General features: G+C 73.1%; 84 protein-coding genes and 2 pseudogenes (1 of these 86 only partly in view). 39 read left to right on the top strand and 47 right to left on the bottom strand.

The features are described from left to right. Positions 1–71: 71 nt before the first annotated feature. Positions 72–569 carry a peptidylprolyl isomerase gene (locus ACWCPF_RS25375; RefSeq protein WP_451047367.1) on the bottom strand — a complete coding sequence of 166 codons (498 nt, stop codon included), beginning with the start codon at positions 567–569 and terminating at the stop codon, positions 72–74. Between the two features lie 76 nt (positions 570–645). Then, positions 646–2,124 carry a glutamate-cysteine ligase family protein gene (locus ACWCPF_RS25370; RefSeq protein WP_451047366.1) on the bottom strand — a complete coding sequence of 493 codons (1,479 nt, stop codon included), beginning with the start codon at positions 2,122–2,124 and terminating at the stop codon, positions 646–648. A 446-nt stretch (positions 2,125–2,570) separates the two neighbouring features. Here ACWCPF_RS25370 and ACWCPF_RS25365 point away from each other — a divergent pair, with 446 nt between their 5' ends. The 4 genes from ACWCPF_RS25365 (at position 2,571) to ACWCPF_RS25350 (ending at position 9,501) form a co-directional block, all read left to right on the top strand. After that, the gene (locus ACWCPF_RS25365) at positions 2,571–3,407 is read left to right on the top strand and encodes a hypothetical protein (protein WP_451047365.1); all 837 of its coding nucleotides are present in this window, start codon (positions 2,571–2,573) and stop codon (positions 3,405–3,407) included. Beyond that, positions 3,404–5,635: a bifunctional serine/threonine-protein kinase/ABC transporter substrate-binding protein gene (locus tag ACWCPF_RS25360; protein WP_451047364.1), complete on the top strand. Its 2,232-nt coding sequence runs from the start codon at positions 3,404–3,406 to the stop codon at positions 5,633–5,635. Before ACWCPF_RS25365 ends, ACWCPF_RS25360 begins: the two co-directional genes overlap by 4 nt. A gap of 12 nt (positions 5,636–5,647) precedes the next feature. After that, positions 5,648–7,816, top strand: a complete 2,169-nt coding sequence (locus ACWCPF_RS25355; RefSeq protein WP_451047363.1) for a bifunctional serine/threonine-protein kinase/ABC transporter substrate-binding protein — start codon at positions 5,648–5,650, stop codon at positions 7,814–7,816. An 83-nt stretch (positions 7,817–7,899) separates the two neighbouring features. After that, positions 7,900–9,501 carry an MFS transporter gene (locus ACWCPF_RS25350; protein WP_451047362.1) on the top strand — a complete coding sequence of 534 codons (1,602 nt, stop codon included), beginning with the start codon at positions 7,900–7,902 and terminating at the stop codon, positions 9,499–9,501. Between the two features lie 258 nt (positions 9,502–9,759). Here the strand turns inward: ACWCPF_RS25350 and ACWCPF_RS25345 are convergent, their stop codons facing one another. The 3 genes from ACWCPF_RS25345 to ACWCPF_RS25335 form a co-directional block, all read right to left on the bottom strand. Continuing rightward, positions 9,760–10,950, bottom strand: coding sequence for an MFS transporter (locus ACWCPF_RS25345; protein ID WP_451047361.1), 1,191 nt, complete (start codon positions 10,948–10,950; stop codon positions 9,760–9,762). Between the two features lie 100 nt (positions 10,951–11,050). Beyond that, on the bottom strand, positions 11,051–11,431 hold the full coding sequence (locus tag ACWCPF_RS25340; protein ID WP_451047360.1) for a fic family toxin-antitoxin system, toxin component: 381 nt from the start codon (positions 11,429–11,431) through the stop codon (positions 11,051–11,053). Then, positions 11,428–11,724, bottom strand: coding sequence for a type II toxin -antitoxin system TacA 1-like antitoxin (locus ACWCPF_RS25335; RefSeq protein WP_451047359.1), 297 nt, complete (start codon positions 11,722–11,724; stop codon positions 11,428–11,430). Before ACWCPF_RS25335 ends, ACWCPF_RS25340 begins: the two co-directional genes overlap by 4 nt. 96 nt (positions 11,725–11,820) lie before the next feature. Here ACWCPF_RS25335 and ACWCPF_RS25330 point away from each other — a divergent pair, with 96 nt between their 5' ends. Further along, positions 11,821–11,988, top strand: coding sequence for a hypothetical protein (locus tag ACWCPF_RS25330; protein WP_451047358.1), 168 nt, complete (start codon positions 11,821–11,823; stop codon positions 11,986–11,988). A gap of 56 nt (positions 11,989–12,044) precedes the next feature. Continuing rightward, complete coding sequence (locus ACWCPF_RS25325) at positions 12,045–13,553, top strand: glycoside hydrolase family 3 N-terminal domain-containing protein (RefSeq protein WP_451047357.1); 1,509 nt, start codon at positions 12,045–12,047, stop codon at positions 13,551–13,553. A 128-nt stretch (positions 13,554–13,681) separates the two neighbouring features. Here ACWCPF_RS25325 and ACWCPF_RS25320 read toward each other — a convergent pair. Continuing rightward, positions 13,682–14,994 (bottom strand): annotated as a pseudogene (locus ACWCPF_RS25320) (glycoside hydrolase 5 family protein). Positions 14,995–15,002: 8 nt separating this feature from the next. On the opposite strand from ACWCPF_RS25320, the gene ACWCPF_RS25315 reads away from it, so the two are divergent. Continuing rightward, the gene (locus ACWCPF_RS25315) at positions 15,003–16,022 is read left to right on the top strand and encodes an N-acetylglucosamine kinase (RefSeq protein ID WP_451047356.1); all 1,020 of its coding nucleotides are present in this window, start codon (positions 15,003–15,005) and stop codon (positions 16,020–16,022) included. Between the two features lie 4 nt (positions 16,023–16,026). Beyond that, the gene (locus tag ACWCPF_RS25310) at positions 16,027–18,252 is read left to right on the top strand and encodes a glycoside hydrolase family 3 N-terminal domain-containing protein (protein ID WP_451047355.1); all 2,226 of its coding nucleotides are present in this window, start codon (positions 16,027–16,029) and stop codon (positions 18,250–18,252) included. Here ACWCPF_RS25310 and ACWCPF_RS25305 read toward each other — a convergent pair. From ACWCPF_RS25305 to ACWCPF_RS25280, 6 genes are all read right to left on the bottom strand, one after another. Then, the gene (locus tag ACWCPF_RS25305; RefSeq protein WP_451047354.1) at positions 18,242–19,120 is read right to left on the bottom strand and encodes a carbohydrate ABC transporter permease; all 879 of its coding nucleotides are present in this window, start codon (positions 19,118–19,120) and stop codon (positions 18,242–18,244) included. The genes ACWCPF_RS25310 and ACWCPF_RS25305 overlap by 11 nt on opposite strands. After that, complete coding sequence (locus ACWCPF_RS25300; protein ID WP_451047376.1) at positions 19,117–20,139, bottom strand: carbohydrate ABC transporter permease; 1,023 nt, start codon at positions 20,137–20,139, stop codon at positions 19,117–19,119. The genes ACWCPF_RS25305 and ACWCPF_RS25300 overlap by 4 nt, the downstream gene beginning before the upstream one ends. After that, complete coding sequence (locus ACWCPF_RS25295; protein WP_451047353.1) at positions 20,139–21,509, bottom strand: extracellular solute-binding protein; 1,371 nt, start codon at positions 21,507–21,509, stop codon at positions 20,139–20,141. The genes ACWCPF_RS25300 and ACWCPF_RS25295 overlap by 1 nt, the downstream gene beginning before the upstream one ends. Before the next feature lie 137 nt (positions 21,510–21,646). Next, positions 21,647–22,279: a peptidyl-prolyl cis-trans isomerase gene (locus ACWCPF_RS25290; RefSeq protein ID WP_451047375.1), complete on the bottom strand. Its 633-nt coding sequence runs from the start codon at positions 22,277–22,279 to the stop codon at positions 21,647–21,649. Positions 22,280–22,523: 244 nt separating this feature from the next. Beyond that, a complete protein-coding gene (locus ACWCPF_RS25285; RefSeq protein WP_451047352.1) occupies positions 22,524–26,801 on the bottom strand; it encodes a glycoside hydrolase family 38 N-terminal domain-containing protein in 4,278 nt (1,425 codons plus the stop codon). A gap of 116 nt (positions 26,802–26,917) precedes the next feature. Beyond that, positions 26,918–27,802 carry a MurR/RpiR family transcriptional regulator gene (locus ACWCPF_RS25280; protein ID WP_451047351.1) on the bottom strand — a complete coding sequence of 295 codons (885 nt, stop codon included), beginning with the start codon at positions 27,800–27,802 and terminating at the stop codon, positions 26,918–26,920. 257 nt (positions 27,803–28,059) lie between these two features. Between ACWCPF_RS25280 and ACWCPF_RS25275 the strand changes: the two genes are divergently transcribed. Continuing rightward, positions 28,060–28,821, top strand: a complete 762-nt coding sequence (locus ACWCPF_RS25275) for a sugar isomerase domain-containing protein (protein WP_451047374.1) — start codon at positions 28,060–28,062, stop codon at positions 28,819–28,821. An 89-nt stretch (positions 28,822–28,910) separates the two neighbouring features. Here ACWCPF_RS25275 and ACWCPF_RS25270 read toward each other — a convergent pair whose 3' ends face one another. Continuing rightward, positions 28,911–32,060 (bottom strand): beta-N-acetylglucosaminidase domain-containing protein, encoded by a 3,150-nt coding sequence (locus tag ACWCPF_RS25270; protein WP_451047350.1) that lies wholly within the window; start codon positions 32,058–32,060, stop codon positions 28,911–28,913. A gap of 270 nt (positions 32,061–32,330) precedes the next feature. Here ACWCPF_RS25270 and ACWCPF_RS25265 point away from each other — a divergent pair, with 270 nt between their 5' ends. Together ACWCPF_RS25265 and ACWCPF_RS25260 are read left to right on the top strand one after the other, a co-directional pair. After that, positions 32,331–33,989: a sigma-70 family RNA polymerase sigma factor gene (locus ACWCPF_RS25265; RefSeq protein ID WP_451047349.1), complete on the top strand. Its 1,659-nt coding sequence runs from the start codon at positions 32,331–32,333 to the stop codon at positions 33,987–33,989. 46 nt (positions 33,990–34,035) lie between these two features. Then, entirely contained in the window at positions 34,036–34,578 is a 543-nt protein-coding gene (locus tag ACWCPF_RS25260; protein WP_451047348.1) for an MSMEG_1061 family FMN-dependent PPOX-type flavoprotein, read from the top strand. 143 nt (positions 34,579–34,721) lie between these two features. Here the strand turns inward: ACWCPF_RS25260 and ACWCPF_RS25255 are convergent, their stop codons facing one another. Next, a complete protein-coding gene (locus tag ACWCPF_RS25255; RefSeq protein WP_451047347.1) occupies positions 34,722–39,896 on the bottom strand; it encodes a hypothetical protein in 5,175 nt (1,724 codons plus the stop codon). 243 nt (positions 39,897–40,139) lie between these two features. Between ACWCPF_RS25255 and ACWCPF_RS25250 the strand changes: the two genes are divergently transcribed. After that, positions 40,140–41,096, top strand: a complete 957-nt coding sequence (locus tag ACWCPF_RS25250) for a GlxA family transcriptional regulator (RefSeq protein WP_451047346.1) — start codon at positions 40,140–40,142, stop codon at positions 41,094–41,096. Positions 41,097–41,364: 268 nt separating this feature from the next. Then, on the top strand, positions 41,365–42,366 hold the full coding sequence (gap, locus tag ACWCPF_RS25245; RefSeq protein ID WP_451047345.1) for a type I glyceraldehyde-3-phosphate dehydrogenase: 1,002 nt from the start codon (positions 41,365–41,367) through the stop codon (positions 42,364–42,366). Here the strand turns inward: gap and ACWCPF_RS25240 are convergent. Beyond that, entirely contained in the window at positions 42,360–44,504 is a 2,145-nt protein-coding gene (locus ACWCPF_RS25240; protein WP_451047344.1) for an FUSC family protein, read from the bottom strand. The two genes, gap and ACWCPF_RS25240, sit on opposite strands and share 7 nt — an antisense overlap. A 220-nt stretch (positions 44,505–44,724) precedes the next feature. Here ACWCPF_RS25240 and ACWCPF_RS25235 point away from each other — a divergent pair, with 220 nt between their 5' ends. The 9 genes from ACWCPF_RS25235 to ACWCPF_RS25195 all read left to right on the top strand — a co-directional run bounded on the left by ACWCPF_RS25235 (position 44,725) and on the right by ACWCPF_RS25195 (position 54,729). Further along, positions 44,725–45,480 carry an NUDIX domain-containing protein gene (locus ACWCPF_RS25235; RefSeq protein WP_451047343.1) on the top strand — a complete coding sequence of 252 codons (756 nt, stop codon included), beginning with the start codon at positions 44,725–44,727 and terminating at the stop codon, positions 45,478–45,480. Continuing rightward, positions 45,477–46,202, top strand: a complete 726-nt coding sequence (locus ACWCPF_RS25230) for an alpha/beta hydrolase (protein ID WP_451047342.1) — start codon at positions 45,477–45,479, stop codon at positions 46,200–46,202. The genes ACWCPF_RS25235 and ACWCPF_RS25230 overlap by 4 nt, the downstream gene beginning before the upstream one ends. A 229-nt stretch (positions 46,203–46,431) precedes the next feature. Further along, on the top strand, positions 46,432–46,608 hold the full coding sequence (locus ACWCPF_RS25225) for a hypothetical protein (protein WP_451047341.1): 177 nt from the start codon (positions 46,432–46,434) through the stop codon (positions 46,606–46,608). Between the two features lie 58 nt (positions 46,609–46,666). Next, complete coding sequence (locus ACWCPF_RS25220; RefSeq protein ID WP_451047340.1) at positions 46,667–46,960, top strand: hypothetical protein; 294 nt, start codon at positions 46,667–46,669, stop codon at positions 46,958–46,960. A gap of 96 nt (positions 46,961–47,056) precedes the next feature. After that, on the top strand, positions 47,057–48,238 hold the full coding sequence (locus ACWCPF_RS25215) for an ROK family protein (RefSeq protein ID WP_451047339.1): 1,182 nt from the start codon (positions 47,057–47,059) through the stop codon (positions 48,236–48,238). 77 nt (positions 48,239–48,315) lie between these two features. Continuing rightward, positions 48,316–50,157 (top strand): alpha-galactosidase D, encoded by a 1,842-nt coding sequence (locus tag ACWCPF_RS25210; RefSeq protein WP_451047338.1) that lies wholly within the window; start codon positions 48,316–48,318, stop codon positions 50,155–50,157. Between the two features lie 55 nt (positions 50,158–50,212). After that, positions 50,213–52,570: a glycosyl hydrolase family 95 catalytic domain-containing protein gene (locus ACWCPF_RS25205; RefSeq protein ID WP_451047337.1), complete on the top strand. Its 2,358-nt coding sequence runs from the start codon at positions 50,213–50,215 to the stop codon at positions 52,568–52,570. Beyond that, on the top strand, positions 52,567–53,763 hold the full coding sequence (locus ACWCPF_RS25200; RefSeq protein ID WP_451047336.1) for an SGNH/GDSL hydrolase family protein: 1,197 nt from the start codon (positions 52,567–52,569) through the stop codon (positions 53,761–53,763). Before ACWCPF_RS25205 ends, ACWCPF_RS25200 begins: the two co-directional genes overlap by 4 nt. A gap of 108 nt (positions 53,764–53,871) precedes the next feature. Next, complete coding sequence (locus ACWCPF_RS25195; RefSeq protein WP_451047335.1) at positions 53,872–54,729, top strand: DMT family transporter; 858 nt, start codon at positions 53,872–53,874, stop codon at positions 54,727–54,729. A 10-nt stretch (positions 54,730–54,739) separates the two neighbouring features. Here the strand turns inward: ACWCPF_RS25195 and ACWCPF_RS25190 are convergent, their stop codons facing one another. Beyond that, positions 54,740–55,621 carry an SGNH/GDSL hydrolase family protein gene (locus ACWCPF_RS25190; protein ID WP_451047373.1) on the bottom strand — a complete coding sequence of 294 codons (882 nt, stop codon included), beginning with the start codon at positions 55,619–55,621 and terminating at the stop codon, positions 54,740–54,742. Between the two features lie 208 nt (positions 55,622–55,829). On the opposite strand from ACWCPF_RS25190, the gene ACWCPF_RS25185 reads away from it, so the two are divergent. After that, positions 55,830–56,678, top strand: coding sequence for a class I SAM-dependent methyltransferase (locus ACWCPF_RS25185; RefSeq protein ID WP_451047334.1), 849 nt, complete (start codon positions 55,830–55,832; stop codon positions 56,676–56,678). 73 nt (positions 56,679–56,751) lie between these two features. Here the strand turns inward: ACWCPF_RS25185 and ACWCPF_RS25180 are convergent, their stop codons facing one another. From ACWCPF_RS25180 to ACWCPF_RS25170, 3 genes are all read right to left on the bottom strand, one after another. Then, positions 56,752–57,879, bottom strand: coding sequence for an AI-2E family transporter (locus ACWCPF_RS25180; RefSeq protein ID WP_451047333.1), 1,128 nt, complete (start codon positions 57,877–57,879; stop codon positions 56,752–56,754). Positions 57,880–57,973: 94 nt separating this feature from the next. Then, positions 57,974–58,774, bottom strand: coding sequence for a Tat pathway signal sequence domain protein (locus ACWCPF_RS25175; RefSeq protein ID WP_451047332.1), 801 nt, complete (start codon positions 58,772–58,774; stop codon positions 57,974–57,976). A gap of 178 nt (positions 58,775–58,952) precedes the next feature. Continuing rightward, a complete protein-coding gene (locus ACWCPF_RS25170; protein ID WP_451047331.1) occupies positions 58,953–61,286 on the bottom strand; it encodes a glycosyl hydrolase family 95 catalytic domain-containing protein in 2,334 nt (777 codons plus the stop codon). 223 nt (positions 61,287–61,509) lie between these two features. Between ACWCPF_RS25170 and ACWCPF_RS25165 the strand changes: the two are divergent. Then, positions 61,510–61,929 (top strand): annotated as a pseudogene (locus ACWCPF_RS25165) (IS200/IS605 family accessory protein TnpB-related protein); the annotation flags it as partial. On the opposite strand, the gene ACWCPF_RS25160 reads toward ACWCPF_RS25165, so the two are convergent. Next, entirely contained in the window at positions 61,854–62,462 is a 609-nt protein-coding gene (locus ACWCPF_RS25160) for a TetR/AcrR family transcriptional regulator (protein WP_451047330.1), read from the bottom strand. The pseudogene ACWCPF_RS25165 and the gene ACWCPF_RS25160 sit on opposite strands and share 76 nt — an antisense overlap. A 232-nt stretch (positions 62,463–62,694) precedes the next feature. Between ACWCPF_RS25160 and ACWCPF_RS25155 the strand changes: the two genes are divergently transcribed. Further along, positions 62,695–63,663, top strand: coding sequence for an alpha/beta hydrolase family protein (locus ACWCPF_RS25155; protein ID WP_451047329.1), 969 nt, complete (start codon positions 62,695–62,697; stop codon positions 63,661–63,663). A gap of 39 nt (positions 63,664–63,702) precedes the next feature. On the opposite strand, the gene ACWCPF_RS25150 is transcribed toward ACWCPF_RS25155, so the two are convergent. Beyond that, positions 63,703–64,125, bottom strand: a complete 423-nt coding sequence (locus ACWCPF_RS25150) for a VOC family protein (protein ID WP_451047328.1) — start codon at positions 64,123–64,125, stop codon at positions 63,703–63,705. 203 nt (positions 64,126–64,328) lie between these two features. On the opposite strand from ACWCPF_RS25150, the gene ACWCPF_RS25145 reads away from it, so the two are divergent. Both ACWCPF_RS25145 and ACWCPF_RS25140 read left to right on the top strand, forming a co-directional pair. After that, the gene (locus tag ACWCPF_RS25145) at positions 64,329–65,030 is read left to right on the top strand and encodes a TetR/AcrR family transcriptional regulator (RefSeq protein WP_451047327.1); all 702 of its coding nucleotides are present in this window, start codon (positions 64,329–64,331) and stop codon (positions 65,028–65,030) included. A 146-nt stretch (positions 65,031–65,176) separates the two neighbouring features. Then, the gene (locus tag ACWCPF_RS25140; RefSeq protein WP_451047326.1) at positions 65,177–66,166 is read left to right on the top strand and encodes an NAD(P)-dependent alcohol dehydrogenase; all 990 of its coding nucleotides are present in this window, start codon (positions 65,177–65,179) and stop codon (positions 66,164–66,166) included. Between the two features lie 122 nt (positions 66,167–66,288). On the opposite strand, the gene ACWCPF_RS25135 is transcribed toward ACWCPF_RS25140, so the two are convergent. Then, positions 66,289–67,797 carry a hypothetical protein gene (locus tag ACWCPF_RS25135; protein ID WP_451047325.1) on the bottom strand — a complete coding sequence of 503 codons (1,509 nt, stop codon included), beginning with the start codon at positions 67,795–67,797 and terminating at the stop codon, positions 66,289–66,291. Positions 67,798–68,254: 457 nt separating this feature from the next. On the opposite strand from ACWCPF_RS25135, the gene ACWCPF_RS25130 reads away from it, so the two are divergent. Genes ACWCPF_RS25130 through ACWCPF_RS25120 form a run of 3 tightly spaced genes read left to right on the top strand, consistent with a single transcriptional unit; the run spans position 68,255 to position 72,154 of the window. Continuing rightward, positions 68,255–70,225, top strand: a complete 1,971-nt coding sequence (locus ACWCPF_RS25130; RefSeq protein ID WP_451047324.1) for a potassium transporter Kup — start codon at positions 68,255–68,257, stop codon at positions 70,223–70,225. A gap of 25 nt (positions 70,226–70,250) precedes the next feature. Next, a complete protein-coding gene (locus ACWCPF_RS25125) occupies positions 70,251–71,474 on the top strand; it encodes a sensor histidine kinase (protein ID WP_451047323.1) in 1,224 nt (407 codons plus the stop codon). Further along, positions 71,471–72,154 carry a response regulator transcription factor gene (locus ACWCPF_RS25120; protein ID WP_451047322.1) on the top strand — a complete coding sequence of 228 codons (684 nt, stop codon included), beginning with the start codon at positions 71,471–71,473 and terminating at the stop codon, positions 72,152–72,154. The genes ACWCPF_RS25125 and ACWCPF_RS25120 overlap by 4 nt, the downstream gene beginning before the upstream one ends. Before the next feature lie 7 nt (positions 72,155–72,161). Here the strand turns inward: ACWCPF_RS25120 and ACWCPF_RS25115 are convergent, their stop codons facing one another. The 14 genes from ACWCPF_RS25115 to ACWCPF_RS25050 form a co-directional block, all read right to left on the bottom strand. After that, positions 72,162–73,307 (bottom strand): substrate-binding domain-containing protein, encoded by a 1,146-nt coding sequence (locus ACWCPF_RS25115; protein WP_451047321.1) that lies wholly within the window; start codon positions 73,305–73,307, stop codon positions 72,162–72,164. Continuing rightward, on the bottom strand, positions 73,304–74,317 hold the full coding sequence (locus ACWCPF_RS25110; protein ID WP_451047320.1) for an ABC transporter permease: 1,014 nt from the start codon (positions 74,315–74,317) through the stop codon (positions 73,304–73,306). Before ACWCPF_RS25110 ends, ACWCPF_RS25115 begins: the two co-directional genes overlap by 4 nt. After that, on the bottom strand, positions 74,314–75,837 hold the full coding sequence (locus tag ACWCPF_RS25105) for a sugar ABC transporter ATP-binding protein (RefSeq protein WP_451047319.1): 1,524 nt from the start codon (positions 75,835–75,837) through the stop codon (positions 74,314–74,316). The genes ACWCPF_RS25110 and ACWCPF_RS25105 overlap by 4 nt, the downstream gene beginning before the upstream one ends. 107 nt (positions 75,838–75,944) lie before the next feature. Continuing rightward, positions 75,945–78,692 carry a SpoIIE family protein phosphatase gene (locus ACWCPF_RS25100; protein WP_451047318.1) on the bottom strand — a complete coding sequence of 916 codons (2,748 nt, stop codon included), beginning with the start codon at positions 78,690–78,692 and terminating at the stop codon, positions 75,945–75,947. Positions 78,693–78,812: 120 nt separating this feature from the next. Then, positions 78,813–79,784: a cyclase family protein gene (locus ACWCPF_RS25095; RefSeq protein ID WP_451047317.1), complete on the bottom strand. Its 972-nt coding sequence runs from the start codon at positions 79,782–79,784 to the stop codon at positions 78,813–78,815. Next, positions 79,781–80,887 carry an NAD(+)/NADH kinase gene (locus ACWCPF_RS25090; RefSeq protein WP_451047316.1) on the bottom strand — a complete coding sequence of 369 codons (1,107 nt, stop codon included), beginning with the start codon at positions 80,885–80,887 and terminating at the stop codon, positions 79,781–79,783. Before ACWCPF_RS25090 ends, ACWCPF_RS25095 begins: the two co-directional genes overlap by 4 nt. 227 nt (positions 80,888–81,114) lie before the next feature. Continuing rightward, the gene (locus ACWCPF_RS25085) at positions 81,115–81,525 is read right to left on the bottom strand and encodes an acyl dehydratase (RefSeq protein WP_451047315.1); all 411 of its coding nucleotides are present in this window, start codon (positions 81,523–81,525) and stop codon (positions 81,115–81,117) included. Continuing rightward, positions 81,522–82,094 carry an FAS1-like dehydratase domain-containing protein gene (locus ACWCPF_RS25080; protein WP_451047314.1) on the bottom strand — a complete coding sequence of 191 codons (573 nt, stop codon included), beginning with the start codon at positions 82,092–82,094 and terminating at the stop codon, positions 81,522–81,524. Before ACWCPF_RS25080 ends, ACWCPF_RS25085 begins: the two co-directional genes overlap by 4 nt. Then, complete coding sequence (locus ACWCPF_RS25075; protein ID WP_451047313.1) at positions 82,091–82,897, bottom strand: IclR family transcriptional regulator; 807 nt, start codon at positions 82,895–82,897, stop codon at positions 82,091–82,093. Before ACWCPF_RS25075 ends, ACWCPF_RS25080 begins: the two co-directional genes overlap by 4 nt. Before the next feature lie 15 nt (positions 82,898–82,912). Then, positions 82,913–83,782 carry an alpha/beta fold hydrolase gene (locus tag ACWCPF_RS25070; RefSeq protein WP_451047312.1) on the bottom strand — a complete coding sequence of 290 codons (870 nt, stop codon included), beginning with the start codon at positions 83,780–83,782 and terminating at the stop codon, positions 82,913–82,915. Next, a complete protein-coding gene (locus tag ACWCPF_RS25065) occupies positions 83,779–84,735 on the bottom strand; it encodes a DODA-type extradiol aromatic ring-opening family dioxygenase (protein ID WP_451047311.1) in 957 nt (318 codons plus the stop codon). The genes ACWCPF_RS25070 and ACWCPF_RS25065 overlap by 4 nt, the downstream gene beginning before the upstream one ends. Beyond that, positions 84,732–86,069, bottom strand: coding sequence for a M20 family metallopeptidase (locus ACWCPF_RS25060; RefSeq protein WP_451047310.1), 1,338 nt, complete (start codon positions 86,067–86,069; stop codon positions 84,732–84,734). Before ACWCPF_RS25060 ends, ACWCPF_RS25065 begins: the two co-directional genes overlap by 4 nt. After that, entirely contained in the window at positions 86,066–86,188 is a 123-nt protein-coding gene (locus tag ACWCPF_RS25055; protein WP_351907440.1) for a hypothetical protein, read from the bottom strand. Before ACWCPF_RS25055 ends, ACWCPF_RS25060 begins: the two co-directional genes overlap by 4 nt. Then, complete coding sequence (locus ACWCPF_RS25050) at positions 86,185–87,417, bottom strand: Rieske 2Fe-2S domain-containing protein (RefSeq protein WP_451047309.1); 1,233 nt, start codon at positions 87,415–87,417, stop codon at positions 86,185–86,187. Before ACWCPF_RS25050 ends, ACWCPF_RS25055 begins: the two co-directional genes overlap by 4 nt. 255 nt (positions 87,418–87,672) lie before the next feature. Between ACWCPF_RS25050 and ACWCPF_RS25045 the strand changes: the two genes are divergently transcribed. The 4 genes from ACWCPF_RS25045 to ACWCPF_RS25030 are packed head-to-tail and all read left to right on the top strand — an operon-like array spanning position 87,673 to position 91,326. Continuing rightward, positions 87,673–88,671 (top strand): ABC transporter substrate-binding protein, encoded by a 999-nt coding sequence (locus ACWCPF_RS25045; RefSeq protein ID WP_451047308.1) that lies wholly within the window; start codon positions 87,673–87,675, stop codon positions 88,669–88,671. Then, entirely contained in the window at positions 88,671–89,564 is an 894-nt protein-coding gene (locus ACWCPF_RS25040; RefSeq protein ID WP_451047307.1) for an ABC transporter ATP-binding protein, read from the top strand. Before ACWCPF_RS25045 ends, ACWCPF_RS25040 begins: the two co-directional genes overlap by 1 nt. Further along, the gene (locus ACWCPF_RS25035; protein WP_451047306.1) at positions 89,561–90,388 is read left to right on the top strand and encodes an ABC transporter permease; all 828 of its coding nucleotides are present in this window, start codon (positions 89,561–89,563) and stop codon (positions 90,386–90,388) included. The genes ACWCPF_RS25040 and ACWCPF_RS25035 overlap by 4 nt, the downstream gene beginning before the upstream one ends. Next, positions 90,385–91,326, top strand: coding sequence for a quinone oxidoreductase family protein (locus tag ACWCPF_RS25030; RefSeq protein WP_451047305.1), 942 nt, complete (start codon positions 90,385–90,387; stop codon positions 91,324–91,326). The genes ACWCPF_RS25035 and ACWCPF_RS25030 overlap by 4 nt, the downstream gene beginning before the upstream one ends. A gap of 123 nt (positions 91,327–91,449) precedes the next feature. On the opposite strand, the gene ACWCPF_RS25025 is transcribed toward ACWCPF_RS25030, so the two are convergent. Both ACWCPF_RS25025 and ACWCPF_RS25020 read right to left on the bottom strand, forming a co-directional pair. After that, positions 91,450–91,863 carry an FAS1-like dehydratase domain-containing protein gene (locus ACWCPF_RS25025; RefSeq protein WP_451047304.1) on the bottom strand — a complete coding sequence of 138 codons (414 nt, stop codon included), beginning with the start codon at positions 91,861–91,863 and terminating at the stop codon, positions 91,450–91,452. After that, the gene (locus ACWCPF_RS25020) at positions 91,860–92,336 is read right to left on the bottom strand and encodes an FAS1-like dehydratase domain-containing protein (protein ID WP_451047303.1); all 477 of its coding nucleotides are present in this window, start codon (positions 92,334–92,336) and stop codon (positions 91,860–91,862) included. The genes ACWCPF_RS25025 and ACWCPF_RS25020 overlap by 4 nt, the downstream gene beginning before the upstream one ends. 129 nt (positions 92,337–92,465) lie before the next feature. On the opposite strand from ACWCPF_RS25020, the gene ACWCPF_RS25015 reads away from it, so the two are divergent. Genes ACWCPF_RS25015 through ACWCPF_RS25005 form a run of 3 tightly spaced genes read left to right on the top strand, consistent with a single transcriptional unit; the run spans position 92,466 to position 97,191 of the window. Beyond that, the gene (locus tag ACWCPF_RS25015; RefSeq protein ID WP_451047302.1) at positions 92,466–93,332 is read left to right on the top strand and encodes an alpha/beta fold hydrolase; all 867 of its coding nucleotides are present in this window, start codon (positions 92,466–92,468) and stop codon (positions 93,330–93,332) included. Between the two features lie 17 nt (positions 93,333–93,349). Next, positions 93,350–95,641: a CoA transferase gene (locus ACWCPF_RS25010; protein ID WP_451047301.1), complete on the top strand. Its 2,292-nt coding sequence runs from the start codon at positions 93,350–93,352 to the stop codon at positions 95,639–95,641. Beyond that, positions 95,638–97,191: an AMP-binding protein gene (locus ACWCPF_RS25005; RefSeq protein ID WP_451047300.1), complete on the top strand. Its 1,554-nt coding sequence runs from the start codon at positions 95,638–95,640 to the stop codon at positions 97,189–97,191. The genes ACWCPF_RS25010 and ACWCPF_RS25005 overlap by 4 nt, the downstream gene beginning before the upstream one ends. On the opposite strand, the gene ACWCPF_RS25000 is transcribed toward ACWCPF_RS25005, so the two are convergent. From ACWCPF_RS25000 to ACWCPF_RS24965, 8 genes are all read right to left on the bottom strand, one after another. Next, on the bottom strand, positions 97,163–97,957 hold the full coding sequence (locus tag ACWCPF_RS25000) for an alpha/beta fold hydrolase (RefSeq protein ID WP_451047299.1): 795 nt from the start codon (positions 97,955–97,957) through the stop codon (positions 97,163–97,165). The two genes, ACWCPF_RS25005 and ACWCPF_RS25000, sit on opposite strands and share 29 nt — an antisense overlap. Before the next feature lie 169 nt (positions 97,958–98,126). Continuing rightward, positions 98,127–100,229 (bottom strand): dipeptide ABC transporter ATP-binding protein, encoded by a 2,103-nt coding sequence (locus ACWCPF_RS24995; RefSeq protein ID WP_451047298.1) that lies wholly within the window; start codon positions 100,227–100,229, stop codon positions 98,127–98,129. Then, a complete protein-coding gene (locus ACWCPF_RS24990; RefSeq protein ID WP_451047297.1) occupies positions 100,226–101,095 on the bottom strand; it encodes an ABC transporter permease in 870 nt (289 codons plus the stop codon). Before ACWCPF_RS24990 ends, ACWCPF_RS24995 begins: the two co-directional genes overlap by 4 nt. Then, a complete protein-coding gene (locus ACWCPF_RS24985) occupies positions 101,095–102,045 on the bottom strand; it encodes an ABC transporter permease (protein WP_451047296.1) in 951 nt (316 codons plus the stop codon). The genes ACWCPF_RS24990 and ACWCPF_RS24985 overlap by 1 nt, the downstream gene beginning before the upstream one ends. After that, positions 102,042–103,607, bottom strand: a complete 1,566-nt coding sequence (locus ACWCPF_RS24980) for an ABC transporter substrate-binding protein (protein WP_451047295.1) — start codon at positions 103,605–103,607, stop codon at positions 102,042–102,044. Before ACWCPF_RS24980 ends, ACWCPF_RS24985 begins: the two co-directional genes overlap by 4 nt. Before the next feature lie 73 nt (positions 103,608–103,680). Next, positions 103,681–104,613 (bottom strand): NADP-dependent oxidoreductase, encoded by a 933-nt coding sequence (locus tag ACWCPF_RS24975; protein ID WP_451047294.1) that lies wholly within the window; start codon positions 104,611–104,613, stop codon positions 103,681–103,683. 31 nt (positions 104,614–104,644) lie between these two features. Continuing rightward, on the bottom strand, positions 104,645–105,532 hold the full coding sequence (locus tag ACWCPF_RS24970; protein WP_451047293.1) for a sugar phosphate isomerase/epimerase family protein: 888 nt from the start codon (positions 105,530–105,532) through the stop codon (positions 104,645–104,647). A 54-nt stretch (positions 105,533–105,586) separates the two neighbouring features. Continuing rightward, the gene (locus ACWCPF_RS24965; RefSeq protein WP_451047292.1) at positions 105,587–106,690 is read right to left on the bottom strand and encodes a Gfo/Idh/MocA family protein; all 1,104 of its coding nucleotides are present in this window, start codon (positions 106,688–106,690) and stop codon (positions 105,587–105,589) included. 678 nt (positions 106,691–107,368) lie between these two features. Here ACWCPF_RS24965 and ACWCPF_RS24960 point away from each other — a divergent pair. After that, positions 107,369–108,604, top strand: a complete 1,236-nt coding sequence (locus ACWCPF_RS24960; protein ID WP_451047291.1) for an ROK family protein — start codon at positions 107,369–107,371, stop codon at positions 108,602–108,604. Between the two features lie 14 nt (positions 108,605–108,618). On the opposite strand, the gene ACWCPF_RS24955 is transcribed toward ACWCPF_RS24960, so the two are convergent. Further along, entirely contained in the window at positions 108,619–109,674 is a 1,056-nt protein-coding gene (locus ACWCPF_RS24955) for an Lrp/AsnC family transcriptional regulator (RefSeq protein WP_451047290.1), read from the bottom strand. A gap of 130 nt (positions 109,675–109,804) precedes the next feature. On the opposite strand from ACWCPF_RS24955, the gene ACWCPF_RS24950 reads away from it, so the two are divergent. Next, a protein-coding gene (locus tag ACWCPF_RS24950) for an amidohydrolase family protein (protein WP_451047289.1) crosses the window boundary here: on the top strand, positions 109,805–110,336 show its 5' portion. 752 nt of this gene lie beyond the right edge of the window; the window shows 532 of its 1,284 coding nt (coding positions 1–532); the start codon lies at positions 109,805–109,807; the stop codon falls past the right edge of the window.

Below are 110,336 nucleotides of genomic sequence, written 5' to 3'. Positions count from 1 at the left end.
CCCCAGTGCGAAGGCACCGCCCGCGCCCGGCCGGGGACAGCCCCGGCCGGGCGGGCGGTGCGAGGCCGCTGTCAGAGCTGGCCGGACGCGGAGATGGTGATCTTCGCCGAGGTCGAGCCGCTGCCGGAGCCGAGCGACTCGATCTTCCGCACGAGGGCCATGCTGTCCTCGTCGGCGACCTCGCCGAACACCACGTGCTTGCCGTCGAGCCAGCCCGTCACCACCGTGGTGACGAAGAACTGCGAGCCGTTGGTGTTCGGGCCCGCGTTGGCCATGGACAGCAGGCCCGGACGGTCGTGCTTGAGCTGGAAGTTCTCGTCGGCGAACCGGTCGCCGTAGATGCTCTTGCCGCCGGTTCCGTTGCCGCGGGTGAAGTCACCGCCCTGGAGCATGAAGTCGGGGATGACCCGGTGGAAGGAGGAGCCGGCGTAGCCGTAGCCCTTCTCGCCGGTGGAGAGCGCGCGGAAGTTCTCCGCCGTCTTGGGCACGACGTCGTCGAACAGGTTGAAGTTGATGCGTCCGGCGGGCGCGTCGTTGATGGTGATGTCGAAGTAAACCTTGATCGTCATAGCTCTATCCTGCACGGTCCGGGGAGTGCTGTCGCACAGTGGGTCTCGTGTCGGCCCTCGTACCCCCTCTGGCCAGTCAGTCCACCGGCCAGGTGTGGACGGGAGCGTTGAGGTGCATGTAGTCGATGTACTGCTGGGTCATCCGCCGCAGGGCCTCGTGGCGGTCGGCCGGCGCGGCGGCGGTGATGCGGTGGAACGCCTCCTTCTGCCAGACGGCCCCGTTGCGGGCGGTGACACACCGCTGCTCGATGATGCCGAGCAGCGGCTCCCGCCAGGCCGCGTCCATCCCGGAGCGTTCGAGCCCCAGGTGCGCCAGCGGCAGCAGCCGGCGCAGGACCAGCTCGGGCACCGGCGCCTCGCCCATCCCCGGCCAGTACAGCCGGGCCTCGATGCCGTGCCGGGCCGCCGTGTGCAGATTGTCCTCGGCGGCCCGGAAGGACATCCGTGACCACACCGGCCGCTCCTCCTCCGCCAGGGCGCGGGTGAGCCCGTAGTAGAAGGCGCCGTTGGCGAGGGTGTCGGCGACGGTCGGACCGGCCGGCAGACAGCGGTTCTCCACCCGTACGTGCGGCCGGTCGTCGGCGACGGCGTAGACCGGGCGGTTCCAGCGGTAGATGGTGCCGTTGTGCAGGGTCAGCTCGGGCAGTTCGGGGACGTCCCCTCCCGCCAGCGTCGCCCGTGGGTCCTGCTCGTCGCACAGCGGCAGCAGGGCCGGGAAGTAGCGCAGATTCTCCTCGAAGAGGTCGAAGACGCTGGTGATCCACCGCTCCCCGAACCACACCCGGGGCCGTACCCCCTGCGCCTTGATCTCCTGCGGACGGGTGTCCGTGGCCTGCTCGAACAGCGGGACACGGGTCTCGTGCCACAGCTCCTTGCCGAACAGGAACGGCGAATTGGCCGCCAGCGCCACCTGGACGCCGGCGATCGCCTGCGCCGCGTTCCAGTAGGCGGCGAACTCGTCGGGGGAGACCTGGAGATGGAACTGGGTGCTGGTGCAGGCCGCCTCGGGGGTGATCGTGTCCGCATAGGTCCGCAGCCGGTCCACGCCGTCCAGCTCGATGTGCAGATCCTCGCCCCGCGCCGCGAAGACCTGGTCGTTGAGCAGCCGGTAGCGGGCGTTCTCCGACAGCGCCGACTCGCCCACGTCCGACTGCCGCAGCGTGGGCAGGATGCCGATCATGATCAGATGCGTGCCGACCGATCTCGCGCGCTCTTCCGCGTGATTGAGCGCCGCGCGGATCTCGGACTCCCAGGCGTCGGGGCCGCCCTCGGTCAGCCGGCGCGGCGGGACGTTGATCTCCAGGTTGAAGCGGCCCAGCTCGGTGGACCAGGCGGGGTCCGCGATCGCCTCCAGGACATCGCTGTTGCGCATCGCCGGCTCGGCCCGGTCGTCGACCAGGTTCAGCTCGATCTCCAGGCCCACCTGGGGCCGCTCGGACTCGAACCGGGACTCGCGCAGCAGCTGCGCGAACACTTCGAGGCACTCCTGCATCTTGATCCGGTACCGGCGGCGGTCCTCGCGGGTGAAGACCAGCGCCGGGACGTCACGTCCCATCGGCCCTCCCGGCATGTCCTGAGCGGGTCGGGCGAAGCCGGCTGCGTTCGGCAGCGCCCTGAAGAGGCGCGGGGAACTGCGCGACCGGCCACGATGGCGCCGCAGGGAACGACGGCACATGGCCCGCACTTCCAGCGGAGCGCTCAGTCGGACGCCTCCTGCCTCCAGCGTCGCACCACCGGACGCCCCTGACCATGCGGGATCGGCCCCCGGGATCGGCCCCCGGGCGCGGACCTCGGGCTGCCCGGCGGGTCCGGCCAGGCGTGCCGCCTCGCGTGCGGCGTCCCGCGCGGCCCGTTCGGCGCGGGCCGCCCCGGGCCGCCGGGCACGGGCTCGAAGCGTGCGGTAACCCGGACAGGCGTAGGCCAACGGTCCTACTCTTTGTCGTGCGTGAGTGAGGCCTGGGAGAGGGCTGAGACGGCGCGGAGCGCCGGGGGGCGGGAGCGATGGACAGAGGGCTTTTACGGGGCTTATGCGCCCTTTCGGCGAGTGGCTTACTGCTGATCACCGGATGTTCCGGCGACGGGAGGTCCACCGCGAAGCCGACGGGGACGACCACCGGAACGGTCGCACAGGGCCAGGACGCCCCGGGCGACCCGGCCGACGGAGCCTCGGCCACCCCCAGTGCCGCGCCCACCGCCCTCGACGTCACCCTCGACCCGGACCGCGCCCCGAAGACCCGCGCGGACGCCGTGCGCCTGGCCGAGAAGGTCGCCGCGGGCCCGGAGCTGTGGGGAGCCGGGTTCGTCATCACCGGCCCGGACAGCGATCCGGGCTCCTGGCCGGTCCTCGACCGTGCGTGCGTCTGGCAGCGTGAGCCCGTGCCCGACGACGTGCTCGCCAGCATCACCCGCTACAGCGAACTCCCCGCCGCGGACGGCAAGGGCCCGATCAGGGTCGCCGCGACCGTCACCGTCCACAAGGACGTGGACGGCGCCGACTGGGAACAGGCGTCGACCCTCGAAGAGGCGCTGCGCTGCCCCGAGCAGACGCTGCGCGCCGGGGAACGGGTCTCGGGCCTCAGCTCCATCGGCATCCCCTTCGGCACGAACAACAACGAGTACGCCGAGGACTCGCTCTTCGAGAGCGGCGAGTACCGCAGCGACACCCTGGGCGGCCCCTACCCCTACGGGTGGACCCAGGCCCGGATCGGCCAGGTCACCGTCGCCGCCACCGGCCGGGCCTCCGAAGGCCGCACCTACGCCGAACTCACCCAGGCGATGGCCGAGACGCAGAGCAGCATGCTGCTCCGCCTGGAGACCGAGCTGGAGGTGCAAGGGTGACCGCCCCCCTGCTGCCCTCCGACCCCTCCCGCCTCGCCGGGTACCGGCTGCTCGGCCGGCTCGGCGCCGGCGGCATGGGCGTCGTCTACCTGGGCCGTACGGACGAGGGCGCGCCGGCCGCGATCAAGGTGATCCGGCGCGAGTACGCCGAGGACCCCCAGTTCCGGGCCCGGTTCCGGCGCGAGGTCGAGGCCGCGCGCCGGGTCGGCAGCCCCTGGGTGGTGCCCGTCACCGGTGCGGACCCGGACGCCGTCGAACCCTGGCTCGCCACCGCCTTCGTCCCCGGGCCCTCGCTCGCCGAGGCCGTCGCCGCGTGCGGGCCGCTGCCGGTGCGCAGTGTGCGCGTCCTGGCCAAGATGCTCGCCGGGGCGCTGGCCGAGGTGCACGAGGCCGGTCTGGTGCACCGGGACGTCAAGCCCGGCAATGTGCTGCTCGCCGTCGACGGGCCGCGGCTGATCGACTTCGGGATCGCGCGGGCCGCCGACGACACGGCGATCACCTCCGCCGACATGATCGTCGGCACCCCCGGCTTCCTCGCGCCCGAGCAGGCCGAGGCCCGCGCCGACGGGCTCGGCCCGGCCGGCGACGTCTTCTCGCTGGGCTGTCTGCTGGCCTACGCGGCGACCGGCCGGCCGCCCTTCGGTACGGGCGCGGTCGACGCCCTGCTCTACCGCACGGTGCACGACGAGCCCGATCTCGAAGGCGTCGACGAACAACTGCTCGTCCTGCTGCGGCCGTGCCTGGCCAAGGACCCGGCCGCGCGTCCGTCGGCGGCCGGGCTGCACGGGCTGATCATGGAGGACACCCCGGGCGAACCGGCGGGCTGGCTGCCGCGGGACGTCGTACGGATCATCGCCGAGCGGGCGGCGGCCATGCTGGCCCTGCCGGACATCGAACCCACCGCCGCCGAGCCCCCGTCCGCGGCGGACGCCGAGACGGACGGACCGCCGCCCTCGCCCGGCCGACGGCGGTTCCTCATCGCGGGGGCCACGGCCGCGGCGATGGCGGTCGGCGGCGGGCTGGCGGCCTGGGCCGCCCTCGGTGGCGACGACGACAAGGCGACCGGCTCGGACCGGGCGAGCGGCGGATCCCGGGACTGGATCATCGGGCTGCACGCGGACCTGAGCGGCCCCGGGAAGGTCCTGGGACAGGCGCAGGAGCGCGGCGCACGGCTCGCCGTCGAGCAGTTCAACTCCCGGAAGAACAAGCCCTTCACGCTCACGCTGAAGACGGCCGACGACCGGGGCGACACGAGCCGGGCCGCCACCGTGGCCCGCGCCTTCGTCGAGGCCGAGGACGTCCTCGCCGTCCTCGGCCCGACGGCCGACGCGCCCGCCCGCGCGGTCGTCGGCGTGTACGACGAGGCGCTGCTCCCGCTGATCTCCGTGTCCGCCGGAACCAGCTACCTGACCACCGCGGAGAACCGCTCCTTCCTGCACGCCCGCCCCAACGACCTGGAGGCCACCGAGGCGATCATCGCCCTGCTGACCGCCGACGCGAAGGCGCTGGGCACGAACTACGCATCGAGCCAGAGCGCCGTCGGCCCGTCCCGGCGGACCGGTCTGCTCATGGACCGCACCGCAGCCGACTACGCCTGGGAGTGCATCGGCTCCGTCAACGCGGTGCTGCGGGCACAGGGCCGGGCGCCCTACCCCCGGGTCGTCCCGGCCGGCGCCGAGGACGCCTTCCGGCCGGTCGTCGCCGACATGCTGGCGGCGGGCGCCGACGCCTTCGTCTACGGAGGCTACGCGGCCGGCGCGGGGGCCTTCGCACGCGAACTGGCCGCGGCCGGCTTCGCCGGGCCGACGTACACCCCCGGAGCCGTGCTGACCCAGGAGTTCCTCGACGCGGCGGGCGACGCCGGCGACGGCTGGGTGGTCACCAGCACCTGCGTCGACCCCACCGAACTGCCGGCGGCGGCCGAGTTCACCGCCGCCTACGACAAACGGTTCGGCGCCGCCCCCGGCTACTGGGCCGCGGAAGGCTTCGACGTCGTCAACCTGATCGCGGGCGGCCTGGCCAAGGCCGGGAAGCGGCCGACGCGCGCCGAGCTGACCACCTCGCTGCGCGCGACGACCTACGAGGGCGTGACCAAGACCTTCGCCTTCGTTCCGGAGACGGGGTCCTTCCTCGCCTCCGGGAGCGGTGCGATCTTCGGCTACCGGGTCGACGGCGGCAGGTTCCGGTTCCTCGGCCCGGCGCCGAGCCTGCCCGAGCCGTCCTCCTAGGGTTCTCCGGCCGTGCCCGTCGCCGCCCTGCGCCCGGGGGACCCGTCGGCCGTCGGCGGCCACCGGCTGCTGGGCCGACTGGGCGCGGGCGGCATGGGCGTCGTCTATCTGGCGCGTTCCCCGGGCGGCGCGCTGGTCGCGCTCAAGGTGATCCGCGCCGAATACGCCGCCGACCCCGCCTTCCGGGTGCGTTTCCGCCGTGAGGCGGCAGCCGTCGCCCGGCTCGGCGAGCCCGGCGGGACCGGGGGCGGACGGTGGCTGGTGCCGGTGACCACGGCCGACCCGGAGGCCCGCGAGCCCTGGCTGGCCACCGCGTACGTGCCCGGCCCGCCGCTCAACGACGCGGTCGCGCGCTACGGGCCGCTGCCGCCGCAGAGCGTCCGGGTGCTCGGCGCCGGACTGGCCGGGGCGCTGGCGGAGGTGCACGCGGCCGGTCTGGTGCACCGGGACGTCAAACCGGGCAATGTGCTGCTCGCCCTGGACGGGCCGCGGCTGATCGACTTCGGCATCGCGCGCGCCACGGACGCGACGGCGCTCACCGCCAGCGACGTGGTGATCGGCTCCCCGGGCTATCTCTCGCCCGAACAGGCACAGGCGGGCCGGGTGGACGAGGTCGGCCCGCCGAGCGATGTCTTCTCGCTCGCCTGCGTCCTCGCCTTCGCCTCGACCGGCCGCCGCCCCTTCGGCGCCGGCACCCCGGCCGCCGTCGTCTACCGGACGGTGCACGAGAGCCCCGACCTCACCGGCGTGCCCGCCACGCTCCTCCCGCTGCTGACCGCCTGCCTCGCGAAGGAGCCGGGCGCCCGGCCCTCGGCGGCGGAGGTCCGCGCCGAACTCGACCCCGGGGCGGCGGCCGAGGAGGGGTGGCTGCCCGCGCCGCTGCCGGGCCTGATCGCCGAGCGCGCGGCACAGGTGCTGGACCTGCCCGTGCCGCAGCCGCCGGAACTCGACGAGACGCGCGTGGCCGCCCGGCCCTCGCGCAGGCGCTTCGTGAGCCTCGCGGCGGTCGCGGGGGTGCTCGCGGCGGGCGGCGGCGTGGCCGCGTGGGCGGCCCGGCTCTCGGGCGGGGAGCCCGAGGGAGCGACGGGCGGTGAGGGCCCCCTGCCCCGGTACACGATCGGGCTGCACGCCGATCTCAGCGGCGGCGCGAAGAGCCTCGGTCTGGCCCAGGAGCACGGCGCGCGGCTCGCCGTCGAGCAGCACAACGCCCGCAAGGACCGCGACTTCGACCTCGTGCTCCAGGTCAGGGACGACGGCGGCGAGCCGGCGCGGGCCACGGAGATCGCCGACGGATTCGTGGCGGACGCCGATGTGTACGCCGTGATCGGCCCCACGACCGACGCGACCGCCGTCGCCGCCCGATCGCGTTACCAGAGCGCGCTGTTGCCCGCCCTGATCGTCTCCGCCGGGGACGAGCGGCTGACCGACGGCTCGGACACGGCGATCTTTCAACTCCGGCCCGGCGACCTCTCCTTGACGACGCCCGTGGGCTGGTATCTGACCCAGGTCGAGCCGGCCCGCAGGACCGCCGTCGTGGACGACCGGGCCGCCGGGGAGACCAGTTGGAAGCGCGGCAGGTCCCTGAACGAGTTCCCGCCCTCCAGAGGCGCCACCACCCTCCATGCCGTCGCCGCCGACAGCGAGGACTTCCGCGCGGCCGTCGACGCGGCCCGCGCCGCCGGCGCCGAGGCGCTCGTCTACACCGGAACCTCCGCCCACCGGGCCGCCCTGTGCGCCCGCGCGGTCCGCGAGGCCGGATTCGCCGGCCCGTGCGCGGCCCTGGAACCGGTGCTGGGGCCGGCCTTCCTGGCGGAGGCCGCCGAGGACGCCGAGGGCTGGGTGTTCGCCGCCGCCTATGTGGATCCGTCGGCCCTGTCGACGGCGAAGGCCTTCGCGGCGGCCTACCGCGAGCGCTACGGCGTCGCCGAGGTCGGCGCCTACGCCGCCGAGGCCTACGACGCGCTCGGCCTGGCCGCGGAGGGACTGCGCCTGCTCGGGCCGGACGGGGTCGAGCGGGGCGGCATGACCCGCAGGCTGCGCACGCTGGCCTACCGGGGCGTCAGCAAGGAAGTGTCGTTCAACAGGACGACGCTGCAGATCATCGTGGAACCGGCGCTCTTTCTGTACCGCGTCGAGGAGGGACGTCCCCGCTTCCTGGGCCGGTACGAGACGGTGAAGTGAGCGCCCAGGGAGAGCCGGAGCACCCCACGAGCTCAGCGCATGCGTGGCCGGTCGAGCCGGGGCACACTGAGGTGGTGACTGGCATGTACACCAAGCACCCGGCGGGAAGCGCGTCCGCAGGGGGTGGTGCGCCTTCGCAGTCGGTGGCCCTCGCGGCCATGATGTTCGCGGTGTCGATGACGTTCATCGACCAGACCATCGTGTCGATCGCGACGCCGGACATCGTGGACGAACTCGGTCTCTCCGCCTCCGGTATGCAGTGGGTCGTCAACGCCTATCTCCTGGCTCTGGCCGCGTTCTTCGCCCTCGGCGGACGGCTGGCGGACCTGTTCGGCCCGCGGCGCATCGTGGTGACGGGCACCCTGGTGTTCGTGGTCTCGTCGGTCCTGTGCGGCTGCGTCCCCCGCGGCGACGCCGCGCTGACCTGGCTCATCGTCTTCCGGACCACCCAAGGGCTGGGCGCCGCGCTGCTCTTCCCCGCGGCGCTGGCGGTGGTCGTGGCGGTCTTCCCGGTGGAGCGCCGCGGACGCGCGCTGGCCCTGTTCTTCGGCGTCACCGGGGCGCTGACGGCCATCGGGCCGCTGCTCGGCGGCTGGCTCACCGAATGGACCTGGCGGGCGATCTTCTGGGTCAACGTGCCGGTGGCGATCGTCGCTTTGATCCTCACGGCGATGGCCCACGTGTCCGATCGCCGCCGCGACGAGCCCCTGGACGTGCCGGGCGCCGCGCTGATCGCGGTCGGCATGGGCGTGAGCGTGCTCGGCTTCCAGCAGGCGTCGGCGTGGGGTTGGGACAGCGTCGTCACCTGGGTCTGCATCGCCGGCGGACTCGGGGTGCTGTACGTGTTCTGCCGCTACGAGCTGCGCAGCGCCCATCCGTTGGTCAAGCTGGCGGTCTTCCGGGACCGGGCGTTCGTCGTCGACTCCTTCGTGCTGTTCTTCGCCATGCTGGCGTTCGTCCCGCTGTTCTTCTTCGCCTCCGTCTACGCGCAGGTGTCTCTGAGCGCCTCGCCCAACCAGGCGGCCCTGTACCTGCTGTACTTCTTCGCGGGCTTCGCGCTCGCCTCCCAGTGGGGCGGGCGGATCCTGGACAAACGGGGCGCGCGACCGGCCATGAAGCTCGGCTGCGCGGTCGGCGCGGTCGGCTTCGCGCTCTGGGCGGGCAAGCTGACCGATCTGTCCATGCACGACCAGTGGCCCTACGCCGCTCTCGCGGGGGCCGGAATCGGCTTCATCCTCGCGCCCGCCTCGACGGACGCCGTCAACCGGGCGATCGACGCCTCGTACGGCGAGGTCACCGGCATCACCCAGACGGTCCGCAACTACGCCGCCAGCGTCGGCCTGGCGCTCTTCGGCACGATGCTGACCCACTCCATGACCGACCACGTCAGGGACACGCTGGAGTCGCGCGGAGTGCCGTCCGGGGCGGCGGGCGACGCGGCCAGGGGCGTCGCGGAGGCGGTCACCGGCACTGCCGACGACCAGCAGTTCAGCGGCGGCGGCGCGGTCGCGGACACCGTGCGGGAGTCGATGTCCGCGATCCGCATGGACTTCGCCGAGGCCAACCAGTGGGTGTTCTACGGCATGGCCGTCGCGCTGGGCATCGGTTTCCTGGGCGCGCTCCGGCATCCCGGCGGTGCGGCGCGGTCCGAGGAGACATCGGAGGACTTGCGCGTCCGTCGCTGAGCGGCCCGTTGCTGAGCCGCGCGTCGCTGAGCCGGGGAAGCCGGACGGCCGCCCCGGCTCCCGTGCCTCAGCGGCTGCGCAGTGCGCTGGTGGTGAAGAATCCCATGGCTGCGGCGCTGACCAGGGCGCAGACGGCGAGGAGAGCGGTACGTCGCATCGAAGGGCCTTTCCGGTGATGAAGGATGGGTTCTGCTCAACGCCCGTCGGCCTCGCCCCGCTTCGTCCGCGGGCCGAACCCACCCGTACGGCTGCGGGTGTTCACCTGCCTGCCGGTACCGGCCGCCGCAGCAGATAGGCGGCGGCGATCGAGACGAGGACGGCCATGCACGCGATGAACACCAGCCCGGCGCCCTCCAGACCCATGGGTTCCGCCAGTACGCCCACCCCGATCACGGGCACCGAGATGCCGGTGTAGGCCACCACGAAGAGCGTCGAGATCACCGCCGCGCGCCGGTCCGGCGGCGAGGCCCCGGCCACCGCGGCCAGCGCCCCGCGAAACGCCAGCCCCTGCCCGACCCCGCCGACGATCGCGCTGAGCACGACCAGCGTCAGCGAGTCCTGGTGCAGCGCGCCCGCGAGCAGTGCCAGTCCGGCCAGCAGCGCGGCGCAGCCCAGCGGCAGCGAACGCCCGAACCCGACCCGGCCGACGGCCAGTTGACCGGCCGTCGAGGAGAAGAAGGCCAGCGCGACGACCAGACCGCTCACGGCGTGGTTGCGCACGTCCAGGGACTGGGCGAGGAACGCGGGGCTGACCGAGGTGAACACGCCGAACAGCGCGAACCCCACGAACGAGGCGATCGCGGCGGGCCCGAACACCGGGCGCACCGGTGCGGGCAGGCCGGGCCGCTGCGGTCGGACCGTGCGCAGCGGTCTGAGGTCGTGCACGGTCTCCGGCAGCCGCAGCACGACGAGGACCGAGCAGGCGACCAGGGCGAGATGCACGACGAACGGCAGATACAGCGGCCAGGGGGCGTACTGGGCGAGCACCCCGGCGAGCAGCGGACCGCAGCCCAGGCCGCCCATGTTGGCGGCGGTCGCCACGAACGTGGCCCGGGAGGCGCCGCCGGGCGGGGCCAGGTCCATCACATAGGCCGTGGCGGCGCCGGTGAACAGACCGGCGGACAGCCCCGACAGCAGCCGTCCCGCGTACAGCCAGCCGAGCCCGGTGGCGGACAGGAAGCAGACGGCGCTCGCCGCCGCGCAGCCCAGGCCCCACAGCAGCACGGACCGTCGGCCCACGGTGTCCGAGGCGTTGCCCGCGAGCAGCAGCACGCCGATGACCCCGAAGGCGTACACCGCGTAGACGACGGTGACCGTCAGCTCGGAGAAGCCGAACTTCTCCTGGTAGAGGCTGTAGAGGGGGGTCGGCAGCGTGGTGCCGGCCATGCACACGGCGAACACGGCCCCGCCCAGCAGACAGGGGAGCCACCCTCGGCGATCAGGGTCCATGGCGGCGACAGTAAACGCCGTGCGCGGGCCCGGCCGGGTCCCCGTCCGCCCGGCGAGTCGGGCCGGTGAGTCGGGCCGGTGCGGCCGGTGTCCGGTGGGGTCAGGCCACGGACCAGTCCCGCAGTCGGCGGGCGATGCGGGCGACGCCGAGGGCTCCGGAGGCGGCGTCGCGCACCAGGGCGACGGCCTCCTTGGGCGGGTAGTCGAGCCTGCGGGCGTTGAGGAACAGATAGGCCTCGGTGGCGTGCCAGGCGAAGGCGTCGTTCGAGTGCTCCAGACACGGCAGTCGCGCCAGGGTCTGCAGCAGGGCCCCCGCCTTCAGGTGCGCCGAACCGTAGATCTCGTGCTCCAGCGCCCGCGCGTTGACGCGCGCGACCGCCGCGTACAGCGGACCGTAGTCGTCGACCTGGGGATCGCCGTCGAGCAGCTCGGCGGCGTGCAGCAGGAACGTCACGTCCAGCGGGTGGTCCGGCTGGGTCACGCCGCGTGCCCTCGCTCCTGGTGCTCGAGGTCCTGCCGCGCCTGCCGTTCGGCGGCGCGCTCCTCGGCGCGCGGGTCCGCCGCGCCGGGCTCGGCCGCGAACGCCGCCCCGCTGCGGGCCATGGACTCCTTGAAGCCCTCCAGGAACCGGCCTTCGACCGCGGTCGCGCGCGCGTAGGCGGCCGAGAGGATGTACTCCTGCAGACTCACCCCCTCCTGCTTCGCGGCCGCGGCGATGGCGGCCCGCTGCTCGGGGTCGGGGAAACGCAGATTCATGGCCTTGGGCTCCGACATGCCACCCACGGTACCAGTGGTACCGCGAGCGGCACACGGTCCGTTTCCGCTCAGCCGGCGAGTCGGTCAGGCTGACGGGATCATCCCCTTTGCGGCATGGACGCCCGGCCGGCCTCCGAGGCTGCGGGTGCGGGGCCGCCGTGGTGCCGGCTCACGGTGATTCCCCCGTACACGCTGAAGATCAGGTCCGGCTTGAGCGCGGCGATCTTCTCGACCTGCGGGCCGGTGCCGGTGTCCGAGACGCTTCAGTCCTCGGTTTTTTGAATCGCTCATCCATGAAATTATTGACTTTCGGCTTGCTGAGCCAGAGGATTCCGGAGGTGACGCACTCCGCCTCCGGGCCCGCCGGCCCGGCACTTCCCGCGGCCCTCGACGAGGCGGCCCACCGCTGCCTCGTCGCCGGCTTCGACGGCACGACGACCGTCCCCGACCCCCTGAAACGGCTCATCGACCGTGGACTGGGCGGGGTCATCCTGTTCACCCGCAACATCCGCGACGCCGACCAGGTCCGCGAACTCACCGGCACCCTGCGGAACCTGCGACCGGACCTGATCGTCGCCATCGACAACGAAGGCGGCGGCATCGGACACCTCGTCGCCGCGGGCGCACCCGAGGTACCGGGCTCCTGGGCGCTCGGCGTCGCCGACGACCCGGCGCTCACCGCCGCCTGCGCCGACGCCCTGGCCGGGCACCTGCTCTCGCTCGGCATCACCGCGTCCTACGCGCCCGTGGCCGACGTCCAGAGCCGGCCCGAGAACCCGATCGTGCGCACCCGCGCCTTCGGCGCCGACCCCGAGCTGGTCTCCCGGCAGCTGCGGGCCTGGATCGCGGCCACCGAGGCGCGCGGGGTGGCCTCCTGCGCCAAGCACTTCCCCGGCCACGGCGGGACCGTCACCGACAGCCACCATGAACTCGCGGTCGACCCGCGGCCGTACGACCGGCTCGACCTCGCGCCGTTCCGGGCGGCCGTCGAGGCGGGGGTGCCCATGCTGATGAGCGCCCATGTCGTCTTCCCGGCCCTCGACCCGGACCGGCCCGCCACCCTCAGTCCGCGCATCCTCTCCGAGCTGCTGCGCGGCGAACTCGGCTTCGACGGCGTCCTGGTGAGCGACGCGCTGGAGATGAAGGCCATCGCCGACCGCTACGGCGAGGCGGCCGGCGCACGGCTCGCACTTGCGGCGGGCGCCGACCAGGTCATCGTCGCCGTCCCGGACCTGGAGGTCACCCTCGCCTGCCGGGACGCCGTGCTCGACGCCCTGCGGTCCGGCGAGCTGGACCCCGAGCGGGTGACCGAGGCCGCGGACCGGGTACGGCGGCTCGCGCTGCGCTACGCGGTGCTGCCGTGCCGCCCGGACGACGTGGCCGCGTGGGACGAGGAGGCCGGGCTGACGGCGGCGCGAGCGGCCGTGCGCGGCGCGGGGTCCCTGCCCGTGCCGGTGCGCGGCGCCCATGTCGTCGACTGCTTCCCGCCCCCGCACCCCGCCCTCAACTGGGGCGGCGAGGACCTCCTGACCGCCGTCCACGCCCTCGACCCGACGGCCACGGGGACGCCGGTCGCCGGGGAACCGAAGGACGCCGAGCACGCCGAGGGCCTCGTGCGGGAGGTGCTGCGGGCGGCGCAGGGGCGGCCGTTGGCCGTCGCCGTGTGCGACGCGGAGCTCTATCCGTGGCAGCGGCGGCTGCGCGACGTGCTGCTGGCCGCACGGCCGGACGCGGTGCTCCTCTCCACCGGACTGCCCGAGCCGGGCGGCCGCGCGCTGTGTTCGTACGGAAGGGGACGGGTGAACCTGCGCGCCCTCGCGGAGGTCCTGGTCGGCGCGACCGGCTGAGCGGGTCGGGCGACTTCGGCTGCGGTTGGGCAGTGCCCTGAAGGGGCGCGGGGAACTGCGCGACCAGCCACGATGGCGCCGCAGCGGAACGACGGCACATCGCGGCACTTCCAGCGGAGCGCTTAGGCTCAGGCCTTGAGCAGCTCCGTGATGCCGCGGGACGCCAGGTGGGACGGGTCCTGGGCGTGTTCGGCCAGGACCACCGCCGGGCGGACGCCCTCCTGGCGGAGCCGCATCCAGGCCTCGAAGAACGCGCCGCCCGGACCGGAGACCGAGCGCGTGGCCGGGGTGCAGTCCAGGACCAGGGCCGTGGCGCGCGGCGGCGCGGGGGCGGGCGCGGCGCGCAGCTCGGCCACCGTGGCGGACAGGGCGTCCGCGATCGGCTTGGGGCGGCCCGTGGAGTCGAACAGGCCCAGCGTGTACTCGAGCTCCGGGAAGTCGGCCAGGGCGCGGTCCACGTCGTGCGAGCACCACCAGGTGACGCCCCACAGCCGCGCGCAGCCGGCCGCGTTGCGCAGCGTCGCGCGGGCGAACTCGGGGGCGTCGGCCGCCGGGATGTGCGGCTCGGGCGCCCCCGTCTCCTGGACCCAGACCGGGCGGGCCGGATCGGTGGCGTAGGCGGCCGCCAGTTCCGTGCCGTACTCCGCGAGGTGGTGCACCTGCGGGGAGCGCGGGCCGTAGCGGCCGGCGCAGTCGGCGGAGAACACCCAGGGGTGGACGGTGGTCAGATCGCCCTTGCGGGCCGAGGCCTCGGGGGTGAACGGGTGGTCGTCGCCGTACCAGGCGGCGTCGTACGCGGAGTGGGTGACCAGCCCGGCGGCCGTGCCCAGCCCGTCCCGGGCGGCGGCCAGCAGGGTGTCCAGGTAGTGGTCCACCTCGGCCGGCGACACCGGGTTGTGCTCGACCAGGTTGTTGAGCTCGTTGCCGAGCTGCAGACCGATGAGGCGGGGGTGGCCCGACAGGGCGCGGCCCAGCGTGCGCAGCAGCAGCGCCTGCGCCTCGATCGCCTCGGGGTCGGTGAACACGTTGCGGTGGTGCCAGCTGCGCGTCCACTCCGGGTAGAAGTCGAAGCTCGACAGATGGCCCTGGACGCCGTCCACCAGGACGTCGAGCCCGCACTCGCCCGCCAGGTCCACCAGGCGGACGAGCTGGTCCACGGCCGAGGCGCGCACCAGGGTGCGGTTGGGCTGGAGCAGCGGCCACAGATGGAACACCCGGATGTGGTCCAGGCCCAGCCCGGCGATTTGCGCCAGGTCCTCGCGCGCGAGGCCGGGGTCGAAGTCGTGCCAGGCGTGGAACCAGCCCCGGCGTGGGGTGTAGTTGACACCGAAGCGGAGCGCGGGTGCGGGCGGTGGCGTGTCGATGGGGTCCTCCTCGCGAGACGGACTCGGCCGGGCCCTGCTCGGCGGGCCTTGTCGGATGCGAATGTATCAACCACCATGGGGAGCAATGAATAGTGATTTGAACCAGGCTTTGGTGGTCGGCCTCGACGCCGGCGGCACCCGTACCCGGGCCGTCCTGGCGGACCTGGCCGACGGCCGCGCGCTGGGCGAGGGCACGGCCGGACCCGGCAACGCGCTCACCGTGGCCGGTCCGGAGCTCGCCGACCACCTCACCGAGGCGCTCGCGGCCGCCGTGCCCGCACCCCTGCGCGACCGGGTGGCGGCGGTGGCGGGCGGTTTCGCCGGCGCCGGCCATCAGGGCCAGGGCGCGGACGAGCCCGGCCGGGTGCGCGCCCACCTCGCCCTGACCACCGCACTGGCCCGGCTGGGCATCGCCGCCGGGGCCGAGGTCCACAGCGACATCGAGATCGCCTTCGCCGCCGCCCCGGGGCACCCCGCCGACGGCCTGCTCCTGGTGGCCGGCACCGGCGCGGTCGCGGCCCGGATGGACGCCCGGGCGCCGGCCGTGACCTCCGGCGGCGACGGCTGGCTCCTGGGGGACGACGGCAGCGGTTTCTGGATCGGCCGCTCGGCCGTGCGCTCGGCCCTGCGGGCGGCCGACGGCCGGGGCGCGCCCACCGTCCTCGTCCGCGCCGTGGGCCGGGAACTCGGGCTGCCGCCGGGCGTCCTGCCCCCGGAGGGCTACGGCCGCGCCGACGCCGTCGGCTGGATCGCGACCCTGCGCACCGCCTACCGGGCGCATCTGCTGCCCGCGGTGATGGACCAGCCGCCGGTACGGCTCGCCGACCACGCCCCGCTGGTCGTGGCGGCGGCCGAGGACAAGGACGCCGTGGCCGGGGAGATCCTGCGCGAGGCCGCCCGTCTGCTCGCCCAGACCGTCACGGCACTGGGGCCCCGGCCGGGCGAACCCCTGGTCGTCACCGGCGGGCTGCTCGCCCCCGACGGCCCTCTGCTGGCCCCGCTGGCCGACCACCTGGCCCCGCTCTCGCTCACCGTCACCCCGGTGTCGGACGGCGCGCCCGGAGCGGTCGCCCTGGCCCGCCTCGCCCACGGCACGGGGCGCTGAGCCGATGCCCGTGCACCCCTATCTCGACCCGACGGCCCCCCTCGACACCCGCGTCGCCGATCTCCTCGCCCGGATGACGCTGCGCGAGAAGGTCGGCCAGCTCAACCAGCGGATGTACGGCTGGGACGCCTACCGCCGCACCCCGGACGGGGACTTCGAACTCACCGAGGCCCTGCACGCCGAGACCGAGCGGTTCGCAGGCCTCGGCGCCCTGTACGGGCTGATGCGCGCCGACGCCTGGTCCGGCGTCGACCACGGCCACGGGCCGGGCGCCGAGGACAGCGCCGACCTCGCCGACCTGGTCCAGCGCCATGTCCTGGAGCGCAGCCGACTGCGGATCCCGGCCCTGTTCGTCGAGGAGGTGCCGCACGGCCACATGGCCCTGGACGGCACGGTCCTCCCCGTCAACCTGGCGGTCGGGGCCGCCTGGGACCCCGCCCTCTACCGGCGTGCCGCCGCGCACGCGGCAGCCGAACTCCGTGCCAGGGGCGGCCATGTCGCCCTCGTCTCCGCCCTGGACATCGCCCGCGACCCGCGCTGGGGCCGCACCGAGGAGTGCTACGGCGAGGACCCGTACCTCGCGGCCCGGCTGACGGAGGCGCTGGTGCACGGCATGCAGGGGGCGTCGGGGGAGGGCGAGTACTTCGCCGCCGACCGGGCCGCGGTCGTCCTCAAGCACTTCGCCGGACAGGGCGCCACGGTCGGCGGCCGCAATTCCGCCGAGTCCGAACTGGGCCCGCGCGAGCTGCACGAGATCCACCTGCCCGCCGCCCGGGCCGGCGTGCGCGCCGGGGCCGCCGCCCTGATGGCCGCCTACAACGAGGTCGACGGCCTGCCCTGCTCCGGCAACCGCGCCCTGCTCACCGGGCTGCTGCGCGAACGCTGGGGCTTCGAGGGACTGGTCATGGCCGACGGCCTCGCCGTGGACCGGCTGGCCCGGATCACCGGCGACACGGTCTCCGCGGGCGCGCTCGCGCTCAACTCCGGGGTGGACCTCAGCCTTTGGGACGAGGGCTTCACCCACCTCGCGCAGGCGGTCGAACGCGGCCTGGTGAGCGGGACGGCCCTCGACACCGCCGTCGCCCGCGTGCTGCGGCTGAAGTTCCGCCTCGGCCTCTTCGAGGACCCGTACACCCGACGGGCCCCGATGCCCGCCGGCGGACGGGAGCTGAGCCGCGACCTCGCCCGGGCCTGCGTCACCCTCCTGCACGACCGCGAGCGCGTCCTGCCCGTCGGCCCGGCGGTACGCCGGATCGCCGTCCTCGGCCCGCACGCCGCCACCGTCGCCCACCAACTCGGCGACTACACCGCGCCGCAGCGCCCGGGCACCGGCGTCAGCGTCCTCGACGGTCTGCGCAGGCTCGCCCCGCCCGGCGTGGAGGTCCGTCACGCACGAGGCTGCGCCCTCACCGGCGACGACCGCGCGGGCCTGCCCGAGGCGGTCGCCGTGGCCGCCGCCTGCGACCTGGCCGTGCTGGTGCTCGGCGGCAGCAGCGCCCGGACGCCCGAGACCGAGTTCGACGCCAACGGCGCGGCCCTGACCGCCGTCTCCGAGATGACCTGCGGCGAGGGCGCCGACCTCGCCGGACTGCGGCTCGGCGACGCGCAGTACGCGCTGCTGGACGCCGTCGTCGCGACGGGCACGCCCACGGCGGTCGTCCTGATCCAGGGGCGCCCGCACCTCGTGCCGGACACGGCCGCCGCGCTGCTCACCGCCTGGTATCCGGGCCCCTGGGGCGGCGAGGCGATCGCCGAGGTGCTGCTCGGGCGCACGGAACCCGCGGGCCGGCTGCCCGTCTCCGTGCCTCGCTCGGCGGCCCAGCTCCCCGTGTACTACAACCACAAGGACACCGAGTACGGCGGCTACGTGGACGGCAGCGCCGAGCCGCGGCACTCCTTCGGCCACGGGCTGTCGTACACGAGCTTCGCGTACGGCGAGCCGCGGCTGACGGGACGCACGGTGGAGGTGGAGGTCATCAACACCGGGGAGCGGTACGGGCGTTCGGTCGTGCAGGTGTATCTGAGGCGGCTGATCACGTCCTCGTGGCCGCGCACCCTCGAACTGTGCGCCTTCGACGGCGTCGGCCTCGCCCCCGGCGAGCGCCGTACCGTCGCCCTGACCCTCGACGAGGCACAACTGGCCGGGGCCGACTCCGTCGAGATCCGTGTCGCGGAGTCGGCCCGAGCCGCGTGCAAGGCGGTGCCCGTCGTCCTGGACCTCAGAGCTTGACCGCTCCCGAGGACACGCCCTTGTAGAACCACCGCTGCGTGATCACGAACAGCACCAGCACCGGGACGACCGAGATCACCGACCCGGCCATGACCACCCGCTGGTCGTAGCCGAACGACGAGCTCTGCAGCCGGGCCAGACCCAGCGTCAGCGTCATGTGCTCCTCGGAGCGCAGCACGATCAGCGGCCACAGGAAGTCGTCCCAGGCGCTGATGAACGTGTTGATGACGACCACCAGGATCGCGCCCCACGCGGACGGCAGATACAGATACCGGAACCGCTGCCACTCGCCGGCCCCGTCGAGCATCGCCGAGTCCTCGATCTCGCGCGGCACCGCCAGGAACGCGCCCCGCATCAGCAGGACGTTGATGGCGCCGACGAACCCGGGCAGCCACACGCCCACCAGGTTGTCGACCAGTCCCAGGTCACGGATGCTCAGGAACAGGGACACCATGATCGACTCGAAGGGGAACATCATCGACGCGATCAGCACCACCCAGACCGCCCGGCGGCCCTTCCAGCTGGGCTTGGAGAGCATGTAGCCGGCCGTGGTCGAGAACACCAGCTGGCTGGTGATCGACAGCACGACCACGATCATGCTGTTCCTGATGTACGTGGCCACCGGCACCTGTTCGAAGACCTGCCGGTACGCGCGCAGCGTCGGATCGTGCGGCAGCAGCGAGGCGTTCGCCCCGAACACGTCCTCGCTGGTGCTCTTCAGCGAGGCCAGCAGCTGCCAGACCAGGGGGCCGACGGTGAGCCCGAGGACGAACAGCAGCAGCAGATAGCGGACGACCAGCTCGCCGGGGCGGCCGTAGTCCCGCCACCGCGGCAGCAGGCGCCGGCGCTTCTCCACCGCGGTCGTCATGACTCGTCCTCCTTCGTCAGACGCTGCGCCAGCAGGGTCAGCCCCAGCGTCAGCACGAACAGCGCGACGCTGACCGCCGAGCCGTAGCCGGCGTTGCCGGTCAGCGGGTCCAGGCCGACGTCACGGATGTAGAAGGGCAGGGTGCGGTCGGCGCCGCCGGGGCCGCCGGTGGAGCTGCCCAGCATGTAGATCTCGGTGAACACCCGCAGCGAGCCGATGCCGGTGAGCGTGCCGACCAGCATCATGGCCTGCCGGACGCCGGGCACGGTGATGTGCCAGAAGCGGCGGACCGCGCCCGCGCCGTCCATGGAGGCCGCCTCGTGCAGTTCCTTCGGCACGTTCCCCAGCGCGGCCAGGTAGAAGACCATGTACCAGCCGAGCCCCTTCCACAGCGTGAGACCCATCGCGGAGAGCAGGATCAGCCAGGAGTCGGAGAGGAACGGGATGGCGTCCTTGATCAGATGGGACTTCTCCAGCCAGGTGTTGATGAGCCCGTCGTCGGCCAGCAGCCACTGCCAGCTCAGACCCACGACCACGCTGGAGGCGAGGACGGGGGTGTAGAAAGCGGAGCGGAAGAAGCCGATACCGGGCAGGTTCTTCTCGACCAGGACGGCCAGCATCAGCGGCAGGAACACCATCAGCGGCACGACGATCACCGCGTACAGCACGCTGTTGCGGGTGGCGAGCCAGAAGTCGTCGTCGCCCAGCATCCGGCTGTAGTTGTCCAGGCCCACGAAGGACGCGGCGCCGCCGAGCGGCTTGGCGTCGGTGAACGACAGCAGCAGCGTGTTGAAGAAGGGGAAGACGCCGAACACCACCGCGCAGAAGACCGCGGGGGCGGTCCACAGCCACGGCAGCCACCAACGGCGGTACAGGGCGGCTCCGTTGGCGCCGGGAGCGGGGCCGGGCAGCAGCGCCAGGCGCAGGCGCCGCAGGCCGGACGGGGCCGGGCCCGCCGCGGAGGGGGTGCGCTCCGGGGCGGGCGCGGACGCCGGCTTCGCGATCTGGGTCGGCACGATCAGCCTGCCTGCTTCAGCAGCTCGTTCGCCTTGTCCTGGGCGTCCTTGACGGCCTGTTCGGGGCTCTTCTTGCCCTGCATGGCCAGCTGCACCTGGGACACGATCGCGTTCTGCACGGCCGGGGAGAGGCTGGTCTGGTACGCGGTGGTGGTCTTCAGCTGCTCGGCGACCAGCTTGCGGGCCTGGGAGAACGGGTCGTTCCCGGTGACGTTCTGGAAGAACGGGTCGTTCAGCGAGGTCGTGGTCGTCGGGAAGATCACCACCTTCGGGTCCTTGCACCAGGCCGTCTGGTTCTCGGCGTCGGTGAGGAGTTTCGCGAACGCGAGGGCGGCGGGGGCGTTCTTGCTGGTCGAGGCGACCCCGATGTACTGCGGGGCGGCGGTGACATGGCCGAGCTGGTCGTACGGCTGCTGGCCGACGCCGGTCTTGGCGTAGACCGACGGGCTGTTCTGCTGCACGAAGCGCACGAAGCTCGGGTTCGTCGAGCCGTAGGCGACCTTGCCCTGGCTGAACAGCGTGGAGGGGTCGTTGCTGGAGGACAGCGAGTCCTTCGGCATGGCCCCTGCCTTGTAGAGCTTCGCCATCCAGGCGACCCACTGCGTGGTCCTCGGGTCGTCGCCGAAGACCGCGGTCTTGCCGTCGGCGGACAGCGTCTTGATGTCCATCTGGTCGAAGTCGGCCGGGATCCGCCAGATCGGGTTGGCCATCGTGGCGTAGTACTCGCCCTTGGCCGCCTTGGCGATCTTCTCGTAGTCGGCGAACAGCCCGAACACGGTCGTCGGCGGCTTAGCCGGGTCGACGCCGGCCTGCTTCAGCAGCTCGGTGTTGTAGGTGAGCAGGATGCCGCCGGTGTACCAGGGGAACACGGTGTGCGTCGGCATGCCCGAGGCGTCCTTGAAGGTGCTGGAGTTCCAGAACGCCGGCACGAACGGCTTCGCCGCGTCGGGGTCCTTGACGCCCAGGTTGAGCAGATAGCCCGCCTTGGTGAGGGAGGTCGCCGTCTCGGCGTTGAGGTTGAGCACGTCCGGCAGGGTGCAGGCCTGGGCGTCGGCGACGGTGCGCGAGGTGAACGTGTTGTCGCCGGGGTCGTCGATCCACTTGACCGAGGCGTCGGGGTGGGCCTTCTCGAACGCCTTGATGACTCCGTTGAAGAAATCCCCGAAGTCTTTCTTCAGATTCGTCGTCTGGAAGGTGATCTGGCCCTTGACGTCCCCCGTGAGCTTCCCGGAACCGACGTTGCCCTGGTCGACCTTGCAGCCGCCGGCCGTGGAGTCCCCGCTGTCGGAGCCGCCCGACAGGCCGCAGCCGGCGGCGGTGAGGGCCAGGGCTATGACGCCCGCCACGGTTCCGGTCAGTCTGCTCGCGCGCATGGTGCCTCCTGTTGCTGGTTCAAATCACCAACTTGGACTCCGATTGATGAAAAGGTGGACCAGAATTCATCGGAGGTCAATGCCTTGCCGTGTTGCTTTTCGGTTCCGGGCGGTTACCGGCGCGTCAGCCGGCGGCGTCAGTGCCGGTGCTCGTGGTCGGGGTGGGACGGGTCGCCCGGGTGCTCGTGCCCCGGCGCGTACGCCACCTCGGCCCGGGCCGCGTCCAGCCACGCGAAGAAGGCCTGCCGGCCCGTCGCCCGCCGCAGCTCCCGCACCACCTCGTCGCGGACGTCCTCGTACGGCAGGACGTCGGCGGGCCCCAACTCGCCGTAGGGGTCGGCGCCGAGCCGCAGCGCCTCCCGGGTGAGGAAACGGTCGCGATTGCGGTCGTAGTAGTCCCGCACGGCCCGTTCCGGCACCTGCTGCTCGGCCTCCAGCGCCCGCAGCAGGGCGCGCGCGGCGGGGGAGTGGGCCAGCGCCACCGCGACGATGCTGCCCAGGTCGGCGACCTCGGTCCCGGACACGGCGAGGACCCGCGCGGGGGACACCTCGGCGGGCGGCGCGAGACCGCGCTGCAGGCAGGCCCGGCGGGCGAGTTCGTCCGTGACCACGACCTGCGTGGCCCAGCGTCTGCGCTGCCGCTCGGCCCGCGCGAGGGCCTCCGGCCGGGTCTCGCGGTCCCGGGCCGGCACGGCCGCCAACAGGGCGTCCACCCGCGCCGCCGGCACCTCCGCCCCACCGACCACCGCCGCCACCGCATGCCCGCCCATGCGGTGGCCACCGGCCCGGTCGTGCTCGTGCGGTCCGGGCGCCAGGGGCTCCGGGGGCATGGCCCTGTCGCCCGCCGTGGTCGATCTGCTCATGACGTCGCCTCCGCTGCGGCCGGGTTCGTGTGCGTGTCCATGTCCGGGTGCGGGCGGGTGCCGCGCAGGGCGGGTCGGCCAGAGGCGGGCGGCCCGGTCGGCCGGGTTCCCCGGTGCGCCGGCGTGCGGTCGGCGGTCGCCGTCGGGCCGTTCATGGCGTCACCTCCAGGACGACCGCCTCCGAGTACGCCACGCAGCCGTGCCAACCGGCCTTCGTCATCAGCCAGTACGAACCCGGCGGCAGCGCCGAACCGTCCACCTCCACCTCGCACACCGTGCTGTCCCCGGCGGCCACGGCGAACCCCTGGCAGCCCGGTCCGACGCCGGCCCAGGTGCCCCAGGACGACAGCGCCCACAGCGTGCCGCTCACCGGCCCCCGGGTGGTGTTGCGCAGGCTCACCGGCACCCGCACCCGCTCGCCCCGGCGCACCCGGACCCGGTCGACGCCCAGCTCCATCAGCAGACTCGGCCCGGTCCGCCCGTCGGGGCCGCCCGCCTCGGCCTCGCCGGGCACGTCCAGGGCGACGACGTCCTCGTAGGTCTGGCCGCCGTACGTCAGTCGCCCGGCCAGACCGTAGCGGCCGGGCACGGCGTCCGGCGGCGGGGTGACGGTGACCTCGGTGAGCGTGAAGCCGCCCGGACCGAGCGTGTACGGCAGTTCGGCGGGCTCGGCGCGCCAGCCGCTCGGCACGTCCACGGTGACCGTGCCCGACACGGGCGCGTCGGTCAGCTCGGAGGAGACGCGGACGGTCGCGGTGACCGGGCCGTCGGCGGTGAGCACGCCCGGCGAGAGATAGACGGCCACGGGCAGGTTCCCCCTGGGCGCGGGGCCGGAGTTGTGCAGCCAGTAGCGGGTGTGCACCGGCTGGGCCGGCTCGTGCGCGGCGACCCCGGCGCCCTCGGCCGGCCGTCCGCCGAGCGGTGCGGCCAGCACGGTGGCCACTTCGAAGCCCGTCAGGTCCAGCTCCAACGCGCCGTCCCCGTCGGGTTCCAGCGGCTCGCCGGGCCGTTCCAGGACGTCCGCCCGGACGCCCTCGGCCCACGCGGTCGGGCCGGTCAGCCGGGCCCGCACCGGCCGGCCGTCCACCTCGTGCGCCCGCACGGCGACCCCGCGCGCGGGGTCGGCCGGCGTGGTGCCGCCCCGGGCCAGCGGCGATCCGGCCGGCTTCAGCGCGTCCAGCAGCACCCGGCCCTCGGGCCGCAGCGTCAGCAGGGCCGTGGACCTCGGCAGGCCGGCCGGGGTGTCGGAGGGTTCCCGCAGCCGTGCGGTGAGCGGGTGGTTGAAGGCATGTCCGGCGCGCGGCCAGCCCAGGTCGCGCCAGTCGCCCTCGCCCGCGACGACCGCGTACTCGAAGGTGTGCGACCAGCGTTGCAACTGGAACGCGGAGCCGTCGGGGGCGGTGCGCCGGGGCGGGTCGACCCAGATGCCGGAGGGCCAGCCGGTGCACGAGCGCATCAACGACATGTAGAGGTCGCCGGAGGAGGTGACCACACAGCCCGGCGTGCCCCGGTTGAGGACCGCGAAGCCCCGGCCGTCCCAGGAGTCGCCCGGCGGCAGCGCCTCGCCGCCGCCGGCCGCCGTGGCCCGGACGGTCGCGTCGTCCAGGTCGGCGATCAGCGCGTCGACGGCCTTCGCGTCGCCCTGTGCGTCCGCGCCCGCCACCACGAGCAGCGGCAACCGCTCCAGATCGCGCAGGTCGGCGCCCGGTACCCACTCCTCGCGCAGGGAGGCGCGGGGTGCCACCCACACGGTGGCGAGGCCGTCCCCGGCCAGTTGGCGGCGCAGCTCGCGGGCGGCCGCCGGGTCCCAGCCGAGGGCCTCGGCGACCACCGGGTTGCGCTCCGGGCCGCCGACGGCGATCCGCACGTCGGGCAGGTTGGAGTCGACCTCCAGATCGCCGTAGCGCGGGCCGCCCGCGATCGTCGAGGTCGCCGTGACGCCCGTCCGCACCAGCGCCGCCGCGAGTGAGGTGCCCAGTTCGCCGGCGGTGTCCCAGTCGGCGAACACCAGCTCGGCGACGCCGATGGAACGGTGTCCGAGCAGCGCGCCGGCGCCGTCGTGGACGGCGACCCGGGCCGTGGAGCCCAGCCCGAACCAGGTGTTGGCCGGGTTGTCCAGCGTCCACGGGAACTGTGCGCTGTCCACCTCCACGAACCCGAAGCCGCGCCCGATCACCGCGTCCGCGACCTCGTGCACCGGCAGCCCGCCGCGCACGTCCGAGGGCCAGCGCACCCGGATCAGCCGGTCGGCGCCGTCGTAGCCGTCGACGGTCGTCGTGACGTCCAGCCGGTCGACGCCCGCCCACAGGGTGAGCCGCTGGGTGTAGCGGAACAGGCCCAGGTCGGCGCGGACGGTGATGCGGGAGCCGGCCGGGGAGTGCTCGACATCGATGTCAGCGGTGACGTCCCGGCTCCGGGCGGCGGTGGTGCCGGTCGGGGTGAGGTGCCAGGGGCCCTCGCCGAAGCGCGGATGCCTCGGGTACTCCTCCTGGACGACCAGTTCGTTGCCGATGTCCCCGGGGCGCAGCAGCTCCCGGCCGCCGTCGCCTTCGGTGCGGGCGCGCAGGCTGCTGACGCCGCCGCCGCGCGCGGGGTCGACGGTCAGCTCGTAGAACTCGTTGCGGATGGTGGTTCCCTCGCCGAGGGCCGCGGTCCAGCCGGGGACCTGGCCCTCGGCGAGGGAGAGCGCTTTCAGGCCCATGCCGGGCACGTCGGGCACGACGACCCGCAGCTCGCCGTCCTCGCGGACCGCGGGCAGCGGCAGGCCGGTGAGGTCCAGCGGGACCAGGCCCGGGTCGGCGACGCTCAGCACGTCCCGGCGCCGCCAGGTCGCGGAGTTGAAGACGACCAGGTCGGGTGCGCCGCCGGGCAGTTCGACCACCTGGCGGGCCAGCGCGTCGGTCGCGTCGGCGTGCACGGCCTCGGCCAGGTCGTACAGCTCCCGCCAGCCGGTGAGCAGGTCGATGTAGACCTGGTCCGACTCGGAGCCGGTGATGGCGTCGTGGTGGGCGCCGTAGATCAGCTGCCGCCAGGCCTTGTCGAGGGCCGCGTCGGGATAGGGGCGTCCGGTCACGAGGGAGGCGAGGGTCGCCCAGGCCTCGGCGTCGGCGAGCAGCGTCTCGCCGTACCGCTGGGCCTGCTTGGTGTCGATGTAGGAGACGTCCTTGCCGGTGTACACCGGGTTCATGTCCCGGGTCTGCGGGGACGCCGTGCGGCCCTCCCGCTCCAGTTCGTCCCGGACGGCGGCGAAGAAGTCCCGGGGGATGCCGCTGACGAACCGCGGCCACACGTACCGCTCGTTCCAGTCGCGGTGGATGCCCATCACCCAGCGGCACGGCGGGGCGTAGTCGCCGCCGACCGGCAGCAGGACGTTGCGGGTCAGCGCGACCTTCTTCAGCCCCTGGAAGAGCTTGAGCGCGGCGGCCTCCGCCTCGGGCAGCGTCGGCGCGTTGTCGATGGCCCAGCCGGCGCCGTAGTGGTTGACCATGTAGGCGGTCAGCAGCCCGCGCCCGGAGGGGGCGATCCAGCTGAACTCGGCCGGGAACTGCATGCGTTGGGGATCGCGCGGCTCCTCGCCGAACACCGACAGGGTCGGCCCCCACTGATGGAAGGGCCCGCGCGCCCAGGAGCTGGAGGTGACCCCGGCGTCCGCCATCAGCCCCGGGAACTGCGGGTCGTGCCCGAACGCGTCCAGCTGCCAGGCGGTCTCCGGCGCGGCCCCGATGATCCCGCGCTGGAAGCCGTCCCCGTACAGCGCGTTGCGGACGGTGGCCTCGGCGCCGGTGAGGTTGGTGTTCGGCTCGTTGTAGGTGCCGCCCATGATCTCCACCCGGCCGGTGCGGATCAGCTGGCGCAGGAAGGACCGCTCCTCCGGGAAGGAGTCCCAGTAGGGCTTGAGATAGTCGACCTCGGCGAGCACGAAGGTGTAGGCCGGGTCGCGCCGGGCCAGGTCGCAGTGGGCGCGGACCAGGCTCATGCCGCTCTGGCCGCGCGAGTCGAAGGTGCGGGCGGCCAGGCCCGTGCGGGCGGGGGCGTCGGCGACGTCCCAGGTCTCGGTGTAGGCGGCCTGGGTGTTCCACCAGACGGGGTCGTAGTGGAAGTGGCTGACCATGAACATGGTCCAGCCGGGCTCGGCGGCGGTGAACTCGGCGGTGTGCCGGGCCGACAGAGCGCCGTCCTCGGCGGTGACGGTGATCTCGCGGCGCTCGCCCGGGGCGAGCCCGTCGGCGGCCACGGGTATCTCGGCGCGTACGGCGCCGTCCTCGCCGACGGTGACCACGGTCTCCCCGACGCTGTGCACGCCCGGTCCTGCCACGCTCAGCCGGACCGGCCGGCCGGGATCGTGCTCGACGTCGACGGCGACCACCTGACGCGGCTGGTCCTCCGTGCCGGTGAAGAGCTCGGTCGACTCGACAGCGATAACACGCATGGGGCTCCTAGGAGTGCGCGGGGGAGCCCCATCCTGGCATCGCGGGGTGGTTCAATCAACCATCTCCTGCAATATCGGTTGGCTCATCCATGCACGCCGGGAGCGCGCCGGTCGGCTCAGCGGGCCCGCCGGGACTTCACCGCGTGCGCCCCGGCGATATGGTCCGTCAGCGCCAGGGAGGCGCTTGCCCGCTGGTAGGAGAGCTGACCGACCCGCACGTAGAGGCAGTCGATGAGCATCAGCGCGGAGTGCCGGGCACCGATGCTGCCGGTGCGGAAGCTGGTCTCCGAGGAGGAGGAGATGAGCCGGATGTCGGCGGCGCGGGCCAGTGGCGAGCGCGAGTCGGCGGTGAGCGCGATGGCGGTCGCGCCGCGCTCCTTGGCCAGCTCGAACGGCTCGATCGTCTCCCGGGTGGCCCCCGAGTGGGAGATGCCGATCGCCACGTCCGCCGGGGTGAGCAGGGCCGCGGAGGTGGTGGCGCCGTGCACCTCGGTCCAGCCGCGCACCGCGCAGCCGATGCGGAACAGCCGGGTCTCCGTCTCCTGGGCGACCGCCCCGCTGCCGCCGACCCCGTAGACGTCGATGCGCCGGGCGCGGGCCACGGCCTGGGCCGCGCGCTCGATCGCGTCCAGGTCGATCCGGTCGATGGTCTGCTGGATGGCCCGCAGATCGGCGGTGCCCACCACCTGCACGACCCGCTCCAGGCTGTCGTCGGGGGAGATGTCCGGGCCGATCTCCGCGCTGCCCCAGTCGGAGGCCTCGCCGCGGCCGCGCTCCTGGGCCAGTTCGATCAGCAGATGCTGGTAGGAGTCGAGGCCGATGGCCCGGCAGAACCGGGTCACGGTGGCCTGGGAGGTGCCGGTGCGGCGGCCCAGCTCGGCGGCCGAGCAGTGGGTGACGGCGGCCGGATCCTCCAGGATCAGCTCGCCGACCTTCCGCAGCGAGCCGGCCAGCCGGGGCAGCTCGGTGCGGATGAGGGTGGTGACATCGGTCGAGGGCATGCAGAGAAGGTATCAGCCACCCGTTAGAGGCACGCCTGAATACCACGACCGGAATTCGCCCGCTCCGCCCGGGGCGAACTGGGCCATTGCCCGCGCCACCGCGCCTGTGATTTATTGATTCATCGGTAGGTGTGTATGGGGTGGTTCAATCCACCAGTGGGGAGTTCCAGGTGTCTGTCGAGTCCGATGACGAGTCTGTGACCGTGTCCGGGGCCGGGTCCGGGGCCGAGTTCGTGACCGGGTCCGTGACCGAGCCGGTGAGCGAGCCGGTGAGCGCCGACCGCTTCGCCCGCGAGAGCCTGGCCGTGCTGACCGACCTCACCGAGTCCGCGCGCCCCGACGTGAGAGCCGCCGCCGCGCTGGTCGCCGACTGCATCCGTGCGGACGGCGTCCTGCAGGCCTTCGGCACCGGTCACTCCCAGGCCATGGTCCTCGAACTCGCCGGCCGCGCGGGCGGACTCGTGCCCACCAACCGCCTGCAGATGGCCGACCTCGTCCTCTTCGGCGGCGACCACCCCAGCGGTCTCGACAACCCGCTCCTGGAACGCGAGCCCGGCATCGCGCTGCGCCTGTACGAGCTCGCCGAGCCCCGCCCGCAGGACCTCTTCGTCGTCATCTCCAACTCGGGCGTCAACAACGTCATCGTCGAGATGGCCCTGCACGCCAAGGAACGCGGTCACCGGCTGCTGGCGATCACCTCGCTGGCCCACACCCGGTCCGTGCCCGCCACCCACCCCAGCGGCAAGAAGCTCGCCGACCTCGCCGACGTCGTCCTCGACAACAAGGCCCCCCGTGGCGACGCCCTCCTCGAACTCCCCGGCGGGGGCGCGGTCTGCGCCCTGTCCACGCTGACCGGGGTGCTGCTGGTCCAGCTGACGGTCGCGGAGACGGCCGCGCAGTTGCTCGCCTCCGGCGACCGTCCGCCGGTCTATGTGTCCGCCAACGTGCCCGGCGGTTTCGAGGGGAACCTGGAACTGGAGCGGCGGTACGCCGGACGGATCCGGCGCACCGCGAGTTAGCGTCCGCGCTTGCGCTGTGATCGACCTGCGGGTCGGTGGGGGCTGGGCGCGCAGTTCCCCGCGCCCCTTGGGGGGCGCCTGCCCGGCCGTCAGGTCACAGGTACCGGAGTGATGGCGACTGCGAGCGGGTAGGCGCCGGTCGGCAGTGGGGGGCCGGGGGTGCCGGACGCCGTGTCGACCGGGATCAGCTTGTTGCCGTCCGCCGTGGTGACGTAGATCGTCTTGCCGTTCCAGTCCGGGGCCACGTCGAACGCCGAACGGCCCACCGTGACCGGGGTCCCCGGGGCGCCGGTCACCGTGTCGACCAGGGTGACGGTGTCCCCCGTGCTGGGGCTGACCCACAGGGTCCGGCCGTCCGGGGAGAGCGCGAGGCCGTAGGCCTGGCCGGCGACGAGGAACGTCGGACCGGTGTCGTTCGTGGCCGTGTCGATCGGCGTGACCGTCGAACCGCCCGAGTTCGACACGTACACCGTCCGCCCGTCGGGCGACGCGACCACGTTGAACGGGGACGGACCCACCGGGATCGCCGCCCCGGCCGTGCGGGTCGCCAGCTCGACCGGGGTGACCGTGGCGTCGCGGATGTTCGCCACGTACAGGGTGTCCCCGTCGGGCGTGATCGCCATGTTCTCCGGACCCGAGCCGACGGCGACGGCCGCACCCGCCGTCAGCGTGCCGGTGTCGACGGGCTGCACCGTGCCGTCCGAGTAGTTCGCCACCCACAGCGTGCCGCCGTCGGGGGTGAGGGCGAGCCCGGCGGGGACCCGGCCCACCGCGACCGTTCCGGTGACCGTCCCGCTCGGCACGTCGATCACACTGACCGTGTTCGACCCCTGGTTGGCCGCGTAGGCGGTGCGCCCGTCGGCGCTCACGACCACTTCGCCGGGGTTCGCGCCCACTTTGATCTCGCTGCTGGTGCCGGAGGCGAGGTCGATCGAACTGACCGACGCGCCGCTGAAGTCGGCCGTCAGCGCCCGTGGGCTGCCCGCGCCGTCGGTCACCTGGACGGGGATCGCCCGGGTGAGCACCCCGGAGCCGCCCGACACCACGACCGAGCGGACGCCCGCCGAGGCGTCCGCGGAGGCTGTGAACGTGACGGCGGCGGAGGCGCTGCCGCCCGCCGGGACGGTGACCGTGCCGCCGGCCGGATACGCGGTGACGTCGGCCGGCACGGTGAGCTTCCACTCGGCGGACCTGGCGGCTGCGGAGCCGTGGTCGGCCAGGGTGAGGGTGACCGTCGCGCTCGCGCCGGGCCGCAGGGACAGCGAGCCGGGGGAGAAGGACGGGTCCACGCCGGGGTCGGGGGCGTTCTCGATCATCGCCGTGTAGAGGAACTGGTCCATCACGCCCGGCGACACCTGCTGCGGGATCGCGTCCAGCGTCTTGCGCTCACCGCGCAGCCGGTTCCAGTACGTCGACACGGCCTCGGCGTCGCCCCGCTTGTCGGCGAGGAGCAGCTCGACGGCGGTCAGCCCGGCCGTGCCGTACGAGCCCAGCTTGTCCAGCCAGGCCGAAGTCTCGCTCAGGAAACCGGGGTTGGCGAGGCGGGCGCGCAACTGCATGGGCGTGGCGGCCATGTCGGCGAAGTAGGACCGCAGCGCGGCCGCCGCCCGGTCGAGCCCGCGGTTCTGCTCGTACGCCGTGCGGAAGGCGGCGATGAGTCCGGTCAGCGTCGGGGACTCGGTGGCGTCCAGGAGGGAGGAGTAGTTGTTCTCGGCGAGGATCCGCAGCCATTTCGCGGCCTTCGCCGAACCGGCGAGGTCGTCGACCGAGGCGAGGAACGCCGCCCGGGGGTCGTAGCCGTCCGGGTTCCACAGATAGGCCGCCGAGGTGAACAGCGCCAGCCTGCTCGCCTCGCCCTGGACCATCGGGTTGGCGGTGACGCCGACGGCCTCCCGCGCCACGTCCGCCTCCCGGCCGGTGTAGGGGCCGAGCAGCAGACGGCTGGTGACGTAGTCGTTGACCGGGTAGTTGTCCCAGAGCAGGATCGGATGCCCGTAGACCGTACGGGCCTGGCGCAGCTGCGCGGCGGTGACGGTGGGCGCGATCACGCCGACGCCCGTCCACTCGACGACGACATCGGGGTCCAACTGCTCGCGCAGCGCCTTCTTGTAAGGGGTGTCGGCGAGGTCGGAGTACTCGGTGGGGACCATCTCCAGCGGCTGGAGACCGGTGCGGCCGGCGGAGAAATCCTGCCATGCCCGGTTCAGCAGCTGGGCCTGCGCCGCTCCGGCGGCCCCGCCCCCGCTGCCGAACTTCTCCGCGTCGGCGGGGCAGTTCCACTTCGTGTAGCTGATGTCGTCCAGCGGGATCGCGAAGGAGCGCACGCCGATGTCGTACAGCGAGGCGAACTTGCGGACCAGCGCGGCGATGTCGGCGTCCGAGGAGTAGCAGACCGACAGGCCGGGCGAGAGCGCGTAGGTGAAGCGGACGTGGTTCGCGGCCGCCCGCTCGACCAGCGCGCGCAACCGGCCCAGCTCGGCGGCGGGGTACTCGTCGCGCCACCGCTCGCGCAGGTAGGCGTCGTCCTTGGGGGAGTAGACGTAGACGTTCTGCTTGGTGCGGCCGTAGAAGTCGAGTTGGCCGAGCCGCTCGGCCTGTGTCCAGGGCGTGCCGTAGAAGCCCTCGACGACCCCGCGCAGCCGGGCGGTGGGCCAGTCGCGGACCGTCACCTCGGGCAGCCGCGGGCCGGTGAGGAGCTGGCGGAGGGTCTGGGCGGCGTAGAAGGTGCCGGTGGCGTCGACGCCGGAGAGGGCGAGCAGGGCGCGTCCGGCGGACCGGCCGGAGGCGAGGACGTATCCCTCGGCCGGCAGCCCGGCGGGCGACTCGACGCCCAGTTCCCGCAACGCCCGCCCGGTGGCGGGGTTTTCGCCCGGGCCGCCGACGAAGACGGTGAGCCCGGCCGCGGGCGGGCGCTCGCCGGAGGGGACGGTCACGATCCGGTCGGCCCCGGCGGCCCGCAGCGCGGCCTCGACGACCCTGCGGGCGGCGGGGTCGGTGTCCGGTCCGACGACCTCGACCACCCGGTCGGGGACGGTGAGCCGACGCCCGTCGGCCTCGATGTGCCGGGGCGTCGGCCACACCTGGGGAACGGCTGCGGTGGCCGGCTCGACCGGTGCGGCGACGGCCGACGACACCGAGGGGAACGTCAGCCCGAGGGCCAGAAGCAGGGCCCGGTACAAGTGCCGGGGTCTGCGCGGTGGTTGGGGGCGGCGGAAGAACGCTTGGGTGAATGAAGTCACCAGGAGAGGCTAGGGATGCTGAATAGAGCATTCAAGAGGGCGGCGGCGCGACGGCAGGGGCTGCCGATCCGGTTCCGTTTCCCGCAACGGCACGTTCCTGCGGAAAACGGGGCGTCCTGAACGCGATGTGACCTTCTCCATTGCACAGACGCCACACGAGCCGCGAACCTCTCCTCGCACAACCTTCCGAAGAACTGTTATCCGGTGCGCCCGCGGAGATCCCCGAAGCGACGGACAGCATCGTTCGGCGTCGAGGACAGGGAAGCAGCAATGACTGAACGGCACACGGTGGAGACGGCGGCGCTGGTGACCGCCGCCCGAGCGGGCGACCCTGCGGCACAGGACGCGCTCGTCGGCGCGTACCTTCCGCTCGTCTACAACATCGTGGGCCGGGCGCTGAACGGCTCGGTGGACGTGGACGACGTCGTCCAGGACACCATGCTGCGCGCCCTCGACTCGCTGGGCTCGCTGCGGTCGCCCGAGAGCTTCCGCTCCTGGCTGGTGGCCATCGCCATGAACCAGGTCCGCGCGCACTGGAACCGCCGACAGCCCGCCCAGGGTGCGGTGGAGGAGGCCGACGCGGTGGCCGATCCGGGCGCCGACTTCGTGGACCTGACCATCGTGCAACTCCAACTGTCCGGCCAGCGCCAGGAGACCGCGCGCGCCACGCGCTGGCTGGAGCCCGACGACCGGGGGCTGCTGTCCCTGTGGTGGCTGGAGTGCGCGGGTGAGCTGACCCGGGCGGAGACGGCCGCCGCCATGGCGCTGTCGCCGGAGCACACCGCGGTCCGCGTGCAGCGGATGAAGGCGCAACTGGAGGCGGCCCGCGTGGTCGTGCGGGCCCTGGACGCGCAGCCGCCGTGCCAGGAACTGCGCGGCGCGCTCGCGGGCTGGGACGGCCGGCCCTCGGCGCTGTGGCGCAAGCGCATAGCCCGGCACGCGCGCGGCTGCGCCCGCTGCTCGGGTCTGTGGAGCCAACTGGTGCCCGCGGAAGGCCTGTTGGCCGGTCTGGCCCTGGTCTCGGCGTCCTCCGCGCTCCTGGCGCGCACGCGCGGGGCCGCCGACGCCGTCGCCCTGGCCGCCTCGGAGTCCCCGGCCGCCGGGGCCGCGGACCTCGGGGTGTCCGTGCGGTCGGGGCGGCGCGGCGCCGCGGGCGAGCGGACCGCCTCGCGTACCGCGGCCCGGCGCAGACGGCGCACCCGCCGACGGGCGGTCGGCGGCGCGGTCGTGGCGGCCTGTGTGGCCGGCGGCGGCCTTTATTACTTCGGCCTGCAGCCCGAGGGCGGGACCGGGGACAGCGCCGCTGTGCGACCCGCGAGCGACGAGACCGTCTCCGACAGCCCCACGCCGGACGCCGGCCGGGAGGGCTCGCTGTCGCCCTCGCCCTCCCCGACGGCGTCCGCCTCCGCGTCGGCCTCGAAGCCGCCGAGTGCGAGCCCTTCGGCGAGTCCGAGCAAGAGCAGGACCGTTGCCGCGTCGGCCGTGCCGAAGCCGTCCGCGCCGAAGCAGTCCGCCTCGAAGACGTCGTTCGCGCAGTCGGGTTCGTCCGATCTGGAGAGCCAGGTGATCGCGCTGGTCAACCAGGAGCGCGCGACGGCGGGCTGCGGCGCCCTCACGGCGGACTCCCTGCTGCGCAAAGCGGCCCAGGGGCACTCCGACGACATGGCCGCCCGCGACTTCTTCGACCACACCGACCCCGACGGCGCCGATCCCGGTCAGCGCATCACGGCCGCCGGCTACCGCTGGTCCACGTACGGCGAGAACATCGCCAAGGGGCAGCAGACGGCCGAGTCGGTGATGACCTCGTGGATGAACAGCGAGGGCCACCGCGCGAACATCCTCAACTGCGACTTCAAGAACATCGGCGTGGGCATCCACGACGGCGACGGCGGCCCGTGGTGGACCCAGAACTTCGGCGCCAAGCTCTGACCCGATTAGGTTAGGCGAACCTAACTTCTAGTAGGCTGCCCGGTCTATGACCATGTCTGCACGGGGGGTCGGCTTGTCCGGGACGGTCGAGTTGGGTTCGGCGGCGGAACTGCGCGCGTTGCTGGGGGAGCCCCAGTCGCTCGTGATCGACAAGGTGCAGCAACGGCTCACCGACGGCGACCGGGACATCCTCGCCCGCTCGCCGTTCTGTCTCCTCGCCACCTCCGACAGTCGCGGCAACTGCGATGTCTCGCCCCGCGGGGACGGTCCCGGCTTCACCCATGTCGTCGGCCCCTCGACCCTGGCGTTGCCGGACCGGCCCGGCAACCGCCGGGCCGACAGCCTGCACAACATCCTGGACAACCCGCACGCCGGGCTGCTCTATCTGGTCCCCGGCAGCGGCGAAGTGCTCCGCGTCAACGGACGGGCCCGGATCCTCACCGACGCCCCGTTCTTCGACGACCTGGCCGATCGCGGCCGACGGCCGTTGCTCGCACTGGAGTTGGAGATCGACGAGATCTTCCTGCACTGCCCGAACTCGCTGCGCCGCTCCGGGCTGTGGAATCCGGCCTCCTGGTCCGAGGGGTAACGCGGACATGGCGGTTCACCCCGAGCGTGGGAGACCACGCCGGCCTGATGACGGCCGTCATCGGCACGCCCTACTTCCTGTACCTGCTGATCCGCACCCGCCGCCTGCGGACACCCTCCGGCTGACCCTCGGGTGGCGATCCGTCAGGCGCCCGCCGTCAGCCGGCCGTCCGGGTCCCGCAGCCGTCCGGCGTTCGCCGCGTCGGCCAGCAGGCGGCGCACCGCGGGGGCGGGCATCCGGACGACGACCGGCTCCGGCAGGGTGACGTCCTGCACGGCTGTAGAGCCCCGCCCCGACACACGGTCGGCGAGCTGCGCCACCACCCGCACGTCCAGCGTGAACTGCACCAGCACCGACGCGAACTTGGGCTTGTGCAGCGGCATCGAGCCGGCCGCGTTCGCGGCCGTGTCGGTGGCGCTGCCGCTGCCGTCCATGACGCCGAGGAACTGGTTCATCCGGAACTCGTCGGCGTTGAGGGTGCCCGCGCCGAACAGACCGCGCGCCGACTTGCCGTGCTCGTTCGCCTGCTGCCCGTCGCCGCCGGTCGGGCGGGGCGCGTCCAGCCCGCTCTGCGCGACGGTCTCGAAGGTCATCTTGTCGCCGACGTCCAGCACCCGGCCGGCGCGCAGCCGGGCGTGCAGCGAGGCGTGCAGGTCCTGGCCGGTCGCGCCGGTCGCGTGCACCGGCGGGAGGTCGACGCCCGCGGCCGTCAGCAGCGGCAGCGCCGCGATCAGCCACTCCGTGGAGACGGCCTCGCGCAGCAGATGGAAGGCCGCCTCGCCGCTCGTGCGGAACCGCGCGTTCCCGCCCGCCCGCCGCACCGCGTCGTCCACCGCCTGCTGCACCCTCGGCGTCCCCTGGAACCCGTTGACCTGCGCCTCCATCGGCAGCCGCACCCCGGCCCCGCGCCACGGGCCGAGCCGGTCCGCGCCGGCCTCCGTCGCGGCGGCGGCGTGCGCGCCGGCCTGCTGGGGCGGCACCGGCGCGAGCCGCGACAGCGCGCGCAGATCCGCGGCCAGGACACGGTGCGTCAGGCTGAGGCCGGCCAGCCGGTCGAGCGCGATCCGGCGATTGCCCGAGAACACCTCCAGCCGCGCCTCGATCGGCACGTTCATCCGGGCCGACGGCGCGGCCGACGCCTCCGCGACGGTCTTCACGCCCAACTGGGCCCGCCCGACGCTCACCGAGCGGCGCGAGTCGCTCGACGACACGCCGAGACCCGCGGCCGCGCCCGCGCTCTTCAGCTGCCCCGCGCCGCCGTCGGGCTTCCCGGAACCGGCGACGACGGCCTCGACGCCCCGCGTGTCGCTCTCGTCGTGGGCGTCGGCCCGCTGCGCGGCGGCGGAGGTGATGTACTCCATGTCCCGGCCGTCGGAGGCCGTGTCCAGATAGGTGCCCCGCCCGGTCCGGCGGATGCTGAACACCGCCCGGTAGGGCCGCTTGCGCCCGTCGAACAGTTCGACGCCCACACCGCCGTCCATCGCGCTCGACAGCAGCCCCGCGGAGCCGTCCCGGTCGAGGACGCGCAGCAGCCGCTGCACGTTGTGGTTGCGGTCCTTCAGGTGCGTGCGCGGCAGCAGGTCGTCGGCGAGGGAGGCGTCCAGCCGGCCGCGGATCCCGTCCAGCAGGGGCACGAAATCGGGCAGGTCCTCGATCATGCCGAAGCCGAGCGGGAGACTCCGGGCCAGCCCGGGGGCCGGCGGCGCGTCCGCCGGGGCGCCGCCGGAGGCCTCCGCGACGTCCCCTTCGGCCGCGCGCGCCTTCCCGGTCCGCGCGGTCCCGCCGTCGCCCCTGGCCGCCGCCTCGGCACCCGAGCCGGAGGCCGTGTCCGTGCGCCGCTCCTCGCCGGGCACGGTCAGCCCGGCCGCCCGCAGCTGGGGCGCGGTCAGCCACACGGAGACGGCGGCCGGGACCGTACGGCCGCCGCGTGCCACGTACGGGCCGCCGCCCGTCACCGCGACCTCCGCGACCATCCGGACCACCAGGTCGCACTGGACCAGATAGAGCGGGCTCTTGCGCGAGGTGTGCGCGTTGCGCTCCACCGTGCCGGCGAGAGTGGCGGCCGTGGTGTCGCCGCTGCCGAGCGTGCGGCCGGCCGAGACGCCCTCGGCGATCCGCCACTCGGCGCCGTTCTCCGCGCCCGTCAGACCGCCCTGCACGGTGGTGCTCCGGCTCTTGCCCTCCTGGCCGGTCACCTGGTGCCCGCCCAGCACGAAGGTCTCGGTGCCCGCACCGGTGCCCTGGTGCACGACCCGCGGCGCGGTCAGCGCGAACCGGGTGCCGACCGCCCCGTTCAGCTCGGCGAGCCGACGCGCGTACCGCAGGTTCTGCACCACCCAGCCCGCGGAGACCGCCTGCCGCAGCGCCGCCGTCACGGCCTGCGGGCTGAACCGCTCCTCCACCGCGAGCCGCGGCGCGAGGCCCTCCGTCTCCAGCGCCCGGTCCCTGCGCGGACGCTGCCCGGCCTCCACCTGGTTGCGGGCGGCGGCCCGCGACAGCAGATCGAACGCCAGCTCCCGCACCTGCCGCCCGTCGCCGACGGTCTCCACCAGCGTCCAGTCGCGCACGCCCCCGCCGCCCAGCGCCTCGGGCGTCAGACCGGCCAGGTCGCCGATGCCCGCGGCCCCGAACTGCGCGCGCACATCGAGGTGTTGAGCCTTGCGTGAGGTGGTGGCGGTGTCCAGCCGCTGCTTGGCGGCGTCGTCCATGGTGAACGCGGTGGGCGTCAGCAGCCGTACGTCCTGGGCGTCGAACGGAAGCGTCGCGATGTCCTCGGGCGTGGGCACGTCCCGGCCCGTCGAGCCCGGCGTGAGGGTACGGGTGACCTTCCGCTCGCGGCTCGTCATCGTGACGCCGACGCCCAGGCTCAACGCCCCGCCGAACACGCTCGCGGTCTCGGAGCCGTTGGTGAGGACGTCGGTGCGCAGGGTCGGCCCGGCCTGGCCGCGCCGGGTCGTCGTACGGCCCTTCTCGGCCCGCGCCGACGCGGTCAGGGCGCCGGGGACCAGCCGGAACTGACCGAGCGCCATCCCGCCGATGGTCCGCGAACTGGCCCGCCCGCTCTGGACGTTGCTGGTGACACCGGCATGACTGCGCACGAGCCAGTCGCCGGTGTCGCCGAGATAGCCGGTCTCCCGCAGCGAGCCGGTGACCTTCACCTGCACATCGTGCGTGTGGAAGCGGGACTTGCGGCGCATCCGCACCCGGATGCCGGTGGACAGCAACTGGTCCTTGTTGACCCGCAGGTTGGTCTCCGACAGGGCGGCGACGAGCTCGCGGTAGTTGCGCCGCTGGACCTCGGCGTCCTGCGCGCTCGGCTCGTTCGGCCGGTCCTCGTCGCCGAAGGCGGGCAGATAGCCGACGAGCCGCTCATCGGTGGCGAACAACTGCTGCACGGCCCGCATCATCGGCGCGGTGTCCAGCCGGCTGATCGCCACGCTGGACCCCATGGCCCCGAACGGCAGATGCCGGACGACGTGCTCGGGCGGCGTACCCCCGGCCGCGGTGCTCCCCTCGGCCCGCTCGCCGCTCGTCGGCTCGTCCTGATCGACGGCCCTGGCCCTCCCCTTGCCCTTCGCGTCCCGCTTTTCCTGCTTCTCCTTTTCCTCGCGCTCGGCTTTCGTCAGCGGCCGCAGCGGCTTCTCCACGAACGGCCCGGCGGTCACGCCGTCCGGCAACGGCAGCCCCAGCTCCTGCGCCTCGTCGGCCCGCAGCGTGATCCAGACCCGCATCGAGTGCTGCCCCGTACGGCCGCCGCCCCGCGCCCGGGTGAGGGGCGAGGCCGGGCCGCTGCCCTCGACGGTGAACAGGACCGTGCCCAGATAGAGCACCTTGTCGCCGCGCACCTCCGCGCCCTGCCGACTGGACACCGTCTGCTCGGCCAGGGTGAACCGCGTCTTGCGCGCGCCGAGCACCGGCATGACGGTGCCGCGCACGGCCGCCGCGTTGGCGAGGACGCCGACCCCCAGCGCCGGGCCGATGCCGAAGGCCCCGCCGCGGCCCTTGCCCGCGGTGTCCGTCACCGCGTTCTGGGTCTGCTGGTGGGTGCGTAACTGCGTCTTGCCGGTGGACCAGCCGGGGGCCAGCTCGGTGATCGCGGCCCGCATCCGGTAGGTGCCCGTGGTGCTGCCGTCCCGGCTGGTCAGATCCTCGCCCACCACTCCGTCGCGCAGCAGCCGGGGCAGGTCCTCCAGGACCGTCGCGGTGGCGGTGGCCTCGTACAGCCGGGCCCGGCCGGGGGCTCCGGGCCCGGTGAGAGACGGGTGCAGGGCGGCGGCGACCGCGTCGAACAGCCCGCCGCCGCCCTGCTGGGGGGCGGCCTCGTCCGCGACGGCGAGCGGCGCCATGGAGTCGGCCAGCGAGACCGCCCGTGCGGTGTCGGCCGGCACCGGAACCGGCGCCGGCGGGGCGTCGGCGGTGACCGGCACCAGATGCTCCACCGGCACCCGCATGGTGAGCGAACCGGCCCCGCTGAACCGCTGGGCGGAGCGCGCGCCGTCCTTCTTGACCCGCACGCCGTAGCGCACCCGGCGCGGCACCTCGATGGACCCCTTGTCGCTGCGCAGCACGCGCGGCTCCGCCGTGCCGAGCTGGGCGCGCGAGTCCCGGGACGACTGGAAGGGCTGGGCGTTGACGGTGGCCGCCGCCCCCGCCCAGAGGGCCGGCGCCACCGGGGCCAGCCCGAACGCGGTGAACGACACGCCCTTCGACGCGGACGAGCCCACACTGTGCGCGACAGCGGTGGAGGAGTTGTGCTGCACGTCCACCTTGGTCGCCGCGCCCTCGGCGTCGGGGCCCGCGGCGGAGAACACGGGCGGCCGGTCGTCGGCGGCGGGGGAGACGGTCACCGTGACGTCGTAGCGGTCGGTGCCCCGCGGCCCGGTGACGGCGAAGGCCCGCCCACGCCCGTAGAACGACTCGGGCCGCCCGGCCAGCTCCGCCCCGATCTCGGCGACGACGCCGTCGCGGCGGCCGATCTGCTCGGCCAGGGTGGCCGTGACGAACTCATGGCCGGTGAGCGCGTAGGCCGTCGACAGCCCTCCCGCCTCCATGGACCGCAGATACGGCGGGAGTTCCAGGGCCGTCTCCGCCGCCTCCTCGACGACGTCCAGCACCGGCGGCCGGCGGCGGGCGGCGGCGGTGGGTCCCGGCCCGTTCAGCGCCGCGACGGTCGCCGCGTTGCCCGCGCTCTGCTGGAGCCCCAGCAGAGGGTTCGGCCCACTGCTGCGACCTGGCGCCCAGGGCGCACGCGTCGCCAGCGGGGACCGCTCACGGGCACTGCTGTGACGGTCGTCGCCCGCCTGCCGATGATCTCGCACGCGCGTCAGCGTAAGGAGCGGCGAACGCCCCGGCGGGCGTCGCACGAAGTGTTCAACTTCCGTATGCCTCAAGGTCGTCGACCACGACGAAGGCCTGCTCCGGCGGGGGTGGCCGCCCCTGACACGAGGCCACCCCCGGGTGGGGCGCGGCAGAGCCTAACCCCGTCCGCCATGTCAGGTCTATGCCAATGCAGGGCCGGGTTTCCGCGAAGCCGGGCTCCGCGCCCCCGTACCCTGTTGCGGGTGTCGTCCTCCCGCCTCCGACGTGTCGCCGTCCTCGTGCTCGAAGGGGCCAAGCCGCTCGACGTCGGCATCCCCGCGCAGGTCTTCACGACCCGCGCCAGCATGCCGTACGAAGTACGGGTGTGCGGGGCCGCGCGCGGCCTGGTGACCGGCGGCGACGGACTGTCGTACCACGTCGCCCACGGCCCCGAGGCGCTCGAATGGGCCGAGATCGTCTTCATCCCCGGCTACCGCTTCCCCGACCGCGAAGACCCGCCGCGGGTGGTCGTCGACGCGCTGCTCGCCGCCCATGCCCGCGGCGCCCGGCTGGCCGCCATCTCGACCGGGGCGTTCGCGCTCGCCGCCACCGGCCTGCTCGACGGCAGACGCGCCACCACGCACTGGCACTACACCCGGGCGCTGGCGGCCAAGCACCCGCTCGTCAAGGTCGACGAGAACGTCCTGTTCGTCGACGAGGGCAGCGTGCTGACCTCGGCCGGCGCCGCCTCCGGCATCGACCTGTGCCTGCACATCCTGCGCCGCGACCTCGGCGTCGCCGCCTCCAACCACGCCGCCCGCCGGCTGGTCGCGGCCCCCTACCGCAGCGGCGGCCAGGCGCAGTACGTGCCCCGCAGCGTGCCGGAGCCGATCGGCGAGCGGTTCGCCGCCACCCGGGAGTGGGCCCTGCACCGGCTCGGCGAACCCCTCACCCTGGAGGCGCTCGCCCGGCACGCGGCGGTCTCCGAGCGCACCTTCTCGCGCCGCTTCGTCGAGGACACCGGATACACACCGATGCAGTGGGTCATGCGCGCCCGCCTCGACGCCGCCCGTGAGCTGCTCGAACGGTCCGAACGCGGCGTCGAGCAGATCGCGGGCGACGTCGGGCTCGGCACCGGGGCGAACCTGCGGATGCACTTCCAGCAGATCCTCGGCACCACACCGAGCGAGTACCGGCGCACCTTCACCCAGGGCGAATAAGCGGGTCGGGCGAGGTCGGCTGCGGTTCGGCAGTGCCCTGAAGGGGCGCGGGGCGCTGACATGTGCGGCTCCGCCGCGCGGGCGCGACCGGCCACCACGGCGCCGCAGCGGAACGACGGCACATCGCGGCACGTCCAGCGGAGCGCCCAGCGGGGACGCCCGCGGGGCCGGCGGGACTGGCGGGATCCTTGCGAACCATGGCGCTCACGCCCTGGCCAGGGGAGCGGCTCGCGCGCGAGGCTGGTGACGAACCGAAGGGACACCACTCATGACTCGCATCGCCGTCAACGGATTCGGCCGCATCGGACGCAACGTGCTGCGCGCGCTTCTCGAACGCGACAGCGACCTCGAGATCGTCGCCGTGAACGACCTCACCGCCCCCACCGCCCTCGCGCAGCTGCTCGCCTTCGACTCGACGTCCGGCCGGCTGGGCCGACCGGTCACCATCGAGGACGGCGACACGCTCGTCGTCGACGGCCGCCGCATCAAGGTGCTCGCCGAGCGCGAGCCCGCGCAGCTGCCGTGGGCCGAGCTCGAGGTCGACATCGTGCTGGAGGCGACCGGCCGGTTCACCTCCGCCAAGGCGGCCCGCGCCCACCTCGACGCGGGCGCGAAGAAGGTCCTCGTCAGCGCGCCCTCGGACGGCGCCGACGTCACGCTCGCGTACGGGGTCAACACCGACGCCTACGACGCCGAGCTGCACACGATCGTCTCGAACGCCTCGTGCACCACCAACGCGCTCGCGCCGCTGGCCGCCGTCCTCGACGAGCTCGCCGGCATCGAGCACGGGTTCATGACGACCGTGCACGCGTACACGCAGGAGCAGAACCTCCAGGACGGTCCGCACCGCGACCCGCGCCGCGCCCGCGCCGCCGGCGTCAACATCGTGCCGACCACGACCGGCGCCGCCAAGGCGATCGGCCTCGTGCTGCCGAACCTCGAGGGCAAGCTGTCGGGCGACTCGATCCGGGTGCCCGTCCCGGTGGGCTCGATCGTCGAGCTGAACACCACCGTCGCCCGCGACGTGACCCGTGAGGACGTGCTCGCCGCGTACCGCACCGCCGCCGAGGGCCCGCTGGCCGGCGTCCTCGAATACTCGGAGGACCCGCTGGTCTCGTCGGACATCGTGGGCAACCCCGCCTCCTCGATCTTCGACTCGGCCCTCACCCGCGTCGAAGGCCGCCACATCAAGGTGGTCGCTTGGTACGACAACGAGTGGGGCTTCTCCAACCGGGTGATCGACACCCTGGAGCTGCTCGCCGGTCACTGACCAGGCAGCGCCGCAGGCGGGCCTGACGGGTGGCCGGTGCCGGCCCGGAGGTCCGCCGCGAGCGCGTCGAGCCACACCTCGACGTCGCTCAGCAGCGTCAGCACCGGCGGCGGCGCCCCGGACGTCAGGGACGGCGGCGGCGCCGGCCGGACCCGCAGGCCGCCCGGGGGGAACTCCGCCGCCCGGACGGCGGCCGCCTCCACCGCCTCGCCCACGTCCCGGACCCAGGTACGGGCGGCGGCGGGCACCTCCTGCGCACGGGCCGTCCGGGGCAGCCAGTAGGCGCCCATCAGGACGCGGGCGCCGAAGTTCAGCACGGCGAGATAGTCGTGCTCGGTCCCGGGCGCGGACGCAGCGGGCTCGGTGCGGTACTGCGCGTACGAGCCCTCCGCCATGCGCAGCCGGTGCCGGGCCGGCCGCAGCGCCTGATCGGCGGGATCGCCGCCCTCGGCCGGTACGCGACCGGTCGTCGCCTCGGTGGTCGCCCGGACCAGGGGCGCGGCGGCCCGGAGCAGCGCCGCCATGCTGCGCCGGGTCTCGGCGCGGGCCCCGAAGGGCCAGGCGAGCACCCCGCACAGCAGCCCGACCGCGCTCCCGGTCAGCACATCGACGACCCGCAGCTCCGCGAGCCGCCAGGTCACGGGCGCGAGCTGGGCGAACGCCACGGACACCACCAGGGTGAACAGCCCCTGCGCCCAGGCCGGCCCCTCCAGCGGCCCCACGGTGAACGCCACCAGCATCGTCGGGACGAGCAGCGCCGCGTACACCTCGGTGGCGTCGCCCGCCCCGATCAGGAGCAGGCCGGCGGCCAGCGCGCCCGCGAGCGTGCCCACGACGGCCGCGCGGACGGTGGACCAGGTGGCGAGCGCCGTGGTACGCCCCAGGGTCAGCACGGCCAGCAGCACCCAGAAACCGTGCGAGAGGTCCAGCGAGCCCGCCACCAGCCGGGCGAGCGCGAGACCGAGCGCGGTGCGCAGCGCGTTCTGGAAGCCGACGGAGCGCCGCGTGAGGTGCCCGGCGAGGCGGATGCCGAAGAGCCGGACCGTCGAGGTCCGGGCGTACCAGAACTGCTCCCGGGGCAGACCGCGCACCGGCTGACGGCCGCCGAACGCCAGCGCGACCGCCGTGCGCACGATCACCGCCGACACCGCGACCGTCAGCACGGTCGACTGCCGCAGCAGCACCTCGTGCCGACGATCCCCGCGCCCCGACGCCGTCGTCCCCGCCGCCTCTGACGTCGGTGCGTCGCGCGCGGCCAGGAACTCGGCGATCATCTCCTCCAGCAGCCCGGGCCCGGCCCCGGGGTGGGCCCGGCGCAGCGAGCCGGCCGTCTCGGCGCACTCCGCCGCCGTGCCGCGCAGGAGGCTCTGCGCGGCCAGGTCCGCGGGCGCGGCGGGCAGCGCGGTGAGGGCGGCCAACTGGTCCACGAGACGCCGGGTCGCGGAACCGGCGTCGGCCAGCGCCCGGTCCGTCCGCCCCGCTCCGGTCGGACGAGCGCCGGGAGGCTGCCGCGAGAACCGCAGGTCCCGGCCCGCCGCCCGCAGCCGTTCGGCCAGTCCGGGCTCGGGGACCCCGGCGCGCAGCAGCGACCCGGCCGCCCGGGCCGCGAGCTCCAGCGTGTCGGCGAGCCGGTCGCGGTAGGCCGGATCCGATTCGTGCGCGGTGACCGCCACCTCGCACAGGACAAGCGCCGCGCCGCCGATCGCGACGCCGGTCAACCGCTCGGGCAGCGTCTCGGGGGCGAAGGGCGGGAAGCACGCCAGGATGTAGAACAGCAGCAGCCCGGGCACGGTGCCGGACAGCCGCGGTCCGCACACCGCGCCGAACCGCAGCCCGAACCCGACGAGCAGCATCCCCGCCACGGCCGGCCAGGTCCCCACGGCGAGGGCGGTGCCCAGGGCGGTGAGGACGGCGGCCGCAGGCAGGGCGGCCAGCACCGTCGCGGCGCGCCGCCGCCCGGATCCGGGCACGGGCGACAGGACGCCGAACGCGATGGGCGTGAACAGCCCGTAGACCGCGGTCACCGGCTGATCGAGCACGTACGCCGCCGGATAGAACCCCGCCGCGGCGGCGACCGTGACCCGAGCCGCACGCCGGCCCGCCCCGACGGACTCGGCGAGCGACGGCCGCTTCGGCACCAGGTCTCCTCTCCGCGCGCGCCCCCGGGATCATCCGCAACTTCAGTGTCGCGCGGGTCGGGTGATCACGCAGTCGGGCGGCCCCGACGCGCGCCGCCGGCCGCCGACCCCGACACCGCTGACGTGACGTCACATACGGTTCTCCGCACGGATGGCCGCCGACAGCCGCCACGACGCGGCCGACCGCCGACGCCCTGCCTCCGGCTCCTACGATGGCCGGGTGACGAAGGCCCCGAAAGCCCCGACCTCCGCCGGTGTCGATCTCTTCGACGCTCCCCGGCTTCGGCTGGTGGAGGCCGCTCCGCCCCGTCTGTCGCCCGCGGACGAGGCGGCACGGGACCGTGTCTGGCGGCAGGCGGTCGAGGCCAACCCCGACCTGTTCGACGGCCCCGTGGTCGCGTGCGCGGGCGCGGCCTGGGAGGGGCCGCACCGTCTCGTCCTGTCCTGGACGCGGGTGACCTACCGGCACTACGCGCTGCGCCGGGTGCCGGGCAACCGGGCCTGGCTGCCCTCCCTGTTCGTGTACGTCGTCCAGCCCACCGACGACGGCAGGATGCTGGTCGCGCGGATGTCGTCGTCGACCTCCCACCCCGGACGGTGGCAGCTGCCGGGCGGCTCCGTCGAGCCTCCGCCGGACGGCGCGGAACTCGACGAGGAGGCCCTGCGCGCCCACGCCGCGCGCGAGCTGGTCGAGGAGACCGGCGTCGACCTCCCGGCCCGGCAGCTCCCGCTGTGGGCGGTCACCCGCGGCGCGCACCGCAGCATCGGCCTCGCCCATCTCGCCCCGCCGCGTCCGGCGCGCGAGCTGCGCGCGGCCTTCGAGGCCATGACGGCCGCCGAACGGACCGCGGGGCGCGCCCCGGAACTGGACCGCATTACCCTGGTGAGCTGCCCGGCCGAGCTGGCCGGACTGGCGGGTCCCCACGTGGACTACCTGGAGCCCATCGTCCGCCGCTACACGGACACGGCCAGGTGAGAGAGGCGGCGGGCGAGTTGAGCGAACGAGGAGCCGTCGAGGCGGCCGGAACCGCCCTGGTGGTGCGGCACCGACCGGCGGCCCCGCCGGGCGCCGCGGTCGTGGTCCTGCACGGCGGCCGCGAACACGGCCGGCAGCCGTCGCGGGCCTGGCACGCGGCCGCCCTGCGCATGCGTCCCGTCCTGCGGGCGGCCGTCGCCGCGACGGACCGTCAGGACGTCCTCGTCGCCGAGGTGCGCTACCGCTATCGCGGCTGGAACGCGACCGCCGACCCGGTGCACGACGCCGCACGGGCGCTCGACGAGCTGCGAAGGCTCGCGGGCGAGGTGCCCGTGACCCTGGTCGGGCACTCCATGGGCGGCCGAGCGGCGCTGCGGGCGGCGGCCGACCCCGCCGTGCACGGCGTGCTCGCGCTCGCCCCGTGGTGCCCGCCCGACGAACCCGTGGCCCACCTCGGCGGGACGCGGATCGTCGTCCTGCACGGAGACCGCGACCGGGTCACCGCTCCCGGGGACTCCGCCGACTACGTCCGACGGGCGCGGGGGACGGCGGCCCAGGCCGGCCTCGTCCTCGTCCGCCGGGGCGATCACGCGATGCTGCGGCGCGGCGGCGACTGGCACCGCGCCACCGGCGCGATCGTCGCCCAACTGCTGCGCCCCGAACCGGTCCGTGAGGGACTCGCCGGCCAGGCCTGCGCGGCGGACGGCCCCTTGCCGTGGTAGGGCCCGGCGCAGTCCGCGCCGGCCTCCCCGTGGCCCCTTGCGCCACCTGGTCGCCCGCACCGTGCCGCATCAGGGACAATATGAGGGTGCCGTCGCCGGCGATCGAGCTGTCGAATCGTCAAGCGACGTCACGGAAGCGCCGATTCGTCCCGTCGGATCGTCGGCCGTGTCCGAAGCAAGTCCTGCCGTGTCGGCCCGCCCGACCGTCGATGAAAGCAGAGCCTCCCCGGTGACACCCGTCTTCGACGACACCCCGATCTACCACCGCCTCATCACCGAACGCGGTGACATTCCCGCCCAGGTGCGCGGCGAGGCCGAACGGATCAAGCGCGACCTGGACCGCGTCATGAGCGCCCCGTCCTCCTTCACTCCCGGCCTGCCTGCGCCGCGGGGGTTCTTCGGCTGACCGCACCCCTGAGCCGAGGAGAAGGCCCGTTGTCAGTGCCGTGCTGAAGGATGCGCGGGTGAGATCAACTTCGCCACAGGCACTCGACGTTCTGCGCATCGTCTCCGATCCGCGCACACCCGTGTTCGTCACCGAGTACGCCGGTGGACGGCGGGTGTACGGCTACTGGCGGCCGTTGGACGCCGTCGGCGGCCGGGGCGGCTGCTATGTGGCGCTGTCCACCGCCGAGTGCGACGAGCTGCACCGGGCCGGGCGGATCACCCTCGGCGAGCCGGTCATGGACCCGACGAAGACGACCTATCGGGTCCGCCGCCCCGATCCTTCGTTTGCACGACAACTCCGCGTGGCTTGAGAGGCTTTGAAAGGCGGTCAGGTCTCACAGTGGGTCTTCAGGCAATTCCTGTTTCTTTCATTGACAGCAGAAAATAAGGGCCATAGGTTCCCGGCCATGCCCTCGCTCTCCCGCCCGCACCCCGCCGAGAGGTTCCCCGCCGGTACCCCGGCCGCTTCGCAGATCTTCACCACCGTGCTGTCCCAGGGGCCGCTCACCCGGCTCGAACTGGCCCGCCGGGCCGGGCTGTCCGCGGCCGCCGTCACCAAGGCGGTCCGGCCCCTGATCGAGTCGGGATACCTGGTGGAGGACGCGGACCCGGACGCGCCTCCGGCGCTCGGGCGGCCCGCGAACCTGGTCCGGGTCGACGGCGGGCGGGCCCTGTTCCTCGGGCTCAAGCTCACCGGCGACGAGATCATCGGCGTGCTCACGGACCTGCGCTGCCGGATCCTGCTCGCCCGGCACGTGCCGCTCACCGACCGGGCCCCGAAGGCCGTCCTGGTCTCGGCCGCGGAGATCGTGCGCGAACTGCTGACGGAGGCGGACGGCTACGGCGTGCGCGTCATGGGCATCGGCATCGCCGCGGCCGGCGACGTGGACCGGGCCGAGGGCGTGGTCCGCTACTCGCCGTTCCTGGAGTGGCGCGAGGTCCCGCTCGCCGAACTCGCCTCCACCGTCACCGGCCTGCCGGTCACCGTCGACAACGACGTACGGGCCCTCACCGTCGCCGAGCAGTGGTTCGGCGCCGGCGTGGGCCTGTCGGACTTCGCCGTGGTGACCGTCGGCGCGGGCATCGGCTGCGGCCTCGTGGTCCACGGCCGGGTCGTCGCCGGGGCGCACGGCGTCGCCGGAGAGATCGGCCATGTCACCGTCGACCCGAACGGGCCGCTCTGCCACTGCGGCAACCGCGGCTGCGTCGAGGCCGTCGCCGCGGACCCGGCGATCCTCGCCCGGATCCGCGAACGGACCGGCATCGAGGTCACCGGCACCGCCGAGGCCGTCGAACTCGCCCGCCGGGGCCACCCCGAGGCGCGCGAGGCGTACGCCAGGGCGGGGGAGGCGATCGGCCGCGGCATCGCCACCGTGGCCAACCTCCTCGGCCCGGAGCGGGTGGTCATCTCCGGCGAGGGCCTCGCCGCCCACGACCTGTTCGCCGAGCAGATCCGCAGCGCCTTCGCGGCGGCCGCGTTCGGCTCGGCCGCGCAGTGCGACGTCCAGACCCGTCCGCTGCCCTTCGAGGAGTGGGCGCGGGGCGCCGCGGCCACCGCCATCCAGTCCTTCATCACCGCCCCGAACTGACCGATCCGGCACCCGCACCCGCCCCCCACCGGCACCCCGCACCCCACCGTCACCCCCACCCCCAGGAGGTACGACCCATGCGGTCACCCTCGCACTCCGCCCTGCCCGCACGCGCCCTGAGCGCGGTCAGAGCCGTCAGAGCTGTCCGGGCTGCACGAGCCGTGGTCGTCCTGGCGCTCGCCGCCGGCACCGCGACCGCCGCCCCCGCGGCTCAGGCCGAGCCCCTCCCGTCCACCGCGACCGGGGTCGCAGCGAAGCCCTACATGGGCTGGTCGAGCTGGAGCATGCAGTCCTCCAAGTACCCGGGCCTGAACCCGGACGGCGACTACAGCTACCTCACCGAGGCGAACGTGCTGAAGCAGGCCGACGCCCTCGCCGCGAAGCTGAAGAAGTACGGCTACACATACGTCAACATCGACGCCGGCTGGTGGCGCGACATGGCGTGGAAGCCGGAGTTCGACCAGTACGCGCGCCAGCAGGCAGACCCGCAGCGCTTCCCCCGGGGCATGAAGGCGGTCGCCGACCACGTGCACGCCAAGGGCCTCAAGGCCGGCATCTATCTGCCCGTCGGCCTGGAGAAGGAGGCGTACGCCGACGGCAAGGCCCCGATCTGGAACGCCGACGGCTGCACCACCGCCGACATCGTGCACTCCGACCTGCGCACCACCAACGGCTGGGACAGCGCCTACAAGATCGACTTCTCCGATCCCTGCGCCCAGAAGTACATCGACTCCCAGGCCCGGATGTTCGCCGACTGGGGCTACGACTTCCTCAAGCTCGACGGCGTCGGACCCGGCTCGTTCAAGAGCGGCGACAACTACGACAACATCGCCGACGTGGCCGCCTGGCAGAAGGCGATCGCCGCCACCGGCCGCCCGATCCATCTGGAGGTGTCCTGGTCCCTCGACATCGGACACGCCGCCGACTGGAAGAAGTACAGCAACGGCTGGCGCGTGGACACCGACGTCGAGTGCTACTGCAACACCCTGGTGTCCTGGGAGAACTCGGTCGACGACCGCTTCGACGACACCCCGGCCTGGACCCGGCACGCCGGCCCCGGCGGCTGGAACGACCTCGACTCGCTCGACGTCGGCAACGGGGCGATGGACGGCCTGACCAAGGCCGAGCGGCAGACCTACGCCACCCTCTGGGCCATCGCCAAGTCCCCGCTCTACACCGGCGACGACCTCACCCGCCTGGACTCCTACGGCCTCTCCCTGCTCACCAACCGCGAGGTCATCGCCGTCAACCAGGGCGCCACACCGTCCGCGCACCCGGTGACCCCGTCCGACCCCCAGCAGGTCTGGGCCGCGAAGAACCCCGACGGCACGTACACCGTCGCCCTGTTCAACCTGGCCGACGCGCCCGCCTCGGTGAGCGCCGACTGGACGACCCTCGGCTTCACCGGCAAGGCGGCCGTCCGCGACCTGTGGAACCACGAGAACCTCGGCACGCACCAGGGCGGGATCACCCAGGCGCTGCCGGCCCACGGCTCCCGTCTGTTCACCGTCACCCCGCGCGGCGCCACGCTGACGTACACCGGCCACGAAGCCGAGGCCACGGCGAACACCCTCGCCGGGAACGCCTCCGTCGCCGACTGCTCGGCCTGCTCCGACGGCAAGAAGGTCGGCAACCTCTACCTCGGCGGCAAGCTCACCGTGAACGACGTCGTGGTCGGCAGGGCCGGCGTCTACCAGGTCAAGGTCGCCTACGTCAGCGGCGACGCCCGCTCGCTGGACGTCTCCGCGAACGGCGGCGGCGCCACCCGCCACCAGTTCCCGTCCACCGGCGACTGGGGGACCGTGTCGGTCGTCCACGTGCCGGTGACGCTCAAGGCCGGCGTCAACACGATCACTTTCGACAGCGGTTCGGGCTATGCGCCGGACATCGACCGGATCGACGTACCGAAGTCCTTCTGAACACCTTGGGGCCCGCCGTCGCCCGCGGGCCCCAGCTCAGACTTCTGGAGCCGTCATGACACCCCGCCCCAGCAGAAGAACCCTGCTCTCCCTCGCCGCGACCACCGGAGCCCTTGCCACGCTCCCGACGTTCACCGCCACCGCGGCGCCCGAGCGGCCGCCCGCAGCGGCGGTGGGGGAGAGCGACCCGCGCCACCTCCTGTGGTGGCAGGCCCCCGCCGACGACCACTCCATGATCGAACAGGGCCTGCCCGTCGGCAACGGCCGCCTCGGCGCCCTCGCCAGCAACGATCCGGGCCGCGAGCTCCTGCTGATCACCGACGCCACCCTGTGGACCGGCGGCCTCAACGACACACTGGACGCCGACGGCCAATTCCCCTACGGCCGCTCCGACTTCGGATCCTTCACCCTGCTCGCCCGGCTCACCGTGGACCTCCCCGACCACGACCTGTCCGGCGTCAACGGCTACCGTCGCACCCTCGACCTCGCCCAGGCCGTGCTCACCACGACGTACGTCCGCTCCGGCGTGACCTACCGGCGGCAGATCTTCGCCAGCCGCCCCGACGACGTGATCGTCCTGCACTTCACCCAGAGCGGCGGCGGCCGCTACACCGGATCGGTGACCCTGGACGGCGCCCACGGCGAGGCCGCAACGGGAGCCGAGTCGTTCGGCGCGGCCCTCCCGAACGGCCTGCGCTACGGCGCCGCCGTCACCGCGCACGGCAGCGGCGGCAGGGTCCGGGTGAACGGGACCCGGATCGACTTCACGGGCTGCACCGACCTCACGGTGGTGGTCAGCGGCGGCACCGACTACGCGCCCGACGCCGAGGCGAACTACCGCGACCCGTCGCTCGATCCGCGGAAACTGTCCCGGACGAAGGTGCGCGCGGCCGCCGCCCACCCCGTCGGCACACTGCTGCGCACCCATGTCGCCGACCATCAGGCCCTCTACGGCCGACTCGACCTCTCGCTCGGCGAGTCGACCGCCGAACAGCGCTCACTGGACACCTGGCAGCGCCTCACCGCACGCGCCCGCGACACCACGCCGGACCCCGAACTCGAAGCCGCCTACCTCCAGTTCGGCCGCTATCTGATGATCTCCGGATCCCGTGGCAGCCTCCCGCTCAACCTCCAGGGACTGTGGCTCGACGGCAACGACCCGGACTGGATGGGCGATTACCACACCGACATCAACCTCCAGATGAACTATTGGATGGCCGACCGCACGGGCCTTTCCCCGTGCTTCGACGCCCTCACCGACTACTGCGTCGCCCAACTGCCCTCCTGGACCGCCCTCACCCGCACCCTGTTCGACGATCCCCGCAACCGCTACCGCAACTCCAGCGGCAAGAACGCCGGTTGGACCATCGCCATCTCCACCAACCCGCACGGCGGCATGGGCTGGTGGTGGCACCCCGCAGGCAACGCCTGGCTGGCCAACACCCTCTGGGAACACTACGAGTTCACCCGCTCGCGCACCCATCTGGCCAGGATCTACCCGCTGTTGAAGGGCGCCTGCGCATTCTGGGAGGCACGGCTGCTGCCGAAGACCCTCCCCGGCTCGGCACGAGAGGTCCTCGTCGCCGACAGCGACTGGTCGCCCGAACACGGCCCGCTCGATGCCCAGGGCATCACCTACGCCCAGGAACTGGTGTGGGAGCTCTTCGGCCACTACGGCGAGGCCGCCGCGGAACTGGGCGAGGACGCGGCCTACGCCGACACCATCGCCGGCCTGCGCAAGCGGCTGTACCTGCCCGAGGTGAGCCCCAGGACCGGCTGGCTGCAGGAATGGATGTCCCCCGACAACCTCGGCGAGACCACCCACCGCCATCTCTCCCCGCTGGTCGGCCTCTTCCCCGGCGACCGGATCCGACCCGACGGATCCACCCCGAAGGACATCGTCGACGGCGCCACCGCCCTCCTCACCGCGCGCGGCATGCACAGCTTCGGCTGGGCGAACGCCTGGCGGGCCCTGTGCTGGGCCCGCCTGAAGAACGCGGAGAACGCCTACGAACTGGTCATGGCCAACCTGCGCCCGTCGACGGGCGGCGGCAACGGCACCGCCTTCAACCTGTTCGACGTCTACGAGGTCGAACCGGGCCGGGGCATCTTCCAGATCGACGCCAACTTCGGCACGCCCGCCGCGATGACCGAGATGCTCCTGTACTCCCGCCCCGGACACCTGGAACTCCTGCCCGCCCTGCCCGCCGCCTGGGCCGCCGCCGGACATGTCACCGGCCTGCCCGCACGCGGCGGTTTCGTCGCCGACCTGCGCTGGCGCGACGGCATGCCCACCTCGCTGCGGCTGCGCAGCGTCGGCGGCCGCACCACGACGGTGGCGTACGCGGGGACCTCCCGGACCGTGGACCTGCGGCCCGGGGAGTCCGTCACGCTGAAGGGCTTCACCCGATGACGGCCCGTCGCTCGCCGGTGCGGCTGCTCGTCGCCGTCCTGTCGGCCGTCGCCCTGCTCCAGGCCGTCCCGGCGGCCCACGCGGCCGAACCCCGGCACGACGTCATCACCTGGGGCGCGTCCGCCGACCGGGTCGGGGAGGGCGTCGCCGACCGCGGCTACCGGCTCGTCGTGCGCACCAGCGTTGGCGGCAGCGATCTGCGGATCCGGCTGACCAACGCCTTCGGCGACCGCCCGGTGACCTTCGACAGCGTCTACGCGGGTGTGCGGCGGCAGGGCGCGGCGCTGGTGCCCGGGAGCAACCGGCGGCTGAGCTTCGGCGGCGCGGACTCCGTCACGATCCCCGCCGGCGGCACCGCGCTGAGCGACGCGCTGCCCGGCAGCCTGCCCGCCGCGACCGACCTGACGGTCAGCCTGCACTCACCGGACGCGGCGGGCCCGGCGAGCGGCCACGGGATGGCCATGCAGACCTCGTACACCGCCCAGGGCGACCACACCGCCGAGGAGAGCGCCGAACGGTGGACAGGCGCGATCGGTTCGTGGTTCTACCTCGACGCCGTCTCCGTGCGCGCGAACGCGTCGACCGGCGCGGTGGTCGCGCTCGGCGACTCCATCACCGACGGCTGGCAGTCGACGTCCGATCTCGCCCGCCGCTGGCCCGACTACCTCGCCCGCCGGCTGCAGCAGGCGAACACCACGGTCAAGGGGGTGGCGAACGCGGGGATCTCCGGCAACAAGGTCCTCGCGGACGGAGCCGGCCAGAGCGCGCTGAACCGGCTCCAGCGGGACGTGCTGTCCCATCCGGGCGTACGCACGGTGTTCCTCTTCGAGGGCGTGAACGACATCAAGGCCCACACCGGAGTGACGGCCCAGGACCTGATCGCGGGCTACCGGGAGATCGTCCGCCGGGTGCACGCGGCCGGCAAGTGCGTCGTCGGCGCCACCGTGGGCCCCTTCGAGGGCTGGTCGGAGTGGGACCCGGCCGCCGAGTCCGTCCGTCAGGAGGTCAACGCGTTCCTGCGCACCGGCGGGGAGTTCGACGCCGTCGCCGATTTCGACCGCATCCTGCGCAGCCCCTACAACCCGCAGCGGATCCTGCCCTTCTTCGACGGCGGCGACCATCTGCACCCCAACGACAAGGGGATGCAGGCGATGGCCGACGCGGTGGACCTCACGGCACTCGACTGCGCTTGATACCCCGCCCGGTCGGTGCACACCCGCATAGCGCGCACGCGGGCGACGCACGCCCGGGCGGCGGACGTCCAGGCTGAGGGGGCGGCGAAAGCGGGGCATGGTGGAGTCATGATCGTGCTCGCCGTGGTCTTCGCCGTCCTGGGCGCCGCCAGCAACGCGGTGGGCACGGCCTTCCAGCGCAAGGCCGCCGCCACGGTGGCGCGGGGCGGCGGAGTGCGGCTGCTGCTCGCCCTCGCACGGCGGCCCGCCTGGGCGATCGGCATCGCGGGCGTCATGGGCGCCGCGGTGTTCCAGGCCCTGGCCCTGATCAACGGACCCATGGCCCTGGTCCAGCCCGTCTTCATCCTCGAACTTCCGTTCGCCCTGCTGGTGGCGGTGCCCCTGCTGCACCGCCGGCTGTCGGCGGACGCCTGGTGGGCCGTCGGGGCCGTGGTGGCCGGACTCGCTCTGCTCCTGGCCGCGGCGGCCCCCTCCGGCGACCGGCACCAGGCCGCCATGGACCGATGGATCCCGGTCCTGGCCATCGTCGTGGCGGCGATGGCCGGCGCGGTCCTCCTGGCCCGCTCCGCGTCCTCGCCGCTGTTCCGGGCGGCCGTGCTGGCGTCGGCCGCGGCGATGGGCAACGCCCTGACGGCGGCACTCCTGAAGTCGGCGACGGACCGCCTGGCCGACGACGGCCTGCCCGCCTTCCTCACCACCTGGCAGACCTACGGCTTCGCGATCACCGGAGTGGCGGCCCTCCTGCTGCTGGAGAACGCGCTGCAGGCCGGCCCCCTGGCCGCCTCCCAGCCCGCGCTGACCATCGGCGACGCGGCGGTGAGCCTCCTGCTCGGCGTCGTGCTCTTCGACGAGCGGGTCCGCACGGGCTGGTGGCTGCTGCCCGAGGCGATCGGCGTCCTCCTCATCCTCTGGGGCGTACTACGGCTGACCCGCGTGGTGCCGAACCTCGCCGACGTCGTCCACTGAAGCCGGACGGTCAGCGGCCGCCGCGCCCATGGGTGAGGCGGTCGAGCACCGCACCCGCCATGGCTTCCTCGCCCTTGGCGTTGGGGTGCGCGGGAGCGGCCGGCGAGGTGGGCTGCAACGGCTCGATCCAGCGCACCGCCGGCGACTTGCACATGTCGTGGCCGATGGTCGGACCGTAGGTGTCGACGTACTCCGCGTGGTTCCAGCGTGCCACCAGCCGCAGCATCAGGTTGAGACGCTTCTCGGTGTCCCGGAGGTAGGGGAAGTCCCCCGTCGCGAACGGCACCGACGGCGCACAGCCGCTGCCGTCGTCGGGCAGCAGGTCCGGATAGCCGACGAGGAGCACCCGGGCGCGCGGGGCCCGGTCGTGCACGGCCTCCAGCACCCGCGCGATCTTGGGCGCGGTCCTGGCGATCGTGACGCTGAGCTCGTCGACGCCCGAGGCGCCGTAGTGGCGCCGGCACGGATCGCCGGCCGGGTCCGTCGCGGCCAGCTTCGCGCAGGTGCCGATGATGGTGCCGAAGCCGACGTCGTTGCCGCCGATCTGCACGGTGACGATGTCGCTGTTGCGGCCCACCGCGTCGAGCTGCGGGCCGTTGGTGCCCTGCGGTTTCCACATCTGCTCGGTCGTCGCCCCGGCGCAACTGACGTCCTTGAACTGGCTCACCCGTGTCCGCGCGGCCACGATCGACGGGTAGTTGTGGTCGGAGCGCGCACAGTCGGCGTCGACCTGGGTGGGGATGAAGGGGCCGGAGGTGTAGGAGTCGCCGAGCGCCACGTACCGGCCGGCGTGGCCCCCGCCGTGCGCCGCGGCGGGCACCGTGGAGGCGGCGACCAGCGCGCAACCCCCCAACGCCGCCAGGAGGGTGACGCCCTTTCGACGGCGGTCCATCCGGCTCGCCGTGCCCACGTTGCCCCGCATCGCGTTCCTCCCCCTTGAACCGACGCCTGACCGACGACGCCGTCACATACGGCCGTTGTACCGTTCGAGGGGCCTGTATACCGCCGGGTAGGTCGCCGGGGCCAGAGCCGGGAGCGTACCGGTTCGCCGAGGGCTCGAAACCGGCGGCGACTCGGCCGATTCACGGAGTGGAGCCGAGATGCCCGACGGATGGCAGTGGGACCGCACCCTGTTCCGGGGCAGCGCGGCCTACTACGAGCGCGGCCGGCTCCCCTACGCCCCGCGCTTCGCCGAGACCCTGGCGACGGCCCTCGGACTGGACGGCCGGGGCAGACTCCTCGACGTCGGCTGCGGCCCGGGCATCGTGCTGCTCCCGATGGCGCGGTTCGTCGCCGAGGCGGTCGGCGTCGACCCGGACGAGGACATGCTCGCCGCGGCCGGGCGAGCGGCCGCACGGCGCGGGGTGACCAACGCCCGGTGGGTGGCCGCCCGCGCCGAGGACCTGCCGACCGGGCTGGGCGAGTTCGATGCCGTGGTGTTCGCCCAGTCCTTCCACTGGACGGACCGCGATCGCGTCGCCGCCACCGTGCTGGAGATGCTCGCGCCGGGCGGCGCGTTCGTCCACATCAGCGACCTGAAGGACCCGCCCGCCGACCCGCGTCCGCTGCCCGCGCCCGAACCCCCGTACGACCGGATCCGCGTTCTGGTGCGCGCCTACCTCGGGCCGGTGCGCCGAGCGGGGCAGGGCACTCTCGCGCACGGCACGCCGGACCGGGAGGACCTCGTCATCGCCCGGGCGGGCTTCGGGCCCGTCGAGCGGCACGTGGTGCCTGCCGGGGAGGTCGTGGAGCGCACCGCGGACGACATCGTCGCGTGGACGTTCTCCCGATCCGACTCCGCGCCGCACCTGTTCGGCGACAGGCTCGCTGACTTCGAGCGCGAGCTGCGCGCACTGCTGCGCAAGGCGGCCGCCCCCGGGAGCGGCTTCGCGGAGCGACTCCCGGCGACGGAGATCAGGATCTGGCGCAAACCACAGAACCGAGCCTGACGAAACCTGGCCGCAGAGCATCACCACCGACGGGCTCGTCCACCGCAAGCAGGCGCGAGGGGTGTCGTCGGCTTCAGGACGTAGTGTCCTGCTGCCGCAGTGCCTGGCGGACCGACCACACCACGGCCACGAGGGGCACGGCCACGACCGCTCCGATCACGCCGGCCGCGACCGCTCCGCCGGTGACCGACAGGGCGACCACCACCGGATGCAGCCGGACGGCCCAGCTCATCACGATCGGGTGCAGCAGATGGCCCTCGATCTGACCGATGATCACGATCAGCGCCACGACCACCGCGGCGGTGAGCGCCCCCTTCGACGCGAGCGCGACGACGGCCGCGACGGAGAGCGCGATGGGCGAGCCGATCAGCGGGATGAACGCGGCGGTGAATTCCAGCAGCGCCAGCGGCACGGCGAGCGGGACGCCCAGCAGGGACAGCGCGATGCCGACGAGGATCGCGTTGGTGGCGGCGACCAGCAGGATGCCGTGGGTGTAGCCGGTGAAGGTCCGCCAGGCGGTCCGGCCCGCGAGCGCCACCCGGTCCTGGGCCGGCGGCGGCAGCTGGTCGCAGAACCAGCGCCACTGCCGGTCGCCGGAGTGGGTGAAGAAGACCGAGCAGAACAGGGCGAGGGCGAGGACGGTCAGCACTTCGAGCAGTCTGCCGGCGCCGCTCAGCGCGGTGCTGATGACGGTGGAGCGGTGGCTGGAGAGCAGCCGGCCGATACGGGACTGGATGTCGTCCAGCGCGCCCGGCTCCAGCCGGAAGGGCGGCTCCTCCAGCCGGTGCTCGATCCGGTCGAACCCCGAGACGAACTCCCGCTCGAGCCCGGTCCGCTGTCCGGCGACGGTCTCGCCCACCAGGGCCAGACCGCCGAGGACGACGACGATCCCCCCGACGAGCGCCACCGCGACCGCGAGCGGCCGCGGCAGGACCCGCGAGAGCAGGTCGGCCAGGGGCTTCAGCACGGCCGTGACGACGAGACCGAGAAACACCGCGACGGCGATGCGATGGAACTGTCCCAGCACGGAGAACGCGGCCTGGACGACGACGCCGACCACCAGGATGCGCCAGGCGTATGCGGCGGCGCCGCGCAGCGTGCGCGGCACGCCGGTCTGCGTACGGCCGAACTGCGTACGGCCGGTCGGCGCGCCGCCGGTCCGTCCGGGCGGCGACGCGGGCGGGTCGGAGTGGGGGGACATGCCCCTCTTCGTTCCACCCGCGGCCCGGCGGCCCACGCGGACGGCCCCGGATTCCCCCGAAGGCCTGGCGGACGCCCGGACCGGGTCCGGCTCCTCAGACGAGCTGGTAGCCGCGCAGGTTGGTGAGCAGCAGATAGCAGTCCTGAAGGGACCCGGAGGTGTCGCCGAGCGAGCGGTAGATGCCCCACTTCGGGCGCACCCGGTCGGCGAGGAAGGTGTCGACGCCGGTCTTCGAGGCGTCGACGACGGTGGTCGAGCCGCTCTTGAGGATCCAGCGCACCGAGCCGGCCGTGCCGTTGCCGACCTTGATCTGGAAGTCGACGTCGGTCCATTTGTCGTGCAGCGGAGCGAGGTCGGTGCGGCCCACCAGGATGTCCTGCTCGAACAGCTTGAGCTCGATGGTCTGCACCCCGTTCACCCGGCGCAGCGACTGCACGACGATCGGCGAGGTGCCGGTGCCCGGCTGCTTCATCTGCATGATGTGCGTGAAGGTGGTGGTCGCCTTGAGGGAGCTGGGGATGTACATCGAGTAGGTGACCCGCCAGGTCTGCCCCGAGGTCCACTTGAGGTAGTCGCTGCCGCTGCCGTTGCGCAGTCCGGTGACCTCCTGGCGCTGCCGGTCGGTGGAGGTGTCCCGGTCGCCCATGTGCATGTTGAAACGCCAGTTGTTGCCGGTCGCGAAGATGTGCGGCTGACCCGATGTGTGGGAGTCGGCGCGGTCGTCCTCGATGCTCTCGAAGGCGCCGAGGCCGACGCTGCTCGCCGACGGCGCCCACTTCTGCTGCCAGGAGGCGGCGTACGCGGTGCCGGGCAGGCCGCCGACCGCGGCCGCCGCCGTGCCGCCGAGCGCCGCGCCGAGCAGGGTCCTGCGGGACGCGTTGCGGGCTGTGCTCATGAGGGACTCACCTCGTTCTCGGTCATATACATGAACATGGTTCATGCATCAGATTGAGGGGCGTGGAACAGAGTCCCGGCCGGACCGAGCACGGTCAATGGTCCGGACCGATGCGGCCGGATCGCTTTCCGGCCAATCTCCGCGGCGCCGGACGCTTCGCCCGCGCAACCCTCCCGGCTCAGACGGCGGGCAGTCCCCAGCGGGGCGCCTCCTCGGCTGCGGGCACGGGTGCGACGGTCGGGTCGGGGCGGTCGCCCCTGGCGGTGATCAGTGCCGACTCGCCCTTGCGCAGGGGGATTTGAATGGCGCCGTCGCCGGCCTCGGAGTACCGCAGGAGGCGGCCCCGGCGGTCCCGGACGTCGATCGGTCCCGGGATCCCGTGCCGTACGACGCAGTCGGCGCCCGCCTCGCTGACCAGCCGCACCCAGCGAGTGGCGCCGCCCTCGCGGCGCGCGCTGAGCAGGAACGCGCCCTGGGTGCGGAAGTCGTGCACCGCGAGGTCCGCCCAGGCGGCGGGCAGCGCGGGGAACACCCTGATGACCCCGCCCCAGGACTGGCAGACCATGTCGTGCAGGGATTGCGCCGCCGACAGGGGCGTCTCGATGACCGGGCCCGACTCCTGGTACATGGTGTTGGGCTTGATGAAGCGGGTCATGAGCTCGCCGAGATACCGCAGCGCGTCCTCCCCCTTGCCGAGCAGTGCGGAGATCGAGGCGGCGCCGGTGAACGTGTAGCCCTGGAGGGCCCCCTCGAAGCCCACCCAGTGCGCCAACGACCGCTCGATCAGGGCGCGTTCGTCGGGCGTGCGGCCGGTCACCTCGTACAGCGGGTAGACGGCGAGCAGATGCGAGTAGTGGCGGTGGGACTTCGCGAAGGGGAGGTCCGCCCCGATCCTGAAACCGTTGGCGTCCGTCGGATACGCCGCCCGCTTCGCCAGCACCTCGCGCCAGCGGGGAGCCAACGGGTCCTGCACGCCCAGGAGTTCGGCGGATTCGAGGAGGGTGCGGCAGCCCCAGGTCAGGAGCATCAGGTCGTAGTTGCAGTCGCGGGAGTTGCCGCCGTACTCGGGCGAGAAGGTGGCGGGCAGATGCAGTCTGCCGTCCGGTCCGGGCTCCAGGAAGTGCAGGTAGTAGTTGATCGCCCCGCGGAGGAGCGGGAACAGGACCTCCCGGAGGATCGACCTGTCCATCGTGTGGCGGTAGCTGAGCCAGACATTGTGCAACGCCCAGGTCAGATTGCCGACTTCGGGCGTCGGCGGGTCCTGGCCGGGGATCCCGACGCCGTACCCCATCAGGGTGCTGGCCGCGCCGTTGACCAGCTGGGGGTCGGTGGTACGCGGGATGCCGAGCGAGTCGGTGCGGTACGGCGTCGGCACCTCGGCCGCGAGGCTGTCCCGGAACTCGCTCAACGCCCGGGTGATCGCGTCGAGTTCGAGATGGTTGGAGCCGTGGATGAGCCAGTACTCCAGTTGGGCGTTGAGGTTCCACCAGGTGTTGGGCCAGGGCGTGGGCTCCAGCCAGGGGCCGCTCGTCGCCATCACCGGAGCGTCGCGGCGGGCGGCGGAGGCGGTCTTGTAGAGCTGGATCCAGTAGAAGCGCTGGAGTCGCGCGTCCGGGACGGACAGGAAGCTCTTGCGGTAGTACGCGTGCCACCAGACGCGATGGCCCGCGGCCAGCGCGGAGTAGGGCAGTACGGCCGCGGCTCGGACCGCCTTCAGGGCCCGGTCCAGGGCGGTGCTGCGCGGGAACGAGTGCGCGACGTGCACATACAGCGTCCGCGCCCGGCCCCGGGTCCGTTCCCGCCACGCGGTGACATGCTGTCCGCCCGCCAGCAGCGGCTGCACGGCGGCCGTCACCCCGCCGTGGTCTGCGACCTGTGCCGGCGGGTTGCCGCGGTAGCCGTCCGGCAGCGGCTTGAACGCGGCTCGCGGGCTGATCGCGTCCGCCGGATGGAACACCCAGCGGAAACCGCGCTCGCCCGCGCTCGGCGTCACTTCCACGGCGAGCAGCGATCGGTCGTTGTGCACCAGGGCGCGCAGCGACAGCGTGCCCTTGTCGGTGGTGAGCGTGCCGGTCAACTCGGCGTCGTGCAGCGACAGTCGCCAGTCCAGGCCGGTGATCGCGCCCACCGGCTCCAGGGTGAAGTGGCCGATCGGCAGCCGGGCCAGGCCGAAGAGGGAGCCGAACTCGGGGCGGTGGTCCTGCACTTCGGAGTGCTGGACGTTGAAGCGCACGGCCGTCGGCGCGGCGCCCGGCTCCGTGCTCGGCTCCGCGTAGATTCCGGAGCCGAGCAGGCCGTTGCCGAGGAACGGGCCCTCGTACCAGGTCGTCGGCATCTGCTGCCAGACGAGGTCGGCGTCGTCGAGGACGACCCGCCACGGGTCCTCGCGGGTCGTGGCCGCCTCCGCGCGGTCGGCCGCGCCCGCCTGGCCGGCCGACGGGCCGGTGGCCAACAGCGCGCCGCCCAGGGCGGATCCGGTGGCGAGGACGGTACGTCTGGACGGGTCGGGCACGGTGCCTCCAGGCGGGCTCAATGATTCATCGGAGCTATCCCGCGTTGCAACATAGGGAAGAGGGTGATGTACGTCAATGCACGGTGAGAGATCCGATCTATCGGGCTGGTCAGGGTCATCGGAATGATTCGAGTGATTCGAGTGATCGAAGGGTCCGGGTGTCCAACGGCCGGGCGTGGGCGCGCAGTCGGGCCAGGGCCGCCCGCCACGGCCCGGCGCGGCCCTGGACTTCACCGCGGAGAAGACCCGGGAGAAGCACGGCTGCAGGAAACGCTTCCGGCGGTTGGTCTCCGGCATGCCCACCGCCAAGCTCCGCGCCCGGCTGGTCTCGATGGCCGACCGGACCGGTATCGCGGTCATCGCGGTCGACCCGGCCTGCACCAGCCGGTGGGGTGCCCAGCACTGGCAGAAACCCCTCACCACAACGACTCGTCAGACCACGCGCCATGATGCTGCCGCTGTGGCGATCGGAAGGCGCGCCCAGGGACACCCGATCCGGCGACGGGTAACCAGAACGCCCAACACCGTCCGGGGCGTTCGGCCGAGCATGAGACCTGGCAACAGGACTCACTTCCGCTCAGTCTCCAGAAGCGGTTGGCGTAGTCCCGCGACGAGGAACGCGACCAGTCGGCGTGCGTCGTAGCGGGAGTCGCTGTCGGCGCCGATGCAGAGGTTTCCGATGCCGCGCATCAGTTGGTAGGCGTCGAGGTCGGCGCGGATCTCGCCCGAAGCGGCGGCGGCGTCGAGGAGTTGGGCGCACACCGGCAGGAGCCGGTCGAGGAAGTAGGTGTGCAGCGCCTCGAAGCCGGCGTTGTCCGTCTGCATCGCGGCGGCCAGTCCGTGCTTGGTGACCAGGAAGTCGACGAAGAGGTCGACCCACTTGCCGAGCGCCGCGTGCGGGGTCGGGCCGGCCGCGAGCAGGGCCGGTCCGGCCTCCGCGCAGGCCTCGACCTGGTGACGGTAGACGGCGATGACGAGATCCGCGCGGGTGGGGAAGTGGCGGTAGATCGTGCCCATCCCGACGCCGGCCTCGGCCGCGATGTCGCGCACCGGCGCCTCCACGCCCGAGGTGACGAACACCGCGGCGGCCGCGTCCAGCAGGGTCTGCTGATTGCGCCGGGCGTCCTTGCGCTTGGACCCGGCCGCGCTTCCCGCGTTCTGGCCGCTGTCGTCCACCGCGTTTCTCCTTCTTCCATGACGGCTGCCGAAACCCGAAACTGCTGCCGGCCTTGCGAAGCGGAACAGTGTTCCGTATCGTAAGCGGAGCAAGGTTCCGTTTTGCTCATGATGGCAGACCGCGGGACCGGCGGCCAGGCCGCCCTGCCTCCTGCCCTCTGCCCACGGAACCAAGACCCGAAGAAGCCCGGGAAACCCGGGAAGCCCGACAAACCCAACGGAAGGCACCTCCATGTCCGGCGCCGACACTCCGACCACCCTGACCACCCCGCCTGCCGCGCCCGCCGTGCTCGCCCCGAGCGTGCCGACGACCGTGATCTCGGCGAAGCCCCTCGTCCTGTCCGCCCCGGGCCGCGGCGAGGACCTGCAGGTCCGCGTTTCCGCCCCCGCCACCGGCTCCGACCTGCCCGTCATCGTCTTCTCGCACGGCTTCGGCTGGTCGATGAACGGCTACGCCCCGCTGGCGGACCACTGGGCCGCGCACGGCTTCGTGGTCGTCCAGCCCACCCACCTCGACTCCCGGACGCTCGGCATCCCCGCCGAGGATCCGCGTACGCCGCGGATCTGGCGCATCCGGGTGGAGGACCTCACGCGCGTGCTGGACGGACTCGATGTGCTGGAAGCCGCCGTGCCGGGCCTCGGCGGGCGGGTCGACCGCGAGCGCATCGCGGTGGCCGGCCACTCCTGGGGAGCCCAGACGGCGAGCACACTGCTCGGCGCGCGTGTCCTCGACACCGCCGGAGTGCCCGGCGAGGACATGTCCGACGCTCGCGTCAAGGCGGGCGTGCTGCTCGCCCTGACCGGTCTGGGCGACACCCTCACCCCGTTCGCCGCCGAGCATCTCCCCTTCCTGAAGCCGTCCTTCGAGGGCATGACCGCGCCGGCCCTCATCGTGGCCGGGGACGGTGACCGGTCCCACCTGTCCACGCGCGGCCCGGACTGGTTCACCGACCCCTACACCTGTAGCCCGGGCCCCAAGGGTCTGCTCACCCTGTTCGGCGCGGAGCACTCGCTCGGCGGCATCCCCGGCTACGAGGTCGCCGAGACGACCGACGAGAGTCCCGCGCGCGTCGCCCTGATCCAGCAGCTCAGCACCGCTTTCCTGCGCAGTGCCCTGTACCCCGGCGACGCCGCTTGGAAGACGGCCGCGGCCGCCCTGGACGACGACCCGAAACCGCTGGGGAAGCTGGAGGGCAAGTGACGACGCCGCCCGACGGCCCACTCGGTCTCGGTCTCGGTCTCAGCCCTGTGCCGCGGTGATGTTGACCATCCAGGCGATGCCGAAGCGGTCCGTGCACATGCCGAACACATCGCCCCACATCTGCTTGTCCAGCGGCACCGTCACCGTGCCGTCGGCGGACAGCTTGGCCCAGTAGCCGCGCAGCTCGGCGTCGTCGTCCCCGCTCAGGCTGACGGAGAAGTTGCTGCCGACGGTGAAGTCCATGCCGGGCGGGGTGTCCGCGGCCATCAGGGTGAAGCCGCTCGGGGTCTCCAGCATGCCGTGCATGATCTTGTCCGCGCCGGCCGAGCCCGCGGCGTCGGCCTGGCCGAAGTCGCCGTAGGTGTTCAGCGACAGGGTGCCGCCGAAGACCTCCTTGTAGAGCTCCAGCGCCTGCCGGGCCTCGCCGGCGAAGGTGATGTAGGGGTTGAGTCGCGAAGCCATGGAATCCTCCTGAAAGCGGCAGCGGGTCGGTCCTGCGGACCTTAGCCGGGGGCACTGACAACGGCCCCGGGACGGTTCCGGCCGCGTCGGCTCCGTCCCCCATATGACCGACGCGAGGCGTCGAACTCATCGGTGGTCACGGACGTTGTACCTTCGTCGACGGAAACGAGGGTGGGCTCCGGGGCCTGCCCGCACGGAAGGGGATGGTGGAGATAGCCACGCAGGTCGGCGCCGCCGCGCAGCCCCGCGCGCCGTTGAGCAGGCAGCGGGTGCTGAGCGCCGCCGTCGCCCTGGCCGACGAAGGCGGAGTCGACGCGCTCAGCATGCGCAGGATCGCGCAGGCGCTCGGTGTCGTGCCCATGGCGCTGTACAAGCATGTGGCGAACAAGAACGAGCTGCTGGACGGCATGATCGACGTCCTCGTCGGCGAGATCGACCCGCCGGTCGGCGACGCCGACTGGAAGACCGCCGTCCGACTGCGGGTGCTGTCGGCCCGCCGCATGCTGCTGCGCCACCCGTGGGCGTCCGAGGTGATCGAGTCGCGGATGAAGACGCGGGCCGCCCCGACGCCCGCGCTCCTCGCGTATCTGGACTCGATGATCGGGATCTTCCGGGCCGGGGGGTTCTCGATCGACCTGGTCCATCACGCCATGCACGTCATGGGGAGCCGACTGCTCGGCTTCTCGCAGGAGTTGTTCGAGGACAGCTCCGACCGCGCGCCGGATCCGGACGCGCTGCCGCCCGAGGAGATGGCCGCGCGCTATCCCCACATCACCGAACTGGCCATGGCGGTCGCACATGACGAGGAGTCCGTGGTCGGCTCGGGCTGCGACGACCAGTTCGAGTTCGAGTTCGCGCTGGACCTGACCCTGGACGGCCTGGAACGGCTCCGCCGCGCGACCTGATCCGACCTGATCCGACCTGATCCACCGGTCCGTCCTCTTTTCTCTTCGGCCCTTGACGGGTGTACGGCGTACACCTACCGTGCGATGGAGGGTGTACGCCGTACACCTTCGGTCGTGATCACGAGGTGACGGGGAGACGAGAACTGATGAAGGCGATCGTTCAGGAGCGGTTCGGTCCGCCGGACACACTGCGGCTCGCGGAGACCGACCGGCCGCAGGCCGGGGCCGGCCAGGTGCTGGTCCGGGTGCATGCCGCCGCCCTCAACCCCTACGACTGGCACATGCTGCGCGGTGACCCGTATGCCGCGCGGCTGATGGGAGGAATGGGGCTGGCCCGGCCGAAATGCCGGGTGGCCGGGATCGACGCGGCCGGGCGGGTGGAGGCGGTCGGCGCCGATGTGCGCGGGCTCGAGCCCGGCGACGAGGTGCTGGGCTTCTGCCCGGGCTCGTTCGCCGAGTACGCGCTCACCAGCGCGGACCTGCTGGTGCGCAAGCCCGCCGGGCTGACCTTCGAGCAGGCCGCGGCCGTGCCGATGGGGGCGGTGACCGCCCTGCGCGGCATCCGGACCGTGGGGCGGACGGAGGCCGGGCAGCGGGTGCTGGTCAACGGGGCCGCCGGTGGCGTCGGCACGTTCGCCGTGCAGATCGCCGTGGCCCTCGGCGCGGAGGTCACGGGGGTGTGCAGCGCTCGCAACGCCGACCTGGTCGCCGCACTGGGCGCGGCGCACGTCGTCGACTACGCCCAGGAGGACTTCACCGACGGCCGCGTGCGCTATGACGTGATCCTGGACAACGTCGGTAACCGCCCGCTGGGCCGGCTGCGCCGGGCGCTCACCCCGAACGGGACCCTGGTGGCCAACGGCGGCGGCTCGCCCGGCCATGTCTTCGGAGCGGTGGGCTCCATGCTGCGGCTGGTCGCGGCCGACGCGTTCGCCCGGCAGCGGCTCCGCCCTATCCTTCCGTCGGCCCCGGCCGGGCCCACCCACGAGGACCTGCTCGCCGTCACCGCGCTCATCGAGGCCGGCACGCTCGCCCCCGTGGTCGACCGGACCTACCCCCTGGCCGACACCGCCGAAGGCGTCCGCCATGTGGAGCGGGGCCACGCCCGCGGCAAGGCCGTCATCACGGTGGCGTGAGGGTGAGCGCTCCGCTGGGAGCGCCGCGATGCGCGATCGTTCGGCTGCGGCCCCGTCGTGGCCGGTCGCGCCCGCGCGGCGGAGCCGCGAATGTCAGAGCCCCGCGCCCCTTCAGCACCCGCTCAGGGCGTCGCTCTCCGCGCGGGGGGCGGTGCCACGTACACGCGCCAGCCTGCCACCTCGTGCCAGGGCCAGGCGCGGGCGTACGCGGGTGGGCCGACGTCCCCCTTGGCCAGTACGGCGACCGGGGTGTGGCGCGCGGTGCGCAGCAGGGTCGCCGCCGTGGTGTTGGCGTTGTGGCCGACGGTCGCCACGGAGGAGCAGCCCGTGTAGAAGGCGATCGGGACGTTGAAGTGCCCGGTGAGCAGACAGGGCGGTCGGACGCCGAGCCGGTGCAGGCCCGCGGCGAGATGGGTCCAGTTGTCGTGGGCGGCCGTGGTCCGCCGCACCGTGCGGTCCAGCACGGCGAACTGCACCGCGAGGTGCCCGGCCAGCGCGACGGTCACGCAGATCACCGCCACCGTCCGCGGGACCCGGCCCGGCGTGGTGACCAGGCGCACGAGCAGGTCGGCGATCGGCACGGCGAGCAGCGCGTAGGCAGGCATCAGGAAGCGGGGCGCGGCGTATCCGATGAGGAAGAGGTAGGGGAAGGCCGCCGTCGCGGCGCAGGCCAGCGGCACCAGCGTGGCCGCCGTGCGGCGGGCCCGGACGGCGACCACGAGGGCGAGGGCGGCGAGCAGCGGGAGCGTGTACCACCAGAGCGTCACCGCCGCGTGGGGCAGCTCGCCCGTGCACGGGCGGCACAGGGTACGTCCGCCCATGCTGCGCAGTTGGTCCGCGACGGCGATGTTCCAGCCCAGGCCGCCCTGGATGCGGGAGCCGTCCGACAGCCGCTGCGCCAGGCCGCCGTAGGAGAGGTACGCCTCGACGACCCACTGGGCGGCCCCGGCGACCAGTCCGCCGGCCAGCGCCAGCAGCAGCGCGAGCCGGCGCCACTTCGGTACGCACACGAGCAGGACGAACAGCGGCAGGGTCGCCCAGAGCGCGTCCGTGGGGCGCATCCAGGCCATCACGGCGGCGCTCACGCCCACGCCCCACAGGGCCGTGCGGTCGTGGCGGTCGGCCTGGGCGCGCAGGAAGCACCCGGTGCCGGCCAGGGCGGCGACGGCGACCCAGTAGTTGGGCATCGCCTGCGGCCCGTAGAACAGCGTCACCCACAAGGTGGCGAACAGGCCGCCCGCGGTCGCGAGCACGCGGATCGGGAAGACGCCGCGCCAGGCGTGCAGTCCCAGGAAGAGCGTCAGGCCGGACAGGGCCGCCAGATAGACCCGCAGCAGTTCGGTGGACGACGACCACGCGGCGATCGGCGCCACCAGCAGCGGGACGCCACGGGCGCGCGGGGCGCTGAAGAACGCGGCCGGTACGTGCGGGCTGACCTGGCTGACGTAGACCGTCTCGTCCCAGCCGAGGCCCATCCCCGGCCGGACGAGGAGGAGTTGGGCCAGGGTGAAGGCGCCCGCGACGAGGGCGAGCCACGCGGTGCCGCGAACCGGCCGGCGTGCGCCGTCGGCCGGCTGCGCCGCTCGCCCGCGGGTGCTGCCGACCAGCGTGGTCTGGGAGTTGTCGCTCATCGCTCACCCCTTCCGCCCCTACCGCCCGCAGGGTCCGTTGCGCCCCACGGGACGCGGGACTGCGCCAAGGGCCGGTCCGGCAGCCCCTACAGCCGCAACGTTTCATCCACGGTCGGCACGGGCGCGCGGGGCGCCGCCGAACGGCGTAACGCACCTCCGCGCGGGAGCCCGCCGATCGGTCAGCCGCCGATCGGTCGGCCGCCGAGGTGGAAGACGTCGAAGCGGTAGGCCTCGATGTCACGGCGGCGGACCGACGTCATGGCAGGCGTCCAGGAAGTTAGGTCAGCCTTGCCATGACTTTCCGGCTGCCCGTGCGGGACGCGTTGCGCAACCCGGCCGCAGCCGAGCGCTGTCACAGATGTGCGAGTGGCTGTGTCATTGGTTGCGTGATGGGATCGACTCGTCCTGTACGCGCGCCGGCCTCACGGCGCGTCGACCCCGGTGGAGGAAGGTTGCCGTGAGCGATCGTCAGCACCCGGCCGGGCCGGAGGACGGTTCCGTACCGCTGCCGGAGTCGGCCGGCGAGCCGAGCGCACGGGACGTCGTCCGCCTCGCGGTGGTGGTCGGCGCCCTCGGCGTCGTGTTCGGCGACATCGGGACCAGCCCGCTCTACACCCTGCAGACCGTGTTCAACCCGGACGACCCGCACCCCGTCCCGGTCAGCACGGCGAACGTGTACGGGGTCGTGTCCCTCGTGTTCTGGTCGGTGATGATCATCGTCATGGTCACCTACGTCCTGTTGGCGATGCGCGCCGACAACGACGGCGAGGGCGGCATCATGGCGCTGATCACGCTGCTGCGGAGGCAGAGCGCGGAGCGCGGACGACGGGCCGCCGCCTTCCTCGCGGCGCTGGGCATCTTCGGCGCCTCGCTGTTCTTCGGCGACAGCATGATCACCCCAGCCATCTCGGTGCTGTCCGCGGTCGAGGGGCTCAAGGTTGTCGAGCCGTCCATGGAGGACATGGTCGTCCCGATCACCGTGGTGATCATCGTGGCGCTGTTCCTGGTGCAGCGCAGAGGGACCGCGGCCGTCGGCAAGGTGTTCGGACCGGTGATGATCCTCTGGTTCGTCTGCATCGGCGCCTGCGGCGTGGACGGCATCGTCGACCACCCGGAGATCCTCAAGGCGCTCTCGCCGACCTACGCACTGGGCTTCCTGACCGGCCACTTCGGCACCGCGTTCTTCTCCCTGGCCGCGGTCGTGCTCGCGGTCACCGGCGCCGAGGCGCTGTACGCCGACATGGGGCACTTCGGGCGCCGGTCGATCACCCGCGCCTGGCTGCTCCTCGTCTTCCCCGCGTGCATGCTCAGCTATCTGGGCCAGGGCGCCCTGATCCTGGGCGACCCGTCCCACGTCAGCAGCCCGTTCTTCCTGCTCGTGCCCGACTGGGGACGATGGCCCATGGTCGTGCTGGCCACGGCCGCGACGGTGATCGCCTCCCAGGCGGTGATCACCGGGGCCTACTCGGTCGCCTCCCAGGCGGCCCGGCTCGGCTACCTGCCCAGGCTGCGGATCGACCACACCTCCGAGTCCACCATCGGCCAGATCTACGTACCGTGGATCAACTGGCTGCTGATGGTCTCGGTCCTCACCCTCGTCTTCGCCTTCCGCACCTCCGCGGCGCTGGCCTACGCGTTCGGCATGGCCGTGACCGGGACCATCACGATCACCACGCTTCTGTTCTTCTACGTCGCCCGGGTCAAGTGGGAGACCCCGCGATGGCTGCTCGCGAGCGGCCTGAGCGCGCTGCTGTTCGTGGACCTGCTCTTCGTCGCGGCCAACATGACCAAGCTCGTCCACGGCGCCTGGCTGCCGCTGCTGATCGGCGTCACCGCGTTCACCGTCATGACCACCTGGCAACGCGGCCGCGCGATCGTCACCGAGGAGCGGGTACGGCACGAAGGCCCGCTGCCCGAGTTCATCGACCGACTGCGCACCGGGGAGGCGCAGGCGTCCCGGGTGCCCGGCACGGCCGTCTTCCTCAACCGCGGCCGGCAGACGGCGCCGCTGGCCATGCGGGCCAACGTCGAGCACAACCATGTGCGACACGAGCAGGTCGTGATCCTCTCCCTGGAGACCGAGCCCGTGCCCAGGGTGCCGGCCGACCGCCGGATGAGCGTGGACCCCCTCGGCTACGGCGACGACGGGATCATCTACGTCACCGCCCGGTACGGCTACCTGGAGACACCGGACGTCCCCGCCGCACTGGCGACGCTCGACCCGGACCTGACCGAGGGGCGGCTGGACCTGGACCAGGCGTCCTACTTCCTGTCGAAGATCAAGCTCCGGCGCGGAACGGCGCCGACCATGGCGTCCTGGCGGAAGCGGCTGTTCATCGCCACCTCCTACATCACCGCGGACGCCGCCGAGCACTTCGGCCTGCCCCGCGACCGAACGGTCATCATGGGAGCGCACATCGACGTGTGACCGGTCGGACCCTTCTCGGAGCGTGATGAGCACAAGCTGGCGGCGCCGGGCCGCCACCCGTCCCGCAGCCGTGGAGGCCGCGGCGACCGCCCTGCTGTTCGCCGCCACGGTCGCCGGCGTGCTCGTCACCCGGGCGGTGATGCAGGAGCCGCCCCTGTGGCCGGCCCTCGCGCTGTCCGTCCTGGCCTGTGCCGTGCTCGGCCGGCGGAACAGCCGTCCGCTGCCCGTCCTCGCCGTCACCTTGCTGTGCACCATGGGCCTGGGCGCCCTCGGCTACCTCCTGAGCCCGCTCGTGATGGGTCCGCTCCTGGTCGCGCAGTACGCCGCGAGCCTGCGCACCCCGCGCCGGACCGCCTGGAACAGCGCGGCCCTGGGCGCCGTCGGCATGGTCGCCACGGGACTGTTCCGCACCGACTTCCGCGACTCGCCGGTCGTGGCCATCGTCAACCCGGCCGCCTGGGTCCTGCTGTCCGCGGCCTTCGGCGCCTACGTCCGGGTGCGGCGCGAGTACGCCGTCTCCCGTGCCGAGCATGCCGAGCGCGAGCGGGAGGAGGAGGCGCGGCACCGGGTCGTCCAGGAACGCATGCGCATCGCGCGGGAACTGCACGATGTGGTCGCCCACCATCTGACCCTGGCCGACGCCCAGGCCGGCATCGCGGCCCACCTCGCCCGGACCGACCCCGACCAGGCGCTCCTGCTCATCGGCGCGCTCCCCGAGACGACGGCCGCGGCGCTGCGTGAACTCAAGGCGACCGTGGGGCTCCTGCGGCAGGACAGCGATCCGCCCGCGGACGATCTGGCGCCCGCGCCGGGACTGCGGCGGCTGCCCGAGCTGGTGGCCGCCTGCGCGGCGGCCGGCCTGACGGTGACCGTCTCCACCGAAGGGCGGGCGCGCCCGCTCACGCCCGTCCTCGACCTGACGGCCTATCGGATCGTCCAGGAAGCGCTGACCAACGTCAGCAAGCACGCCGCGACCCGCACCGCCCGGGTCCGGCTCGCCTACACGCCCCACTACCTGACCCTGACCGTCACCAACGACACCGCACCCGACCGCGGCGCGACCGCACCCGGCTCAGCGGCGCCCGGCTCAGCAGCACCTGGCTCCGGACCCGGCTTCGGCCTGCTCGGCATGCGCGAGCGCGCCGGCGCCGTCGGCGGCGCCTTCCACGCCGGACACCGCCCGCAGGGCGGCTACGAGGTCGCCTGCACCCTGCCGCTCACCGACCACGACGAAGGTTCCGCCAGATGACCATCCGCGTTCTGCTCGCCGACGACCAGGCCCTGCTCCGGGCCACCTTCCGCATCCTGATCGACTCGGTCGCGGACATGGACGTGGTCGCGGAGGCCGCCGACGGACAGGAGGCAATCGACCTCACCGGCGCCCACCGGCCCGACGTGGTCGTCATGGACATCCGGATGCCGAACGTCGACGGAGTGACGGCCACCGCCGCCATCTGCTCCCGCCCCGAACTGTCCGCGACCCGCGTGCTCGTCCTCACCACCTTCGAGGACGACGCCAACGTGGCCAGGGCCCTGCGCGCCGGCGCGAGCGGCTTCCTCGGCAAGGGCGTCAGCCCCGAGGTCCTCCTGTCGAGCATCCGCACCGTGGCGGCAGGCGACTCGCTCCTTTCCCCCACCGCCACCCGGGCCCTGATCGCCCGCTTCCTCGCCGCCCCGGACACCGACGGCTTCCGCGCCCTGCCCGACGCGGTCAAGGCCCTCACCGACCGCGAACGCGAGGTGACCGCGCTGGCCGCGTACGGCAGGTCCAACGCCGAGATCGCCGAGCGGCTCGTCCTGAGCCCCCTGACGGTCCGCAGCCACATCCAGCGGGCCATGACCAAACTCCACGCCCGCGACCGCGCCCAGCTCGTCGTCATCGCCTACCAGAGCGGGCTGGTGAAACCGCGCCCGGATCCGCACTCCTGACCACAGGTCACCGGCCCCAGATCGTCCGGTACGCCTCCCGGTAGCCCGACGGGTCCCAGGAGGTGGCCCCTCGGCTGTTCTCGGCCGTGGCGATGTGGACCGGGGCCACATACCCGCTGGCGGGCCGGCCGGAGAAGGCGCGGTTGAACTCGTCGACGATCTGCCAGCCCTGCAGCGTCAGCGGCTCGGGCACGGTGGCGGACTGGTACTGCCCGCTGTCGACGCGCTGGAAGGCCGAGGGGTCGCCGTCGCCCGCCCCGATGTTGAAGGGCGGGCCGGAGCCCTTCCGGCCGGCCGCGCGGAAGGCGGGGGCGGCGTCGGCGAAGTACAGGTCGTTGATCGCGACGGAGTGGGTCCACCTCCCGCGGAACCGGGCGAGGAGGGTGGAGATCTCCCACCGGGTGCGGTTGCTCGCGTCCGCGATCGGGATGTTCTGGTACGAGATCAGCCGCACGCCCGAACAGGTGGCGAGCGCCGCCCTGATCAGTTCGGACTTGTGCTTGGCGAACGGGATCGACGCGTCGGTGATGAGCACGACCCCGGCGCGGCCGTCGGAGTGCGCGATGATCCACTGCGCGCTGACGCCGGCCACGTCCGCGACCCGCGTCGTGACGTTGGTGAAGAGTTCGGGGCGCCGACTGGGACCCGGTGCGGCGACCGCGTGCCAGCCGATCAGCGGGATGCCCTCGGCGTCGGCCCGGGAGACCTGCCGTGCCGTCGAGCCGGGGTCGAAGCCGCCGATGACGATGCCGGACGGGCGCAGCGCGACGGCCTCGCTCATGGCCGCCTGGATGCCCGCGGGCGTCCCTCCGCCGTCGATCACCCGGACGTTCCAGCCGATCGCCCGCGCGGCTTCCCGCACCCCTTTCGCGGCGCCCGCGACCCCGGGATTGACCATGGCCTGGGCCACGTAGACGAGGCTCTTGCCGGACGTCGCCGCGGGCCCGGTGGTCGGACCGTTCCAGGGGACGTCGGTCTGCTCCGCCCGGCTGACGGCGGCCTGCGCCCTGGCACGAACGGAGGGACACCCGCCCGGCCCAGTCGCCGAGGCCGCACCCGACCCGTCTTCCGAGCCGCGCTCGCACCCGACGAGGAGGCCCGCCGTCGCTGCCGCCACCAGGACACCGCTGGCGAGCCGGGTTCGCCCGGTCATGGCGCCGGGCCCGTCGTACCGGCGGGTTCCGGGCGGGCGCGCAGACGGTGGCGGGCCGTGTAGCCGGCCAGGCCGACGGCGGCCAGCAGGGTGCCGCCGTAGAACAGCGGGACCGTCCAGAAGTCGGCGCCCAGTTGGCCGATGCCGGTGAGGCCCACCGCGAGGACCGCGACGGCGACCACGGTGCCGAAGGCGTTGGGGCGGCCCGGCTTGACGGCCGTCGCGCCGAGGAGCGCGCCCACGAACGCGGGCAGCAGATAGTCGAGGCCGACGCTCGGGTTGCCGATCCGCTGCTCGGCCGCGAGCAGCACCCCGGCGCAGCCGACGATCAGCCCCGACGCGGTGAACGCGTAGACGGTGTATCTGCGGGTCGGGATGCCGACGAGGTCGGCGGCGCGCGGGTTCGAGCCGATGACGTACAGACACCGGCCGAGCGGCAGCCGCTCCAGCAGCAGCCACAGCACGACCGCCAGGGCGAGCACATAGAAGGCGGGGACCGGCAGGCCCAGGAACGTGGCGTCGTACAGCTCGGTGAACGCCGTCGGGAGGCCCTGCGGGCCGGGGACGATCCGGCCGCCGTCGGTGACCCAGCCGGTCACGGCGTAGAGCATGCTGCCGGTGCCCAGGGTGGCGATGAAGGAGTCGATCCGGCCGAACACGACGATGACGCCGTTGACGACGCCCATGACCGCCCCTCCGACGATCACCGCGAGACAGGCGAGCGGCCAGGGCCAGCCCGCGTGCACGACGAGCTGCATGACCATGACGTGCGCCAGGCCGAGGGCGTAGCCGAGGGAGAGGTCGAACGAGCCGGTCACGATCGGGACCATGGCGGCGAGCGCGAGGACGGCCGGGATCGACTGGGTGTAGAGGATCGAGTCGACCGTGTCCGACGTGGGGAAGGTACGGGGCAGGGCGAGGGAGAAGACCAGGAAGAGCAGGGCGGTCAGGGCGAGCAGACCGTAGGCGCCGACGAGTTGCCCGGCGGGGCGGCCGGGTGAGGTCTTCACGGGTGCGCCGTCGCGGACGCCGCTCGGGTGAGTTCCGCGACCGTGAGAGCGGCACCGCTCAGTTCGGACGTCACGGCCCCGCGCACGAAGACCAGGGCGCGCCCGCACACGCGCGCGACCTCCTCGAAGTCGGTGGAGACGAGCAGCACCGCGAGGCCCGAGGCCGCCGCCTCGTCGAGCAGACGGTGGATCGCGGCCTTCGCCCTGACGTCCACACTCGCCGTCGGCTCCTCCAGGATCAGCAGCCGCAGGTCCACGCGCAGCCACCGGCCGAGCATGACCTTCTGCTGGTTCCCGCCGGACAGGGTGGCGATCGGCGCCTCGCTGTCCCGGGGGCGCACCGAGAACCGCTCGATCAGGACGGCGGCCTCGGCGCGTTCGCGGCGGGGGAGCAGCGGGCGCAGCGCGGACAGGCCTCCCGCACGGGGGTTGGCCAGCAGGTTCTCCCGGACGGTCAGCCCGGCGGCGCAGCCCTCCCGCACCCGGTCGCCCGGCACGAAGCCGACTCCGAGCCCGACCGCCTCCGCGACCGTACGAGGACGGTACGGCCGTCCGCCGAGCAGGGCCCGCCCGCCGAGCAGGGGCCCGGAACCGGCGAGGGCCCGGCCCAGCGCCAGATGCCCGGCCCCCGAGAGGCCGACCAGGCCCAGGACCTCACCGGCCCGCAGCTCCAGGCCGACCGGCCCCGCGCCGAGGGCCCGTACGCCGTCGAGGTTCAGCAGGGCCGGTCCGGCGGCCGGAGCCGGGGCGGGCCGCCGACCGACCGGTTCCCGGCCCTCCGGGAAGCCGTCTTCGTCGTCGCCGACGATGTCGTGGACCAGGCGGACCGGGCTGTGGCCGGCCAGCGGGCCCTGGCTGACGAGGCGGCCGTCGCGCAGCACGGCGAAGGAGTCGGCGACCCGGTACACCTCGTCCAGCCGGTGGGTCACATAGAGGATGGCGTGCCCCCGGGCGCGCAGGGCGTGCAGGACGTCGAACAGCCGGGCGCAGTGCGCGGCCGGGAGGCGGGCGGTCGGCTCGTCGAGGACGATGAGCTTCGCGTGGGACGCGAGTGCCCGGGCGATCGCGACCAGCGAGCGCTCGGCCGGGTCCAGCCCGGCGACCGGCGCGTCCGGGTCCAGCTGTCCGGCGACGGTTCGCAGCGCCTCGGCGCAGCGCTCGCGGGTCCGCCGCCAGGAGATCAGTCCGGCGCGGCGCGCATAGCCGGTGCTCAGGGCGATGTTCTCGGCGAGCGTCATCCACTCCACGAGACCGAGGTCCTGGTGGATGAAGGACATGCTCCGGGAAGCGGCGTGAGTGCCGAGCGGGTGCCCGTCCACCGTGATCCGCCCGGCGTCGGCGTGGTGGACGCCGGCCAGCACCTTGATCAGCGTCGACTTGCCCGCGCCGTTCGGCCCGAGCAGGGCGAGGGTGCGGCCGGCGTGGACGTCCAGGTCGACGCCGTCCAGCGCGATCGTCCCGCCGAACCGCTTGCGGAGCCCGCGGACGCGGACCAGGGGCTCCGACGCGAAGGGACGCATGAGCCGATCCTATATGGATCATCCATGACATTTCAGACATTCACTTCATGTGCCTGCCCCGCCTGCCCCGCCCGCCCCGGCTGTCCCGCTTGCTTCGCTTGCCTGGTTCACGCCGCGCCGAGCCCGCATTCGGCCCAGATGACCTTGCCCTGCGCGAGGTAGCGGGTGCCCCAGCTCTGGGACAGCTGTGCGACGAGGAACAGGCCCCGGCCGCCCTCATCGGTGCTGGCCGCCCGGCGCAGGTGCGGGGCCGTGTTGCCGGCGTCGGAGACCTCGCAGATCAGGGCGCGGTCGTACAGCAGCCGCACCCGGATGGGCCCGGAGCCGTGCCGGACGGCGTTGGTGACCAGCTCGCTCAGGATCAGCTCCGCGGCGAACGAGGCCTCGTCGAGTCCCCAGTCGGCCAACTGCCGCAGCGCGGCCGCCCGGACGTCGCTGACCAGGGCCGGGTCGGCGGGCAGCTCCCAGGTCGCGATCCGGCCGGGGTCCAGCGCATGGGTGCGGGCGACGAGCAGGGCGATGTCGTCGCAGGGGTGGGCGGGCGCCACCGTGTCCAGGATCGCCTGGCACGTCTCCTCGGGGGTGCGCCCCGGCCGGGCCAGCGCCTCGCGCAGCTGTTCGAGGACGACGTCGACGTCGCGGTGCCGGTCCTCGATCAGCCCGTCGGTGTAGAGGACGAGCTGACTGTCCTCGGGGACGTCGATCTCGACGGCGTCGAAGGGCAGCCCGCCGAGGCCGAGCGGCGGACCGGCCGGCAGGTCGGGGTAGGACACGGCGCCGTCGGGGCTGACCAGCGCGGGCGGCGGATGCCCGGCGCGGGCCATCACGCACCGCTGCGTGGTCGGGTCGTAGACGGCGTAGAGGCAGGTCGCGCCGATGATGCCGACGCCCTCGCCGTCCGGGTCCTCCCGGTCCAGCCGGCCCACGAGGTTGTCGAGGTGGACGAGGACGTCGTCCGGCGGGAAGTCGAGCTCGGCGAAGCTGCGCGCGGCGGTGCGCAGCCGGCCCATGGTGGCGGCGGAGAGCATGCCGTGCCCGACGACGTCGCCGACGAGCAGGCCGATACGGCTGCCCGAGAGGGGGATGACGTCGTACCAGTCGCCGCCGACGTCGGACTCGGCGGGCAGATAGCGGTGGGCGACCTCGACGGCGTCCTGCTCGGGCAGCCCGTGCGGGAGCAGCCGGCGCTGCAGGGCCAGGACCATGGCACGTTCGTGGGTGTAGCGCCGGGCGTTGTCCAGGGACAGCGCGGCCCGGGTGCACAGTTCCTGGGCGAGCGAACGGTCGTCGTCGCCATAGGGCTCCCCGGCGCGGTAGAAGCTCGCGATGCCCAGGAGGACGCCGCGGGCGACCAGGGGGACGGCGATGAGGGAGTGGACATGCTCCAGCAGCTGCTCGGTGTGCTCGGGATCCTGGGCGAGCCAGCCCGCCGCGGCCTTCAGGTCCGGCTCCAGCACCGCCCGTCCGCTGGTCAGACAGCGCAGCTGGGGCGCGGTCGGGCCGAACTCGATCCGCTTGCCGACCGGGGTGAAGGGCAGGCCGGCGCGGATGCCGTGGACCACGGTGCGGCGCAGGTCGTCGACGGGGTCGACGGACTCCTCGCCGCGCAGCGCGGCCTCGGGCAGATCGACGGTCACGAAGTCGGCCAGTCGCGGGACCGCCGTCTCGGCCAGCTCCTCGGCGGTGCGGCCCACGTCCAGCGTGGTGCCCATCCGGGCGCTGGCCTCGGACAGCAGCTCCAGTCGGCGGCGCGCGGCGACGGCGTATGTCCCCACCTGCGGCTCTCCCAGCAGCACGAGCCCTCTGGCCTGGGGCGACGGCTGCGCGGCCCGCACGGCGGGCCGGGCGGCGCGTTCGACGGTGGGGGAGTCCGGCACCTCGTCGAGCCGGTGGGGGACGAGCAGGGGCGCGCCCGTGGTGGAGCCGGGGAGCAGCGCCTCGATGGCGATGCCCTGCACCCCGGACGCGCTCGTCATCGGACGGCTCACCAGCGTGACCCGTCGGCCGCCGGGCAGGGAGACGTCGACGGCGGCCCGCTGAGCGGCGGAGATGAGCTCGGCGGCCCTCTCCTTGAGGATCGCCCGGTCACGGGGGCGCAGTTCGAGGGCCGGGGCCGCAGCCCGGTCCAGGCCGTCGGCGGCGCCCCGCACCTCGGCTCCGGACGCCAGATACGCCCGCAGCAGCGCGCGCTCGCGCGTGGAACTCTGCCGCAGCAGCCGCCGCTCCGTGGCCCGGGCTGCCTTGCGGATCACGGCGGTCAGCGCCGGGCTCTCGGCGCCGAGGGGATAGCCGAAGCAGAGGATGCCCTCGATGCGCCCGCTGAGCGGGTCGCGGACCGGAAGCGCGATACAGGCGCCCCGCTGGGAGCGCTCGGCGAAGTGCTCGGCGCCGTAGACGCGGACGAGCTGCCGTTCCGCCAGCGCGAGGCCGATGCCGTTGGTGCCGGCGACCTGCTCGGCGAACACGAATCCGGGCACGATCTGGATCGCCGGAAGCTTTCCGAGCAGCGCTGACCGACCGAAGCGGCGCAGCAGGACGGTGCCGCTCGCGTCGGCGAGGGAGATGTTCATCTCGCTGCCGGAGAATCTGGTCTGCAGCCGGTCGAGCACCGGCAGCGCGGCGCGGACGAGACGACCGCTCGGATCGAAGTCCGCCCGGAAGGGCAGGTCGGTCTGGTCCGGCGAGAGGCCCAGGGCCAGGCTGCGCCGCCACGAGCTCAGAATGGGCGTGCGGACGCCCGCGTCGACCGGCTCGCCCTGCAGAAACCGCTCACGGAAGCGCGCGGGTCCCGTGCCGTCCGTCGCACGTCCCGTGGCCGGCGGTATCGGTGTCGGCTCGCTGTCGGACCGGACCACGCTCTGCCTCGCTCGCGTCTGCCATAAGCCACTTTTCCGGAGGAATCCGGCATTGCCGAGGATACGGTCATTGGTGGCGCGAGTCACGGCCGTCACAGCCCGCCCGGCATCGCTCGGCGGTCAGAGAACCGCGACCGGGGTGACGGGCGAACCCGTGCCGCCCGGCACGTTCAGCGGCGACACGACCAGCAGGAACGTGTAGCGCCCCGCCTCGGCGGTCGCCGCGGAGAGGGCCTCCAGGTCGAGGTTGTCCAGCAGCGGCACCCCCATCGCGGCGACGGCCAGGGTGTGCACCGGCGAGTGCACCCCGGCCACCGGCGAGGGCCGCACATCGCTGTCGCCGTCGCCGCCGAGCAACGCGATCCCCCGCTCGGCCAGCAGCGGCACCGCGTCCACATGGAAGCCCGCACTGGCCGCGCCGGAGTCCCAGGCGCCGAGTTCCGTGCGGCGGCGGGCGTGCCCGGAGCGCAGCAGCACCGCGTCGCCCTCGCCGATCGTCACCCCGAGCGCCTCCTCCGCCGCGATGACGTCCCGCGCGCGCACCGCCCGGCCCGGCTCCAGCCAGGGGACGCCGAGCACGGCCGGCAGGTCGAGGAGCACGCCCGTCGTGACCAGCGGGCCGAGCGCCGACACCGCGCCGAACCGCGCGCCCGCGGCGTCCACCACCTCGTGCGCGGTCCGGCCGTCGTAGAGCCGCCCCCGGTAGGCGATATGGCACAGGGCGTCCAGATGGGTGACGGCCTTGCCGTGGTGGTCGACGCCGATGAAGTCCTTGTAGGCGGACGGCTCCGGGCTCTCCACGTCACCGAGGTCGGTCATGTGGTGCAGGGCGGGCCTGCGGTTGTCGGGGCCGGGCTCGGTGTTCCAGGGCAGCGCCATCGGGACCACCGTCCCCGACCGGACGCGCGCGGTGGCCCGCCGGACGTGATCCGCGCCCACCCGGTTCCAGGCGCCGCGGTCGGCCGGGGTCCAGCGACCCCAGGTGCGCACGGCCTCGAAGAGCGCGTCGAACTCCCGACGGGAGACGGCCGGCCCGTTGCCGGCGCCGGTCGGCTCGATCCCGGGGTCCTCGGCGGGGCCGCCCGGGCTCATCCGCGCTCGCCCCCGTCCGGACCGCCGTCCGAGCCCCTGTCCGGACCGCCCTCCGGACCGACCGGCAGTGCGAGGTGGGCGAGGTCGCCCGGCGGCGGACTCGTCACGGACCACAGCGGAGCCGCGTCCCCGTCGGCGATCGCGGCCGGGGCGTCGGTGAGATTCATCCGCTCGCGCAGCCTGCCGTAGAAGTCCATCGGACCCAGCCGGACCGCGCGCAGCCGCCGGGGAGCCGCGTACACCCCGATCCAGTCGCCCGGATCGAGCACTCCGCGCAACTGGCCGTCGACGCTGACGGCGGCCTGACCGGACCGTTCGAGGATCCGCAGCGCGACGGGCTCGTCCGGGGCGGCGACCACCGAGCGGTTGAACGTCATGTGCGGGGCGACCGGAGTGAAGACGAGCACCTCCGCACGGGGCGAGACGACGGGACCGCCGGCGGCGAAGCTGTACGCGGTCGACCCCGTCGGCGTGGCCACCAGCACCGCGTCGGCGGAGTAGGACGCCAGGAGCCGGCCCGCCAGATACACGCCGACCGACACCTGCCGGTCCCGCGCCAGCTTCTCCACGACGATGTCGTTCAGCGCGATGACGTCGAGGGCCACGCCCCAGTCCGCGCCGGCCTCGCAGTCGGGGCGCACGGTCGGCGTCGGCAACAGCGGCCCGCGGCCGTACCGCAGCAGCGCCACCACGTCCGGCGGCACCCGCAGCGGGCACGAGGCCCGCATGGTGAGCAGCAGCCTGCTCTCGACGCTGAGCCGCTCCTCCCGCACGGCGTCCAAGGCCGCCCGGACGGCCGTGGCGGGAACCTCCGTCAGAAACCCCACCCGGCCGAGATCGACTCCCAGGATCAGCGCGTCGTGCTCGGCGGCCAGCCGGGCGCCGCGCAGGAACGTGCCGTCGCCGCCCAGCGTGACGACGAGATCCGGGTCTCCGGCGGCGGCGACCTCCTCCGGTGCGCTGTGCCGCGCGCCTTCCCGCCACACGTCGATCTCCGCGCACCCCACGGCGTTCTCGGCGCACCACGCCCGCACGGCCCGCGCGGCGTCCACGGCCGCCGCGCGCCCACTGTGCACGACCAAGCCGATCCGGTTCACCGCCATGCCTGCCTCCCAGCTGCCGCGATGTGCCGTCGTTGCGCTGCCGACTTCGCCGCCCGACCCGCTTAGAAAGCCATCGTCCCCGCGAAAGCTCCCCGGCGCGCCCGCACGCCCCACAGCAGTGCGCGCCGTCAGGTGGCGTGTCCCGGCGGTACAGGCACAGGCGAGGAGCAGCGCCGTGCACGCGACGTTCCCAGCACGGGCCGGAACCGATGAGCGCGGCGTCCTGCTCAGCGGACCGACAGCTCCACCGTCCCGGTGACGCACGGCGTGCCGTCCTCCTTGACGATCGACACGTCGATCGACACTTCGAGCGACACCCCGTCCCCGTTCTCGGTGACCGAGCGGACCGTCGCCGTCCAGGTGAGCGGTTCGTCGGCCACGGCGGTCGAGGCGTTGCGCCAGCTCACGGCGAGGAGACGGGCGCCGGGACCGGCCCAGGCCAGCGCGTGCCGGCCGAGCGTCTCGCCGTGGAGGGTGGACTGGACGACGACGTCCGCGAACCCCTCCGAGACCGCGAAAGCGGTGTCGTAGTGGATGCGGTGGGAGTTCCACGACACCGCGCCGAACCGGAACAGCTGCACCCTGCTGTGCGCGTACCGCACGGGGGCGCACACCTCACCCACGACCGGAGCCGTCACGCGGCACCTTCTTCGCCGCCACCGGAGGAGCCCGGCTCCAGGGCCTCCGGCTCCAGGGCCTCGCGGACGACGATCGTCTCGTCCACCGCCGTCAGCTCGCTGCCGTCCGCCGACGTGAACCGCGTCGTGAGCGCCAGCAGCACGAACGCGCCCGAGCGGCCCTGCTTGCGCTGGGCGGACACCACCGCCCGGGACGCCGTGACCCGGGTGCCGGCGACCGGTGGCCGCATCAGCCGCACCGACTGACCGCCGTGCACCTGACGCACCGGGAGGCCCTGGGTGCACGGCGACTCCCGCACGGCCAGGCCGTCCGGTCGCAGGTCCCGTTCCACCGGCCCGTCCTCCCAGCTCATCGTGCCCGCGAGGAACAGCGCGGGCGCCTCGACGGGCTCCCCGGCCGCCTCCCGGGCCCGGGCCCGCCGGACGTACTCGTCGTCGTTCAGCGCCGCCGCGTACCGGCAGAAGTCGCGGACCGTCATCGTGCCGCAGTCCTCGTGGTCCCAGCGGTCCACGAGACGGCGGGCCCGGGCCAGCACCTCGTCCAGCGCGGACCCCCCGCCGGCGCTCACAGCGCCGACCGCAGGGCTCGGCTGATCCCCAGCCCCGCGGTGCGCAGCGCGCCCGCGTGTGCGGTCGCGTCGACGCGGTAGGTGGGCGCGGTGATGGACAGCGCGCCCGCCGGAACCTCCTGGCGTCCGAAGACCGGCACGGCCATGCTGGTGTAGCCGAGCCGCACCTCCTCCGCCTCCGTCGCGACGCCCTGCTCCCGGATCCGCTCCAGCTGGCCGCGCAGCCGGCCCGGCGAGGTGATGGTGTGCCGGGTGAACGGCTTCAGCCCGCTCCTGACCACCTCGCCGAAGAGCGAGGCGGGGGAGAACGCGAGGATCGCCTTGCCGGTGGCCGTGCAGTACAGCGGCAGCCGGCCCGCCACCCGGGACTCCTCGCTCAGCCCCCGGTGCGGCAGGATCTTCTCCAGGTACACCACGTCGAGGCCGTCGTGGATCGCGAAGTGGATCGTCTCGCGGGTGGCCAGCAGCAGATCCTCCATGTACGGCTGGGCCACCTCGCGCAGGATGCGCTGCCGGTGCACCCGCTGGCCGATCTCGAAGAGCCGCAGCCCGAGCCGGTAGTTGCACCCCGCTCGCTCCAGCAGCCCCCAGACCACCAGCTCCTGGCAGAGCCGGTGCACGGTCGCCTTCGCCACGCCCGTGCGGCGCACCAGATCGGCCAGCGACAGCGAGTCGTCGTCGACGGTGAACGCCTCCACGATCGGCCGCACCTTGCCGAGCACGGAGTTCATCGAGTCGTGGTCGGGAGCGGAGCCGGCGCCGGGGCCGGGGACTGCGGAGCGGTCGATCGGGACGACGGTCATGAGAGCACCTCGCGATTAGTCGACGGAGGACGCCTCGGCGAGAAACGCCAGGCTGAGCGGGTTGTAAAGATCGGCCTTCTCATGCTGAGGCCAGTGCCCGCATTCAGGGAAGACCTCCAGGCGAGCGCCCGGAATCGCCGCGGCGATCGCCTCCGCCTCCGGGACGTCGCCGAGCGGGTTCTTGTTGCCCCACACCACCAGCGTCGGCGCCTTGATCCGCGCCATGCGGTCCGGGCGCAGCAGGTTGCGCTCGCGGGCCTCCAACTCCTGCAGCGCCAGCAGGTTGTGCAGGTTCCGCTGGAACTCGGGGTGGTGGTAGATCTCGTAGCGCACCCGGGTCAGCTCGTCGCCCAGGTCCTCGTCCCACTCCGCCCACAGCAGCCGCAGCCGCTCGCGGGTGAAGGAGACGTCGTCCTCCAGCGCGGCGGCCCGGGTGGAGGTCTTCAGCCGCTCCATCACCGTCGGGTTGACCTTCGTGCCGCCCATGCACAGCAGCTGGAGCGAGGCGACCCGGTCCGGGTGCTCGCTCGCCGCCCACGAGCCCACCCAGCCGCCCAGCGACTCGCCGACGACGTGCGCGCGGTCGGCGCCGACCGCGTCCAGGTAGGACAGCAGGTGGTCGACGTACGCCGGGATCTCGCCCGGGCGGTCCGGCTTGCCGGTGTAGCCGTGCCCCAGCATGTCGATGGCGTGGCAGCGGTAGCCGGCCTCGGCGTGCGCCGGGATGTTCCGTACGAACGCCTCCAGATGGCCCGTGGTGCCGTGCAGGAACACCACGTGCTCGCCGTCCTGCGGGCCGGCCTGCAGGGCGCGGGTCCTGAAGTCGCCGGTCTCGACGTACGCGTGGCGGTAGTCGAGGCCCGACAGTTCGGTCCAGATGCTCATGACTGCCCTTCGTGGGTCGGTGCGGGATCGAGGACGGCGACGGCCATTCCGGTGAGCCATTCCGGCATCGGCTCGTAGGCCAGCCGCCGCCCCGGGGCGTGGTCGAGGACGGCGGCCATGAGCAGCCAGGTGCGCAGCTCCTGCGCCCCGTTGCCGGCGGCCTTCTCCAGCTCCTCGGTGGTGAACGCGGTCGTCCGGTGCGCCTCGCCGCGCTCGACGAGCGTCAGGAACTCGTCGTCGAACTCCGGGGTGATCGCCGCCTCGGCGGCCCGGATGATCTCGCGGCGCCGCGCGTCGTAGTCCTGCCAGTTCTCGCGGCCGTTCAGCCAGGCGCCGACCATGAACTCCTCGTCGTCGCCGTGCGGCTCGCGCCAGTCGGGCCAGGGCAGCCGGTGCGAGAGCCCGCCGGAGCCGATCACCGCGATCCGGCGGTCCCCGGGGAACGCCAGCGCCGCCTCCCGGATCGCCCGGCCCAGCTGGTCGCAGCGCTCCATGGTGGGCAGCGGAGGCGCGAACACATTGACGACGAGCGGCACGATCTCCACGTCCAGCCCGTCGAGCAGGTACTGGATCGCGTGCGACTGCCCATGGTCGATCTGCAGCCGCGCCGAGAACGCGACGTCGAACCGGCCGCCGTCCACCAGCGACTCGGCGAGATGCCGGGCGAGCGGGACGTCCACCGGCTGCGGACCCTTCGGGGTGCCGGACTCACCGCTGGCGACGCATTCGCCGACGCCGATCGTGAACGCCGGGATCAGATCGAGCCAGAAGCCTCGGAAGTGGTTGGAGCCGACCAGGATCACGGTGTCGGGCCGGGCGGCGGCGAGCGCCTCGCGCGCCTGCCCGAGCGCGTCGCGGAAGCGTTCCGCGCGGTCCTTGTGGAGGGTCTCCTCCCAGTGGGTGTTCATCAGCGTGCTGTGCGACGCGCCCACACCCAGGACGATCTCGGTCATGCCGTGGCTCCTTCCAGCTCGGCGCGCGTGCGGGTGACGGTGTCGACGGCCGTGCGGATCAGATGGCGCGTCAGCTTCTCCATGGCCCGCACGGAGACGGTGTTCATGCCCCGCGCGAAGTCGATCCCGAAGGGCGCCTCGACGACCTTGGGCATGCCGACCCGCACGGTGGGGATCCCGCGGTTGCGCAGGATGTTGGCGTCGGTGGCGCCGCTGTTGCCCCGGATCACCTCGTGCTCGCGGCCCTCGAACGCGGCCCAGCCCGCGGTCGCGCTCCGGCAGATCCAGCTCTCCGGGTCCGTCCGGGTGCCCGGGATCGCGACCGCCATCTCGGCGCTCACGTCGAGGCCGGGCAGCTTGCCGCGGATCGAGTCGATCGCCGCGAGGAACTCCCGCTTGGCCTGCATCGGCGTGGTGTCCGGGCCGATGCGCAGATCGACCATGAGGGTGCAGGAGGCCGGCGTCACCGCCGCCGTCCGCGGCCAGCCGCCGTGCACGGAGGAGACGATGCCCTGCGGGGCGACCGTGCCCGACGTGTGCCGCTCGGCGTACTCGACGAACCACTCCTCCAGGTACCGGGTCACGTCACCGGCGCGGGCGATCGCGTTGTCGTAGGGCAGGCGGTGCCGTGAGCCGACGTAGGTGTGCGTGCCGCGGACGGTGACCTCGAACCAGACGAGGCCCACCTCGTCGAAGGAGACCGTCCAGCCCGGCTTGGCGATGACCGCGTAGTCGGTCCACACGCCCTGCTCCAGGAGGAACGAGCAGCCCACGCCCTGGCCCGTGTTGCGCCGGACGCCGGCCGGGCGGGCGTTCGTGGGCATGCCGCCCGCGCCGAACGCGGCCACCAGATCGCCGGTGAGCGGCACGCCCGCCAGCCCGATGGCCTCGGCGGCCATCATCACGCACGCGGCGTGCCCCTTGGGGTTGGAGGCGCCGAGGCCGACGACGAGATCGTCGTAGACCGTGGCCTGCGGGCGCATGTCGTCGCGCAGCTCGGGGCCGATCCAGGGGAGGTCCTCGCTCTCCTCGCCCACGGTGAGCGTGTCGATCGGCGCGTAGAGCATCAGGTCGGGGCCGGTGCCGTCGCCCTCCAGCCGGGCCCAGGCGTTGGCCTGCCGGTCGTCGAGCGGCTGGACTTCCGTGCGGCATCCGGAGACCGCGAGGGTGTCGGCGATGTGCGCGGCCAGCGGCCCCTCGTCGCCGGTGGGGCTCGGGATGTCGACGAGCCCGATGATCAGCTCGCGCAGCCGGTCGCCGGTCACCTGCCGCCAGGCCTCCTCGGCCCAGCCGCGCCGGCGGTCGTCGAGACCCGCGAGGGCGTCGGCGCTCACTGGTTGATCCTGTGGACCTGGGTCATGGCGGTGCGCGCGAGGCGCTTCCTCGCCAGGGGGATGCCGACGGCGATCGCGGCTCCGGCCAGCAGGGTGAGCAGGGTACGGCCCATGGTCATGCCTTCTTCTCGATCGGGGAGTCGCCGCCCGCCGGGGTCACGCCCGCCGCCGCGAGTTTCTTGGCGTACTCCTCCTCGCTGAGGTTCCGCCAGGCGGTCAGCGAGATGTCGGGGCGGTAGAGCTTCTCCGGCGGTGCGTCCGTGATGTCGACCATCCACGCGTCCTGGCCGGAGAACTGACCGTGGAACAGCCAGCGGATCGCGCCCAGGTACTTGGCGTAGAAACGGAGCGTGTTCCAGCCCTCGGTGAAGTTGACCATCACCCCGACATAGCGGTGGTTGTCCTCGTCGACCGGGACGTAGAACTCGTAGTGGATGAAGTTCGGGTAGGCGATCCGCAGCACCCCCGGCATGGACAGCGAGGCGAAGCCGGGGAACTCCTGCGCCTCGATGACCGGGTCGACCCGGTCCGGCTTGCCGGTGTTGCCGATGTTGAAGGTCTCCTTCGGCGGCTGCTGCTTCCACCAGCGCTTGTTGCTCCAGCGGCCCACGCCGGGGAAGTCGGCCTCCCAGTGCACCTCGTCCTGCACCCGGAAGATCCACCGGCCCTTGGGCACGACCCGGGTGATGTTCCAGGTCGGCATGGGCTTGAACAGCCGCCACAGCGCCGTGCGGTGCAGATACTTGGCGTGCCCCTCGTCGAAGCCGTTCTCGCAGGCGAAGCGCCAGTTGCCCGAGCGCGGGTCGATCCGGCCGCCCATCACGAAGGCGTTCTCCACCAGCTCCTCCGGGAGCTGGGAGTCGATCGGGTGCGGTTCCTCGTCGGCGATCGGGATGTACACCCACACCATGCCGAGCCGCTCCTCGACCGGATACGTGCGCACCGAGACCTTGCCGGTGAGCCGGCAGCCCGGCCCGTCGGTGATGACCGCGCTCAGCTTCCCGGTCGGCAGATCGAAGGTCCAGCCGTGGTACGGGCAGCTGACCGTGCCGGGGAACTGCTGATCGCCCTCCGACAGCGGCACCCCCCGGTGCGGGCAGCGGTTGTGCAGCGCGTACGCCGTGCCGTTGTCCCTGATCAGGGTGATCTTCTCGCCGCAGATCGTGAACGGCAACGGCTTGCCGGTGATCTGGCCGGCCCAGGTGACCGGGTACCAGTAGCCGCGGAAGCCCGCGCCCGCCGCGTCGTAGTGGGGCCAGGACCGCCAGTCCTGGCGGCCGGGCTCGCCGGATGCTCTGCGGCGCCCGCGGACGGGAGTCTGTGCCTCGGGTGAGTCCTCGACCGTCATCGTGCGTGTCCTCCTGCTGCCGTGCGAACAGTCGACCCGAGCATGCGGGCGCCGACGGATCTGCCCAAGGGACCCGTTCCGCTGAGCAGAACGCCCCCCGACGAGGGGGCGGCGCAGGCATCCTCGGGCCGCGTCCCGCTCAGCGGACCCATGCCGATGCAGGGAGGTCGGGCCGAGGTCTACGGTGCGCCAATTCGGGCCGCTCTTCGACGACCCGCCACGACCGGCGGTTTCCTCTCCCTCACCGAGGTGCGCATGCAGACACCGTCCCGCCCAAGACGTCTCCTCGCAGCTTCCGCAGCCCTGACCGCCGCACTCCTCACGCTCACCTCGTGCGGCGCCGGCACCACCGACTCGACCGCGGCCCAGGGAGGCGGGGGCGCCGGACCCACGATCCGCATCGCCGTCGGCGTCGACCCCTCCTTCGCCCCCTTCTTCCTCGCCGACGCCCAGGGACTGTGGGCGAAGCACGGCGTAGACGTCCGACTCGTCCAGTTCGGCAAGGGCGGCGAGGGGGTGGACGCCCTCGGCGCCGGCCAGGTGCAGTTCGCCGGCAACTCCGACACCACCACCATCGGAGTGCTCCAGCAGACCCCCTCGCTGCGCTCGCTGCTGGTGTACGAGCAGTCCGGCCGCTATCTGAAGGTCGTCCTCGGCCCGAAGGTCGACTCGGCCGCGCAGATCAGGAAGATGGCCGTCGTCCCCGGCCTCTCCCAGCTCGCGGCCACCCGATTCCTGGAGTCGAAGGGCATCGACCCCGAGACGGTCGACCTGATCACCGCCGACCCGCCCGAGATCCCGGCGCTGACGCAGCAGGGAGACGTCGACGCCTACGTCCTGTGGGAGCCCTGGCCCACGAAGGGCGTGGCGCTCGGCGAGCGGATCCTGGAGACCACCGGCGACTTCGGCGTGACCTACTCCCACTGGCTGCTGACGACCGACAGCTGGCTCGAGGACAACACCGCGACCGCCGTCAAGGTCGCGACCGCGCTCCAGGAGGCGGCCGAGGAGACCGAGAGCGACCCGGACGCGGCGGCCGAGGCCACGAAGAAGGCCACCAAGATCCCGACGGCCCAGACCGTGAACGCGATCAAGGAGATCGACTTCGCGGTCCGCGACTTCACCGCCGAGGACCTGTCGGCGTACGACGACACCGTCTCCTTCTATCTGGGCACCGGCAAGGTCAAGGCCAGGCCGGACGTGTCCGCGGCCGTGCTGCGCGGCTGGTCCACCGAGCACCTGAAGGGATCCTGATGACCGAGGCCATCGAGACCACCGCGGTGGAGAGCGACCGGGCGGCCGGACGCGGCGCCGCGCTGCGCGCCGACGGCGTCGGCATCCGCTTCGGCTCGTTCCAGGCGGTGCGGGACATATCCCTGGACATCGCCGCCGGCGAGTTCCTCTGTCTGCTCGGACCGAGCGGCTGCGGCAAGTCCACCCTGCTGTCGGCGATGGCCGGGTTCGTGACGCCGAGCGAGGGCAGCCTCACCGCGGGCGGCGCCGAGATCGCCGGGCCCGACCCCGAACTGGGCATGGTCTTCCAGAGCAGCGAGGCGCTCTTCGACTGGATGACGGTCCGCCAGAACGTGATGTTCGGACCGCGCATGCGCCGGGAATCGCGTGCGGCGCAGTCGGAACTCGCCGACGGATACCTGAGGCTGGTCGGACTGCGGCACTGCGCCGACCGGTTCCCCGGCCAGTTGAGCGGCGGCATGCGGCAACGCGTCCAGATCGCCCGCGTGTTGGCCAACGAACCGAGCGTCGTCCTGATGGACGAACCGTTCGGCGCGCTCGACGCCCAGACCCGGCAGGTGCTCCAGGAGGAGACGGACCGCATTTGGCGCGCCTCGGGCTGCACCGTCGTGTTCGTCACCCACGACATCGACGAGGCGATCCTGCTCGCCGACCGCATCGCCGTGATGACCGCGGGACCGGCGGCGAGGATCAAGTCCGTGTACCCGGTGGACCTGCCGCGACCACGCGACGAGGCCGACCCGGGCGTCGTCGAACTGCGCCGCAGCCTGCGGGAGGACATCGGCGAGGAGGTGCGCAAGGCCCTGCGCGACCAAGGCCTCGACCAGGACCCGGAGCCGGGCCTCGAACAGGGCGTCAAACAGGGCCTTGACCAGGAGGAGGACGTCCGATGAGCGTCGTCACGGCAGAGACCGCCTCCACCGCAGTCGAGCGGACCCGGCCACGCCCGGACCGGGCGAGCCTGCGGGGCCTGCGCACGATCGGCCTCTACACCCTGTCCGTCCTCATCGGCCTCGGCGTCTGGCAGCTGCTGGCCGTGCAGTACGGCTCCTCCCTCGTCGCCTCGCCGAAGGAGACCCTGTCGGCGGCGGAGGAACTGGCCCGGGACGGCACGCTGACCAACTCGATCATCGCCTCCGGCCGGCGCATCCTCATCGGCTGGGGACTCGGACTGCTCGTCGGCGTACCCGTCGGCCTGCTCGTCGGGCAGATCAAGGTCGTACGCCAACTGCTCGACCCCTACATCGAGTTCTTCCGGTTCATCCCGCCGGTCGCCTTCGTCACCCTCGCCGTGGTGTGGCTGGGCATCGGCGAGTCCTCGAAGGTCGTCCTGATCTTCTACACGGCCGTCTTCATCGTCACCCTCAACACGAGCGCCGGCGTCATGGCGGTGAGCGAGTCCAAGCTCAGGGCGGCGGCGAGCCTGGGCGCGAGCCGGCGGCAGATCCTCCAGCGGATCGTCCTGCCGTCCACCGTGCCGCACATCGTCACCGGCGCCCGGCTGGCCATGGGCAACAGCTTCCTGACCATCGTCTCCGCCGAGATCGTCGCCGCCCAGGTCGGTCTCGGCTCGCTGATCTGGACCTCCCGCAACTACGGCCGGATCGACTGGGTCTTCGTCGGAATCATCACCCTGGGCATCCTCGGGTTCGTCTTCGACCGCATACTGCGGATCGTCGCCTCCCGGGCCCTGCGTCGATATGGAGTGAAACTGTGAGTCGTGCCCTTGTCCTGGAGACGTTCGGCGCGCTGCCGAGGCTCGTGGAGCGGCCGATACCGGAGCCCAGGCCCGGCCACACCCTCGTACGGCTGAGCGCCGCCGCCGTCACCCACCTCGATCTCAACGTCGTCGACGGCAAGTTCGGCATCCTCCCCGACCTGCCGGCGGTGCCGGGCACGGCGGGCAGCGGAACCGTCCTGGCCTCGGACATCCATCCGGAGGGCAGCCTCGTCCAACTCCGCGGCAAGGCGCTCGGACTGCGCAGGGACGGCTGCTGGGCGGAGCACGCCCTGGTGCCGGACGCGGCCGTCGAGGCCGTGCCGGAGGGCACGGATCCGGCGCTGGCGTGCAGCTACTTCTCCCCGGTCGGCACGGCCTGGGCGGCGGTGCACCCGGTCGCGGCCGTGCGGCCGGGCGAGCGGGTCCTGGTGACCGGGGCGGCGGGCGCGGTCGGCGCGCTGACCGTGCAGCTCGCCGCGCAGGCCGGCGCGGAGGTGGTCGGCGTGGTCGGCCGCCCGGCCAAGCTCGCGCACGTCCCGCCGCCCGCGAAGGCCGTGTCGGCGGCCGAGCTGTCGCCGGAGGCGGTCGGCGGACCGATCGACGTGCTGATCGACACCGTGGGCGGGCCCGTGCTGCGGGACGCGCTGCGGCTGGTCCGGCCGCGCGGGCGCGCCGCCCTCGTCGGCTACACCGCCGGCCGCGAGTTCACCGTGGACCTCGCGGACTTCCTCCTCGCCGACGTGTCGCTGCGGACCGTCAACCTGATGTCACGGGCCGCGGAGGTCGCCGACGACGTGCGGCGACTGCTCGCCGACCTGACGGCGGGGACGCTGACGTTGCCGATCGAGCGGTACCCGATCGACGACCTCGCCGAGGCCGTCGACCGGCTGCGGACCGGGGAGGCGGTCGGCAGGGTGACGCTGGACCTGGGCTGACGTCCAGTCCGGCGAGGTCGGCTGCGGTTCGGCAGCGCCCTGAAGGGGCGCGGGGAACTGCGCGACCAGCCACGACGGCGCCGCAGCGAACGACGGCACATCGCGGCACTTCCAGCGGATCACTCAGCCCGGCACGACGACCGCATGGCCCCGGCAGCACACCGTGCTGTCGGGGCCGCAGTGTTCGACGAGGTCGAGCGTGACCGTGCCGCTCGCGGCGTCCACCGCCCGCACCTGGCCGGTCACCACGAGCCGGTCCCCGGCGTGCGCGGGCGCCCGGTTCTGCCAGCCGACCTCCAGGACGCGTCCGGCGTCCCCCGCGAACCGCGCCGCCGCGCGATGGAACAGACAGCCGTGCAGCTGCGCCATGACCACCGGCCCGGCCAGCCCCTCCGCGCGCGCGAACTCGCCGTCGTAGTGGATGCGGTGCGCGTTGCGCGTGACCGCGCCGAAGCGGAGCAGGTCGACGGCGCTCGGGGTCAGTTCGACGGCCGGCACCGCCTGCCCCACGGTGACCTGGCGGACAGGAGCCGTCATCGGACGATGAACCTCTCTGTGACCTCGACGAGGGCGCCCCGCTCCGCCGAGTACGTCTTCTCGACCGTCAGCAGCAGGAACCCCGCCCCGCCGCCCTTGCGTTCCACACCGGTGAGGGTCCGGCGCATGCCGATCTCGTCCCCGGGCCGCACCTCGGCCCGGAAGCGCACGTCCTGGCCGCCCGCCATCAGCCGGACGTCGAGTCCGTCAGTGCCGGGCACCTCGTCGCGGTACATGCCGTCGGGCCGGAACTCGGCCGGATCGGCGCCCGGCGCGCCGCGCAGCAGACTCACCGTGTACAGGGGATGCACGCGAAAGCCGGGATGACCGGGATCGACCAGCTGCGGTGCGCTCTCGCCGGCGGCGCGCGCGAACTCCGCGGCGTCCTCGGCCCGTACGACTCCCAGGGACCGCTGCTCCGGGACCCCGATCGCCGCCCGGGCCCTCTGCTCGGCCAGTTCCAACGCCGACATGCGCTGCCTCCCCACTCACGTCACGGGCTGTGCACACTAAGGTCCGCTTCCCGGCGGCGGCCACGGAACCGGACCGTTCAACGGACCGATCCGCTTGGGCGGCGATCACCGCCGCCCCACCATCGGTCCATGGACCTCATGGACATCCAGGCGCCCCCGAAGGGCGCCTACGCGGAAGCGGACGGCGTCGAATACCACTACGTCGAGCTGGGGGAGGGCAGCCCGACCGTGTTCCTGCACGGCGGCGGGCCCGGCTGCACCGGCTGGTCCGACTTCGGGCAGGTGGCCCCGCTGTTCGCCGCCGACCGCCGCTGCCTCCTCGTCGACATCCTGCAGTACGGCAAGTCCGCCAAGCCCGTCATCGAGGGCCCCATGTGGGACTACCACGCCGCGAAGACCGTGGCCCTCCTCGACGCCCTCGGCGTGGAGCGCGCCGACTTCGTGTGCAACTCGTGGGGCGGCACCATCGCGCTCAACCTCGCCGCCAAGTACCCCGAGCGCGTCCGGTCGTTGGTGATCACCGGCAGCATGCCCGTGTTCTACGGCCCGCTCGCGCCCCTCCCCGAGGGCGGCCGCCGCGGCCGCAACGCCCGCGACGTGTACTACGGCGGCACCGGCCCGTCCTGGCAGAAGATGCGCGAGCTGATCGCCCGTCTGGAGTGGTACGACCCGCAGGCCGTCCCCGACGGCACCGTGACCCTGCGTCACGAGCAGAGCCTCGACCCCGAGGAGACCGCCCTCGCCGGCGCCTCCGACAACCCGCGCGGCGACTGGCAGGACCTCACCGCCGAACTCGGCCGCATCCAGGCCCCCACCCTCTTCCTGTGGGGCATGCACGACGCCTTTCTCACCCCCGACTACCCGCTGATGCTGGCCCGTATGATCCCCAAGGGAAACCTCCATGTGATCAGCGAGGCCTCCCACCACCCCCAGGAGGAGCGGCCGTACGACTACCACAGCGTCGTCAGCGGCTTCCTGGACCAGCGGCACCCGTGACCCACAGGGGAGGAAACATGAGCGGACCGGCGCTGCGCGTCGTCGAACTGTCCAGTCCCTTCGTCCGGTTCGCGGGCCGGCTGCTGGTCGGCCTCGGACACGAGGTCGTGCTGGTCGAACCCCCGGACGGCGACCCCACCCGGCGTGAACTCGACGGGGACGCGTTCGCCCACTGGCACGCCGGGAAGCGGTCCGTCGTCGTCGGCTCCCCGCAGGAGCTGCGTCGACTGCTCGACGGCGCGGACGTCCTGCTCGACGGGACGCCGGACGGGGCGCAGGCCCCCGACCACGTGGTGCACGTCCGCGTCACGCCCTTCGGACTCGTCGGGCCGCGCTCCCACTGGCGGGGCACCGACCTGGTGGTGGCGGCGCTGGGCGGCATGCTGGCGCAGGTGGGCGACCCGGACGGGCCGCCGCTGAGGCTGCCCGAGAACCAGGCCGAGCAACTCGCCGGCGTCAACGCGGCGATCGCCGCCCTCCTCGGCGTCCGCGCCCGCCGCCGGGGCCCCGGCCAGCTCATCGACGTCTCCGCGCAAGCCTGCGTCGCCGCCGCCCTGGAGGCGGGCACGCTGGCCTATCTGCACGAGGACCGGGTGCCGCCCCGGCCGGGAGCCGTGCACCCGCTCGTGCCGCACGGGCTGTTCCGCGCCGCCGACGGCCACCTGGGCGGCGGGCTCGGCGGCAGCCCCCGCATGTGGGACGCGCTGCTTCAGTGGCTGCGCGAGGAGGGCGCCGAGGCCGATCTCGGCGAGCCCCGCTGGCAGGACCCGGTCGAACGCAAGACACACCAGGAGCATGTCTTCAAGGTCGTCCAGGACTTCGCGGGCGCGTGGCCGAAGGCCGAGTTCGCCGAGGCCGCCCAGGCCAGGAAACTGCCCTGGGCCGCCGTGGACCTGCCCTCCGAACTGCCGGACAACCCGCAGCTCACGGCGCGCGGCTTCTTCACCCGGGTGGCCGGGCGCACCGACGTCGGCTTCCCCTTCGCGTTCCCGGAGGGCCGCCGCACGCAGGAACTGGACGTCCCCGCCCTCGACGCCGACCGCGCCCTCCTCGACACCTCCCGCCCGGCGCCCCGGACCGTCGCCGCGCAGGATGCCGGGCGCCCCGCGCTGGACGGCGTCCGCGTCCTCGACCTGACCTGGGTGCTCGCGGGCCCCTACTGCACGAAGATCCTCGCCGACCACGGCGCCGAGGTCATCAAGGTCGAGTCGGCGGGCCGCCCCGACCCCACCCGGTTCGCCCCCTTCATGCACCTCTCCCGGGGCCCGCACACGGACCCGAACACCAGCGGCTACTTCAACGACGTCAACCGCAACAAACGCAGCATCACGCTGGACACCCGCTCCGCGGACGGCCTCGCCGTGCTGCGCGACCTCATCGCGTCCTGCGACGTCCTCGTGGAGAACTTCAGCTCCACCGTCATGACCCGGATGGGCCTCGGCCACGAGGAGCTCGCCCGGATCAACCCCCGCATCGTCTACGTCAGCATGTCGGGCATGGGGCACACCGGCCCCCGCAACGGCTGGGTGTCGTACGCCGACACGGTCTCGGCCGCGTCCGGACTGACCGGGCTGACCGGCTGGGGTCCGCAGGACGTGGTCGGCGTGATCTACGGCCACGGCGACATCGTCGCCGGACTCCAGGCCGCACTCGCGACCATCGCCGCCCTGGAGCACCGGGAGGAGACCGGACGCGGGCAGCACATCGACCTGTCCCAACTCGAGGCGATCGCCGCGCACATGGGCACCAGCCTGCTCACCGGCACCCCCTCGGCGCCGAGGGGCAACACCCACCCCGAGTGGAGCCCGCAGGGCGTGTACCGGTGTCTCGGCGCGGACCGCTGGCTCGCTGTCAGCGTGCGGTCGGACCCCGAGTGGGCGGCGCTGTGCGAGGTCGTCGGCCGCCCCGATCTCGCCGCCGACGAGCGGACCCGGACGGCGTGGGCGCGTCGACGCGCGAGCGCCCTCGTCGACGAAGCGCTCGGGGGCTGGGCGCGGACGATGCCGGCCGACCTCGCCGCCGAACTCCTCCAGGAGGTCGGCGTCCCGGCCGGAGCCGTGCAGGACGGGCGGGAACTCGTCGAGCACGACCCGCAGTTGCGGGCGCGCGGCTTCTACGTCCGCCGGGAGCACCCGGCCGCGGGGGCCTTCCTGCACGAGGGAGTGCCGATCCGGCTCACCCGCACCCCCGGGGCCGTCCGCGAGCCCGCACCCCTGCTCGGCGCCGACACCGATGACGTACTGCGGGAGGTGGCGGGGTACTCGCCGGAGCGGATCGGGCGGTTGCGGGACGCCGGGGCGCTGCGGTGATCCGGGCGCATTCCGTCCCCGGGCTGCTGGAGGCGGCCGCCGAGGAGTTCGGGGACCGGGTCCTCCTGCGGGTGGGCGAGGTGACGCGCACCTACCGGGAGACCCGCCGGGCCGCCGCCGCGACGGCAGGAGCGCTCGCGGCCCGCGGCTGCCGGCCCGGGGACCGCGTCGCCGCCATGACCGGCAACCGGATCGAGCTCGTCGACCTGATCCTCGGCACCGCGTGGCTCGGCGCGGTCCTCGTCCCGCTCAACACCGGCCTGCGCGGCCCCGGCCTGCGGCATGTGCTGGACGCCGCCGAGCCCGCGTTCCTGCTGGCGGAGCCCGAGCCGGCCGCCCGCGTCGTCGAGGCCGGCTACCGGGGAACGCTGTGGATCACCGACGGCACCGACGGAACGGACGGAACCGGCGCCGTTCCCACGCCCGAGGAGGGCGCGCCGGAGCTCCCGCCCGCCCGGGTCCGCGCCGAGGACACCGCCTTCGTCCTGTTCACCTCGGGCACCACCGGCGCCTCGCGGGGCGTGCGCTGCCCGCACGCCCAGTTCTCCTGGTGGGGCCGCAACGTCGCCGACTCCCTGCGGCTGACCGCCGACGACGTCCTGCACACCTGTCTGCCCCTGTTCCACACCAACGCCCTGAACGCGCTGGCCCAGGCCATGACCGTGGGCGCCGCCTACTCGCTCGCGCCGCGCTTCTCGGCCTCCCGGTACTGGACCCAGGTCGCGCACGCCGAGGCGACCGTCGTCTATCTGCTCGGCGCGATGGTCCCCATGCTGCTCGCCCAGCCCCCCGGCCCCCACGACCGCGCCCACCGCGTGTGGCGCGGCCTCTCACCGGCCACTCCCGGCCCCGCCTGGCAGCCGTTCCGGGAGCGCTTCGGCGTCACCCTCGTCGACGGATTCGGCTCCACCGAGACCAACCTCGTCATCGGATCCACCCCCGAGGAACAGCGGCCCGGCCGCCTCGGCACCGTCCGCGACGGGTTCTCGGTGCGGGTCGTCGACGAGCTGCTCGCCCCGGTCCCCGACGGCGCCCCCGGCGAACTCGTCGTCCGCAGCCACCAGCCGTTCGCCTTCGCCACCGGCTACCTCGGCGACGCCGAGAGCCCGGCCCCGGACGACTGGCGGCGCACCGGGGACCGCGTGGTCCGGGACCCGGACGGCTCGTTCCGGTTCGTCGACCGGATCAAGGACGTCATCCGCCGGCGCGGCGAGAACATCTCCTCGCAGGAGGTGGAGTCCGCCGTCCGCGCCCACCCCGCGGTCGCCGACGCCGCCGCCTTCCCGGTCGCCTCGGAGCTGGCCGAGGACGAGGTCATGGTCGCGGTCGTCCTGTGCCCGGACCGCACGCTCGACCCCCACGACCTCGTACGGCACTGCGAGCGCGAGCTGCCGCCGTTCGCCGTGCCCCGCCACATCGACGTGGTGGCGGAGCTGCCGCTCACCGAGACCGGCAAGGTCCGCAAGGCGGAGCTGCGCGCCCGGGGCATCACGGCGACGACCTGGGACCGTACGGCCCGGCTCAGCCCTTCGCCACCCACGCGCCGATGACCTCGGCGAACTCCCGCGGAAGCTGCTCCGGCACCGGTACGTGACCGCCGGACAGCACCTGGGTCTCCCAGCCGAGCGCCGCGAACTTCTCCAGCGCGGGCAGCGAGTAGTGGTCGCCCGGCGCGCACACCGCGAGGGCGCGGGCCGTGACGTACGGCAGCCGCTCCTCCATCCGGTACCGGGTCACCGCCAGATGGCCCTCCTCCACCCGGTCCAGGACCGTGAGCGCGTCCACCATGAACCGGTGCAGCGCGGCCTCCTCGCCCGGCTCGTAGAAGCCGCGGCGCCGGTTCCACAGCTCCAGCAGGTGCGAGCCGTCGGCCCTGGGGTCGACGTGGTCGACCGGCTTGCGCGTCGCGGCCCGGCCGCGCCGCTCCTCGTCGACGAAGGGCGTGCCGGACAGCAGCAGGCCGGCCACCCGGTCCTGGAGCCGGGCTGCGACCTCCACCGCGACCACCCCGCCGGTGTGATGGCCCACCAGGTGGAAACGCTCCAGTTCGAGCGCGTCGACGAGCGCGAGCACACCGTCGGCGAACCGTTCCACGGAGTGCGGCCCGGCGGGCTTCGCGGAGGCCCCGAAGCCCAGGGTGTCCATGGCGATCGCCCGCTGCCCGGCGGCTCCGACCAGCGGCAGCACGTCCAGGTACTCGGTCCAGGAGCGCGGCGTCTGGTGGAGCAGCAGCACGGGCTCGCCGGCGCCGCATTCGACGTAGTGCAACTGCCCGAAGGGACTGGGGACATAGCCGCGCCGCAGGTCGTGCGTCATGGTGACCTTCTTTCGTACGGGGAAGAGCGGACCGCACGACCACTGTGGTGAGCGGCGCGGCGGCGCACCAGGCCGGCGGTCCGGTCTGCGGACCCGTCGAGGCCTCCGGAATCCGGGGGACTCCAGAGGCCTCGACCTGCCCAGTGCTCTTCATGACCCGATCGGGGCCTCAAGCGGTGACCGCTTCGCCGGCGAAGTGACAGGCGGCCCGTCCGCCGGCCGCCGTTTCGGAGAGCTGCGGGTCGCTCTCCACGCAGATCGTGCGCTCCGGGTGGGCCAGCGGGCCGATCGGGCACCGGGTCCGGAACCGGCAGCCGGAGGGCGGGTTCGCCGGGCTCGGCAGATCGCCGCGCAGCACGATGCGCTCCCGCGCGGGCGCCGCCGCGCTCGCCACCGGCGACGACGACAACAGGGCCGCGGTGTAAGGGTGCTGGGGGTTGCCGTACACGTCGGCGACCTCGCCGTACTCGACGATCCGGCCGAGGTACATCACCGCGACGGTGTCGCTGAGGTGGCGTACGACGGACAGGTCGTGCGCGATGAACAGGTAGCCGAGGCCCAGTTCGTTCTGCAGCTGCTGCAGCAGGTTGATGATCTGGGCCTGGACCGACATGTCCAGTGCGGAGACCGGTTCGTCGAGGACCAGCGTGCGCGGCCGGCGGGCCAGCGCCCGCGCGATGCCGATGCGCTGGCGCTGCCCGCCCGAGAAGGCGTGCGGGTAGCGGTCGAGGAGTTCGGGACGCAGCCCCACCTGCTCCATCAACAAGCGTGCCTCCGCTTCGAGTTCCCGGCCGCCGATGCCGCGGAAACCGAGCGCCTCGGCGAGGGACTGCCGGACGGTGCGCCGGGGGTTCAGGGAGGCGTAGGGATCCTGGAACACGTACTGCACCGAGGACCGGACCCGTTTGAGGTCCTCCTCGCGCATCGCGCTCACCTCGGTTCCGTCGACGAACACCGATCCGCCGGCGATCGGGTTGATCCCGACGATGCCCCGCGACAGCGTCGACTTGCCGCAGCCGCTCTCCCCGACGAGCCCGACGGTGCGGCCCGCCCGCACGGACAGGCTCACCGAGTCGACGGCGTACACCGGGGGTTCGCGGTGGAACAGTCCGCGCCGCCGCGATCCGACGTCGACCCTGAGGTCGCGGACCTCCAGCACGGGGGTGTCCGGCACGGGAGCGGGCCGCACCGGCGGTACGGGCGCCGGCGCCTCGGTCCGGCCCCGGCCCGTGCTGACGTCGACGCCCCGCTGGGCCGCGAAGCAGGCCGAGGTCTGTCCGCTGTCCCCGATCTCCAGCAGCTCCGGCCGGGCGTGCGTGCAGTCGTCCTCGGTGAACGGGCAGCGCGGGGCGAACGCGCAGCCGGGCGGGAGGGCGGCCGGGTCGGGCGGGGTGCCGGGGATCGCCGGCAGCGGCCGGCCGGCCAGGTCGTCGTCCAGGCGCGGCATGGCTTCGAGCAGCGCCGCCGTGTAGGGGTGGCGCGGGTGGTTGAAGACCTGCTCGACGGTGCCCTTCTCGACCGTGCGCCCGCTGTACATCACGACGACGTCCGTGCACAGTTCGGCGACCACGCCCATGTCGTGGGTGATGATCGCGACGGCGATGCCGAGTTCGGTGCGCAGCCGGGCGAGCAGCCGCAGGATCTGCGCCTGGATCGTGACGTCGAGGGCCGTCGTCGGCTCGTCGGCGATGAGCAGCGCCGGATCGTTGGCCAGCGCGATCGCGATGACGACGCGCTGGCGCATGCCGCCGGAGAACTGGTGCGGGTACTGGTCGATCTTCGCCGGCACGTCGGGGATGCCGACCTGTTCCAGGAGCTCGACGGCCCGCGCACGTGCGGTCTTCTTGTCGACGCCGTGGACGGTCATCGCCTCGACGATCTGGTCGCCGACCTTCATGACCGGGTTGAGCGCGGCCTGCGGGTCCTGGAAGACCATCGCGACCCTGCTGCCGCGGCGCCGCCGCATCTCGCGTTCGGGCAGCGCGAGCAGGTCCTCGCCGTCGAACCGCACACTGCCCGCGACGACTTCGCCCGGCGGGCGCAGCATCCGCATGATCGAGCGCGCCGTGACGGACTTGCCCGAGCCGGACTCGCCGACGATGCCCAGGACGTCGCCCGGGTAGATGTCGAAGCTGACGTCGTCGACGGCTTTGACGCCGCCGCTCCGGAGCTTGAACTCCGTGCCCAGGCCCTGGACGCGCAGCAGCGGGACGGCCCGGTCGGCGCCGGCGGCCGACGGTTCGGCCAGGGGGGAGTTGGTCGTCGGGGTCATCGGCGATTCACCGCCTCGTTGAGTGCGTCCGACATCAGGCTGACGCCCACCGCGAGCAGCAGGAGCAGCGCCGCGGGGCCGATGATGTAGGTGGGTGACTGGGTCACGAACCGCAGTCCGTTGTTGAGCAGTACGCCGAGCGACGGCGTGGGGGGCTGCACGCCGAGGCCGACGATGGACAGGCCGGCCTCGATGTAGACGCCGACGACCATCCACACGGCGCCCTGCACGACGATGGCGTCCATGGCGTTCGGCAGCACATGCCGGACGACGAGTTTCGGGCGCGAGACGCCGAGCACCCGGGCGGCGAGGACGTACTCCTTGTCCTGCTGGCTGAGCCAGGCGCCGCGGGCCAGGCGTCCCGCGCTGGGCAGTCCGCCGATCAGGATGGTGAGGAACAGCGCGAACCAGCCGGCGCCGAGGATGGCCACCAGGCAGACGCCGAGGATCAGCCCGGGAAAGCCGATGACCACGTCCAGCAGCCGCTGCACGCCCGCGCCCAGCCATCCGGACAGCGCGCCGGCCAGACCGAGCAGGGTGCCGATCGCCATGCTGAGCGGCACCGCGCTGAGGATGAGGCTCAGGTCGACGCGCAGCCCGTAGACGCTGCGGACGAAGATGTCGCGGCCGAACTCGTCGGTGCCGAAGAGGTGCTGGGCCGACGGGCCGGCGAAGGTGGTGGCCCCCTGCTGGTCGTAGCCGCCCGGGAAGAGGAGCGGAGCGAGCAGCGCGGCGAGTGTCATGACCAGGAGGATCGTCAGGCCGACGATGCCCCGCGGGGTGCGGAAGGCCGACAGATAGCGGCCCAGCGTCGGGTTCAGCCGCCGGCGCGTGGCCAGCGGCGCCGACAGGGGTACGTCCGTCATCACTGATCTCCCAGCCTGATCTTCGGGTCGAGCGCCGCCAGGACCAGCTCGGTGGCGATCTGGCAGAGCACGGCCACGCAGACCACACCGAGGATCAGCACCTGGAGGACGGTGAAGTCGCGCGACGTCACGCTGGAGACGGCGAGCTGGCCGAGGCCGTTGCGGTTGAAGACCGACTCGATGACGACGGCGCCGGCGAGCAGCGTGCCGATCTCCAGGCCGATCGCGACGACCGCCGTGCCGAAGCTGTTGCGCAGCACGTGGCGCAGGGTGATCCGCCGCGGCGAGGCCCCCTTGGACAGGGCCAGATCCACGTAGTCCTCGTTGCGGACCCGGACCATCTCCGTCTGCAGCAGCCGGGCCAGGGCCCCCGCCGCCGGCAGCGCGAGGGCCACCGCCGGCAGGACCAGGTACTGGATGCCGATCGCGGGATCGTCCAGCACGCTCACCTCGCCGCTCACCGGCAGCCAGCGGTGGTAGACGCCGAAGACGAGGATCATCGCGAGTGCCGTCAGGAACGACGGCACGGCGACGAGGATGCTGTTGCCCAGGTCCAGGCCGACCCGCGCCCACCAGCGCCGGGTCGAGCCGGCCAGGACGCCCAGCGTCGTCCCGATCACGGCGACGAGCAGGGTGGCGAACACGGCCAGCTCCACGGTGCTCTCCAGCCGGTCGCCGATGAGGCTCGCGACGCTGCGGTGCAGCAGGTAGGAGTCGCCCAGGTCGCCGCGGAACAGTCCGGAGATCCACTCCCAGTACTGCACGAACGGCGACCGGTCCAGCCCCAGCTCCTTGCGGATGGCGGCGATGTTCTCGGCCGTCGGGTCCGCGCCGGCGAGGGTGACGGCGACGTCACCCGGGGCGAGCCGGGGCAGGGCGAAGGCGACGATCGAGCTGGCGAAGAGCACGAACATCACCGACGGCACCTTGCGGATCAAGTACCGGATCATTTCGACAACCACGCCTCACCGAGGTCGAGGAAACCCGTCCGGGTGGCCTCGATGCCGCCGACGGCCTCCGCCCGGACCGTCATCGTCGGGCGGGTGATCAGCGGGAGCGCGAACGCCTGGTCGAGGAGGTACGCGTTGTAGTCGTGCACCGCGCTCTTCTGGGCGTCGGCCGAGGTCGCGGCGGTGACCTTCTGGACCAGCGCCGAGTACTGCGGGCTCTGGAACTTCAGCAGGTTGTTGCTCGCGAGGAACTCGGGCCGGCTGACGACCTGGGTCGCGGGCGACAGGGCGTTGCTGTTCATCATCAGGACTGCGGGAGTGCCCATGTTCCGCTTGGCGATCCGCTCGTCGTACTCGGTCGCGCTGAGCAGGACGGGCTCGGCGGTCAGGCCGACGGCCGCGAGGTTGTTCTTGACGATCTGGAAGATGCCGGTGGCCTCGGGGGTGTTGAGCGTGACGACGTCGAACGACGCGTTCTTCACCCCGGCCTGGGCGAGCAACTGCTTGGCCTTGTCCGGCTGGTAGGTGTAGTGCTTCGACTGGGCGGCGTCGTAGCCGACGGTGGAGGTCCGCCACGGCAGGTCCGTGGCCTGTGCCTGCCCGCCCTCGACCTGCTTCACGATGCGGTCGCGGTCGATCGCGTACTGGACCGCCTGGCGCACGGTCTTGTCGTCGAAGGGCGCCTTCGTCACGTCGAGGGCGAGGGGGATCGCCGATCCGCCCGAGGTCACCAGGGCGTAGCCCGGCTGCTTGCTCAGGCTGCGCGCGTCGAGGGCGGGGATGCCGACGCCGTACTGGACGCGACCGCTGCGGATCGCCGACACGATGGCGGTCGGGTCGTTGATGATGTTGATCTCGATCTTGTCGAGATGCGTTTTCTTGGCGTCGCGGTACTTCGCGTACTTGGTGAGCTCGACCTTGCCGCCGGGCGTCCACGACTTCCAGGCGAAGCGGCCGGTGCCGTCGACGACCTTGCCGGCTCCGTAGCCGGCGTAGGTGTCGGGGTTGACGATCGGCATCGTCTCGAAGAGGTCGAAGATGTTCGGCGTCGACTTGGAGAAGGTGAGCTTGAGCTGGTGCTCGCCTTCCGTCTGTATCGACTTGATCTGGGCGGCGATCGCCTGGTTGGCCGCGCCCGTCGCCGGGTCCTGGACCTTCTTCAGGGTGAAGACGACGTCGCCGGCCGTCAGCTTGCGGCCGCTGTGGAACGTGACGTCGTCGCGGAGCGTGATGTCTATGCTCTTCGCGTCGGCGGCGAGCTGCCACGACTTGGCGAGGACGCCGGTGGGCGTGCCGGTCTTGGTGCCGATGAGCGTCAGCGTCTCGAAGACCTGGTACTCGGAGAGCAGGTTGCCGAACGAGGTCTTGAGGAAGCCTCCGGGGTCGACGTCGCTGGTCTGGGCGACGACGAGGGTGCCTCCGTCGCGCACCGGGCCGGTGGACGCGGAGGTCCCGGCGACGGGCTCGGCGGCGGCGCTGCACGCGGCCGAGGTGAGCAGGGCCGCGCCCACGGCCACGGACGCTGTCAGTCTGCGGTGTCTGACTGGCTTGGAGAGAGACATCGGTGCTCCTTGAGGGAGGGGAGTCGGGGGAAGTTCGGATGAGGAGGGTCGGCCGGGGGGCGGTCGCCGCATGTCAGTGATCACCGCGCAGATCGAGCGCGACCTTGCCCCAGGGGTGGCCGGACTCGACTTCGCGCAGGGCGGCCTCGGCGTCCTCGAAGCGGAAGACGTCGCGGACCTGGGGATCGAGCCGTCCGTCCGCCACCCGCCGGGCGAGTTCGGCGAGCGTCTCGGTGCTGCTCTCGCGCTTCAGCGGGCGGGCGCCGAACCGGGCCGCCGTCTCGGGGTCGGCGACCGTGAGGATCCGGCAGCCGGAGTGGATCGCCGACGAGACGCTCCGGAGTGCGTCCCCGCCCACGAGGTCGAGGACGGTGTCGACTCCGTGCGGCAGGGCCGTCCGCAGCTGTTCGCCGAAGGCGGGGCCGTCGTAGGCGATCGTCGTGGCGCCCAGCGACTCGACGAACTCCCGTTTGGCCGCGGCGGCGGTTCCGAGGACGGACACTCCGGTGTCCCGGGCGAGCTGCGCGGCCGCCACGCCGACGCCGCCGCCGATGCCGAGGATCAGCAGGCTCTCGCCGGCCTTCGGAGCGAGCTGCCCGATCCCGTCGTAGGCGGTTCCGACCGCCACCGGCAGCACGGCGGCGTCGGTCCAGGAGACCTCGGCGGGCTTCGGCGCCGTCTGGCTCGCGGTCAGGAGCGCGAAGCGCGCGTAGCCGCCGCAGCCCCGGGCGCTGGTGCCGAACACCGGGTCGCCGACGGCGAACGCGTCGACCCCGTCGCCGAGTCGGACGACCACGCCCGCGACCTCACGCCCGAGCACGGCCGGCAGGTCGAGGTGCAGGAAGGCGCGGTGCAGACCGGCCCGGACCTTCCAGTCCACCGGGTTGACCCCGGCCGCACGCACCTCGACGAGGAGCTCGCCGGGCCCCGGCACGGGCTCGGGCAGTTCGAGGAAACGTTGCACCTCCGGTCCGCCGTATGCGGTGAATCCATATGCTGTGGGCACTTCGAGCCTCCGACTCGGGCCGACGGAACGGTCAGTGCTGCTGCCGGGCCCATGCGCCGCAGAGCCGCACGCTCTCCTCGGGGGTCGCCTGGGCGCCCTTGTCGACCTCGATGACGAGCCAGCCGTCGAAGCTGTCGGGGAGCGCGGCGAGGGTGGCGGGGATGTCCACGGAGGCGTGGCCGGGCTCGGCCCACAGGCCGGCGAGGACGGTCTGCTGGTAGGTCCAGCCCTCGGCCCTGCCGCGCTCGGCGATGTCGGCGTGGAAGTCCTTGACGTGCATCGCGGCGATCCGCTCCCCGTACTCGCGGATCAGGCCGATGACATCGGCGCCGGCCCAGCCGAGATGGCCGATGTCCGGGCCGAAGGACAGGACGTCCGCCGGAATGGTGTCGAGGATGAAGCGGGTTTCCGCCTCGGTCTCCGCCCACGTGCCGATGTGCGGGTGGAACGCGGCGGTGACGCCGTTGGCCTTGGTGGTCTCGCCCATCCTGGCGAACACGTCCCGGACCCGTTCCAGCCGTTCGGGAGTGCCGTCCGTGCCCACCGCCGGGCGGTGCACGCGCGGGGCCTCCTTGTTCATGCCGGTGGCCACGAAGACGGTGGGCAGGCCCAGCTCGGCCATCTGCGCGCTGATCCGGTCGGTCTTGTCGAGCAGTTCCCGCAGGCTCGCCTCGTCCTCGGGCAGCGGGCCGGAGATGTAGCCGGGGGCGGGCAGCAGACCGTGGTCGGCGAGGAGCGCGCCGTACTCGGCCGTGGTCAGGTCCGCCGGGACCTCGGCGTGCACGGAGCGGATGCCCGACTCCTTGATGACCTTGAGGCGTTCGGCGAGCGGCGGGGCGAGAGCGGGGTCGATCCAGCCGTCGTCGGTGGCGATCCACTGGAGGGGGTTGATCGCGATCTTCTCGGGGCTGATGGTCATGAAGGGCCTTTCATGGAAGGTGAGGGAGGGAGAACGCTGAGGGAGGGGGAACGGTCAGGCGGAGAAGCGGGGCTCAGGACGTGCGCAGCTGCTCTCCAGCCGCACCGTCCGTTGCGACCGGGACGCGTCCTCCACCGCGCACAGCGCTTCGAGGACGTGGAAGGCGAAGGAGGCGTCGGCGCGGTGCGGGCCGCCCTCGACCGCGGTCGCCAGATCGCGCACGCCCAGCCCGCGGCGGGCCTGTTCGCGGGTGCCGACGGCGCCGAACAGCTCGACGGCCGGCTCCAGCGTCGTCCACTCGCCGTCGCCGTGCCGCCGCAGGCGCACGTCCCCGTCGAAGTGGTTCGGGTTGGGCAGCGAGAGCGTGCCCTCGGTGCCGTAGATCTCCATGGCGGGCAGGTCGGTGTCCCAGACGTCGAAGCTCATCTGGGTCGTGCCGATGACGCCCGAGTCGAAGGTGAGCACGGCGGCGGCATGGGTGGGCACGGTGACGTCGATGGCGTCGACGGTCCGCTCGGGCGCGGTGACGGTCCGCCGGGGCGCGCCGATCCGGGTGGCCGCCCCGACCGAGCGGATCGGGCCCAGGGCGTTGACGAGGATCGCGAAGTAGTACGGGCCCATGTCCATCACCGGGCCGCCGCCCTCCTGGAACAGGAAGGTCGGGTTCGGGTGCCAGGTCTCGGCCTTGCTGTGGCCGATGAACGCGGAGGCGCCGATCGGGGCGCCGATCGCCCCCGAGTCGATCGCCTTGCGCAGGGTCTGGCTCGCGCTGCCGAGGAACGTGTCCGGCGCGGAGCCCAGCAGGCGGCCGGTGCGGGCCGCCGCCGCCAGGACGGTCCGGCCCTCTTCGACGGTGGTGCCCAGGGGCTTCTCGACGTAGACGTGCTTGCCGGCTTCCAGCGCGGCGACGACGGTGCGTGCGTGGTGCACCGGGGGAGTGAGGTTGACGAGGATCTCCACCGAGTCGTCGGCGTAGAGCTCCGCATCGTCGCCCCAGGCCGGTATGCCGTGCTCGGCGGCGGCCTCCTTGGCCCGCGCTACGTCGATGTCACCGACGCGCACGATCTGCAGCTCTGGGTGGCGGGCCAGGCCGGTCACATAGCGGCCGAAGATGTTGCCGGTGCCCAGGATGCCGATGCGATGCGTCTGCTTGGCCATGCGGTGGTTCCTCTCCGAAAGAGCGATATGCGGTGCGGATGGAGGGATGCCTCAGGGGCGATCGAGGGAGCTCTGGTGCGGGATCGGGGTGCGGGAGCGAACCGGTCGCCGGGACGAGGGCCGGTCGTTCAGGCCGAGAAGTGCGGCCGGTTCCGGCCGGGTTGCTCGGTATTCAAGGCCCGCGCCGACGGCCGGGACGAGGGCCGCGGTCCGGTGAGCGGAACACCGGGAGCCGGGTTATCGAATCGTGATGAACCGAGGTGACGATCCGTCAGATCGATGGTTTCGAGGTCCCGATGCGGGTAAAGCGCGTTGCTGAGCTGCTCTTTTCATCCCACCCGCCCCCCGACGGGACGCACGGCGCACACCGTCCGGGCGAAGAACGAGCCGGGGGGCGACCGTGATCGCTGGAGTCTGGTCCATCGAGTGATCCGATCTCATTGCCTCGGATACCTCTCCTGGCTATACTCCGGTACTTTTTTGAGCCGTCCGGGGTGAACGCCGGGTTGCGCATCACCATCGTTTAGTTCGCACGACAGGAACAAGATGCCGTTATTAGTTTTTGCGACGGACTAAAGCAAGCGTAGCGCCCGTGGTCTTGCGGCCGGAACGGGGTGGTTGACGCGCACCCTCCTCAGGCCGGATGGTGATCCGGCGCGAGGAGGCGGAATTAAGACTGTGACGGTTCATAAAGACGGCGCCTATCCGGCCACTCCGGCCCTGCTGCCCGCGGTCCCGGTCGGGCTGCGCAGAGTGCTGGACCTGGTCGTCTCCGGCGAGGCGACCAACCGTGCCGAGATCGCACGGCGCAGCGGACTGGCCCGCTCGACGGTCGGTCAGCAGGTCGACCATCTCGTCGGGCACGGCATCCTGGAGGAGATCGAGTCCAGCGAGTCCGTGCGCGGCCGGCCGCCCCGCGTGCTCACGCTCTCCCCGCACGCGGGCACCATCGCCGTGGCCGACGTCGACACCCTGGCCTCACGCGTCGCGATCGCCGACCTCGCGGGCCGGGTCCTCGCCGAGGACACCGTCTACGTCCGCCTCGACAGCGGACCGGAGACGGTGATCGGGGCGGTCTCCGAACGCCTGTTGGGCCTGGTGGACAAGACCGGGCGGGATCCGCGCCGGGTCCGCCAGGTGGTGATGGGCCTGCCCGGCCCCGTCGACTTCCAGCGCGGCTGCGCCATGCGCCCCACCGGCATGCCGGGCTGGGACGGCTACCCGGCCGCCGAGGACCTGAGCGCACGCTTCCGGGCCCGCGCCGTGGTGGACAACGACGCCAACCTGATGGCCCTCGGCGAGGCGAGCCAGGACCAGTTCGACACACCGCTGCTCTGCCTCAAGATCGCGGCCGGCATCGGCGCCGGACTGGTCACCGCCTCCGGCGACGTCCACCGCGGAGCCGACGGCGCCGAGGGCGACGTCGGCCACATCCGGGCCGTCGACGGCAGCGACGCCCTGTGCACCTGCGGCAACGTCGGCTGCGTCAGAGCCGTCGCCTCCTACCGGGCCGTCCTGCACACCCTCGGCATTCCCGAGACGACGAACGACGATCCACGGCACGGCGAACGCGAACTCGCCGAACGCGTCGCCGACAACGACCCGTCGGCGGTGCACGCCTTGCGCCAGGCCGCCGCCGCGATCGGCGAGGTCGCGGCCATCCTGGTCCTCGTCCACAACCCCCGCACCCTGGTCCTGGGCGGCCCGCTCAGCGACCTGCGCGACGACCTCCTGTCCGGCGTGCGCGCCGTGGTCTACCAGCGCGCCCTCCCCCTGACCACGCGCAAACTGACCATCACCACGGCCCGCCCCGACGGCGCTTCCGCGATCCACGGCGGCATCGCCCTCGCCCTGCGGGACGTGTTCAGCGAGCAGGGCATCGCCCGGATGCTGGTGGACGACCGCAGAGGCTGAGGCCGTCGGCCGCCTCAGGCCGCTCCGCTCGGCACCCGGTGCGGATCCTGGGGCAGCCGGAGCGGCACGATGCCCACGCTGTGGCCGTCACGGTCCAGCAGCCGTCCCATGTGCTTGACCGTCCGCAGCACCACCGAGCGGTCCTCGACCGTGAGACGCGGCAGCCGCCGGGACAGATGGGCCTCGAAGGCGTGCACATCGTGCAGGTCGCGCAGCCACACGTCGACCACCAGATTGTGCGGGCCGGCCGTGATCGCGCAGGACCGGACCTCGCGCACCGAGGCCAGCACCCGGCTGGTCTCCGCCACGAACTGCCCCGGCACCGACGCGAAGTACACGGCGGACAGCGGCCAGCCCGACAACGGCCGCGCCAGATCGCAGCGCAGGCTCAGCCGGGAGGCCAGCAGCGACTGCAGCCGCCGCCGCACGGTCGTCAGGCTCCCCCCGGTCGCCGCGGACAGGTCCCGCAGGGACATCCGCCCGTCCACGCTCAGCAGTTCCAGCAGCTGCGCGTCCAGATCGTCCCATCTGGCCTCCGCGTCGGACAGCAGCGCCGGGGCCGCGACGGCCTGCTCGACTCGGGCGACCTGAGCCGCGTCGAGACTGCGCAGCCGCCACCGGCTGCCCTCGGCCGGGACCCCCGTCGACACATGCGTGCGCGTCGCCCGCACCCCGGGCGTCCGCTGGAACAACAGCGTGGTCAGCCGGCCCAACTCGTCGAGGCTGCGCGCCTGGACGGCCGCCACCAGGTCCCGGCCGCCGGCCGTGAGCTTGATGTTGGCCACCGAGGGGTCGGCCGCCAGCGCCAGCGCCACGTCCTCGGCCACTCCCGGCTCCGTGTCCACCTCCACCACCGCGCTCACCACGAGCCGCGAGTTGGACAGCCGGGGATAGGCCGTCACCCACGCCAGCCCCGCCTCCTCCAGCCGCTGCCAACGCCGCGCGGCCGTGACCGGATTGACCCCCAGCACCTCGCCGACCAGCCGCCACGGGGCCCTGGGATGGATCTGCAGCGCATGCACCACCCCCCGGTCGATCTCGTCGAGCCCCGAGGCGGCACAATCCTGCACGCCCCGGTGCGGCGCTTCCCTGCGCACATCGACGGAATCCAGCGTGAAAACTGCACAGTGACACGAGGTTTTCTCGCGCATTCCACACTCCGTTCGCCTGTCCCCGACACCGGAGGAGTGACCGCACCCCATGACGGACACCCACACGCACACCCGGACCGCCCTGCGGATCCTCAACGCCCGGCTGATCGACGGCACCGGCTCCGCGCCGGTGGACGACGCCGTCGTCATCGTCGACGGCGACGGCATCATCTCCTACGCCGGAGCCGCTGCGACAGCCCCCGAGGCGCCCGGCCACGCCTCCGGCGTCCGGGTCCTCGACGCGGGCGGCCGCACCCTGCTGCCCGGCTTCTTCGACTGCCACGTCCACCTGGCCTACGCGCAGGGCTCCCCGCCCGGCCGCCGCGCCGAACTCGACCCGGTCCTGGGCACCCTGGACACCGCCGCCCGGCTGCGGCAGACCCTCGACGCCGGCATCACCAGCGCCCGCGACCTCGGCGGCCTCTCCGCCGGCTACCGCACGGCGGTCGACAGCGGCCGGATCGTCGGCCCGCGCCTGCACACCGCCGTCCGGATCATCAGCCACACCGGCGGCCACGCCGACGTCCGGCTGCCCGACGGCACCGACCTCAGCGCCGGCATGTCGGAGATCGCCGACACCG

It is taken from the genome of Streptomyces sp. NPDC001858 (genome assembly GCF_053594615.1).
Note: the sequence above shows the minus strand (reverse complement) of the source record. Positions and strands in the feature narration are given on the sequence as shown.

What these genes read in the sequence shown, in the direction of transcription:
- ACWCPF_RS25150 (WP_451047328.1), bottom strand. Translation starts at nt 64,125, where the DNA reads ATGGCTTCGCGACTCAACCCCTACATCACCTTCGCCGGCGAGGCCCGG.
- ACWCPF_RS25145 (WP_451047327.1), top strand. Translation starts at nt 64,329, where the DNA reads ATGGTGGAGATAGCCACGCAGGTCGGCGCCGCCGCGCAGCCCCGCGCG.
- ACWCPF_RS25070 (WP_451047312.1), bottom strand. Translation starts at nt 83,782, where the DNA reads ATGAGCATCTGGACCGAACTGTCGGGCCTCGACTACCGCCACGCGTAC.
- ACWCPF_RS25195 (WP_451047335.1), top strand. Translation starts at nt 53,872, where the DNA reads ATGATCGTGCTCGCCGTGGTCTTCGCCGTCCTGGGCGCCGCCAGCAAC.
- ACWCPF_RS25210 (WP_451047338.1), top strand. Translation starts at nt 48,316, where the DNA reads ATGCGGTCACCCTCGCACTCCGCCCTGCCCGCACGCGCCCTGAGCGCG.
- ACWCPF_RS25295 (WP_451047353.1), bottom strand. Translation starts at nt 21,509, where the DNA reads ATGCGCGCGAGCAGACTGACCGGAACCGTGGCGGGCGTCATAGCCCTG.
- ACWCPF_RS25135 (WP_451047325.1), bottom strand. Translation starts at nt 67,797, where the DNA reads ATGAGCGACAACTCCCAGACCACGCTGGTCGGCAGCACCCGCGGGCGA.
- ACWCPF_RS24970 (WP_451047293.1), bottom strand. Translation starts at nt 105,532, where the DNA reads ATGACCATCAGCCCCGAGAAGATCGCGATCAACCCCCTCCAGTGGATC.
- ACWCPF_RS25040 (WP_451047307.1), top strand. Translation starts at nt 88,671, where the DNA reads ATGACCGAGGCCATCGAGACCACCGCGGTGGAGAGCGACCGGGCGGCC.
- ACWCPF_RS25065 (WP_451047311.1), bottom strand. Translation starts at nt 84,735, where the DNA reads ATGACCGAGATCGTCCTGGGTGTGGGCGCGTCGCACAGCACGCTGATG.
- ACWCPF_RS25035 (WP_451047306.1), top strand. Translation starts at nt 89,561, where the DNA reads ATGAGCGTCGTCACGGCAGAGACCGCCTCCACCGCAGTCGAGCGGACC.
- ACWCPF_RS25115 (WP_451047321.1), bottom strand. Translation starts at nt 73,307, where the DNA reads ATGACCGGGCGAACCCGGCTCGCCAGCGGTGTCCTGGTGGCGGCAGCG.
- ACWCPF_RS25020 (WP_451047303.1), bottom strand. Translation starts at nt 92,336, where the DNA reads ATGTCGGCGTTGGAACTGGCCGAGCAGAGGGCCCGGGCGGCGATCGGG.
- ACWCPF_RS25120 (WP_451047322.1), top strand. Translation starts at nt 71,471, where the DNA reads ATGACCATCCGCGTTCTGCTCGCCGACGACCAGGCCCTGCTCCGGGCC.
- ACWCPF_RS25015 (WP_451047302.1), top strand. Translation starts at nt 92,466, where the DNA reads ATGGACCTCATGGACATCCAGGCGCCCCCGAAGGGCGCCTACGCGGAA.
- ACWCPF_RS25290 (WP_451047375.1), bottom strand. Translation starts at nt 22,279, where the DNA reads ATGGGCGGGCATGCGGTGGCGGCGGTGGTCGGTGGGGCGGAGGTGCCG.
- ACWCPF_RS25375 (WP_451047367.1), bottom strand. Translation starts at nt 569, where the DNA reads ATGACGATCAAGGTTTACTTCGACATCACCATCAACGACGCGCCCGCC.
- ACWCPF_RS25190 (WP_451047373.1), bottom strand. Translation starts at nt 55,621, where the DNA reads ATGGACCGCCGTCGAAAGGGCGTCACCCTCCTGGCGGCGTTGGGGGGT.
- ACWCPF_RS25345 (WP_451047361.1), bottom strand. Translation starts at nt 10,950, where the DNA reads ATGGACCCTGATCGCCGAGGGTGGCTCCCCTGTCTGCTGGGCGGGGCC.
- ACWCPF_RS25055 (WP_351907440.1), bottom strand. Translation starts at nt 86,188, where the DNA reads ATGACCATGGGCCGTACCCTGCTCACCCTGCTGGCCGGAGCCGCGATC.
- ACWCPF_RS25180 (WP_451047333.1), bottom strand. Translation starts at nt 57,879, where the DNA reads ATGTCCCCCCACTCCGACCCGCCCGCGTCGCCGCCCGGACGGACCGGC.
- ACWCPF_RS25280 (WP_451047351.1), bottom strand. Translation starts at nt 27,802, where the DNA reads ATGCCCTCGACCGATGTCACCACCCTCATCCGCACCGAGCTGCCCCGG.
- ACWCPF_RS25315 (WP_451047356.1), top strand. Translation starts at nt 15,003, where the DNA reads ATGAATAGTGATTTGAACCAGGCTTTGGTGGTCGGCCTCGACGCCGGC.
- ACWCPF_RS25105 (WP_451047319.1), bottom strand. Translation starts at nt 75,837, where the DNA reads ATGCGTCCCTTCGCGTCGGAGCCCCTGGTCCGCGTCCGCGGGCTCCGC.
- ACWCPF_RS25090 (WP_451047316.1), bottom strand. Translation starts at nt 80,887, where the DNA reads ATGGCGGTGAACCGGATCGGCTTGGTCGTGCACAGTGGGCGCGCGGCG.
- ACWCPF_RS24990 (WP_451047297.1), bottom strand. Translation starts at nt 101,095, where the DNA reads ATGACGGACGTACCCCTGTCGGCGCCGCTGGCCACGCGCCGGCGGCTG.
- ACWCPF_RS25050 (WP_451047309.1), bottom strand. Translation starts at nt 87,417, where the DNA reads ATGACGGTCGAGGACTCACCCGAGGCACAGACTCCCGTCCGCGGGCGC.
- ACWCPF_RS25330 (WP_451047358.1), top strand. Translation starts at nt 11,821, where the DNA reads ATGGACGCCCGGCCGGCCTCCGAGGCTGCGGGTGCGGGGCCGCCGTGG.
- ACWCPF_RS25045 (WP_451047308.1), top strand. Translation starts at nt 87,673, where the DNA reads ATGCAGACACCGTCCCGCCCAAGACGTCTCCTCGCAGCTTCCGCAGCC.
- ACWCPF_RS24980 (WP_451047295.1), bottom strand. Translation starts at nt 103,607, where the DNA reads ATGTCTCTCTCCAAGCCAGTCAGACACCGCAGACTGACAGCGTCCGTG.
- ACWCPF_RS25285 (WP_451047352.1), bottom strand. Translation starts at nt 26,801, where the DNA reads ATGCGTGTTATCGCTGTCGAGTCGACCGAGCTCTTCACCGGCACGGAG.
- ACWCPF_RS25260 (WP_451047348.1), top strand. Translation starts at nt 34,036, where the DNA reads ATGACCATGTCTGCACGGGGGGTCGGCTTGTCCGGGACGGTCGAGTTG.
- ACWCPF_RS25140 (WP_451047326.1), top strand. Translation starts at nt 65,177, where the DNA reads ATGAAGGCGATCGTTCAGGAGCGGTTCGGTCCGCCGGACACACTGCGG.
- gap (WP_451047345.1), top strand. Translation starts at nt 41,365, where the DNA reads ATGACTCGCATCGCCGTCAACGGATTCGGCCGCATCGGACGCAACGTG.
- ACWCPF_RS25215 (WP_451047339.1), top strand. Translation starts at nt 47,057, where the DNA reads ATGCCCTCGCTCTCCCGCCCGCACCCCGCCGAGAGGTTCCCCGCCGGT.
- ACWCPF_RS24965 (WP_451047292.1), bottom strand. Translation starts at nt 106,690, where the DNA reads ATGGCCAAGCAGACGCATCGCATCGGCATCCTGGGCACCGGCAACATC.
- ACWCPF_RS25000 (WP_451047299.1), bottom strand. Translation starts at nt 97,957, where the DNA reads ATGACGCACGACCTGCGGCGCGGCTATGTCCCCAGTCCCTTCGGGCAG.
- ACWCPF_RS25025 (WP_451047304.1), bottom strand. Translation starts at nt 91,863, where the DNA reads ATGACGGCTCCTGTCCGCCAGGTCACCGTGGGGCAGGCGGTGCCGGCC.
- ACWCPF_RS25370 (WP_451047366.1), bottom strand. Translation starts at nt 2,124, where the DNA reads ATGGGACGTGACGTCCCGGCGCTGGTCTTCACCCGCGAGGACCGCCGC.
- ACWCPF_RS25205 (WP_451047337.1), top strand. Translation starts at nt 50,213, where the DNA reads ATGACACCCCGCCCCAGCAGAAGAACCCTGCTCTCCCTCGCCGCGACC.
- ACWCPF_RS25335 (WP_451047359.1), bottom strand. Translation starts at nt 11,724, where the DNA reads ATGTCGGAGCCCAAGGCCATGAATCTGCGTTTCCCCGACCCCGAGCAG.
- ACWCPF_RS24995 (WP_451047298.1), bottom strand. Translation starts at nt 100,229, where the DNA reads ATGACCCCGACGACCAACTCCCCCCTGGCCGAACCGTCGGCCGCCGGC.
- ACWCPF_RS25125 (WP_451047323.1), top strand. Translation starts at nt 70,251, where the DNA reads ATGAGCACAAGCTGGCGGCGCCGGGCCGCCACCCGTCCCGCAGCCGTG.
- ACWCPF_RS25365 (WP_451047365.1), top strand. Translation starts at nt 2,571, where the DNA reads ATGGACAGAGGGCTTTTACGGGGCTTATGCGCCCTTTCGGCGAGTGGC.
- ACWCPF_RS25350 (WP_451047362.1), top strand. Translation starts at nt 7,900, where the DNA reads ATGTACACCAAGCACCCGGCGGGAAGCGCGTCCGCAGGGGGTGGTGCG.
- ACWCPF_RS25185 (WP_451047334.1), top strand. Translation starts at nt 55,830, where the DNA reads ATGCCCGACGGATGGCAGTGGGACCGCACCCTGTTCCGGGGCAGCGCG.
- ACWCPF_RS24985 (WP_451047296.1), bottom strand. Translation starts at nt 102,045, where the DNA reads ATGATCCGGTACTTGATCCGCAAGGTGCCGTCGGTGATGTTCGTGCTC.
- ACWCPF_RS25265 (WP_451047349.1), top strand. Translation starts at nt 32,331, where the DNA reads ATGACTGAACGGCACACGGTGGAGACGGCGGCGCTGGTGACCGCCGCC.
- ACWCPF_RS25310 (WP_451047355.1), top strand. Translation starts at nt 16,027, where the DNA reads ATGCCCGTGCACCCCTATCTCGACCCGACGGCCCCCCTCGACACCCGC.
- ACWCPF_RS25075 (WP_451047313.1), bottom strand. Translation starts at nt 82,897, where the DNA reads ATGACCGTCGTCCCGATCGACCGCTCCGCAGTCCCCGGCCCCGGCGCC.
- ACWCPF_RS25095 (WP_451047317.1), bottom strand. Translation starts at nt 79,784, where the DNA reads ATGAGCCCGGGCGGCCCCGCCGAGGACCCCGGGATCGAGCCGACCGGC.
- ACWCPF_RS25305 (WP_451047354.1), bottom strand. Translation starts at nt 19,120, where the DNA reads ATGACGACCGCGGTGGAGAAGCGCCGGCGCCTGCTGCCGCGGTGGCGG.
- ACWCPF_RS25010 (WP_451047301.1), top strand. Translation starts at nt 93,350, where the DNA reads ATGAGCGGACCGGCGCTGCGCGTCGTCGAACTGTCCAGTCCCTTCGTC.
- ACWCPF_RS25175 (WP_451047332.1), bottom strand. Translation starts at nt 58,774, where the DNA reads ATGAGCACAGCCCGCAACGCGTCCCGCAGGACCCTGCTCGGCGCGGCG.
- ACWCPF_RS25155 (WP_451047329.1), top strand. Translation starts at nt 62,695, where the DNA reads ATGTCCGGCGCCGACACTCCGACCACCCTGACCACCCCGCCTGCCGCG.
- ACWCPF_RS25200 (WP_451047336.1), top strand. Translation starts at nt 52,567, where the DNA reads ATGACGGCCCGTCGCTCGCCGGTGCGGCTGCTCGTCGCCGTCCTGTCG.